At 72.1% G+C, this 102,824-nt stretch carries 100 protein-coding genes and 3 tRNA genes (1 of these 103 only partly in view); 40 read left to right on the forward strand and 63 right to left on the reverse strand.

Annotation, left to right across the window (positions count from 1 at the left end; genetic code table 11):
- Positions 1-230, forward strand: partial view of a diacylglycerol kinase family protein gene (locus D9V37_RS18145; protein WP_232524996.1) — the 3' end only. 1,354 nt of this gene lie to the left of the window's left edge; only the last 230 of its 1,584 coding nucleotides appear in the window; the start codon falls outside the window, past its left edge; its stop codon occupies positions 228-230.
- Between the two features lie 16 nt (positions 231-246).
- Here the strand turns inward: D9V37_RS18145 and D9V37_RS18150 are convergent, their stop codons facing one another.
- Positions 247-957 carry an MgtC/SapB family protein gene (locus tag D9V37_RS18150; protein ID WP_121807526.1) on the reverse strand — a complete coding sequence of 237 codons (711 nt, stop codon included), beginning with the start codon at positions 955-957 and terminating at the stop codon, positions 247-249.
- A gap of 24 nt (positions 958-981) precedes the next feature.
- Here D9V37_RS18150 and D9V37_RS18155 point away from each other — a divergent pair, with 24 nt between their 5' ends.
- On the forward strand, positions 982-2,028 hold the full coding sequence (locus D9V37_RS18155; RefSeq protein ID WP_121807527.1) for a C45 family autoproteolytic acyltransferase/hydolase: 1,047 nt from the start codon (positions 982-984) through the stop codon (positions 2,026-2,028).
- Here the strand turns inward: D9V37_RS18155 and D9V37_RS18160 are convergent.
- Complete coding sequence (locus D9V37_RS18160; protein WP_121807528.1) at positions 2,013-2,420, reverse strand: DUF4446 family protein; 408 nt, start codon at positions 2,418-2,420, stop codon at positions 2,013-2,015. The genes D9V37_RS18155 and D9V37_RS18160 overlap by 16 nt on opposite strands.
- A 34-nt stretch (positions 2,421-2,454) precedes the next feature.
- On the opposite strand from D9V37_RS18160, the gene D9V37_RS18165 reads away from it, so the two are divergent.
- From D9V37_RS18165 to D9V37_RS18185, 5 genes are read left to right on the forward strand one after another with little or no spacing between them, the layout of a single operon-like run.
- Positions 2,455-3,285 carry a prephenate dehydratase gene (locus D9V37_RS18165; protein ID WP_121807529.1) on the forward strand — a complete coding sequence of 277 codons (831 nt, stop codon included), beginning with the start codon at positions 2,455-2,457 and terminating at the stop codon, positions 3,283-3,285.
- On the forward strand, positions 3,282-3,950 hold the full coding sequence (larB, locus tag D9V37_RS18170) for a nickel pincer cofactor biosynthesis protein LarB (RefSeq protein WP_121807530.1): 669 nt from the start codon (positions 3,282-3,284) through the stop codon (positions 3,948-3,950). The genes D9V37_RS18165 and larB overlap by 4 nt, the downstream gene beginning before the upstream one ends.
- A complete protein-coding gene (gene larC / locus D9V37_RS18175; protein ID WP_232524997.1) occupies positions 3,947-5,074 on the forward strand; it encodes a nickel pincer cofactor biosynthesis protein LarC in 1,128 nt (375 codons plus the stop codon). The genes larB and larC overlap by 4 nt, the downstream gene beginning before the upstream one ends.
- 9 nt (positions 5,075-5,083) lie before the next feature.
- Complete coding sequence (locus D9V37_RS18180; RefSeq protein ID WP_121807531.1) at positions 5,084-5,695, forward strand: TMEM165/GDT1 family protein; 612 nt, start codon at positions 5,084-5,086, stop codon at positions 5,693-5,695.
- 10 nt (positions 5,696-5,705) lie between these two features.
- Positions 5,706-6,917 (forward strand): arginine deiminase, encoded by a 1,212-nt coding sequence (locus D9V37_RS18185; protein ID WP_121807532.1) that lies wholly within the window; start codon positions 5,706-5,708, stop codon positions 6,915-6,917.
- Between the two features lie 223 nt (positions 6,918-7,140).
- On the opposite strand, the gene D9V37_RS18190 is transcribed toward D9V37_RS18185, so the two are convergent.
- Both D9V37_RS18190 and D9V37_RS18195 read right to left on the reverse strand, forming a co-directional pair.
- On the reverse strand, positions 7,141-7,545 hold the full coding sequence (locus D9V37_RS18190; protein WP_158604518.1) for an ATP-binding protein: 405 nt from the start codon (positions 7,543-7,545) through the stop codon (positions 7,141-7,143).
- A gap of 57 nt (positions 7,546-7,602) precedes the next feature.
- Positions 7,603-8,346, reverse strand: coding sequence for a glycerophosphodiester phosphodiesterase (locus D9V37_RS18195; RefSeq protein ID WP_198412638.1), 744 nt, complete (start codon positions 8,344-8,346; stop codon positions 7,603-7,605).
- A 15-nt stretch (positions 8,347-8,361) separates the two neighbouring features.
- On the opposite strand from D9V37_RS18195, the gene D9V37_RS18200 reads away from it, so the two are divergent.
- Entirely contained in the window at positions 8,362-9,210 is an 849-nt protein-coding gene (locus D9V37_RS18200; RefSeq protein ID WP_121807535.1) for an oxidoreductase, read from the forward strand.
- Here the strand turns inward: D9V37_RS18200 and D9V37_RS18205 are convergent, their stop codons facing one another.
- Entirely contained in the window at positions 9,211-10,497 is a 1,287-nt protein-coding gene (locus D9V37_RS18205; RefSeq protein WP_121807913.1) for an esterase-like activity of phytase family protein, read from the reverse strand.
- 69 nt (positions 10,498-10,566) lie between these two features.
- On the opposite strand from D9V37_RS18205, the gene D9V37_RS18210 reads away from it, so the two are divergent.
- Positions 10,567-11,109, forward strand: a complete 543-nt coding sequence (locus D9V37_RS18210; protein WP_121807536.1) for a DinB family protein — start codon at positions 10,567-10,569, stop codon at positions 11,107-11,109.
- 74 nt (positions 11,110-11,183) lie between these two features.
- On the opposite strand, the gene D9V37_RS18215 is transcribed toward D9V37_RS18210, so the two are convergent.
- Both D9V37_RS18215 and D9V37_RS18220 read right to left on the reverse strand, forming a co-directional pair.
- Positions 11,184-12,377, reverse strand: coding sequence for an ATP-binding protein (locus tag D9V37_RS18215; RefSeq protein ID WP_121807537.1), 1,194 nt, complete (start codon positions 12,375-12,377; stop codon positions 11,184-11,186).
- 43 nt (positions 12,378-12,420) lie between these two features.
- Positions 12,421-13,797 carry an MFS transporter gene (locus tag D9V37_RS18220; protein ID WP_198412639.1) on the reverse strand — a complete coding sequence of 459 codons (1,377 nt, stop codon included), beginning with the start codon at positions 13,795-13,797 and terminating at the stop codon, positions 12,421-12,423.
- A gap of 61 nt (positions 13,798-13,858) precedes the next feature.
- Here D9V37_RS18220 and D9V37_RS18225 point away from each other — a divergent pair, with 61 nt between their 5' ends.
- Positions 13,859-15,721, forward strand: coding sequence for a M3 family metallopeptidase (locus D9V37_RS18225; RefSeq protein ID WP_232524998.1), 1,863 nt, complete (start codon positions 13,859-13,861; stop codon positions 15,719-15,721).
- Between the two features lie 3 nt (positions 15,722-15,724).
- On the opposite strand, the gene D9V37_RS18230 is transcribed toward D9V37_RS18225, so the two are convergent.
- Positions 15,725-16,276: a hypothetical protein gene (locus tag D9V37_RS18230; protein ID WP_121807539.1), complete on the reverse strand. Its 552-nt coding sequence runs from the start codon at positions 16,274-16,276 to the stop codon at positions 15,725-15,727.
- A gap of 151 nt (positions 16,277-16,427) precedes the next feature.
- Complete coding sequence (locus tag D9V37_RS18235; RefSeq protein ID WP_121807540.1) at positions 16,428-16,871, reverse strand: hypothetical protein; 444 nt, start codon at positions 16,869-16,871, stop codon at positions 16,428-16,430.
- 29 nt (positions 16,872-16,900) lie between these two features.
- Between D9V37_RS18235 and D9V37_RS18240 the strand changes: the two genes are divergently transcribed.
- Entirely contained in the window at positions 16,901-17,767 is an 867-nt protein-coding gene (locus tag D9V37_RS18240) for an Fpg/Nei family DNA glycosylase (protein ID WP_121807541.1), read from the forward strand.
- 83 nt (positions 17,768-17,850) lie between these two features.
- Here the strand turns inward: D9V37_RS18240 and D9V37_RS18245 are convergent, their stop codons facing one another.
- Positions 17,851-18,603, reverse strand: coding sequence for a DUF3626 domain-containing protein (locus tag D9V37_RS18245; protein WP_121807542.1), 753 nt, complete (start codon positions 18,601-18,603; stop codon positions 17,851-17,853).
- 27 nt (positions 18,604-18,630) lie between these two features.
- Between D9V37_RS18245 and D9V37_RS18250 the strand changes: the two genes are divergently transcribed.
- Positions 18,631-18,966, forward strand: a complete 336-nt coding sequence (locus D9V37_RS18250; protein ID WP_121807543.1) for a rhodanese-like domain-containing protein — start codon at positions 18,631-18,633, stop codon at positions 18,964-18,966.
- On the opposite strand, the gene aat is transcribed toward D9V37_RS18250, so the two are convergent.
- Positions 18,932-19,603 carry a leucyl/phenylalanyl-tRNA--protein transferase gene (gene aat / locus D9V37_RS18255; RefSeq protein WP_232524999.1) on the reverse strand — a complete coding sequence of 224 codons (672 nt, stop codon included), beginning with the start codon at positions 19,601-19,603 and terminating at the stop codon, positions 18,932-18,934. The genes D9V37_RS18250 and aat overlap by 35 nt on opposite strands.
- A 19-nt stretch (positions 19,604-19,622) precedes the next feature.
- On the opposite strand from aat, the gene D9V37_RS18260 reads away from it, so the two are divergent.
- A complete protein-coding gene (locus D9V37_RS18260; RefSeq protein ID WP_121807545.1) occupies positions 19,623-20,315 on the forward strand; it encodes an EcsC family protein in 693 nt (230 codons plus the stop codon).
- A gap of 123 nt (positions 20,316-20,438) precedes the next feature.
- Here D9V37_RS18260 and D9V37_RS18265 read toward each other — a convergent pair whose 3' ends face one another.
- From D9V37_RS18265 to D9V37_RS18290, 6 genes are read right to left on the reverse strand one after another with little or no spacing between them, the layout of a single operon-like run.
- Positions 20,439-21,626 (reverse strand): hypothetical protein, encoded by a 1,188-nt coding sequence (locus tag D9V37_RS18265; RefSeq protein ID WP_121807546.1) that lies wholly within the window; start codon positions 21,624-21,626, stop codon positions 20,439-20,441.
- Positions 21,611-22,270, reverse strand: coding sequence for a hypothetical protein (locus tag D9V37_RS18270; protein ID WP_121807547.1), 660 nt, complete (start codon positions 22,268-22,270; stop codon positions 21,611-21,613). Before D9V37_RS18270 ends, D9V37_RS18265 begins: the two co-directional genes overlap by 16 nt.
- Positions 22,267-23,352 carry a hypothetical protein gene (locus tag D9V37_RS18275; protein ID WP_121807548.1) on the reverse strand — a complete coding sequence of 362 codons (1,086 nt, stop codon included), beginning with the start codon at positions 23,350-23,352 and terminating at the stop codon, positions 22,267-22,269. The genes D9V37_RS18270 and D9V37_RS18275 overlap by 4 nt, the downstream gene beginning before the upstream one ends.
- A 9-nt stretch (positions 23,353-23,361) precedes the next feature.
- On the reverse strand, positions 23,362-24,285 hold the full coding sequence (locus D9V37_RS18280; RefSeq protein ID WP_121807549.1) for a hydroxymethylglutaryl-CoA lyase: 924 nt from the start codon (positions 24,283-24,285) through the stop codon (positions 23,362-23,364).
- Positions 24,278-26,104: an acetyl/propionyl/methylcrotonyl-CoA carboxylase subunit alpha gene (locus D9V37_RS18285; RefSeq protein WP_121807550.1), complete on the reverse strand. Its 1,827-nt coding sequence runs from the start codon at positions 26,102-26,104 to the stop codon at positions 24,278-24,280. Before D9V37_RS18285 ends, D9V37_RS18280 begins: the two co-directional genes overlap by 8 nt.
- Before the next feature lie 2 nt (positions 26,105-26,106).
- On the reverse strand, positions 26,107-27,654 hold the full coding sequence (locus D9V37_RS18290) for a carboxyl transferase domain-containing protein (RefSeq protein WP_121807915.1): 1,548 nt from the start codon (positions 27,652-27,654) through the stop codon (positions 26,107-26,109).
- Positions 27,655-27,744: 90 nt separating this feature from the next.
- Between D9V37_RS18290 and D9V37_RS18295 the strand changes: the two genes are divergently transcribed.
- Positions 27,745-28,284 (forward strand): SACE_7040 family transcriptional regulator, encoded by a 540-nt coding sequence (locus D9V37_RS18295; protein ID WP_121807551.1) that lies wholly within the window; start codon positions 27,745-27,747, stop codon positions 28,282-28,284.
- Between the two features lie 22 nt (positions 28,285-28,306).
- On the opposite strand, the gene D9V37_RS18300 is transcribed toward D9V37_RS18295, so the two are convergent.
- The 3 genes from D9V37_RS18300 to D9V37_RS18310 are packed head-to-tail and all read right to left on the reverse strand — an operon-like array spanning position 28,307 to position 32,865.
- Entirely contained in the window at positions 28,307-29,593 is a 1,287-nt protein-coding gene (locus tag D9V37_RS18300) for an MFS transporter (RefSeq protein ID WP_232525000.1), read from the reverse strand.
- Between the two features lie 10 nt (positions 29,594-29,603).
- Positions 29,604-30,209 carry an SWIM zinc finger family protein gene (locus D9V37_RS18305; protein WP_147455998.1) on the reverse strand — a complete coding sequence of 202 codons (606 nt, stop codon included), beginning with the start codon at positions 30,207-30,209 and terminating at the stop codon, positions 29,604-29,606.
- Positions 30,202-32,865, reverse strand: a complete 2,664-nt coding sequence (locus tag D9V37_RS18310) for a DEAD/DEAH box helicase (protein WP_198412640.1) — start codon at positions 32,863-32,865, stop codon at positions 30,202-30,204. The genes D9V37_RS18305 and D9V37_RS18310 overlap by 8 nt, the downstream gene beginning before the upstream one ends.
- Before the next feature lie 350 nt (positions 32,866-33,215).
- On the opposite strand from D9V37_RS18310, the gene D9V37_RS18315 reads away from it, so the two are divergent.
- Positions 33,216-34,745, forward strand: coding sequence for a DHA2 family efflux MFS transporter permease subunit (locus D9V37_RS18315; protein ID WP_232525001.1), 1,530 nt, complete (start codon positions 33,216-33,218; stop codon positions 34,743-34,745).
- Here the strand turns inward: D9V37_RS18315 and D9V37_RS18320 are convergent.
- The 8 genes from D9V37_RS18320 to D9V37_RS18355 all read right to left on the reverse strand — a co-directional run bounded on the left by D9V37_RS18320 (position 34,717) and on the right by D9V37_RS18355 (position 44,897).
- Positions 34,717-35,658, reverse strand: coding sequence for a GGDEF domain-containing protein (locus tag D9V37_RS18320; RefSeq protein ID WP_121807553.1), 942 nt, complete (start codon positions 35,656-35,658; stop codon positions 34,717-34,719). The genes D9V37_RS18315 and D9V37_RS18320 overlap by 29 nt on opposite strands.
- 57 nt (positions 35,659-35,715) lie before the next feature.
- Entirely contained in the window at positions 35,716-37,668 is a 1,953-nt protein-coding gene (locus D9V37_RS18325) for a M13 family metallopeptidase (protein WP_121807554.1), read from the reverse strand.
- Positions 37,669-37,708: 40 nt separating this feature from the next.
- Positions 37,709-38,239, reverse strand: coding sequence for a hypothetical protein (locus D9V37_RS18330; RefSeq protein WP_121807555.1), 531 nt, complete (start codon positions 38,237-38,239; stop codon positions 37,709-37,711).
- An 18-nt stretch (positions 38,240-38,257) separates the two neighbouring features.
- A complete protein-coding gene (locus tag D9V37_RS18335; RefSeq protein WP_121807556.1) occupies positions 38,258-39,202 on the reverse strand; it encodes an NADPH:quinone oxidoreductase family protein in 945 nt (314 codons plus the stop codon).
- 22 nt (positions 39,203-39,224) lie between these two features.
- The gene (locus D9V37_RS18340; protein ID WP_121807557.1) at positions 39,225-40,415 is read right to left on the reverse strand and encodes a M15 family metallopeptidase; all 1,191 of its coding nucleotides are present in this window, start codon (positions 40,413-40,415) and stop codon (positions 39,225-39,227) included.
- 207 nt (positions 40,416-40,622) lie between these two features.
- Positions 40,623-41,183, reverse strand: coding sequence for a TetR/AcrR family transcriptional regulator (locus tag D9V37_RS18345; protein ID WP_232525002.1), 561 nt, complete (start codon positions 41,181-41,183; stop codon positions 40,623-40,625).
- A 128-nt stretch (positions 41,184-41,311) separates the two neighbouring features.
- A complete protein-coding gene (locus tag D9V37_RS18350) occupies positions 41,312-42,715 on the reverse strand; it encodes a fatty acid desaturase (RefSeq protein WP_121807559.1) in 1,404 nt (467 codons plus the stop codon).
- Positions 42,716-42,794: 79 nt separating this feature from the next.
- Positions 42,795-44,897 carry an ExeM/NucH family extracellular endonuclease gene (locus D9V37_RS18355; protein ID WP_121807560.1) on the reverse strand — a complete coding sequence of 701 codons (2,103 nt, stop codon included), beginning with the start codon at positions 44,895-44,897 and terminating at the stop codon, positions 42,795-42,797.
- Here D9V37_RS18355 and ppgK point away from each other — a divergent pair.
- Positions 44,851-45,603, forward strand: a complete 753-nt coding sequence (gene ppgK, locus D9V37_RS18360; RefSeq protein WP_121807561.1) for a polyphosphate--glucose phosphotransferase — start codon at positions 44,851-44,853, stop codon at positions 45,601-45,603. The genes D9V37_RS18355 and ppgK overlap by 47 nt on opposite strands.
- 245 nt (positions 45,604-45,848) lie before the next feature.
- Here the strand turns inward: ppgK and D9V37_RS18365 are convergent, their stop codons facing one another.
- The gene (locus tag D9V37_RS18365) at positions 45,849-47,402 is read right to left on the reverse strand and encodes an alkaline phosphatase D family protein (RefSeq protein WP_121807562.1); all 1,554 of its coding nucleotides are present in this window, start codon (positions 47,400-47,402) and stop codon (positions 45,849-45,851) included.
- A 158-nt stretch (positions 47,403-47,560) separates the two neighbouring features.
- Here D9V37_RS18365 and D9V37_RS18370 point away from each other — a divergent pair, with 158 nt between their 5' ends.
- Positions 47,561-49,099, forward strand: coding sequence for a SulP family inorganic anion transporter (locus tag D9V37_RS18370; protein ID WP_121807563.1), 1,539 nt, complete (start codon positions 47,561-47,563; stop codon positions 49,097-49,099).
- Here the strand turns inward: D9V37_RS18370 and D9V37_RS18375 are convergent.
- Together D9V37_RS18375 and D9V37_RS18380 are read right to left on the reverse strand one after the other, a co-directional pair.
- On the reverse strand, positions 49,068-49,973 hold the full coding sequence (locus D9V37_RS18375) for a hypothetical protein (RefSeq protein ID WP_121807564.1): 906 nt from the start codon (positions 49,971-49,973) through the stop codon (positions 49,068-49,070). The two genes, D9V37_RS18370 and D9V37_RS18375, sit on opposite strands and share 32 nt — an antisense overlap.
- A 94-nt stretch (positions 49,974-50,067) precedes the next feature.
- Complete coding sequence (locus D9V37_RS18380) at positions 50,068-50,574, reverse strand: general stress protein (protein WP_121807565.1); 507 nt, start codon at positions 50,572-50,574, stop codon at positions 50,068-50,070.
- Between the two features lie 34 nt (positions 50,575-50,608).
- On the opposite strand from D9V37_RS18380, the gene D9V37_RS18385 reads away from it, so the two are divergent.
- Both D9V37_RS18385 and D9V37_RS18390 read left to right on the forward strand, forming a co-directional pair.
- The gene (locus tag D9V37_RS18385) at positions 50,609-51,436 is read left to right on the forward strand and encodes a polysaccharide deacetylase family protein (protein WP_158604519.1); all 828 of its coding nucleotides are present in this window, start codon (positions 50,609-50,611) and stop codon (positions 51,434-51,436) included.
- Positions 51,433-52,119 (forward strand): mechanosensitive ion channel domain-containing protein, encoded by a 687-nt coding sequence (locus tag D9V37_RS18390; protein WP_198412642.1) that lies wholly within the window; start codon positions 51,433-51,435, stop codon positions 52,117-52,119. The genes D9V37_RS18385 and D9V37_RS18390 overlap by 4 nt, the downstream gene beginning before the upstream one ends.
- 46 nt (positions 52,120-52,165) lie before the next feature.
- On the opposite strand, the gene D9V37_RS18395 is transcribed toward D9V37_RS18390, so the two are convergent.
- Entirely contained in the window at positions 52,166-52,882 is a 717-nt protein-coding gene (locus tag D9V37_RS18395) for a lysophospholipid acyltransferase family protein (RefSeq protein ID WP_121807566.1), read from the reverse strand.
- Positions 52,883-52,986: 104 nt separating this feature from the next.
- Here D9V37_RS18395 and D9V37_RS18400 point away from each other — a divergent pair, with 104 nt between their 5' ends.
- The gene (locus D9V37_RS18400) at positions 52,987-53,967 is read left to right on the forward strand and encodes an NAD-dependent epimerase/dehydratase family protein (protein WP_121807567.1); all 981 of its coding nucleotides are present in this window, start codon (positions 52,987-52,989) and stop codon (positions 53,965-53,967) included.
- On the opposite strand, the gene D9V37_RS18405 is transcribed toward D9V37_RS18400, so the two are convergent.
- Genes D9V37_RS18405 through D9V37_RS18420 form a run of 4 tightly spaced genes read right to left on the reverse strand, consistent with a single transcriptional unit; the run spans position 53,927 to position 59,183 of the window.
- Positions 53,927-54,574, reverse strand: coding sequence for an isochorismatase family protein (locus tag D9V37_RS18405; protein ID WP_121807568.1), 648 nt, complete (start codon positions 54,572-54,574; stop codon positions 53,927-53,929). The genes D9V37_RS18400 and D9V37_RS18405 overlap by 41 nt on opposite strands.
- Positions 54,571-56,442, reverse strand: a complete 1,872-nt coding sequence (locus D9V37_RS18410) for a hydantoinase B/oxoprolinase family protein (RefSeq protein ID WP_121807569.1) — start codon at positions 56,440-56,442, stop codon at positions 54,571-54,573. The genes D9V37_RS18405 and D9V37_RS18410 overlap by 4 nt, the downstream gene beginning before the upstream one ends.
- Positions 56,443-56,445: 3 nt before the next feature.
- Positions 56,446-58,515, reverse strand: a complete 2,070-nt coding sequence (locus tag D9V37_RS18415) for a hydantoinase/oxoprolinase family protein (protein ID WP_121807570.1) — start codon at positions 58,513-58,515, stop codon at positions 56,446-56,448.
- Positions 58,512-59,183, reverse strand: a complete 672-nt coding sequence (locus D9V37_RS18420; RefSeq protein ID WP_121807571.1) for a GntR family transcriptional regulator — start codon at positions 59,181-59,183, stop codon at positions 58,512-58,514. Before D9V37_RS18420 ends, D9V37_RS18415 begins: the two co-directional genes overlap by 4 nt.
- Positions 59,184-59,308: 125 nt before the next feature.
- On the opposite strand from D9V37_RS18420, the gene D9V37_RS18425 reads away from it, so the two are divergent.
- Entirely contained in the window at positions 59,309-60,214 is a 906-nt protein-coding gene (locus tag D9V37_RS18425; protein ID WP_121807572.1) for an isocitrate lyase/PEP mutase family protein, read from the forward strand.
- Positions 60,215-60,276: 62 nt separating this feature from the next.
- On the opposite strand, the gene D9V37_RS18430 is transcribed toward D9V37_RS18425, so the two are convergent.
- Positions 60,277-60,363: transfer RNA gene (locus D9V37_RS18430), tRNA-Leu, on the reverse strand.
- A 181-nt stretch (positions 60,364-60,544) separates the two neighbouring features.
- Here D9V37_RS18430 and D9V37_RS18435 point away from each other — a divergent pair.
- From D9V37_RS18435 to pknB, 7 genes are read left to right on the forward strand one after another with little or no spacing between them, the layout of a single operon-like run.
- Entirely contained in the window at positions 60,545-61,264 is a 720-nt protein-coding gene (locus D9V37_RS18435) for an FhaA domain-containing protein (RefSeq protein WP_121807573.1), read from the forward strand.
- Entirely contained in the window at positions 61,257-61,736 is a 480-nt protein-coding gene (locus D9V37_RS18440) for an FHA domain-containing protein FhaB/FipA (protein ID WP_121807921.1), read from the forward strand. The genes D9V37_RS18435 and D9V37_RS18440 overlap by 8 nt, the downstream gene beginning before the upstream one ends.
- Positions 61,733-63,187 (forward strand): PP2C family protein-serine/threonine phosphatase, encoded by a 1,455-nt coding sequence (locus tag D9V37_RS18445; RefSeq protein ID WP_232525003.1) that lies wholly within the window; start codon positions 61,733-61,735, stop codon positions 63,185-63,187. Before D9V37_RS18440 ends, D9V37_RS18445 begins: the two co-directional genes overlap by 4 nt.
- A gap of 17 nt (positions 63,188-63,204) precedes the next feature.
- A complete protein-coding gene (locus D9V37_RS18450; protein ID WP_232525004.1) occupies positions 63,205-64,557 on the forward strand; it encodes an FtsW/RodA/SpoVE family cell cycle protein in 1,353 nt (450 codons plus the stop codon).
- A complete protein-coding gene (locus tag D9V37_RS18455; protein WP_121807575.1) occupies positions 64,554-66,038 on the forward strand; it encodes a peptidoglycan D,D-transpeptidase FtsI family protein in 1,485 nt (494 codons plus the stop codon). The genes D9V37_RS18450 and D9V37_RS18455 overlap by 4 nt, the downstream gene beginning before the upstream one ends.
- Positions 66,035-67,333 carry a protein kinase domain-containing protein gene (locus tag D9V37_RS18460; RefSeq protein WP_232525005.1) on the forward strand — a complete coding sequence of 433 codons (1,299 nt, stop codon included), beginning with the start codon at positions 66,035-66,037 and terminating at the stop codon, positions 67,331-67,333. Before D9V37_RS18455 ends, D9V37_RS18460 begins: the two co-directional genes overlap by 4 nt.
- Before the next feature lie 6 nt (positions 67,334-67,339).
- Positions 67,340-69,094: a Stk1 family PASTA domain-containing Ser/Thr kinase gene (gene pknB / locus D9V37_RS18465; protein WP_121807576.1), complete on the forward strand. Its 1,755-nt coding sequence runs from the start codon at positions 67,340-67,342 to the stop codon at positions 69,092-69,094.
- An 18-nt stretch (positions 69,095-69,112) separates the two neighbouring features.
- Here pknB and D9V37_RS18470 read toward each other — a convergent pair whose 3' ends face one another.
- Positions 69,113-69,871, reverse strand: a complete 759-nt coding sequence (locus tag D9V37_RS18470; protein WP_158604520.1) for a DUF881 domain-containing protein — start codon at positions 69,869-69,871, stop codon at positions 69,113-69,115.
- A 25-nt stretch (positions 69,872-69,896) separates the two neighbouring features.
- On the opposite strand from D9V37_RS18470, the gene D9V37_RS18475 reads away from it, so the two are divergent.
- Positions 69,897-70,373, forward strand: a complete 477-nt coding sequence (locus D9V37_RS18475) for a cell division protein CrgA (protein WP_121807578.1) — start codon at positions 69,897-69,899, stop codon at positions 70,371-70,373.
- A gap of 62 nt (positions 70,374-70,435) precedes the next feature.
- On the opposite strand, the gene D9V37_RS18480 is transcribed toward D9V37_RS18475, so the two are convergent.
- Positions 70,436-71,194, reverse strand: a complete 759-nt coding sequence (locus tag D9V37_RS18480) for a rhomboid family intramembrane serine protease (protein ID WP_121807579.1) — start codon at positions 71,192-71,194, stop codon at positions 70,436-70,438.
- A gap of 124 nt (positions 71,195-71,318) precedes the next feature.
- Positions 71,319-71,828, reverse strand: a complete 510-nt coding sequence (locus D9V37_RS18485) for a peptidylprolyl isomerase (protein ID WP_121807580.1) — start codon at positions 71,826-71,828, stop codon at positions 71,319-71,321.
- 86 nt (positions 71,829-71,914) lie between these two features.
- Between D9V37_RS18485 and D9V37_RS18490 the strand changes: the two genes are divergently transcribed.
- On the forward strand, positions 71,915-72,637 hold the full coding sequence (locus tag D9V37_RS18490; RefSeq protein WP_121807581.1) for a hypothetical protein: 723 nt from the start codon (positions 71,915-71,917) through the stop codon (positions 72,635-72,637).
- On the opposite strand, the gene D9V37_RS18495 is transcribed toward D9V37_RS18490, so the two are convergent.
- The 15 genes from D9V37_RS18495 to dnaA all read right to left on the reverse strand — a co-directional run bounded on the left by D9V37_RS18495 (position 72,609) and on the right by dnaA (position 87,116).
- Positions 72,609-73,013, reverse strand: a complete 405-nt coding sequence (locus tag D9V37_RS18495; protein ID WP_121807582.1) for a DUF3817 domain-containing protein — start codon at positions 73,011-73,013, stop codon at positions 72,609-72,611. The two genes, D9V37_RS18490 and D9V37_RS18495, sit on opposite strands and share 29 nt — an antisense overlap.
- A 77-nt stretch (positions 73,014-73,090) precedes the next feature.
- On the reverse strand, positions 73,091-73,909 hold the full coding sequence (locus tag D9V37_RS18500) for an endonuclease I family protein (RefSeq protein ID WP_121807583.1): 819 nt from the start codon (positions 73,907-73,909) through the stop codon (positions 73,091-73,093).
- A gap of 54 nt (positions 73,910-73,963) precedes the next feature.
- Positions 73,964-74,716 carry an SURF1 family protein gene (locus D9V37_RS18505; protein ID WP_121807584.1) on the reverse strand — a complete coding sequence of 251 codons (753 nt, stop codon included), beginning with the start codon at positions 74,714-74,716 and terminating at the stop codon, positions 73,964-73,966.
- A gap of 19 nt (positions 74,717-74,735) precedes the next feature.
- Positions 74,736-75,233, reverse strand: coding sequence for a thioesterase family protein (locus D9V37_RS18510; protein WP_121807585.1), 498 nt, complete (start codon positions 75,231-75,233; stop codon positions 74,736-74,738).
- Between the two features lie 88 nt (positions 75,234-75,321).
- Positions 75,322-75,394 (reverse strand) — tRNA-Ala (locus tag D9V37_RS18515).
- A gap of 12 nt (positions 75,395-75,406) precedes the next feature.
- Positions 75,407-75,532 carry a DLW-39 family protein gene (locus D9V37_RS20810; protein ID WP_232525006.1) on the reverse strand — a complete coding sequence of 42 codons (126 nt, stop codon included), beginning with the start codon at positions 75,530-75,532 and terminating at the stop codon, positions 75,407-75,409.
- 68 nt (positions 75,533-75,600) lie between these two features.
- Positions 75,601-75,677, reverse strand: a tRNA-Ile gene (locus D9V37_RS18520).
- 67 nt (positions 75,678-75,744) lie between these two features.
- A complete protein-coding gene (locus D9V37_RS18525) occupies positions 75,745-76,290 on the reverse strand; it encodes a DUF3566 domain-containing protein (RefSeq protein WP_121807586.1) in 546 nt (181 codons plus the stop codon).
- Positions 76,290-78,968, reverse strand: coding sequence for a DNA gyrase subunit A (gene gyrA / locus D9V37_RS18530; RefSeq protein WP_121807587.1), 2,679 nt, complete (start codon positions 78,966-78,968; stop codon positions 76,290-76,292). The genes D9V37_RS18525 and gyrA overlap by 1 nt, the downstream gene beginning before the upstream one ends.
- Before the next feature lie 70 nt (positions 78,969-79,038).
- The gene (gyrB, locus tag D9V37_RS18535; RefSeq protein WP_121807924.1) at positions 79,039-81,138 is read right to left on the reverse strand and encodes a DNA topoisomerase (ATP-hydrolyzing) subunit B; all 2,100 of its coding nucleotides are present in this window, start codon (positions 81,136-81,138) and stop codon (positions 79,039-79,041) included.
- A gap of 257 nt (positions 81,139-81,395) precedes the next feature.
- A complete protein-coding gene (locus D9V37_RS18540) occupies positions 81,396-81,947 on the reverse strand; it encodes a DUF721 domain-containing protein (RefSeq protein WP_121807588.1) in 552 nt (183 codons plus the stop codon).
- Positions 81,940-83,067 carry a DNA replication/repair protein RecF gene (recF, locus tag D9V37_RS18545; protein ID WP_121807589.1) on the reverse strand — a complete coding sequence of 376 codons (1,128 nt, stop codon included), beginning with the start codon at positions 83,065-83,067 and terminating at the stop codon, positions 81,940-81,942. The genes D9V37_RS18540 and recF overlap by 8 nt, the downstream gene beginning before the upstream one ends.
- A 3-nt stretch (positions 83,068-83,070) precedes the next feature.
- Positions 83,071-83,997, reverse strand: a complete 927-nt coding sequence (gene gnd / locus D9V37_RS18550; protein ID WP_121807590.1) for a phosphogluconate dehydrogenase (NAD(+)-dependent, decarboxylating) — start codon at positions 83,995-83,997, stop codon at positions 83,071-83,073.
- Between the two features lie 58 nt (positions 83,998-84,055).
- Positions 84,056-85,237, reverse strand: a complete 1,182-nt coding sequence (gene dnaN / locus D9V37_RS18555) for a DNA polymerase III subunit beta (RefSeq protein WP_121807591.1) — start codon at positions 85,235-85,237, stop codon at positions 84,056-84,058.
- 367 nt (positions 85,238-85,604) lie between these two features.
- Positions 85,605-87,116, reverse strand: coding sequence for a chromosomal replication initiator protein DnaA (gene dnaA / locus D9V37_RS18560; protein ID WP_121807925.1), 1,512 nt, complete (start codon positions 87,114-87,116; stop codon positions 85,605-85,607).
- 488 nt (positions 87,117-87,604) lie between these two features.
- Here dnaA and rpmH point away from each other — a divergent pair, with 488 nt between their 5' ends.
- The 8 genes from rpmH to D9V37_RS18600 all read left to right on the forward strand — a co-directional run bounded on the left by rpmH (position 87,605) and on the right by D9V37_RS18600 (position 92,723).
- Positions 87,605-87,742, forward strand: coding sequence for a 50S ribosomal protein L34 (rpmH, locus tag D9V37_RS18565; RefSeq protein ID WP_121807592.1), 138 nt, complete (start codon positions 87,605-87,607; stop codon positions 87,740-87,742).
- Positions 87,743-87,772: 30 nt separating this feature from the next.
- Positions 87,773-88,135: a ribonuclease P protein component gene (gene rnpA, locus D9V37_RS18570; protein ID WP_121807593.1), complete on the forward strand. Its 363-nt coding sequence runs from the start codon at positions 87,773-87,775 to the stop codon at positions 88,133-88,135.
- Positions 88,132-88,380, forward strand: a complete 249-nt coding sequence (gene yidD / locus D9V37_RS18575; protein WP_121807594.1) for a membrane protein insertion efficiency factor YidD — start codon at positions 88,132-88,134, stop codon at positions 88,378-88,380. The genes rnpA and yidD overlap by 4 nt, the downstream gene beginning before the upstream one ends.
- Positions 88,381-89,400 (forward strand): membrane protein insertase YidC, encoded by a 1,020-nt coding sequence (gene yidC, locus D9V37_RS18580; RefSeq protein ID WP_121807595.1) that lies wholly within the window; start codon positions 88,381-88,383, stop codon positions 89,398-89,400. It abuts the gene before it with no gap.
- Positions 89,397-89,981, forward strand: coding sequence for a Jag family protein (locus tag D9V37_RS18585; protein ID WP_121807596.1), 585 nt, complete (start codon positions 89,397-89,399; stop codon positions 89,979-89,981). The genes yidC and D9V37_RS18585 overlap by 4 nt, the downstream gene beginning before the upstream one ends.
- 10 nt (positions 89,982-89,991) lie before the next feature.
- A complete protein-coding gene (rsmG, locus tag D9V37_RS18590) occupies positions 89,992-90,660 on the forward strand; it encodes a 16S rRNA (guanine(527)-N(7))-methyltransferase RsmG (protein WP_121807597.1) in 669 nt (222 codons plus the stop codon).
- A gap of 81 nt (positions 90,661-90,741) precedes the next feature.
- Entirely contained in the window at positions 90,742-91,779 is a 1,038-nt protein-coding gene (locus D9V37_RS18595; RefSeq protein ID WP_232525007.1) for a ParA family protein, read from the forward strand.
- Positions 91,779-92,723 (forward strand): ParB/RepB/Spo0J family partition protein, encoded by a 945-nt coding sequence (locus D9V37_RS18600; protein ID WP_121807599.1) that lies wholly within the window; start codon positions 91,779-91,781, stop codon positions 92,721-92,723. The genes D9V37_RS18595 and D9V37_RS18600 overlap by 1 nt, the downstream gene beginning before the upstream one ends.
- Positions 92,724-92,786: 63 nt before the next feature.
- Here D9V37_RS18600 and D9V37_RS18605 read toward each other — a convergent pair whose 3' ends face one another.
- On the reverse strand, positions 92,787-93,548 hold the full coding sequence (locus tag D9V37_RS18605; protein WP_121807600.1) for a lysophospholipid acyltransferase family protein: 762 nt from the start codon (positions 93,546-93,548) through the stop codon (positions 92,787-92,789).
- Between the two features lie 57 nt (positions 93,549-93,605).
- Here D9V37_RS18605 and D9V37_RS18610 point away from each other — a divergent pair, with 57 nt between their 5' ends.
- Entirely contained in the window at positions 93,606-94,820 is a 1,215-nt protein-coding gene (locus D9V37_RS18610) for a pyridoxal phosphate-dependent aminotransferase (protein WP_121807601.1), read from the forward strand.
- A gap of 129 nt (positions 94,821-94,949) precedes the next feature.
- Positions 94,950-95,600 (forward strand): GNAT family N-acetyltransferase, encoded by a 651-nt coding sequence (locus tag D9V37_RS18615; RefSeq protein WP_121807602.1) that lies wholly within the window; start codon positions 94,950-94,952, stop codon positions 95,598-95,600.
- Here D9V37_RS18615 and D9V37_RS18620 read toward each other — a convergent pair.
- The 7 genes from D9V37_RS18620 to murJ all read right to left on the reverse strand — a co-directional run.
- A complete protein-coding gene (locus tag D9V37_RS18620) occupies positions 95,569-96,726 on the reverse strand; it encodes an N-acetylmuramoyl-L-alanine amidase (RefSeq protein ID WP_232525008.1) in 1,158 nt (385 codons plus the stop codon). The two genes, D9V37_RS18615 and D9V37_RS18620, sit on opposite strands and share 32 nt — an antisense overlap.
- Before the next feature lie 126 nt (positions 96,727-96,852).
- Complete coding sequence (gene trxA, locus D9V37_RS18625) at positions 96,853-97,179, reverse strand: thioredoxin (RefSeq protein WP_121807604.1); 327 nt, start codon at positions 97,177-97,179, stop codon at positions 96,853-96,855.
- 71 nt (positions 97,180-97,250) lie between these two features.
- The gene (gene trxB, locus D9V37_RS18630) at positions 97,251-98,249 is read right to left on the reverse strand and encodes a thioredoxin-disulfide reductase (RefSeq protein WP_121807605.1); all 999 of its coding nucleotides are present in this window, start codon (positions 98,247-98,249) and stop codon (positions 97,251-97,253) included.
- A 69-nt stretch (positions 98,250-98,318) separates the two neighbouring features.
- The gene (locus D9V37_RS18635) at positions 98,319-99,008 is read right to left on the reverse strand and encodes a hypothetical protein (protein ID WP_121807606.1); all 690 of its coding nucleotides are present in this window, start codon (positions 99,006-99,008) and stop codon (positions 98,319-98,321) included.
- Complete coding sequence (gene sigM, locus D9V37_RS18640) at positions 99,005-99,640, reverse strand: RNA polymerase sigma factor SigM (RefSeq protein ID WP_198412644.1); 636 nt, start codon at positions 99,638-99,640, stop codon at positions 99,005-99,007. The genes D9V37_RS18635 and sigM overlap by 4 nt, the downstream gene beginning before the upstream one ends.
- On the reverse strand, positions 99,637-101,685 hold the full coding sequence (locus tag D9V37_RS18645) for a protein kinase family protein (RefSeq protein WP_121807607.1): 2,049 nt from the start codon (positions 101,683-101,685) through the stop codon (positions 99,637-99,639). The genes sigM and D9V37_RS18645 overlap by 4 nt, the downstream gene beginning before the upstream one ends.
- 42 nt (positions 101,686-101,727) lie before the next feature.
- Positions 101,728-102,824 (reverse strand): murein biosynthesis integral membrane protein MurJ (gene murJ / locus D9V37_RS18650; RefSeq protein ID WP_332835766.1); only part of this gene is annotated, 1,097 nt, incomplete at its 5' end.

Consider the following 102,824-nt stretch of genomic DNA (forward strand, 5'->3'; position numbering starts at 1 on the left):
TCGTGCTGCTCTACCCGCGGCGCTTCCTCTCCTGGCTGCCGCTGGCCGTGCGTGTGCTCAGCCGCAACCGCCGCACCGACGAGCTGGTCACGCGGATGCGCGGCAAGGAGGTCGTCGTGCGCGCCGCGGGAGAACAGCCCCGCCAGCTCGACGGCGACCTGGTCGCCCCCGGCAAGGAGCTGCGCTGCCGCTGCGTCCACGGGCGGCTGCTGGTCCGGGTGCCTCGCTGAGCGATACGTCTCGGCGCTACTCGGACTCCTCGTCGACGACCTCGACCCCGGTGACGCCGTCGACCGCCCCCAGCGTCGAGACGGCGCCGGAGAGGTCGCGACCGGTCAGCGTGAGCATCACGCCGACCGTGTCGGCACCGCCGAGGGTCGGGGGCTCGGAGGCCAGGGCGGTCAGCGTCCAGCCCCGGTGGCTGCACTCGGCCAGCAGCCGGCGCAGCACTCCGCGGGAGTCCTGATAGGTCACGTGCAGGTGCAGCGAGCGGCGCAGCCGGCCGGGCAGCCGTGCCACCAGCGGCCCGAAGACCAGCACGATCACGAAGTGCAGGACGGTGACCACCACTGCCAGCAGCACCAGTCCGGCGCCGGCGGCCATGCCGATCGCCGCGACCTCCCACACCGCGGCCGCGGTCGTGAGCCCGCGCACGGCGCCCTGGCGGGTGATGATCAGCCCGGCGCCCAGGAAGCCGACGCCGGAGACGATCTGGGCGGCGACGCGGCTGGGGTCGAGCACGACGTGGTCGGACAAGACGTCGCCGAAGCCGTACTTGCTGACCAGCAGGATCAGCGCCGACGACGTGCCGACGATCGTCTGGGTCCGCAGCCCGGCGCTCTTGCCGCGCACCTCGCGCTCGAGGCCCACCAGGGCCGAGAGGCCGAAGGCCACCACCAGCTCGACCGCCTGGATGACGCCCTGTCCGGGGCCGCTGAGCAGGTCGAGCAGGGACATCGCCGCGAGCCTACGCTCGGGGTCGTGGTCCGCTCCTTCGCCTCCTCGCCGCTGCCGGCGTACGAGCGCGGGGTGGAGCTGGGCCGTGCGCACGCGGCCGACGTGGCCCGGACGACGCGTCGCTACGCCGACCTCTTCGCCCGCCGCGGCGAGCCCGGGTTCGACGCGCACGCCTGGGCCGCGCGGTTCCGCGAGGTCGTCGGCGACACCGAGCCCGACGCGCTGGCCGAGATCCGCGGCATCGCCGCCGGTGCCGGGCTCGACGAGCTGGACGTGATGGCCGTCGACGCGCGCACCGAGATCCTGGCGAAGGCCGACCCGTACGGGCAGAGGGAGTGCTCGGCCGTGCTCGTCGCGCCGCCCGAGGGTCCGGCGTTCGGCGTGCAGACCTGGGACTGGTACGCGGAGATGGCCGACGGCTGGTTCCGCTGGCGCATCCCCCGCCCCGACGGCTCATGGATCGAGACGGTCACCGAGTACGGGCTGCTCGGCAAGATCGGCGTCAGCAGCCGAGGCGTCGGGGTGCTGCTGACGATCCTGCACCACGAGGCCGACGCCGGCGACGACGTCGGCTACCCGGTGCACCTGCTGGCGCGGCGGATCCTCGAGCGCTGCGCCTCGGCGGACGAGGCGGTCGAGCTGTGCTGCTCGACGCCGGTGGCGGCGTCGACCTCGCTGACCGTGATGGACCCTGCCGGGGGCGCGACGGTGGAGCTGTTCCCCGGCGGACCCGGGGTGCTGCGGCCCAGCGAGGGACTGCTGGTGCGCACCAACCACTTCGTGACGACGGCCGGCGCACCGGGTTGCCTGGTGGGCGAGGACTACCCGACCACCTTCATCCGCCGCGACCACCTCGACACCACCCTGCGCGCCCGCCCACCCCGCGCGCCGGCGGACGTCGTGAGCGCCATGACCCACCACCACCCCGACGGCGGGGTCTGCCGGCACGGGAGCGAGGCCGGGGAGACCGCCACGCTGGCCACCGTCAGCATCACCACCGAGCCGCCCGGGCTCGACGTGCTCGCCGGCGGGCCGTGCCAGGGCGTCGTGCAGACCTACCCCCGCGCGTGACCGACCGCCGCCTCCTCCTCGGGAGACAGCTGCAGCTCGCTGCGCCACTCGGTGACCGGCTTGGCGTACGAGCGGGTGTCCTGCCGGCCGTGGATGGAGGTCAGCACCATGCCGCTGCCGCGGTCGTCGAGGAGGGCCACGGACCAGGAGAGGTGCCCGCCCATGTCGTCGAAGGCGTCGTAGCGGACGACGGCGAGGTGGCGCAGCGCGGTCTCGAGATCCAGGCGCAGGCCGGCCACCTCGCTGCGCAGCCCCGGCACGTCGTCGGGGACGTCGGCCAGGTCGTGGTCGGAGCGTCGCAGCCGGCGGAACCTCGGCACGCTGGTGACCAGGACCAGGCCGAGCGCGACCAGGGCGACCAGCAGGGCAAGCACGCTCAGAACCACAGCCACCGCGTCACCCTAGGAGGCATGGGACGATAAATCGGTGAGGATCGCCTACCAGGGTGAGCCGGGAGCCAACTCCCACATCGTCGCCCGCGAGCACTACCCCGACGCCGAAGCCGTGCCCTGCGCGTCGTTCGAGGACGTGTTCGCCGTGGTGGAGGCCGGGGACGCCGACCTGGCGCTGATCCCCATCGACAACTCCATCGCCGGGCGCGTGGCCGACATCCACCACTTCCTGCCCACCTCGACGCTGCACATCGTCGCCGAGCACTTCCTGCGCATCCGGTTCCACCTGCTGGGGGCACCCGGCGCCACGCTGGACACGATCCGCACCGTCCACAGCCACGTCCACGCGCTGGGACAGTGCCGCAAGGTGATCCGCGAGCTCGGCCTCGCGCCGGTCATCGCCGGCGACACGGCCGGCGCGGCACGCGAGGTCGCCGAGGCCGGCGACCCCACCCAGGCCGCGATCTCCCCGCCCCTGGCCGCCGACGTCTACGGCCTGAACGTGCTGCGTCGCGACGTGGAGGACGAGGATCACAACACCACCCGCTTCGTGGTGCTCTCCCGCGACTTCGAGCAGGCGCCGGCCGGCCGCGGACCCGTGGTGACGACCTTCGTCTTCAACGTCCGCAACCTGCCCGCCGCGCTCTACAAGGCGCTGGGCGGCTTCGCCACCAACGGCGTCAACATGACCAAGCTGGAGAGCTACATGGTGGGCGGGGAGTTCATCGCCACGCAGTTCCTGGCCGAGGTCGACGGTCATCCCGACGACCCCGGGCTCAAGCGCGCGCTGGAGGAGCTGGCGTTCTTCACCACCGAGGTGAAGATGCTGGGCGTCTATCCCGCGGATCCCTTCCGCACGGCATGACCGAGCACCTCGACGACTTCGCCCGCGTCGACCTCGACCGCGAGCGCCGCACCGGCGACCCCGAGGTCGTCTACGGCGCCGGGAAGACCCCTGCACAGGTCGTGGCCATCCTGCGCGCGCTGCACGAGCGGCACCCCGACCGCGCGGTGCTCGCCACCCGGCTCGGCGAGGACGCCCGACAGGCCGTCGCCGAGCAGCTGCCCGAGGCCGACCTCGACCCGGTGGCGCGCACGGCCGTGCTCGGGCCGCTGCCCGAGCCGAGCGGCAGTGTGCTGGTCGTCGGCGCCGGCACCTCCGATGCCCCGGTGGTGCGCGAGGCGCTGGTGACCGCGCGCGTCCACGGCGCCCGGGCCGGCACCGTGCTCGACGTCGGGGTCGCCGGCCTGCACCGGCTGCTCGCGGTGCGCGAGGAGCTCGACGCCGCGGACTGCCTGGTGGTGGTGGCCGGCATGGAGGGGGCGCTGCCCAGCGTGGTGGCGGGGCTGGTCGGTGTCCCGCTGGTCGCGGTGCCGACGTCGGTGGGCTACGGCGCGAGCTTCGAGGGGCTGGCCGCGCTGCTGGCGATGCTGAACTCCTGCGCCCCCGGCGTCGTGGTGGTGAACATCGACAACGGCTACGGCGCGGCGGTGCACGCCGCCCGGGTCGCTCGAGCGGCTCACCGGTGATCGGCTGGGTCGACGCCTCGATGGGCGCCAGCGGCGACATGCTGCTGGGCGCGCTGGTGGGCGCCGGGGTGCCGCTCCCCGTGCTGCAGGACGCCGTCGACGCCGTCGCCGCCGAGCCGATCACGCTGCGTGAGGAGCGCGTCACTCGCCGCGGGCTCGCCGCCACGCGGGTGCACGTCGACGTCGGCGACTCGACGACTCGGCGCACCTGGCGCGAGATCCGGGAGCTCCCGCTGGGCCGGCGGGCCTTCGCGACTTTCGAGCGGCTGGCCGAGGCCGAGGCCGCCGTGCACGCCACGACGCCCGAGGAGGTCCACTTCCACGAGGTCGGGGCGCTCGACGCGATCGCCGACGTGGTCGGCGTGTGCGCGGGCCTGGACCACCTCGGGCTCGAGGCGCTGGTCTGCTCGACCGTCTCCGTCGGGGGCGGCTTCGTCGACGCCGCCCACGGCCGGTTGCCTGTGCCCGCCCCCGCGGTGGTGGAGCTGCTGCGGGGCGTCCCGACCTCCGGCGGCCCGCTCGAGCTGGAGCTGTGCACGCCCACCGGGGCGGCGCTGCTGAGCGCCAACGTCACCGGCTGGGGCGCCCAGCCGCCGCTGGAGGTCCGGGCCGTCGGCACCGGGGCGGGCGGCCGCGATCCCGAGAGCCACGCCAACGTCCTGCGGCTGCTGGTGGGCGAGCAGAGCGGCGCGGTGCTGCTGGAGACCAACGTCGACGACCTCGACCCGCGGGTGTGGCCGGCGGCCATCGAGGCCCTGCTGGCGGCCGGTGCCAGCGACGCGTGGCTGACCCCGATCGTGATGAAGAAGGGCCGGCCGGCCCACACGCTCAGCGTGCTGGTCGCCCCCGGCCGCGCGGAGGCGGTGCGCCGGGTCGTCTTCGAGCAGACCACGAGCATCGGGCTGCGCGAGAGCACCGTCGCCAAGCACGCGCTGCAGCGGCAGATGGTGGCGGTCGAGGTCGACGGCCGGTCGATCGCGGTCAAGGTCGCCCGCGACCCGGCCGGCGTGCTCAACGTGCAGCCCGAGTACGAGGACGTCGCCGCGGCTGCCCGCGCCCTCGGCCGGCCGGTCAAGGACGTCTTGCAGGAGGCGACGGCGCGGGCCCGCACCCTGGCTCTCTAGGCTCTGCGCGTGGACCTCGCTGTCATCGGGATCAGCTTCGCCGCCATCTTCCTGGTCGAGCTGCCCGACAAGACGTTCGTGGCCGCGCTGGTGCTCTCGACGCGCTACCGGGGGCTGATGGTCTGGATCGGCGTCGGCCTCGCCTTCTTGGTGCAGACCATCTTGGCGGTGACGGTGGGGCGCGTGGTGGTGCGGTTCCTGCCCGAGCAGGTCGTCGAGGCAGTGGCGCTGCTGATCTTCCTGGCCGGCGCGGTGCTGCTCTTTCGAGCCGCCCCCGGCGCCGACGAGGCCGAGCAGGAGGCCGAGCGGGAGTACGAGGCGCGCGGCGACGAGGCCAAGCGCGGCCTGGCCGCCATCGGCGCCTCGTTCCTGGTGCTCTTCGCCGCCGAGTGGGGCGACCTCTCCCAGCTGCTGACCATCAGCCTGGTCGGCCGCTACGGCCACACGCTGTCGGTGTTCGTCGGGGCCTGGGGCGCGCTGCTGGTCGTCTCGGGGCTCGCCGTGCTGGTGGGCCGGTTCCTGCTGCGCCACGTGCGCCTGTCGGTGGTGCACTACATCGGGGCCGCGGTCTGCCTGGTGCTCGCGGTCATCACCGGCTACGAGCTGGCGACGTCCCTCTAGAGTCCCGTCCATGACTCTGGACGCCGGGTTGGGAGCCACCAGCGAGGTCGGCCGGCTGCGGACGGTGATGCTGCACCGTCCGGGCCCCGAGCTCACGCGGCTGACACCGCGCAACAACGACACCCTGCTCTTCGACGGCATCCCGTGGGTGGGACGCGCGCAGGAGGAGCACGACGGCTTCGCCCAGGCCCTGCGCGAGCGCGACGTGGAGGTGCTCTACCTGACCGATCTGCTGGTCGAGACGCTCGCCGACGACGAGGCGAGGGCCACGGCCATCGAGGCCACGGTGACCTCGGGCACCACCTCGCTGCGCCTCGGCGACAGCCTGCGGGACTACTTCCGCCGGGCGCTGAGCGACCTGGACCCCCAGGGCCTGATGGTCGCGCTGACGGCGGGTGTGCGCAACGACGAGGTACGGGCCAGCTCGCTGGTGACCTCGCTGCTGGGCCACGACGAGTTCCTCATCGACCCGCTGCCCAACCTGCTGTTCACCCGCGACTCCTCGGTCTGGGTCGGCGATCACGTCGCCATCACCTCGCTGAAGATGCCCGCCCGGGTCCGGGAGTCGCAGCTCACCGAGCTGATCTACAGCCGCCATCCCCGCTTCGCGGGCACCCCCCGCATCCACGGCTACACCTACGAGCACGTCGAGGGCGGCGACGTGCTGCTGCTGGCCCCGGGCGTCATCGCGGTCGGCGTCGGCGAGCGCACCACGCCGGCGGGCGTCGAGCGGCTGGCCCGGCGGGTCTTCGCCGACGGCCTGGCCCACACCGTGCTCGCCGTGCCGATCGCCCAGGAGCGGGCCACGATGCACCTGGACACCGTCGCCACGATGGTCGACGTCGACAAGATCGTGATGTACCCCAACGTCGCCCACACCCTCACCGCGTATGCCGTCACCGCGGGCGACGGGGAGCATCTCGACGTCGCCTCGGCCGAGCCGTTCTTGGAGGCGGCGGCCAAGGCGATGGGCATCGACCGGCTGCACCAGATCGACACCGGCCTCGATCCGGTGACCGCCGAGCGCGAGCAGTGGGACGACGGGAACAACACCTTGGCCATCGCCCCGCGGGTCGCGGTGGCCTACGAACGCAACGTCGAGACCAACGCCCGGCTGGAGGCGGCGGGCATCGAGGTGGTCGCCATCGCCGGCTCCGAGCTGGGCTCGGGTCGCGGCGGACCACGCTGCATGTCGTGCCCGGTGTCGCGAGAGCCCTTGTAGCCAGAGGAATTGAAGGGCCCGACCGCTGTTGACGGGGGATGCAACAACGGCCGGGCGGCTACAAACTAAGCGGTGGGGGGTCGCCTGACAAGGCGGACACGCGCGTACCGAAACAGGTCTGGACCTTTGCCGGGCAGCGACGGCACGACGCTGGCCGTACCGGCTCCGGGCGGGCGCTCGGCAGCGGCGCGAGGGCGCTCGAGCCGGGGCCCGCGGACCGAACTCAGCCGCGCGAGCTGAACAGGGCGTGCACGGTCGAGCGCGACTGGGAGGTCTCCAGCCACCACCGGTCGGTGAGGGTCTCGACGATCGACAGTCCGCGGCCGGTCGTCTCGTCCACGTCGACCTCGAGAGCGCCGGGCACGGTCGGCGCGCCGCCGTCGGTCACGGCGATGTCCAGGCCGACGTCGTCGGTGTTCCAGGCCACCAGGACGGTGCCGTCGTCGAGTGGTCGGGCATGCCGGACGGCGTTGCCGACCAGCTCGGAGAGCACCAGTCGCGAGTCCTCGACGAGGTCATCGGACGCCTGTAGCCCGGTCAGCCACTCCTGCAACCGCGACCGGGCTATCGCGGCACTGCTGGGAGTGAAGGGGAGGCTCAGGGCGACGGGCGCGGGCGCTGTCACCACGATGCAAAGTCCTTTCGGGGTCCCCCGGTGATGCTTCGGATACGACAGATATGCCCGCTAACCCCGATCCAAAACGTCGCGCGATCGCTCGCGTCGTGTGAGGTGGGTCAACACGGTGGCCGGCCGGTCGGTGATGAGCGCCTCGACCCCGAGATCCAGGCAGCGGTCGACCTCGTCGGGGGTGTTGACCGTCCAGCAGTGCACCCGCGACACCTCGGCGATGCGCCGCATCGCCTTCGGGTGGTCGCGCAGTGCCTGCACGTCGGGCCCGGCGATCCAGTCCACCGAGGCGACCGCCCGGCTGCGCAGCCACTCGCCGGGGGACTCGAAGAGCAGCACGACGTCGAGGTCGGGCGCCATCCGCTCGATCCGCTTCAGCGCCAGCCAGGAGAAGCTCATGACGCGCACCGGGGAGTCCGGACCGAGCCAGTCGAACTGGTCGAGGAGCTCGACCAGGCGCTTCTCGACCAGCCCGGCGTAGCGGGTGGGGTGCTTGGTCTCGATGGCCAGCTCCACCCGCTGCGGCAGCTCGGCCACCGTCTCCAGCAGCCGCCGCAGCGTCAGCATGGTGACGTCGAGGTCCGCGAGGGCGGCGAGCTCGGAGGTCGAGACCAGGTGCCGGCTGCGGGCCGTGCGTCGCAGGTCGCGGTCGTGCACGCACACCAGGTGACCGTCGGCGGTGAGCCGTACGTCGCACTCCAGCGCCTCCGCCCCCTGGTCGAGCGCGGCCAGATACGAGGTCAGCGTGTGCTCGCCGCCGCCGTCCACGAGACCGCGGTGAGCCACGACCTGGGGTCGCATGTGGACCATGGTGGCATGACCACACCCCCAGGAATGGTGATCATCACCGGAGCGAACTCGGGTCTGGGCCTGGAGACGGCCCGGGCGCTCGCCGCCGAGGGCGCCCACGTCGTCCTCGCCGTCCGAGACACCGAGCGCGGCGTGGCCGCGGCGGCGGGCATCGCGGGTCGTACCGAGGTGCGCGAGCTCGACCTCGCCGACCTGTCCTCGGTGCGCTCCTTCGCCGCGGGCATCGACACCGACGTAGGCGTCCTGGTCAACAACGCCGGGATCATGATGGTGCCCCAGGGTCGCACCGCCGACGGTTTCGAGCGGCACATCGGCACCAACCACCTCGGGCACTTCGCGCTGACGAACCTGCTGCTCCCCCAGATCACCGGGCGCGTCGTCACGGTCTCCTCCGGGCTGCACAACGGGCCGCAGGTGGACCTCGACGACCTGGACCTCGACGGCTCCTACCGGCCCACCCGGGCCTACCAGCAGTCCAAGCTGGCCAACCTGCTCTTCACCGCGGAGCTCCAACGACGGCTGATCGAGGCCGGCTCACCGGTGCTGGCCACCGCTGCACACCCCGGGTACTCGGCCACCAACCTGCAGGCCCACCACGCCAACCCGCTGGCCCGGCTGGGCATGCGCATCGGCAACGTGCTGGTCGCCACCAGTGCCGCGCAGGGAGCCCGGCCCACCGTCTACGCCGCCACCCAGGACGTCGCGCCGGGTGAGTACGTCGGGCCGACCGGGCTGGGCGGGATGCGCGGCGCGCCGGGCCCGGTGGGTCGCAGCCGGCAGGCCCAGGACGCCGAGGTGGGCCGCCGGCTGTGGGAGCTCTCCGAGCAGCGCACCGGGATCAGGTTCCCCTGGTGATCAGCGCCGCCCGGGCCAGCCGGCCGGCAGGTCGATCTGCAGCAGCTCGCCGTCGTCCTGCTGGCCGTTCGGGAGGATCTTCGCCTGCAGCGTGAACGGCGCGGTCGTCTCGTTGACGCCGCTGATGCCGAAGTCGCTGTCGTTGCTGATGACCAGCCGGCGACCGTGGTCCACCACGGCCACGCCCTCGATCTTGTCGTGGCCGAAGAAGTCGCCGGTCGGGTCGATGCGGGTCACCAGGCCCGCGACGTCGAGGTAGAGCGAGGAGCTCACCGGGGTGATGCCGGCGGCGCGCAGGTTGCTGATGGTGGTGGCGGTGTCGTTCTTCCCGGCGATCACCTCGACCTGCTTCCCGGTGACGTCGGTGGCGCCGCGCAGGTCGATCGCGAACAGCTTCTTGTTCGCGCCGGGCTCGAAGTCGCCGTCGCGCTCGTCGACCAGGAACCGGTGGTCGTCCAGGGCGCTGATCTCCGAGACCCCGGTGTCGGCGCCGTCGGTGTTGTGCAGCACGTAGACGTACTGGTGGGTGGCCCGCGAGCGCAGATCGACGGTGACGATGCGCACGGCGGAGAGGTTCTTCGACTTCGGGCCGCCGGGCGCGTTGAGCCCGGCCTGCATGATGCCGACCAGCGTGCGGCCGTCGGGGGTGACGCTCAGCCCCTCCATGCCCTTGTTGGGCTCGCGCCAGGCCAGCTCGGCCGGCAGGCCCTGGCCGGGGCTGAGCCGCTCGATGGCGCGGCCGCGACGGTCGAAGTGCGTGATGAACGGCCCGTACTCGTCGGAGACCCAGAAGGTGCCGTCGCGCATCACCACGAGGCCCTCGGGGTCGTAGCCGTTCTCGCTGGCCGGCAGCACGTTGCCCTGCAGGTCGGTGATGGTCTCGTTGGTGGAGTTGTCGGGGTTGACCTGGCCGTTGTAGGGCGTGCCGTCCTTCGCGGCGAGGCCGATGCGGCGCACCAGCACCGCCTTGCCGTGGGCGAGCACGAACTCCCCGATGGCGGGCTGGAAGTCGGGCAGCGGCTCGATCTTGGTGCCGTCCGGGCCGTCGACGTTGGGCCCGCGGTCGGTGAGGCCGTAGAAGACGTGGTCGCTCCACGGCGAGACCACGAACGAGGAGCCGTAGGCCTCGCCGGTGATCTTGACCCCGGCGACGGTGGCCAGCGGCGCGACGTGCGGGGTGTAGACGTGCACCCGGGGCTCGCGCGGATGGTCGTGGGCGACGGCCGGAGCGGCGGTCGCGGCGGTGAGCACGCAGGCGGACAGGCCGAGCAGGACGCGAGAGGGCATGGCGCGAACCTGTCGCAGCCCGGTGACGAGCACGGTGACAAGCACGTGGCCGTCGGGTGAACTGGTGAGGTGAGCTTCGTCGCCGAGGACCTCCGCCACTACCTGCAGCAGTCCCGCGACGCGGTCGTCGGCTCCCTCTCGGACCTCTCGGAGTACGACGTCCGTCGCCCCGTGGTGGCCACGGGCACCAACCTGCTCGGACTGGTCAAGCACCTGATCGGCATCGAGGCCGGCTACCTCGGCGCGTGCGTCGGGCGGCCGGCACCGTTCGCGCTGCCCTGGTACGACGACGGCTCGGTCTGGAACGGCGCCGACATGTGGGCGCTGCCCACCGAGGACCGGGCCTACCTGCTCGGCCTCTACCGGCAGGCCTGGACCCACAGCGACGAGTCGCTGGCCGCGCTGCCGCTGGACGCCCCGGCCACCGTCGCGTGGTGGCGCGAGGGTGAGCGGTCGACCACCTTCGGGCACCTCGTGGTGCGGGTCGTGGCCGAGACCGCCCAGCACGCCGGGCACTGCGACATCCTGCGCGAGACGGTGCGGCCCCCCGCGGGGCACGAGGACTTCCGGTCGCGGGTGCTCGCCGCGGCGGCGGAGGTCTGCGGGTCGTAGCCTCCTCGGCGGCTGCGGCTGTGCGACCAGGCCCGGTCCACCACACCGTCCACCTCGAGTCAGTTCCTCGACGGCTACCGCTGGCCCCGCAGGAACTTCCCGAAGTGGGGCACCGTGAAGGCCACGGTGCCCCGTTCCCCGGAGAAGATCAGTCCCTTCTTGACCAGCCCGTCGCGAGCCGGCGAGAGCGACTGGGGCTTGCGGTCCAGGTGGGCGGCGACGTCGGCGGTCCTCACGGCGAGGTCGTCGGTGGCGTGGCCGAGGTCGGCCATCGCGCTCATGTAGTCGCGCTCGGCCGGGGTGGCCCGGTCGAAGCGTGCACCGAAGAAGCCCACGGCCAGCTCCGACTCCGCCTCGGGCGCCGCGCCGCGCACGTCGTCGGCGGTGATCGGCGAGCCGGCGGCGACGTCCCAGGTGACCTTGCCGTAGGCCTGCACGAAGTAGGGGTAGCCGTCGGTGAGCCGGTAGAGCTCGTCGAGGGCGTCGGGCTCGTAGCCCACGTCCTCGGTGCCGGCGGGAACCGTCCAGGCCCGGTCGGCCATCTCGCGCGGCAGCCGGTCCACCGAGACGTAGCGGAAGAGCCGCTCGGCGTAGGACTTCGAGGCCGACAGCGCCACCGGCAGGTGCGGCAGCCCGGCCCCGACCACCAGCAGCGGTGCCGCCTGCTGGCTGATCTCGTGGCACGCCCCGCACAGCGCGGCGAGCTCGTCGGGCACCACGTCTTGCATCTCGTCGACGAACAGCGCGACGCCCACACCCAGGTCGCCGGCCAGCGAGCCGACGTCGGTGAACAGCTCGACCAGGTCCAGCTCGAGGTCGCCGGAGTCGGCGCGGCCCTTCGCGGCGGTGACGTCGATCGGCGGCTGCCAGCGACGCGCGCCCTTGCGATCGACCAGCTCCGTACGGAGGGCGAAGGCCTTGAGCACCCCGGCCACCTGGTCGACGCGCTCGGGGTCGCGGTGACGGTGCGCCACCTCGCGGACGGCGGCGTGCACGGCCTGCGCGAGCGGCAGCCGCAAGGACTGCTCGGGCCGGGCCTCGACCTTGCCGGTCCCCCACGCCCGGCGCACGGCCTCGCTGCGCAGCGCGTTGAGCAGCACCGTCTTGCCCACCCCGCGCAGTCCGGAGAGCACCATGCTGCGGTCGGGGCGGCCGGCGGCCACCCGCTCGAGCGTGACGCCGAACTGCGTGAGCTCGCGGTCGCGGCCAGCCAGCTCGGGTGGCCGCTGCCCGGCGCCGGGGGCGTACGGGTTCCGGATCGGGTCCACGCTCGCACGATATCGAGGCGTCTAGCGTGAGCCCTAGATTTGGCTAGCGTGTCCTAGCCGCAACTCGGCGGGTGGCGAGGACAGTCAGCGCGGCGAGGCCGGCCGAGAAGCCGATGGCGCCCAGGAAGGAACCGAGCTCGGCGCCGCCACGCAGCGCGGTGAACACGATCCCAGCCACCGCCACCGAGATCGCGCTGCCCACGGCGTCGGCGATCGTCATCGCCGAGCTGTTCGAGCCCTGCTCGCCGTCGGCCGAGGCGGCCAGCACGAACGAGCTCGCCCGCGAGGTCACGAGGCCCATGCCGGCACCGGTCGAGATCCAGGCGAGCGCGACGAGGAAAGCCGGGAGCTGCAGCGCCACCACGATGAACGCGACGCCGACACCGGCCAGCAGCAGCCCCGCACCGATCCGCATGGCGCGGACGTCCGGCAACCGCTCCCCCAGCCGGCCCTGCACCTGCGACGAGCCGGCCCAGCCGAAGGCCCCGAGAGTCAGCGTCATCCCCGAGAGCCAGGGCGCGACCCCGTAGTGCGCCTGCAGCAGGTAGGGCAGGTAGACGTCGGCGGCGGCGAAGGCGGCCATCGCGACCCCGCGCATGGCGACGACGGCGGGTAGGCCGGTGGCGAGCCGCAGGGTGCCGACGGGTAGCAGCGGCCGGTCCGCCAGCAGCACCAGGGCGAGCGCCAGCACCGACCCGACCAGCAGCAGCGGTCCGGACCGGTCGTGGCCCACCAGGTCGAGAGCGGCCACCCCGGTCGCCACGAGCACCGCCAGCGCCACCCGGCGGCCTGTGCCGGGCCGCAGCGGCGCCTGCTCCTGCGGCGTGGCCTGCAGCGACGGCGCCACGAAGCCGACCGCGGCGAGCGCGAGCATGACCACGCCGAGGAAGACCCAGTGCCAGCTCCAGACCTGCGCCACCGCGCCCGCGATCGACGGGCCGATCATCGACGGCACGACCCAGGCGGCGGCGAAGGCGCCGAAGATCATGGGGTGGTCGACCGGGGCGTACACGCGGGCGACCAGCACGTAGAGGCTGACGATCAGCCCGCCGGCGCCCGGGCCCTGCAGCCCCCTCCCGGCCACGAACACGCTCATCTCGCCAGCCAGCCCCGAGACCAACAGGCCCAGCACGAACAGCGCCACGGCGGTGAGCAGTGGCCGCGAGGGGCCTCGCCGGTCGGCCCAGGCGCCCGCGACCACCATGCCGACGATGCTGGCCGCCAACGTCGCGGAGAACGCGACCGCGTACAGCGCGCGGCCGTCGAGATCGGCGGTGACCGAGGGCATCACCGTCGTGACGGCCAGCTCCTCGAAGGCCGACAAGAACACCAGCGCGACCATCCCGATGGTCGCCCAGCGGTAGGCCGGGGCGAACAGCGAGGTGTGGGCCTGCGCGGGGCTGGCGTGCGTCGTGGTCACCTCGCCACGCTAGGAGTTCAAGCGTGCTTGAGCTCAAGGGCTCATCGGTAGGTTGGTCGCCGTGACCGACTGGCTCGAGGAACGTGGCACGGAGCGGCTCAAGGCCGCCGGCGACCTGGTGGCGGCGCTGCGCGACGCCCCACTGGGCGACCCCACTGCGCTCGAGCTGTGGAACGACGTCTCGCTGGCGCTGGCCGACGCCTCCTCGGTGGCTTCGCTGCTCGCCGCCGTCCATCCCGACCCCGACGTCGTCGCCCGCGCCGAGCGGATCGAGATCGAGACCAGTGGCTTCGCCACCGACCTGCACCTGGACCGCGAGGTCTTCGACCGACTCTCTGCGCTGGACCCCGACGCCCTCGACGACGGCGGCCGGCGCGTGCTGACCGACGCCCTGCGCACCTTCCGCCGATCGGGCGTGGACCGCGACGAGGAGACCCGCGAGCAGGTCCGCGAGCTCGACCAGCAGCTCACCGAGCTGGGCCAGCGGTTCTCGCGCGTCATCCGCGAGGGGCGCCGCACCACCCGCGTGACCGCCGAGGCCCTGGCCGGGCTGCCCGCGGACTTCGTCGAGGCCCACCCCGCCGACGCCGACGGCTACGTCGAGATCAGCACCGACTACCCCGACACGCACCCCTTCCTCGCCTACGCCCACGACCGGGACGCCCGGCTGGCGGTCGCGCGCACCTTCTACGACCTCGGCCACCCCGACAACGACGAGGTGCTCCGTGAGCTGCTCGATCTGCGCCACCGCCGCGCGCGGCTGCTCGACTACGAGGACTGGCCCAGCTTCGACGCCGAGGTCAAGATGATCGGCTCCGGCCCGGCGATCGCCGAGTTCGTCGATCGGATCAGCGACGCCGCCGCCGATGCCGGCCGGCGCGACCTCGGGGTCCTGCTCGAGCGGGCCGCGCAGGACGGCGTCGAGGAGATCGACCTGGCCTCCTCCCGCTACTACCTCGAGGCCGTCAAGCGCGAGCACCACGGCGTCGACGCCCAGCAGGTGCGCCGCTACTTCGCCTTCGACCGGGTCCACGACGGCCTGCTCGCGGTCACCGCTCGCCTCTTCGGGGTCACCTACGAGCGCGTCGAGGCACCGGTGTGGCACGAGGACGTGACCTCCTTCGACGTGCTGCTCGACGGTGAGCCGCTGGGCCGCATCCACCTCGACCTGCACCCGCGGGCGAGCAAGTACAACCACGCCGCCCAGTTCACCCTGGTGCCGGGCGTGCGCGGTCGTCAGCTCCCCGAGGGCGTGCTGGTGTGCAACTTCCCGCGCGGGCTCATGGAGCACCGCGACGTCGTCACGCTCTTCCACGAGTTCGGCCACCTGATGCACCACACCCTGGCCGGGCGGCAGGACTGGGTGCGCTTCTCGGGGGTGAGCACCGAGTGGGACTTCGTCGAGGCCCCCTCGCAGATGCTCGAGGAGTGGGCCTGGGACGCCGACGTGCTGCGCACCTTCGCCACTGACGCCGAGGGTGAGCCGATCCCGGCCGACCTGGTGGCGCGCATGCGGGAGGCGGAGGAGTTCGGCAAGGCCTTCCTGGTGCGCACGCAGATGTTCTACGCAGCGCTCTCCTACTACTTCCACCTCGAGCGCCCGGCCGACCTCGCCGCACGGATGCTGGAGCTCTACGACGCCTACAGCCTGGTGCGGCCGCTGCCCGACACCCACTTCTACGCCGGGTTCGGGCACCTGGAGGGCTACAGCTCGGGCTACTACACCTACATGTGGAGCCTGGTCATCGCCAAGGACCTGTTCAGTGCCTTCGACCCCGCCGCCCTGTTCGCCCCGGAGGTCGCCACCCGCTACCGCGACGCTGTGCTCGCCCCCGGCGGCTCGGCCGATGCCGCCGACCTGGTCGCGGACTTCCTCGGCCGGCCCTACGACACCCGAGCCTTCGAGGCCTGGCTCGGTCGCTAGCGCTCAGTCACCAGGGCGGGGCCGGGGGCGAAGTGGTCCCACAGCGCCGCCGCGAAACGGCTCACGCAGGCGGCGACGTCGTCGAGCCGGGGCTGCAGATCCAGGCCCGGTGCGACTCGCGCGGCGGCCGCGGACAGGTCGTGCTCGACAGCGGCAGGGGCCACCCGCCGCGATGCGGAGGTCGAGGTAGACCCGGTCAGTGGCCGGCACCTGCTCCACGTCGAGGTGCCGCTGCGCGCTGCGGCGCAACCGGCTGCGGCTCTCCACCCACGAGAACCGGTGGGAGAACGCCCAGAGGATCCGCGCCGCACGGCTGACGTCGAGACCCGCGCGCCCGGCGTCGGTCAGCACCTCCGCGACGAACAGCTCGACCGACTCCAGGCACACGACGTAGCGATCCTCGCCCCGGCGCTGCTCGACCACCTTCGCGACGGATGGCTCGAGCAGCTCGGCCGACCGACGGACGTGGAGACCCGCCGCTTGGTCGCCGGACTCGGCGACCTGCGCGGTCAGCGACGGGGCCGGGACCTTCGTGAGGGTGCGGTAGGTGCCCATCCCGCCCGGCACCCGGTCGGCGCTCGGCGGGTCGGGTTCCGCTTCACCCCGGGAAGCGGCACACCGGCACGCCAGAGCTCCTCCGCGGTGAAGGCGTCGAGGTCGATCCGGGTCGTCCTGGCCCGCTCGAGCACCTCTGCCGGTGTCTCGCTCATGCGTGAGGTCGCGACACCCGGGACCACGTGAGCACCGCCAGCCCCAGTGCGGCACCGACCACGATCTCCTGCGGCATCCGGCGCGAGTCCTCGGTCTGGATCACCGAGTGGAACTCGTCCCAGGCCGCCGGGAACGGCGAGAAGCCGAAGAAGACCGTGCTCGGCTTGTCCAGATCGGGCATCGCGCCGCCCACCATCCCGGCCAGCACCCGCCAGCGCTTGCGACGCGGCGCCGAGCGCCAGACCCACGCCATCGCCGCGAGACCGGTCAGACCGTCGGCCACCGCGATGTGCATGACCGTCTCGATCGGCCGGTCGCCCCAGTGCGGCACGACGTCCATGCCGAAGTGCGAGGCCACCCCGCCGACGAAGGCGCTGACGGGACCGGGAGCGGCGTAGCCGACGAGGGCCCCGGCGAGGACGTGGTTGGTCACCAGCACGGGCCCAGTCTGCCGGGTACCGTGGCAGAGTGCCCGAGCTGCCGGAGGTGGAGGCGCTGGCGCACGACCTGGGGCGCCGGCTCGACGGGCGCGCCATCGTGCGCGTCGACATCGCGGCGTTCAGCGCGCTGAAGACCTTCGACCCGCCGCTGACGGCGCTGGCCGGCGGCCTGGTCGACGGCGTCGGCCGGCACGGCAAGTTCCTCGACATCGAGGTGGCGGGTCTGCACCTGGTGCTGCACCTCGCACGCGCCGGCTGGGTCCGCTGGCGCGACGAGGTGCCCGCGCTGCCGCCGAAGCCGAGCAACAAGTCGCCCATGGCGGCCCGCGTCGTGCTCGACAACGGTGCCGGGCTCGACGTCACCGAGGCCGGCACCAAGAAGAGCCTCGCGCTCTACGTGGTGCGCGACCCGATGGACGTTCCGGGCATCGCCTCGCTGGGCCCCGACCCGCTGGAGGACTCCTTCACCCTCGACGTGCTGCGCGGCATCCTCACCGACGCCGGCCGCGCCCAGATCAAGGGCGTGATCCGCCACCAGGGCACCATCGCCGGCATCGGCAACGCCTACTCCGACGAGATCCTCCACGCCGCGAAGATGTCGCCGTTCAAGCCTTCCTCGTCGCTGTCCGAGGAGGAGCTGCAGACGCTCTACGTCGCGGTCCGCACCGTCCTCGGCGACGCCGTCAAACGCTCCGAGGGCCTGGCCGCCAGCGAGCTCAAGGGCGAGAAGAAGACCCACATGGCCGTCCACGGCCGCAAGGGCGAGGTCTGCCCGGTGTGCGGCGACGTCGTCCGCGAGGTCTCCTTCTCCGACACCTTCCTCAACTACTGCGCCACCTGCCAGACCGGCGGGAAGCCACTTGCGGACCGGCGGACGTCGAAGTTCCTCAAGTAGCGGGGGCCGCCGGGTGCTCGTTCACCATGCCACCATGGTGAACGGCCACTCCCCACGACGTAGGACCCGTGGGAAGCGGCAGCTCATCGTGGGAGGTCGGCCCGTCCGAACCTCGCCAGGTAGTGCCAGACCTGCTTGACCCGTTGCGGTTCGTGACGCCCGGAGCGGGCGGCGGCGCCGACGACGTCCGGGGTGAGCTCGCGCCCGAGGCGTTGCGCGAGGGCGACGACCTCGGCGCCTCGGTAGGCCGGGTCGAGGTCGGCCGTGGCGACGCGGAACCCGGGGTGCCATTCCACCTCGCACCCGAGGCGGCGGGCCGCGGCCTCGACCGGTGTGCCCGCGAAGCACGGGTCGAGCACCACCGCCTCGACGTCGTCGGCGAAGCCGACCGGGCCGTGCACCTGGGCCTCGACGCACTCGTCGAGGTCGTCGAGGCCGGACGCGTCGGCCAGCGTGCACAGGTACGCCAGCGCCTCGGGGCCACCGGTGTCCTCGGGCTCGAGCACCGAGTCGGGGAAGCAGAACGTGGTACGGTCGAGCAGCTCCGGCCGCAGCCGTGCGTACGCCGAACCGAACCGGACCGCGCCGCCGTAGGGGTCCTCGCGGCGGTTCCAGGCGCCGTAGACCGGGCGGTCCTCGGGCGGCGCGTCGTCGTAGCGACCGTCGAAGAGCCGGCTCTCCCAGCGCCACCGATCACCGCCCGGGTACGCCGTCAGCCCGCCGTTGGAGATGCCGGTGACGAACTGCGAGCGGTAGCGGCCCTCGCGCGCCATCGACTCCACGACCATCGCACCACCGTGCGGCCAGTCGGGGTGGAACTGGAGCGTCACGGCCACGCCAGGATCCTCTCGTACGGTGGGGCCATGCAGATCCCCACTGTCGCCATCACCGGCGTGCCCGACCCGCTGCCGGAGGGGCTGGTCGTGCTCGACGTGCGCGAGCCCGTCGAGTGGCAGGCCGGCCACATCGAGGGAGCGATGCACATCCCGCTGGCCGAGGTCGCCGAGCGGTCGGCGGAGGTGCCGACCGACACCCAGGTGCTCGTGGTGTGCAAGATCGGTGGGCGCTCGGCGCGCGCCACCGCCTTCTTGGCCCAGAGCGGCGTGGACGTGGTGAACCTCGACGGCGGGATGCTGGAGTGGGAGGCCGCCGGGCGGCCGATGGTCAGCGAGACGGGGGCCAGTCCGCAGGTGGTGTGAAGCGCGGCGCCGGCAGGCCCAGCGCGGCGTCGAGTCGGCGCAGGTAGTCCGCGCGCGGGATGCTCACCACGCCCAGCGAGGCCAGGTGCGGGGTCTCCCACTGCACGTCGAGCAGGCGGCCGGGCATCCCGTCGTCGAGCAGGTCGACCAGCGCCACCAGTGCCACCTTCGAGGCGTCGCGCCGCCGGTGGAACATCGACTCCCCCGCGAACAGCCCGTCGACGCTGACGCCGTAGAGCCCGCCGACCAGCTCGCCGTCGGACCACGCCTCCACCGAGTGGGCGAAGCCGAGCCGGTGCAGCTCGGTGTAGGCGGCGGTGATCGAGTCGTCGATCCAGCCGCCCGAGCGGTCCGGGGAGGCGCAGCCGGCCATGACGGCCTCGAACGCCGAGTCGACGCGGATCTCGACGTGAGCGCACGCCTGCCTCAGCGATCGAGACATCCGCAGCCCGTCGAGCGGCAGGACGCCCCGCTCGACCGGGCACCACCAGCCCAGGCGACGGCCCTCGGGCATGGGGAACAACCCCAACCGGTACGCGGCGACGAGGGTCTCCGGCGCCAGGTCGGCACCGAGGGCCACCAGGTCGTCGAGCTCGGCGTCGAGTGCCGGGTCGCGCGGATCGGGGAAGTTCCACACCACACGTAGGCTTCCAGACATGGGACTGAGTAGTCGCGTCGGCAAGGCCATCGCCCCCCACGCGGGCGCCCTGGCGCCCGGCGCCACCTCGGCCTTCATCCATGACGTGCTCGACCGCGCCGTCAACGGCGTCGGCCCTCTGCCCGGTGCGGCCCGCGCCGCCGACAAGCTGCTGGTCGAGCACCACGGCGACGTCGACGCGGCGGTCTCGGCGATCGTCGAGCGGCACGTGCGCTACGCCGGAGCGCAGGGGTTCTTGACCAACCTCGGCGGTCTGGTCACCCTCGCCGCCACCATTCCCGCGAACATCGCCGGGCTGGCGATCCTGCAGTGCCGGATGGTCGCCGCCGTGCTCCATCTGCGCGGCTACGACCTGCACGACCCGCGGGTGCACAACGCCATCTTGGCCACCGTGCTCGGCGAGGAGGCGGTGCTGAAGCTGATCAAGAAGCGCGAGCTGCCCGGCACCCCGATGGCGCTGGCCACCGCCCCGGCCCACGACCCCGACCTCGACAAGGTGGTCGCGGCGCAGGTCACCGCCGCCCTGGTGACCCGTGTGGCCGGCAAGAAGGTGGTCACCACCGTGGGCAAGCGGGTGCCGATCATGGGCGGCGTCATCGGCGCCGGCACCGACGCCTGGGCCACCTACCAGGTGGGACGCTACGTCCGGCGCGAGTTCTTGGTGCGGCCGAAGCGGCAAGCGTCGACCTGACAGGTGACACGCCCACAGCCGTCGCGGCGGTGACGGTTCCCCACGGTACCCAGATGAACCGGCACTCCCCCACCGGGGCTCCTGTGGGTCAGTGACGGTTCGCCACGGCACCGTGGGGAACCGTCACCGGCCCCGGACCGCCCGGAAAGCCCCCAACCCGGCCCGGGCGAGGGGGTTCTCGTCGGCGAGCCGGACCAGCCGCTCCTTGGCCCGGTAGGTCCGCGTGCCGCGGAAGCGCTGCAGGGCGGCGTCGAGGTCGTCGATGATGGCGTGCAGCTCGATCTCGACGTCGCGCAGCCGGGCGGCCTCGCGGGTCATCGCCGCGAGGCCGCGGACGCCGGCGTCGGCCACCTCCGCCTCGTCCGGCTCGTCGGGGTCGACCCACGGCAGCGGATCGCGGGGCACGAGGTCGGCCACGTCGCCGACGACGTCGTAGCCGCCCTCGGCGATGCCGGCGGCCCAGTCGCGGGAGAGGTCGGAAGCCCAGGCGTGCACCTGCGGTGACACGCCGAGCCGGGCGGAGGTCTGCTGCTTCGAGAGCGTCTGGTGCACGAGGTACTCGCGCACGAACTGCCGGTAGCGCTCGTTGGGCACGACGTCGTTGAGCTGCTCGTTGAGCCGGCGCAGCAGCGCCGTCTCGGGCACGCCGAGCGAGGTGTTCTCGCGGTCGGTGCCCTCCGGCAGGGAGTCGGGGTCGAGACCGAAGACGCTGGCGAAGCGGTGCCACAACAGGTCGCGGGCCGCCCCCGGCTGCGGCACGGTCACGACGTGCGTCCGCGCGGGCGGCGCGGCCGCGGACCACCGGTGGAGGATCTGCGGCACCTCCTGCACCCCCCAGAACCACGAGCTGATCAGCGTCTCGCGGGCCGGGTCGCGGATCTGCTCGAGGAACTCCTCGAAGCCGAGCACGCGCCGGTGCTTGACGTTCTCCTGCCACTCGGCCGGGATCTGGCGCACCAGGTCGCGCACGGAGACCACGACGTCGACCTCGGCATCGCCGAAGGAGGCCACCGCTCGCTCCACGTGGGCCGGCGAGGCGAACCCGAGGATCTCGTGGCTGATGATCGCGGTGCCCTCGGCCTCGCGGACCTGCGCCGCCAGCGCGTCCCAGGCGCCGACGGCCTGTCGCTCGAGACCGCCCCAGGTCAGCTGCATCAGGTCGAGCGCGGCCAGGAAGTGGGCGTCGTGCCGCTCCCCGGGGTAGACGACGCCCTGCGCGGCCAGCGAGGCGGGGTTGTTGAAGAGCCGGTCCTGCACGTACGACGTGCCCGTCTTGGGCACGCCCACGTGCACGATCACCCGGCGCGCCATGACAGCTCCTCGATCGCACGGTCCAACGTCGCTGCTACCGGCACGCCGCGCGGGCGGCCGGGATCGGTCGAGGGTACGCCGAGGCCCCGCTGCTCGGCCGCGGCGACCGCCCAGGCCAGGTACGGCTGCGGCACACCGAGCGGCTCGCCCGGCCGGTGCCGCACCACCCCGCCCGCTCGTGCGCGGACCGCGTCGGGTGCGGTGCCGAGCGCCTGGTTCACCCGCCGCAGCAGGTCGGTGCCCACCGGGTCGAGCCGCAAGGGGCCGACGACGTCGAGAGGCGGCAGCGAGCCGTGGGCGTGCATGGCCTCCCACACCCGGCGCCAGCGCACGCCCGCCCCGGCGCGGACCCGGCGCTCCCACACCGCGCCGACCAGCTCGTCGAGCGGTGCCCGCACGGCAGCCGGGGGTGGCTCGCGCCGCCACCGGCGTCGATGCCGGCGCGGTGGCTGCTCGGCGGGCAGCTGGCGCGCCAGGTAGGCCAGGGCCGAGACGCACGCGCGGAGCATCTCGCGGTCGTCGACCCGCTCGGGGTCGAGGCTGCCCCGACCGGCCAGCGGCAGCGAGCCGACCAGCTCGACGACGCCCAGCCCGGCGCCCGCGTGCTGCAGCCGGCGGGCGGCCTCCAGCTGCGCCTGCGTCATCTGTTGAGCCGACGCCACAGCCCGGCGTTGGCCTGCTCGCGGTACCGCGCCGCCTCGAGCTCGACGAGCGCGGCGAGTCCGTCGACGCCGGCGTCGATGATCCGCGCGGGGCGCGGGCGGTCTGGGTCGACCCAGGGCTCGCCGCCCTCCTCGGGCGTCGGTGGCCACCGCGTGGCCAGCTCCCCGAGGTCGCCGACGACGTCGATGCCCGAGCCCTCCACCCACTCGACCCACTCACCGGTGACCTGCTCGACGAAGTCGCGGCTCTCGGGCGGCAGGGTGGCGCGCAGCTGCTCGTCGCGGTGGCCCAGCGTGTCGCGGGCGAGCAGGTCGCGCACGATCTCGGCGTACACCGGCTGCGGGATGGCCCGGCCCCGCAGCGCGACGTTGAGCCGGCGCAGCAGCGAGACCTCGGCGATGCCCAGCGAGGGGTTGTCGTGGTCGCCGGGCTCCAACGCCAGCGACGGGTCGAGGCCCATCACCGAGAGGAAGCGGCGCAGCAGCAGCTCGGGGTCGTCTCGCGTGGGCGGCACGGTCACCAGGTGCACCTGCGAGGGCGTGAGGCCCGCGGACCACCGGCCCAGCACGTCGGGCACGCTCTGCACCCGCCAGAACCACTGCGTCGCGGCGCTGCGCGGCCCCTGGACCACCGAGTGCAGGAACTTCTTGAACCCCATCCGGCCCCGGTGCTTGACCTTCTCCTGCCACTCCGCGGGGATCTGCCGGCCCAGGTCGCGAGCGGTCAGCACGACGTGCAGCTCGGCGCCGGCCAGCGACTCCTGGGCCCGCCGGACGTTCTCCGCGGTGGCCGCGGCCAGCACCTCGTGGCTGATCAGCGCATCGCCGGGGGCGCGCACCGCGGCGGCCGCCAGCTTCTGCCACTCCCCGCGCGCGTGCCGCAGCCGGCCGCCCCACGGGTGGTCGATGAGGTCGATCGCCGCCTCGAAGTGGGTTCCGGCGGCGGTGTCGGGGTAGGTCAGCCCGTGGTCGGCCAGCAGCGTGCGGTTGCGCGCGAAGGTGCTCTGCAGATAGGTCGTGCCCGTCTTGGGCGCGCCGACGTGGAGGAAGACGCGGCGGGCCATTCCAGGAGCCTAGCCAGCCAGCGCCTGCACGACGCGGCTGGGACTGGGCCGGCCGAGCACGTCGGCCATCCAGACGCTGGTCTCCACCAGGGCGGCCAGATCGACCCCGGTGCGGATGCCGAGCCCGTGCAGGAACCACACCAGGTCCTCGGTGGCGAGGTTGCCGGTGGCGGACTCGGCGTAGGGGCAGCCGCCCAGGCCGCCCGCGCTGGCGTCGAAGGTGCGCACGCCGTGCCGCAGCGCGGCCTCGGCGTTGGCCAGCGCCTGGCCGTAGGTGTCGTGGAAGTGCACGGCGAGCAGGTCGTCGGGCACGCCGGCGCCGTTGAACGCCTCCAGCAGCGCCCGCACGTGACCGGCGGTGCCGACGCCGATCGTGTCGCCCAGGCTGAGCTGGCTCGCCCCCAGGTCGAGGAGCCGCCGACCGACCGCGACGACCTGCTCGATGGCGACGTCGCCCTCCCACGGGTCGCCGAAGCACATGCTGACGTACGCGCGGACGTCGAGACCCCCGGCGCGTGCCCGCTCCACGGTGGGCCCGAACATCGCGAACTGGTCCTCGAGCGTGCTGTTGAGGTTGCGCTGGGCGAAGGTCTCGGTGGCGCTGCCGAAGATGGCGATGTGCTCACGATCCAGGTCCAGCGCCCGTTGCAGGCCGCGTTCGTTGGGCACCAGTACCGGGTGGCGACGACCGTCCGGCCCGAGCCGCTCGAGCAGCTCGGCGGCGTCGGCCAGCTGCGGCACCCAGCGCGGGTGCACGAAGCTGGTGGCCTCGACGACCGGCAGCCCCGCCGCCACCAGCCGCTCCACGAACTCGGCCTTCACCGCCACCGGCACGATCGCCTTCTCGTTCTGCAGGCCGTCGCGCGGCCCGACCTCGTAGATCGTCACCGACTCCGGCAGCCCGGGCTCCGTGACGACGCTGGGGCTACGCATCGGGCTCGACCTCGAACAGCGTCGCGCCCAGCGCCACCTGCTGCCCCTGTTGCGCGCCGACGTCGGCGACGGTCCCGTCGAACGGCGCCTTGAGCGCCAGCTCCATCTTCATCGCCTCCAGCACCCCCAGCGTCTGACCCTCGACGACCCGGTCGCCGGCGGCCACCGACACCGAGAGCACCGTGCCGGGCATGGCGGCGGTGATGGTGCCGTCACCGGCGGCCGCGGCGGCGTCGCCGAACGCGTCCGGCGCCTCGAACCGGTGCCACTGCCCGTGCACCACGACGTCGGCCCGCGTGCCCTGCACGTTCAGCAGTCCCCAGACCCGCTCGTCGTCGACCTCCAGCCGCACCACGTGGTCGGCCGCCGACAGGGTGGTGACGCTGCACTCCCCGGCACGGCCGCGCTCCCGGTCGACCAGCAGCGTCTCGTCGAGCTCCACTCTCACCGAGGCCGGCGGCCCGCCGAGCCGGAAGCCGTCGCCGGGCGTCAGCAGCGCCGACGTCCAGGCCGCCACGGTGCGGGCGAGCGCCGGGTCGGGCGGGGCGAGCTCGTGCCGGTCGAGCCAGGCGGTGTCGATGCTCGCCTCGCGGAACTCCTCGCCGGCCACCAGCGCGCGCAGGAAGCCGACGTTCGTGGTGAAGCCGATGACGCCGGTCTCGTCCAGCGCCGCCACCAGCGCTCGCCGGGCCGCCTCGCGGTCGGGTCCGTGGGCGGTGATCTTGCCCAGCATCGGGTCGTAGGCGGTCGAGACGACCTGGCCCTGCTCCAGCGCGGCGTCCACCCGGGCGTTGGTCGGCCAGCGCACCAGCTCGGCCGTGCCCGCTTGCGGCAGGAAGCCGCCGTAGGCGTCCTCGGCGTACACCCGCGCCTCGATGGCGTGGCCCTCGCAGCGGACGTCGTCCTGCGTCAGGCCGAGCGGCTCGCCATCGGCCACGTGGAGCTGCAGCTCCACGAGGTCCAGACCCGTCACCATCTCGGTGACCGGGTGCTCCACCTGCAGGCGGGTGTTCATCTCCAGGAAGTACGCCTCGTCGGTGTCGGTGTCCAGCAGGAACTCCACGGTGCCGGCGTTCACGTAGCCGACCTCGCGCGCCAGCGCCACCGCGCTGCCGAGCACCAGCTCGCGCACCGCCGCGCTGATGGTCGGCGCCGGCGCCTCCTCCAGCACCTTCTGGTGGCGACGCTGCGTGGAGCAGTCGCGCTCGAACAGGTGCAGCACCGTGCCGTGGGCGTCGGCCATCACCTGCACCTCGATGTGCCGACCGCGCTCGACGAACTTCTCCAGGAGCAGGGTGTCGTCGCCGAAGGCCGCGGCAGCCTCGCGTCGCGCGGCGGCCATCGCCTCCTCGAGGTCCACGGGGTCCTCGACCACCCGCATCCCCTTGCCGCCACCCCCGGCCGCGGCCTTGACCAGCACCGGGTAGGCGGCGTCCTCGCCGCGCGGCACGACGGGCACCCCGGCCCGCTCGGCGATCTCGCGAGCGGCGTCCTTGCGACCCATCGCGTCCATCACCTCGGCGCTCGGGCCGACGAAGACGAGTCCGGCCTCGGTGACCGCGCGGGCGAACGCGGCCCGCTCGGAGAGGAACCCGTAGCCCGGGTGCACGGCGTCGGCGCCGGTCCGTCGCGCGGCGTCGACCACGGCGTCGATGTCGAGGTAGCTCGGCACGCGCGCGGAGCCGTCGGCGGCGAGCACGTGCGGCGCGGTGGCGTCGAGGTCGGTGTGGATCGCGACCGTGCGGATGCCGAGTCGTCGCGCGGTGCGCATCACCCGCAGCGCGATCTCGCCGCGGTTGGCGATCAGGAGGGTCTTCATCGCTACATCCGGAAGATGCCGTAGGAGGGTGCGGGCACCGGCGCGTTCGCGGTCACGGCCAGTGCCATGCCGACCACGCGCCGGGTCTCGAGCGGGTCGATGACGCCGTCGTCCCACAGCCGCGCGGTGGAGTAGTAGGGCGAGCCCTGCGTCTCGTACTGCTCGCGGATGGGGGCCTTGAACGCCTCGTCGTCCTCACGTCCGGCCACCGTGGCCAGCACCGAGGCCGCCTGCTCCCCGCCCATCACCGAGATCCGGGCGTTGGGCCACATCCACAGGAAGCGTGGCGAGTACGCACGCCCGCACATGCCGTAGTTGCCGGCGCCGTAGGAGCCGCCGATGACGACGGTCAGCTTCGGCACCACCGAGCACGCCACCGCCGTCACCAGCTTGGCGCCGTCCTTCGCGATGCCGCCGTTCTCGTACTCGCGGCCGACCATGAACCCGGAGATGTTCTGCAAGAACAGCAGCGGCACCTTGCGCTGGTTGCACAGCTCGATGAAGTGCGCGCCCTTGAGCGCCGACTCGCTGAACAGGATGCCGTTGTTGGCCACGATGCCGACGTCGTGGCCCATCACCTTCGCGAAGCCGGTCACCAGCGTCTCGCCGTAGAGCTTCTTGAACTCGTGGAAGGCGCTGTCGTCGACGATCCGGGCGATCACCTCGCGCACGTCGTACGGCGTGCGGGGGTCGGTGGGCACGACGTCGTACAGCCCGGCCGGATCCGCTCTCGGTGGTTGAGGAGGTGGTGGTTGAGCAGCCCGCGAGGGACGAGCGGGCGCGTCGAAACCACCCGACAGTCCGCCCGACGGCGGCAGCGTCGCCACGATCGACCGCACGATCCGCAGCGCGTGCGCGTCGTCGTCGGCCAGGTGGTCGACGACACCCGACCTGCGCGCGTGCACGTCGCCGCCGCCGAGCTCCTCGGCGGTGACGACCTCGCCGGTCGCGGCCTTCACCAGCGGCGGGCCGCCGAGGAAGATCGTGCCCTCGTCCTTGACGATCACCGTCTCGTCCGACATCGCCGGCACGTAGGCGCCGCCCGCGGTGCACGAGCCCATCACGGCCGCGATCTGCGGGATACCGAGCCCGGACATGGTGGCCTGGTTGTAGAAGATGCGGCCGAAGTGCTCGCGATCGGGGAACACCTCGTCCTGCATCGGCAGGAACGCACCCCCGGAGTCCACCAGGTACACGCAGGGCAGCCGGTTGTCCTGGGCCACCTCCTGCGCGCGGAGGTGCTTCTTCACCGTCATCGGGTAGTAGGTGCCGCCCTTGACGGTGGCGTCGTTGGCGACCACCACGCAAGCCCGGCCGTGGATCTCGCCGATCCCGGTGACGATGCCGGCGCTGGGCACGGCGTCGTCGTACAGGCCGCTCGCCGCGAGCGCGTTGAGCTCCAGGAACGGGCTGCCCGGGTCCAGCAGGGCATCGACCCGGTCGCGGGCCAGCATCTTCCCGCGACCCTCGTGCTTGGCCCGGGCCGACTCCGAGCCGCCGCGCCGGACCCCCTCGAGCCGGTTGCGCAGGTCGTCCACCAGCTCCTGCATCGTCGCCACGAAGCCAGGTTAACGATCGTTAACCTTCTGCGCCAGAAACGTGATGCCCAGGCTGAAGTTAGCGTTCGCTAACCTTGGGTGGTGAGCGAGCGGCGCGACCAGATCCTCGCCACGGCGGCCGGGCTGTTCGCGCAGCGCGGCTTCCACGGCGTCTCCATCGCCGACCTGGGCGCCGCGTGTGGCATCTCAGGGCCGGCGCTCTACAAGCACTTCCCCGGCAAGGAGCAGATCCTGGCCGAGATGCTGGTCGGCATCAGCGAGGAGCTGCTCACCGAGGGCCGGCGCCGCGTGGCCGGCGCCGAGCGTCCGCTCGACGCCCTGGTCGCCTGGCACGTCTCCTTCGCCCTGGAACACCCCGAGCTCATCGTCGTCCAGGACCGCGACTGGTCGTCGCTGCCCGACGAGGCCCGCGAGCAGGTGCGCCGGCTGCAGCGCGCGTACGTCGAGGTGTGGGCCACCGAGCTCCGCGCGGTGCGGCCGCAGCTCGACGCCCGCGAGGCCAAGGCCGTCGTGCACGCCACCTTCGGCCTGCTCAACTCCACCCCCCACAGCGCGCTGGTCGGCCGCGACCGGATGCACGACGTGCTCTGGCGGATGGGGCGGGCCGCCCTCCTGGCCTGAAGGTCCCCGCACGAGCGGGGCATCATGAGGATGTGGCGGCGGGCTCGGTGGCCCGCTTCCCGAACTCCACCCCCTTGGCCTCCTGCCCGACCAGCACCAGCACGGCCACCACGATCAGCACCGGGATGATGGTGACCGTCAGCGCGAACGGATAGCCGTGCGAGGCGGCCAGGTGCTCCTGGATCGGCAGGTTGAGCGCGGCCAGCAGGTTGCCCAGCTGGTAGGTGACCCCGGGGTAGAAGCCACGGATCGAGTCCGGCGACATCTCGGTCAGGTGCGCCGGGATGACGCCCCAGGCGCCCTGCACCACGAGCTGCATCAAGAACGAGCCCAGGCAGAGCATCGCGGCGGCCGTGGAGTAGGCGAACAGGGGAACGATGGGCAGTCCCAGCAGGGCGCAGAAGGCGATCGTGTAGCGCCGGCCGAACCGCTCGGAGAGCGTGCCGAAGGTGAGCCCGCCGACGATGGCGCCGACGTTGTAGATGATCGCGATGATCAGGGCGGTGTGCTCGGCCAGCCCGGCGCCTCCCTGGTCGGTGGCCTTGAGGAAGGTCGGGTAGACGTCCTGGGTGCCGTGGCTCATCCAGTTGAAGGCGGTCATCAAGACGATCAGGTAGCCGAACCGGCGCAGCACCTTGGGCTGGAGCAGCACGTCGCGTACCGACGTCTGGGTCACCTTCATCTCGTCCTTGCTGGCCTGCCAGACCTCCGACTCGCCCACCCGGGTGCGGATCAGCAGGCTGATCAGCGCGGGCACGATCGACAGCGCGAACAGCCAGCGCCAGGAGAGGTCGAAGACCTCGGTCAGCACCAGATAGGCGACGGCGGCCAGCAGGTAGCCGAAGGCGTACCCCTCCTGCAGCAGGCCGGAGAAGAAGCCGCGCCGATGCGTCGGGATCTTCTCCATCGCCAGCGCGGCGCCGAGCCCCCACTCACCGCCCATGCCGATGCCGTAGATGAGCCGCAGCACGATGAGCACCGTCAGGTTGGGTGCGAACGCGCACAGGAACCCGACGGTGGAGTAGAGCAGCACGTCGACGATGAGCGGGATGCGTCGACCGACCTTGTCGGCCCACAGCCCGAACAGCAGCGCGCCGACCGGTCTCATCAGCAGCGTCACCGTGGTCAAGAACGCGACAGACTCCTTGGAATCGCCGAAGTCCTTGGCGATGTCGGCGTAGACCAGCACCACGATGAAGTAGTCGAAGGCATCCATCGTCCAGCCCAGGAGGGCGGCGGTGAAGGCGTTGCGCTGGTCGGAGGTGAGCGGGGCGCGACCGGTTCCGGTCCCCGAGACAGGTGTGGACACCCGTCCTGTCCTACTCCTCGCGGTGGGCCAGGTCCAGCAACCGCCGGGCGTACGCCGCCGCGCGGGTGACCGCGTCGACCTCCGCCACCAGCCACTCGCGGGTGCGGCCGCGCAGCAGGAGGAGCACGTAGGGGTCGGTGTCGAGGTGCCAGCCGAGCTGGGTCAGCAGCGCCAGTGCGTGGCGGCACGGCTGCACCCAGGCCTGGCAGGTGCAGCCGGTCTCGAGCCCGCCGGCGTCGGGCACCAGGTCGACGCCGGCCTCGGCGGCGTTCTCGACCAGCTCGTCGGGCAGGCTGCCCGCCTCCAGGGCGGCGAGGAACCCCGCGCGCCGCGCCACCTCCGCCACCAGCGCGCCCCAGTCGGCGAGCGGCTCGACCTTGACCTGGGCCAGGGTGCGCTCCCCCGCGGTGGCCGGACCCGCGACCGAGGCCATGCCCGCGATCACCATGACCGACCCCAGCCGGCCTGAGCGCGCCAGCGCCCTGCCCTCGCGCAGGTCGGCCTCGTCGTAGGCGCTCTCCTCGACGCTGCGCAGGAAGGCCCGCGCCGCCCAGGAGGTGGGCGCGGGCACGGCACGGGCGACTGGTAGCCGCGGCAGGACCAGCGGGTCAGGCATCGCCGGGGCTGTCGGAGGTGCCGGGACCGCCGGAGGTCAGCGTCACCAGGTCGCGCAGCTCGGCGTCGGAGAGCTCGGTCAGGGCGGGCTCCGCGCCGCGGCCCAGGACGGCCTCGGCCAGCTCGCGCTTGCGGACGAGCAGCTGCCCGACCCGCTGCTCGATGGTGCCCTCGGTGACCAGCCGGTGCACCTGCACGGGCCGGGTCTGGCCGATGCGGTGGGCACGGTCGGTGGCCTGGTCCTCCACCGCCGGGTTCCACCAGCGGTCGACGTGGATCACGTGGTCGGCGCGGGTGAGGTTGAGCCCGGTGCCGCCGGCCTTCAGCGAGAGCAGGAACACCGGCGCGAGCCCCGCCTGGAACGCGTCGACCATCCGCTCGCGCTCCCCGGCGGCCAGGCCGCCGTGGAGCAGCAGGGTTCCGACGCCGAGCTCGGCGAGCCGCCGCTCGAGCAGCCGCGCCATGGCGACGTACTGGGTGAAGACCAGCACCGAGCCGCCCTCGGCCAGGATCGTGGCCACCAGCTCCTCGAGCAGCTCGAGCTTCGCCGAGCGTCCCGGGAGGCGCCCGGCGGCCTGGTGCAGGTAGTGCGCCGGGTGGTTGCAGATCTGCTTGAGCCCGGTGAGCATCGCCAGCACCAGCCCGCGCCGGGTCTCGGGGTCGGCCCGCTCGATCTGCTCCATCGAGTCGCGCACCAGCGTCTGGTAGAGCACCACCTGCTCGCGGGTCATGCCCACGATGTCGTCGGTCTCGGTCTTCGCCGGCAGCTCCGGCGCGATGCCGGGGTCGCTCTTACGTCGCCGCAGCAGGAACGGCTCGACCAGCGCCGCGAACCGACGCGTCACCTCGGGGTCGACGCCGGCCTCGATGGGCGCCGCCCACACCTTGCGGAACGCCGCTCGCGACCCGAGCAGCCCGGGCACCACCCAGTCGAGGATGGCCCACAGCTCGGAGAGGTCGTTCTCCACCGGGGTCCCGGTCAGCGCGACGCGGCACGAGGAGCCGATGGTGCGCAGCTGCTTGGCGACCGAGGCCTTCGCGTTCTTCACGTGCTGGGCCTCGTCGGCCACCACCAGGTCCCAGGGGTGGGCGGCGAGCGTGGCGGCGTCGCGGCGCATCGTGCCGTAGGTGGTGAGCACGAAGCCGTCGCTGCCGGACAGCTCGCGCCGACTGCCGTGGAAGCGGCGCACCTCCTCACCGGGCGCGAACCGGCGCACCTCGGCCTCCCAGTTGCCCAGCAGCGAGGTCGGGCAGACCACCAGGGTGGGGCCGGCGGCCAGCCCCCGCTCGCGCCGGTGCAGGTGCAGCGCGATGAGCGTGAGGGTCTTGCCCAGCCCCATGTCGTCGGCCAGGCAGCCGCCCAGACCCATCCCGGTGAGCTCGGCCAGCCAGGTGAAGCCGCGACGCTGGTAGTCGCGCAGGGTGCCGGCCAGCCCCGCGGGCTGCGGCAGCGGGGACGTGGAGGTCACCCCGGCCACCCGCTCCTGCAGCCGCAGCAGACTGGCGCCCGGATGCACCTCGACCTCCTCGCCGTCGACCTCGACGACACCGGTCAGGGCCGCGCGCACCGCCGCCGCGGGGGTGACGTCGGTGCTGGGGGCCGAGGTGATGCGCCGGCGCGCCTGGCGGGCCAGCGCCGGGTCGACCACGACCCAGCTGTCGCGCAGCCGCACGATCGGCGTGGCCGAGGCGACCAGCGCAGCCATCTCCTCATCGGTCAGGTCGACGGCCGACGCGTCCTGGTCCGGCCCGCGCACCGCGAGGCGCCAGTCGAAGGCGAACAGCGCGTCGGGACCGAACAGCCCGGTCTGCAGCGGCGCCTCCTGCCGGCTCACCACCCGCGCCCGCGGCGTGATCTCGGCGCGCAGCGCCTTGGGCCAGAAGACGTCGACGCCCACCGACCGCAACGCGGGCACGCCGTGCTCGAGCAACGACGCCACCTGATCGGCCTCGAGCTCGAGCCGATCGGGCACGCGCTCGGCCAGGAGCGGCTCGAGCATCGGCCAGGCCGCGGCCGCCTCCCGCAGCCCGGCGAGCAGCGACACCCGGCCCGCGCCGCCGAGATCCGCGGCGTCGACCACGTGGCTGGGGTCCTCGACGTCGTGGGCCTGCACCACCAGGCTCAGCGAGCCGACCTCCAGCTGCTCCTCGGGGGCCTCCACCCGCAGGCTCACCGTGACCTGGTCGGGCCCGGCGGGGTCATCGTCCTCGGGCTCGCGCCAGCCGGCCCCGACAGGACGGCTGGTCACCGCGTCGGCGACCGCGTCGAGCACCGAGCGGACCAGGGTCTCGACCGCTGCGGGGTCCGATCCTGCGCCGCCCCGGGCCAGCGCCAGCCGGCGGACCGACTCCTCCTCGCCGGGTGAGAGCCCACCGATGCGCCAGGCCTCGCCGGTCTCCGCCCGGCGGACCCGCCCCTCGGCCACCAGGCGCAACGCCAGGAGCGTGGCGCCCGCGAGCAGGCCGACGCTGCGGTGGACCTCCTCGCGGCGCAGGGCGCGGGTGAGCACCGGGATCGCCCCGCGCATCGGCATCCGGACGAGCCGCGGCGCGGTGTCCTCGTCGTGGTCGCCGCCGCCGGTGAACTCCACCTCGCTCGCGCCCGGCGGGTCGGCGAGCAGCAGCCGCGCCGGGCCGTGGACGGGGACGAAGGACACGTCGGGGAACCTAGCGCGGCCCGGCGACAATCACGGTGGGTCGGCGCGGGCGGCTCGGCGTAGTCCGTTCGAGTCACGGTGCACAGCCGTACCGCCAGACCTTGCGGCCGGCCCTGGTGTGGCGTCACGACGCCCCCTAGCCTTGGTGCTACCGCACTCCCCTTGTGCGGGATATATCCCCTCTGGAGATCGGAACCGGACGGTGCCTTGCGGACGCCGTCGCTGTGGGCCGAGCCAGAAAGCCGCCCCGTCGGCCGGACCCCCGGCCGGCGGGGCGGAACTCATTTCAAGACGTTGCCGTGCTCAAAATCCGATGACGGCTGTCGGTGGGCTTCCCTAGGCTTGCGACCGTGACCTTGGAGCCCCCGCCCCTGGCCCCCTCCGCCCCTGGCCCGGGCGAGGACAAGCTCGACCGCGGCGTGCTCGTCGTGGCCGGAGTGGTCGTCCTGGGCGCGATCATGTCCATCCTCGACATCACCGTCGTCTCGGTCGCGCTGAAGACGTTCCAGACCGTCTTCGACGCGACCCCGGCCCAGGTCGCCTGGACCATGACCGGCTACACCCTCGCCCTGGCCTCGGTGATCCCGCTGACGGGCTGGGCGGCCGACCGGTTCGGCACCAAACGGCTCTACCTGAGCGCCGTCGTCCTCTTCGCCGCCGGCTCGGCGCTGTGCGCCACCGCGCCGAACCTGGAGCTGCTGGTCGCCTTCCGCGTGCTGCAGGGCCTGGGCGGCGGCATGCTGATGCCGCTGGGCATGACCATCTTGACCCGGGCGGCCGGGCCCGAGCGCGTCGGCCGGGTGATGGCCGTGCTCGGCATCCCGATGCTGCTCGGCCCGATCTTCGGGCCCATCCTCGGCGGCTGGCTGATCGACGCCGCCAGCTGGCACTGGATCTTCTTGATCAACGTCCCCATCGGCGTGCTGGCCTTCGCCTACGCCGCCCTCGTGCTCCCGAAGGACCAGGTCGAGCCGTCGGAGACGTTCGACTGGCTCGGCATGTTCCTGCTCTCACCGGGCCTGGCGCTGTTCCTGTTCGGCGTCTCCTCGATCCCCGAGGAGGGCACCGTGTGGTCCACCCGGGTCCTCAGCACCGGCATCCTCGGCCTGCTGCTCATCGTCGCCTTCGTGCCGTGGGCGCTCAGCGGACGTACCCGGCACCCGCTCATCGACCTCCACCTGTTCGGCAACCGCAACATGTCGGTGGCGGTGGTGGCGATGTCGCTGTTCGCCATGGCCTTCTTCGGCGCCAGCCTGCTCTTCCCGCTCTACTTCCAGCAGGTGCGCGGGGAGGACGCGCTGAAGGCCGGCGTGCTGCTGGCCCCGCAGGGCTTCGGCGCGATGATCACCATGCCCATCGCCGGGGTGCTCTCGGACAAGATCGGGCCGGGCAAGATCGTGATGACCGGCATCGTCGTCATCACCGTCGGCATGGCGATGTTCACCCAGGTCGGCGTGAGCACCGGCTACCCGTTCCTGCTCGCCGCCCTCTTCGTCATGGGGTTGGGCATGGGCGCCACGATGATGCCGATCATGAGCGCGGCGCTGGCCACCTTGAACCACGAGAGCACGGCCCGGGGCTCCACCTTGCTCAACATCACCCAGCAGGTCGCGGCCTCGATCGGCACCGCCCTGTTCTCGGTGCTGCTGACCAACGGCCTCAAGGACGTCGACCTGCGCGGACCGGCGGGCGACGTGCTCTCCGGCATGGCCGGCGCGTTCGGCACCGTGTTCATCGTCGCCACGGTGCTGGTGGCCTGCTGCCTCGTCCCGGCGTTCCTGCTGCCGCGGCGTCGGCCCGAGCAGGCCACGCCTGACGAGGCCGGGTCCGAGCGGGCCGTCTCCGAGCAGGCTAGGCCGGAGCTCGACGCGACCGTTTGACGTCGTACATCGCGGCGTCGGCCTCGGTGAAGGCGGCCTGCACCGTCGAGCCCGGCAGAGCCGGAGCGCACCCCATCGAGGCGGCGACGCCAGCCGCGGCGAGGGCCTCGGCGAACCGCGCGAAGTAGTCCGCCACGTCGTCGACGGCGACGTTGTGGGCCATCACCGCGAACTCGTCGCCGCCGTAGCGGGCGATGCGGTCGCCGAGCCGGTCCTGGTCCCCGAGCGTCTCGGCGGCCAGGCGGAGCAGCTCGTCCCCGGCCTGGTGTCCGAGCTCGTCGTTGACCTGCTTGAGGCCGTCGAGGTCGATCACGGCGACGCTGACCAGGTCGCCGAAGGCGTCGATGCGCTGCTGGGCGTCGACGACCAGCATGTCCCAGCCCTTGCGGTTGAGCAGCCCGGTGAGGGCGTCGCGCTGGCTCAGCGCCTCGGTGATCTCCAGCTGCCGGCGGCCGCGGTCGAGCAACCGGGAGAGCCGCAGCTGGTCCGAGAGCAGGTCGGAGAGGACGGAGACCAGCTCGTGGTCGACCGTCTCGTCAGGCTCCAACGGGGTGCCCCGCACGCCGCAGAGCACCCCGAAGAGCTCGCCGTTGTCGTCGGAGATCGGGGCGCCGGTGTAGGCGCGCAGCTCCTCGGCGAGGGCCAGGTCCGCGTACTGCGGGTGCCGGGTGGTGTCCGCGACGACCGGGTCGGCGCCCGCCACCATCCGCGAGCACAACGTCGTCGGCCACTCCAGCCGGGTGCCGACGTCGACGATGTCCTCACGGTGCACGTGCAGCTGGACGTGCTCACCGCCGGCGACGCGGGCCACCGCCCAGTCCGAGAGCGGCGTGTGGGCGTTGAGGTAGTCCACGACGCGCTGTGCCGCCGCCGCGAAGTGGTCGGACCCTCGGCCCGATTCCGAGATGCTCACGGCTCACATGATGTCCGATTTATCCCCGGTCTGTACATCTTTGCCGCAGATGACCGATCACCAGATCCTCACCCGCTGCTCGGGGTCCAGCCACAGACCGTCCTCGGGCGCGGTCTCGAACGCCCGGTGGAACTCGTCGAGGTTGCGCACGATGTTGGCCCGGAACTCCGGCGGGCTGTGCGGGTCGACCGTGAGGTACTGCAGCTCCTGCTCCTTGCGCCGCTTGGTGCGCCAGCAGTAGGCCCAGTTGAGGAACAGCGCCTGCGCCTCGGCCGGCTCGCCGGTGGTCTCCAGGGCGATCGAGTAGGCCAGGTGGGCGATGGTCAGGCCGCCCAGGTCGCCGATGTTCTCCCCGACGGTGAGGGCTCCGTTGACGTGCTCGCCGGGCAGGCTGCGGGGCTCGAAAGCGTCGTACTGGGTGATCAGCGCCTTGGTCTTGACCTCGAAGGCGGCCTTGTCGTCCGGGGTCCACCAGTCGTGCAGGTTGCCCCGGCCGTCGTACTGCGCGCCCTGGTCGTCGAAGCCGTGACCCATCTCGTGGCCGATCACGGCGCCGATGCCGCCGTAGTTCTCCGCCGTCGCCGCGTCGGGAGAGAAGAACGGCTTCTGCAAGATGCCCGCGGGGAAGCAGATCTCGTTGGTGCCGGGGTTGTAGTAGGCGTTGACGGTCTGCGGCAGCATGAACCACTCGTCGCGGTCGACCGGGGCACCGATCTTGGCCAGCTCGCGGTCGGTCTCGTAGGCGGCGGAGGCCAAGACGTTGCCGAGCAGGTCGCCGGGGTCGATCTGCAACGGGGAGTAGTCGCGCCACTTCACCGGGTAGCCGATCTTGGGCGTGAAGAGGTCGAGCTTCTCGAAGGCGCGCTGCTTGGTCTCCTGGGTCATCCAGTCCAGCTCGGAGATGCTGCGGCGGTAGGCCTCGAGCAGGTTCGCGACGAGGGAGTCCATCAGCTCCTTGGAGCGCGGCGGGAAGTGCCGCGCGACGTACTCGCGACCCACCGCCTCGCCCAGCGCGCCCTCGACCAGCGAGACGCCGCGCTTCCAGCGGGCGCGCATCTCGGGGGTGCCGTTGAGAGTGCGGCCGTAGAAGTCGAAGTTGATCTCGACGAAGTCGTCGGTGAGGTACGCCGCGTTGCTGCGCAGCGCCTTGACCACCAGGTAGTCGCGCCAGGTGGCGATGTCGGTCTCGCCGAGCACGGTCTCGAGGTGGGTGAGATAGGAGGGCTGACGCACGACCGTCTCGGCCAGCGCCAGCCGGCCGCGCTCCTCATCGCCCCCAGCCAGAGCGCTGGCCCAGGCGACCCAGTCGAAGGAGGGCACCTGCTCGCGCAGCTCCTCGAGGTCCACCAGGTTGTAGGTCTTGATGACGTCGCGGGTCTCGCTGCGCTCCCAGTGACCCTCGGCCAGACGCGTCTCGAGCGCCAGCACCCGGGCGGCGACGTCGGCGGCGTCCGCCCGTCCGGCCAGCTCGAGGAGGCGCGCCACGTAGCCGACGTACTTCTCCCGGATCTCGGCGAACTTCTCCTCGCGGTAGTAGGACTCGTCCGGCAGCCCCAACCCACCTTGGGTGAGGTGGAGCAGGTAGCGATCGGAGTTCCGGTCGTCGGTGTTGACGTAGGAGCCGAACAGTCCGCCGGAGCCACGGCGCTCGAAGCCGCCGAGGAACGCGGCGAGCTGGTCGACGCCGGTGAGGGCGTCGATGCTGGCCAGCAGCTCCTGGATCGGCTCGGCGCCGAGCCGCTCGATGCGCTCGGTGTCCATGAAGCTGGCGTAGAGGTCGCCGACCTTCTGTCCGTCGCTGCCCTCGAGCTCGCCGGCGGCGGCGGCCTCGATGATGGCCCGGACGTGCTGCTCGGCCTCGTCGGCGAGGCTGACGAACGGCCCCCACGACGAGCGGTCGCTGGGGATCTCCGTCTCGGCCAGCCACCGGCCGTTGACGTGACCGAAGAGGTCGTCTTGGGGGCGGACGTCGAGGTCCATGCCGGGCTTGGCGTCGTCGAGTGTCGTCACGCGGCGAATCTATCCAGGTCGCGGTCGGCGCTGCGAGGCACTAGCTGTTCTGTGCCTGGGCCGCGGGCCCGCGGCGACGGACCTCCTGCACCGACTCCATCGCGGTCCGCAGCTCGGCCAGCCAGTCGTCCTCGTGCTGGCCGACCAGCCGCACGCACCAGGCGAGCGCATCCGAGCGCGACCGGGCGACGCCGGCGTCGACGAGGGTGTCGAGCACCCGACGCTGCGGCTGTCGCAACCGGGTCATGACCGGCGCCGCGACGTGGGTCCACAGCTCCTCGTGATCGCCCACGCGCAGGCCCCAGCTGACCGTCCGCTCGAAGCGGTGCTCGGCCTCGCGCGCGATGGCCATCCGGTCCTCGCGCGTGCTCTCCCGAAACGCCCTCGCCCGCCCGGCCCGGGCCTCGGCCCGGGCGACCTCGGAGGCGTCGGCACCCAGGTCGACGTCGGCGATGCCGAGCACCACCACGATCTCTTCGCGGTCAACGCCCACGCGGGGCGCCTCCGCGGTCCATTCCTGCGGCAGCCGGCCGGCGAGCCAGCCGCTGATCCGATCTTCGGTGTCCGTCATGCTTACATGATTACACCATTACATAGTCAGGACCGTCTTCCCGAGCGTGCGGCGCTCGTCCATGTCGCGCAGCGCGGCGCCGAACGCCTCGATCGGGCGGACGTCGTCGACCGGCGGGTCGACCACGCCGGACTCGAGCATCGGCAGCAGCTCGGCCCACTGCTGCTGCATGAAGCCGGGCCGCGCCATCGCGTAGGCGCCCCAGCCGACGCCGCGGACGTCGATGTTGTTCAGCAGCAGCCGGTTCACCTTGACCTCGGGGATCGAGCGGCCGGTGAAGCCGACGACCATCAACCGCCCCTGCGCGCCGAGCACGCGCAGGTAGTCGGTGAAGTGCTCGCCGCCGACGACGTCGACCAGCACGTCGACGCCCTGCCCGCCGGTCAGCCGCTTCACGTCCTCGCGGAAGTCCTCGCCCATCACCAGGGCCTCGTCGGCGCCGACGCGGCGGGCGAGGTCGGCCTTCGGCTGAGTCGAGGTCAGCGCGATGACGCGGGCGCCGTAGCCCTTGGCCACCTGGATGGTGGCGGTGCCGACGCCGCCCGCGGCGCCGTTGACCAGCACGGTCTCGCCGGGCTGGAGCCCCGCTCGCTCGGCCAGCGTGAACTGAGCGGTCAGGTAGTTCATCGGCAGCGCGGCCGCCGCCTCGAAGGAGACCTGGTCGGGCAGCGCGAAGACGCTGTCGGGATCGGCGGCCACCACCTCGGCGGCGCCCCCGAACGGCAGCACGCAGGCGACGCGCTCGCCGGTGTCGCGGCGGGTGCCGGCGAAGTCGACGCCGAGCGCGAACGGCGGCTCGGGCCGCACCTGGTACTCCCCCTTGCTCAGCAGCAGGTCGGGGAAGGAGATGCCGACGGCGCGGACGTCTACCAGCACCTGCCCGTCGGTGGCCTCGGGCTCGGGGACGTCGCGGATCTCGACCGCGTCGGGACCGGCAGGACTGCTCACGATGGCTGCACGCACGGGGCGAACCTACCGAGCCGGGCTACTTGACCTTCACGATCGTGTCGAGCTGGAAGTGCATCGGGTCGGTGTAGTGCCAGGTGCCGCCCCAGGTGAAGCCCCACTTCTTGAAGATGGCGACGACGGTGCGGTCCATCTGACCGACGGTGCCGCGCTCGTTGCCGGGCACGTTGAGGTCGATGGCCATCCCGTAGGCGTGGTAGGAGAGCTGGTTGGTCCCGGCGATGAAGCGCGCGTTGAAGCAGCCGCCGTACTGGCTGGGGTTGATCTTGCCCGCCAGCCCGCGCTGTACGACCTCGGTCAGCGCCGCCCGCAGCTGCGGCAGCATGATCTTGTTGCAGGTGACCGAGCCGATGATGGGCACCTGCTCGGTGCGGATGTACTCCTTGACCCACGCGGGGTCGTCGGTGACGGTGCCGTCGGCGTGCGGCACGTAGCGCAGCGTGCCGAGCAGCGACGACACCGAGCCGCCGGTCAGCACCGCGGTCTGGTAGCCCGAGACCGGCAGGTTGACGGCCAGGATCCGCACGCTGTCGGCGCCGATGACCGGCTTCAGCTTCTTCAGCACCGCCTGCGGCGAGGCCGAGCCGGTGGAGATGAGCATCGCGTTGTGGGCGGGAACGCCCAGCTTCGACACCCACTTCTCGTTGACGACGGCGTCGACCACGCTCGCGCCGGTGTAGTCCTGCACCAGGGGCGCGTAGGCGCCCACGTGGACCTTGAGCGCGCCGCGGTCGTTGCCCATCCGTACGTAGTCGTGGGCGTCCTCGATCTGCTCGCCGATGCTCCGGGTCACCGCCATCTCGCCGCCCGCGACGCGGTCCCAGACGCTCTGGGTCTGCGCCGAGTCCTGCGGGGTGAAGCGGCGGAACGTCGCGGGGTCGACCGCGGCGTAGGTGATCTGCTGCTCCTCGTGGAAGAACTGGCCGAGCGCGAACTGCTCGACGTCGACCACACCCGGCAGCGCGCGGACCGCCTTCACCGTCGCCGCTGACTGGGAGTGGGCGCCGTAGACCAAGATGTCGGGCGAGAGGGTCGGCTTCGTCAGCGCGGCGGGCCGGGCCATCGCGACGTCACTGGGCGTCGCGCTGCCCGAGCTCGCCGACGATGCGGTGCCCGTGCGCTGCGCACGCGCCGATGGGTGCGTAGCCCCGCAGGCCGTGACCGGCACGGCAGCCAGCAGCAGCGCGGCTGTCGCCGCGGTTCGTCGCATCGCGATCCCTCCCCCGGACGATGGTAGATGTCCTCGCGAACCGCGGGTTAGGTTCGACCGGTGAGCACCACAGGCGACATCCCCGACGAAGAGCTCCCCGACGACGTGCGCCCCGACGAGGAGGAGAACCCGCTGGCTCTCGGGCCGCAGGACGACGACGAGGAGATCCTCGAGGACTGAGCGCTCGCCGCACCCGCGATAGGCGGCTTACGTCGGCCGCAGCACCGCTCCCGCCACCCAGGCGATGTCGTCGGCGGTCCGCTCCGGGCTCTGGCGCGGCTGCATGACGTGGCTGAGCACCAGCCGCACCACCATGTCCAGCCCTACCTCGAGGCGTTCGGCGGGCAGCGCGAGGTCGTACGGCTCGAGGTGGCCACGGATCACCGCCGCGGCGGTATCCAGCAGCGCCGCGGAGTGGGTCGTCAGCAGCGGCAGCAGGTCGGTGCCCGCGCCGTGGGTCGAGGAGAGCACCGCGCGCAGCAGCGGGTCGTCGGCGGCCATGGTGAGCACCGCATTGGCGGCGCGGCGCACCGCCTCGACGACGTCGTCCTGACCGCTCATCTCCGCATCGACCGCGGCCAGGAACCGGTCGAGCTCGTGCAGCACCATGGCCTCGGCCAGCGCCTCCTTGCCGCCGACCTCGTTGTAGACCGTCTGCCGGCTCACCCCCACCTCGGCCGCCAGCCGGCCCATCGTCACCGCCCCCCAGCCCTCGGCGCCGGTGAGCGCGCCCGCGGCCTCGACGATGCGGGTGCGCAGGACGGTCACCCGGGCCACGCTACGGGGCGGGCGCGGCCCCCCGGACCGGTAGTCCGTGACGAACCGACCCTCATCGGGCCAGATTCACGGTCCGATCGTCACGGACTACCCCACCCGTCGGCGCGACGGACCCGTTGTCACGCCGCCTCGGTGAGCGTCACGAAGTCCGGCTTCTCCCGGACGCCGCAGTCGGGGCAGCACCAGGACTCGGGGATGTCGGCCCAGGAGGTGCCGGCCGCGAAGCCCTCGCGCTCCTCGCCCGCGACCACGTCGTAGGTGTAGCCGCAGCCGGGGCAGCGGGCGGCCATGACGTCGTCGCCGGCGCGGGCGGCCACGACGTCGACCAAGGCGTCGGCACGGCGCAGCCGCGGGGGCGGGTAGGCAGCGAGGATGCGTTCGCGCTTGCGCGGGGAGAGGTTCGCCCGGCTCAGGTCACCGCCGAAGTGGGCCAGCACCCGCGGGTCCATCACCCGGCGCCACACGAACGGCACCAGCGCCAGCACGATCATCCCGGCGTAGCCCGTGGGCAGCACCGGCGACTCCTCGTAGTCGCGCAGCGTCTGGTAGCGCCGCGTCGGGTTCGCGTGATGGTCGCTGTGTCGCTGGAGGTGGTAGAGCAGCACGTTCGTGGCGATGTTGTTGGAGTTCCAGCTGTGGCTGGGGTCCACGCGCTCGTAGCGGCCGGTGCGGTCGGCCCCCGTGCGCTGGCGCAGCATCCCGTAGTGCTCCATGTAGTTGACCACCTCGAGCAGCGAGAAGCCCACGACCGCCTGCACCAGCAGGTACGGCAGGATCGCCACGCCCAGCCACACCAGCAGCACCCCCCACAGCGCGGCCGACATGAGCCACGCGTTGAGCACGTCGTTGGAGAGGCGGAACGGGTGCTGCTTGCGCCGGGCGATCCGCTTGGCCTCCAGTCGCCAGGCGCTGCGCAGCGAGCCCAGCACCGTGCGCGGCCAGAACTGGTAGAAGTTCTCCCCCACCCGGCTGCTGGCCGGGTCCTCCGGCGTCGCGACGCGCACGTGGTGGCCACGGTTGTGCTCGATGTAGAAGTGGCCGTAGAAGCTCTGCGCCAGCGCGATCTTCGACAGCCAGCGCTCGTTGGCCTCCCGCTTGTGTCCGAGCTCGTGGGCGGTGTTGATGCCGATGCCGCCGATGCAGCCGATCGAGGTCGCGATGCCGATCTTGTCCACCACGCTCAGGTCGCCGTGGGCGATCAGCCACATCGCGCCCACGAAGCCGACGTACTGGATGGGCAGGAAGGCGTAGGTGACCCAGCGGTAGTAGCGGTCGCGCTCCAACGCCTCGATGACGTCGTCGGGCGGGTTGCTGCGGTCCAGGCCGGCCACCAGGTCGATGGCCGGGACGATCACCAAGATCACCACCGGCCCGATCCAGAACCACGCCCCCCAGCCGGTCAGGGCCCACATGCCGATGGCGATGAACGCCAGTGACGGCACCACCAGGCCGATCAACCACAGGTAGCGCTTCGGGTCGCGCCAGATCTCGGTGGAGCCTGCCGGAACGGTCGCACTCGTCATCGAGGGCCTCCTCCTCGTCGCTTGACAAGACCGTAAGGAATGTCAAGCAGTTTGACAAGAGGCCACTCGATGTAAAGCGCTACCGCGGCGTGAAGCCCACCAGCGTCGGGTCGTGGTCGCTGCTGCGGAACGGCGACGGCGTGTAGAAGTTGGTCGCGTTGGCGTTGTAGCGGCTGTACTCGTAGGCCACCGACTCCACCGAGTTGATGTTCCACACGTGCGCGCCCTTGACCCACTCCAACGCCGCGTCGTTGGCGAAGACGTGGTCGAGCGAGCCGACCAGGCCGTCGAAGACGTACGTCGACTCACTCGGCGCGAGCTTGGTTCCGAGGTCGGTGTAGCCGGCGTTGGCCAGCACCCGCAGCGGGTCCTCCTCGGTGTAGGAGTTGAAGTCGCCGGTGAGGAACACCTTGCGCACGTCCGCGGTGTCCTCCTGCTGGCGCACGAACCGCACCAGGGCGCGCGCCTGCAGCACGCGCGAGTGGTTCGAGGCGCCCTGCCCGTCGCCCTGGTCGGCGTCCTCGCCGGTGCCGGAGCCCTTGGACTTGAAGTGGTTCACCACGGCCAGGAACCGAACGTCGCGACCACCGCCGCGCGGCACGAAGACCTGGGCCAGCGGCTGGCGGGCGTTGTCGAAGGCGGCCGAGCCCACGAGCACGTGCGAGACGCCGACGGGCTTGACGTCGACACGGTGGTAGATGAAGGCGGTCCGGATGACGTCCTGGTCGGCCAGCGGCGGCAGGTCGGCGGCCTCGGGCGAACGCACGTAGTCCCACACCCGCGAGCCGGCGTCGGCGTTGAGCGCGTCGACGAGGTGGGCCAGGGCCTGGTCGCGGTCCTTGCCGAACTTGGCGGAGTTCTCGATCTCCTCCAGCGAGAGGACGTCGGCCCCCAGGGCGTTGATGGCGTGGACGATCTTGTCCTGCTGGCGTTGCAGGTTCGCCTCGTCCCAGGCGCCGCGCGGCCCGTCGGCGCCGCAGTCGTCGACGGTGATCGGGTTGCCGGCGCGGTCGCTGTAGCTGGAGCAGGTGTGCCCGGCGGCCACGTAGTCCTCACCGGTCTCGGTGAAGTAGTTGAGCACGTTGAAGCTGGCGATCTTCAGCGCACCCTTCACCTTCGCGGGATGGTCGGTGCGGGTGTTCGGGAAGGTTGCCGGAGCGACCGAGGCCGCGTTGTCGGCGGTGAGCTGGGAGGTGGGCTGGAACTTCCACTCGTCGTTGCGGTAGTCGAGCACCACCGGCTTCGTGAACTGCGCCGGCGCACCCACCCGCACCGGGCGCTCCTGGGTGATCCAGGGCAGCGGGGTGTTCTTGCCCGAGCCGAGGAAGCTGACCGACGAGCCGTCGTCGAGGGTGACCGAGCGGGCTGCGTTGCTGGCGATCACCGACTGCTGCTTCGCAGATCCGGGCCGGGCGACGTCGGTGGGCTGGCGCAGCGTCGTCGTGCCGCGGGCCAGCGCGATCTCGCCGTAGCTGTTGAGGGTGTAGACGTCGGTGACGGTGAATCGTCCCGGCTCCACGAGCATCCCCTCCTCGGCCTCGCGGCCGGCGTCGGTGCTCGGGTAGGCGTTGGTGACCGGCTTGACCGCCTCGGCCGGCGTGGTCAGCACGCTGGTGCCGTCGGTGGCCGGGGAGATCTCGGTGAGCCCCTGGTACTCACTGACCGGCCCGGTGACCTCGACGTGGTCACCGATCCGCGGCGCGGTGGCCGCGCCCTTCGAGCCGAGGTAGACGAACACGGCGTCGGAGGCCGCGTGGTCGCGACTCAGGTGCCCGCCCGTGCCGGCGGTCTGCAGGTAGAAGCCGTTGAACCCGCCGGTCGGGTAGGAGGCGGTGACGACGCCGTCGGTGACCACCGTCTGCCCGGCGTACGGGCTGGCGGCACCGGTGCCCTGGATCTGGGCGATGGTGAGCCGAGGCGGCGGGTCGGCGGCGGCGGCCACGCCGAGCGGGGTGAGCGCCAGGGCGGCAGCGGTGATGCTGACGGCGCCGGCGGTGAACAGGGGCAGGGCACGGCTGGGCATACGACTCTCCTCGAGAACGGGTCGGTACTGCGTACCCAACCTCACGTGAACCGTTGAGCGGAAGGGGAACGTTCGGTGACGCCTCCGCAGCCGACGGACTACGTTTCTAGGTATGAGCGACGCGCACCCCATCGGCATCGACTTCGGCGGGACCGGCATCAAGGCCGCTCCGGTCGACCTGACGACCGGTGAGTTCGTCGGTGAGCGCGAGCGGATCGACACCCCGAAGCCGGCCACCCCCGACGCGGTCGGCGACGTGATGGCGCAGCTGTGCGACCGGTTCCCCGACTCGACCGGCCCGGTCGGCGTCACCGTGCCCGGCGTCGTGCGCCGCGGTGTCGTGCACTCGGCGGCCAACATCGACAAGTCCTGGATCGGCACCGACGCCGACAAGGTGCTGACCGAGCGGCTGGGCCGCCCGGTGCACGTCCTCAACGACGCTGACGCCGCGGGCTACGCCGAGCTGCGCTACGGCGCGGCGAAGGACCGCGACGGCCTGGTCATCCTCACCACGCTGGGCACCGGCATCGGCTCGGCCCTGCTGTGGGACGGCGTGCTGGTGCCCAACACCGAGCTCGGCCACATCGAGCTCGACGGCCACGACGCCGAGTCGCGGGCCTCCGCCTCGGCCCGCGAGCGCGAGGACCTGTCGTGGTCGGACTGGGCCAAGCGGCTCACCGCCTACTACCAGGCCCTGGAGAAGCTCTTCTCCCCCGACCTGTTCGTGGTCGGCGGCGGCGTCAGCAAGAAGCCGGAGAAGTTCCTGCCGATGATCGAGATCGACACCGAGATCGTCGTCGCCAAGCTCGCCAACAACGGCGGGATCGTCGGGGCAGCGGCGCTGAGCCACCTCAAGGACGACTGAGCTCGGCTTCGGCGATCGTCGGGGGCTCCCCGGTTTCACCGGCCGGCGGGTGAAACCGGGGGACGAAGCGGGGTGAACCCACCGCGCGACGACCGGGTTCGCGCGCCCGCGGTCGGCTTCGTCCGGGTTGCCGTGGGGGGACGGTTTCCCCGCTTAGGCGGGGAAACCGTCCCGCGAGCCCGGGCGAACCACGACACCGCAGGGCGGTTTCCTCCACCCGCGTGATCGATTCGCCCGACTCGTGCTCACCGAGCGGCGGGCAGCTCCTTGCTCCACAGCACCGTGCCGGCGTGGTCGCGCAGGTTGACCGTCATCGCTCGCGAACCGCCGTCGATGCGCACCTCGCCGAAGAAGGCGAACTCGGTGGCCGGGGAGGAGTTGGGCGTGGTCGGCGCCTTCACGAACACCTGCTGGGCGCCGAACGTGGTGTCGGTGGCGTCGGCCGGGAAGGAGCCTGCGTTGAGGGGGCCGGAGGTGAACTGCCAGAAGGGGTCGAAGTCGGTGTAGGCGGCCTTGCTCGGGTCGAAGTAGTGCGCGGCCGTGTAGTGGACGTCAGTGGTCAGCCAGACCGTGTTGCGGATGCCCTGGCGCTTGATGAACGAGAGCAGGTCGGCGATCTGGATCTCCCGGCCCCGCGGGGCGCCGTTGTCGCCTTGGGCGACGGCCTCGAAGTTGGGCTTGCCCTGGGTGGAGTCGGTGACCACCTCGGTCAGCGGCATGTCGTTGGAGATGACCTTCCAGGTCGCCCGCGATCGCTTGAGCTCGCGCTTGAGCCACGCCGCCTGCTCGAAGCCCAGGATGCCGCCGTCGTTTGCGGTCTGGCGGTTCGGGGAGTTCGCGTCGCGGTACCAGCGCATGTCCAGCACGAAGACGTCCAGCAGCGGGCCGTGGTGCACCACGCGGTAGATCCGGCCCTCTCGGTCGAACCGCGGCGCGATCGGGGTGTACTCGTGCCAGGCCTGGTTGGCGCGCTGCTTCAGCACGTCGACCCGGCGCTCGGTGTAGAGCGGGTCGTCGAGGATCTCGCCGGGGTACCAGTTGTTGTGGGTCTCGTGGTCGTCCCACTGCTGGATCTGCGGCGTACGGGCGTAGAAGCGGCGCAGCTCGTGGTCCATCAGGTTGTAGCGGTACTGGCCGCGGTACTCATCCAGCGTCTCGGCCACCTTGTCCTTCGCCGGGCTGGTCAGGCTGCGCCAGGTGGTGCCGTCGGGCGCGGGCTGCGTGGCCGGGATCGGGTCGTCGGCGTAGACGTTGTCGCCGTTGCACAGGTAGAAGTCCGGGTCCAGGCGTCCCATGGCGCCGAAGATCCGGTAGCCGCCGATGTCGGGGTTGATGCCGTAGCCCTGACCGCCCAGGTCGCCGGACCACACGAAACGGACGTCGCTGCGCGTCGCGGGCGCCGTACGCAGCCGGCCGACCAGACCCCGCGAGGTCGCGCCGTGACGGTGCTCCTCCTCCGCGATGACCCGGTAGTGGTAGTCGCGACCCGGTCGCAGGCCGTGCAGCACCGTCTTGCCGGTGAAGTCGGAGTCGGCGGTCAGCAGCGGGCCCCGGACCAGGCGGGCGTGGCGGAAGTCGGGGCGCTCGCTGACCTCGACCAGCATCCGCGAGCGCCGGTCGGCGCGCGTCCAGACGGTGCCCTGGTGGGCGGTCACGTCACCGGACTGAACGCCGTCGCCCAGCTGCGGACGTCCGCCGCGCAGCAGCGGGGTGGCGTTCGCCGACCAGGGTGTCGCGGCGGCGGCGGGCACCGCGAGTCCAGAGGCGAGCAGGGCGGTACGACGGGTGAGGTCGGGCATGCGGATCTCCTCGAGCGATCGGCGCGGGCGGAGCCGGTGAAGCCCGTCCGGTGTGCCCGTCCGGTTCTTCCAGGGCCGAACGAACAGCCGATGACAACGAGATGGACGGATTCCGGACGTCAACATGAAGACCTCTTCACATCATGTAGTCTTCATTCGTGCTCGGTGTTCGACGGCCCCCCGCCTCGTTCCTCCCACACCGGGCCGACTGGGCCGGCGCCCTCGTCGGGCGTGACCTCGGCGCCGGCGTGGTCGTCGGCCTGGTGGCGCTGCCGCTCGCGCTCGGGTTCGGGATCAGCTCGGGCATGGGCGCCGGCGCGGGTCTGGTGACGGCCATCGTCGCCGGGGCCGTCGCCGCGGTGTTCGGCGGCAGCCGGGTGCAGGTCAGCGGGCCGACCGGGGCCATGGCCGTGGTGCTCGCGCCGATCCTGCTGGTCCACGGACCCCAGGGCGTGCTCGTCGTCGGCCTCATGGCCGGACTCATCCTCATCGGTCTCGGCTGGCTCGGCGCCGGCCGAACCATGCGCTACGTGCCACTGCCGGTCGTCGAGGGCTTCACGGTCGGCATCGCTGTGATCATCACGCTGCAGCAGGTGCCCGCCGCGCTCGGTGTCGACGTCGGTTCCGAGCACGTGCTGGGACTGCTGACGCGCGGGGTCCGGGCGTGGCTGCACGCTCCGGACCTCGTCGCGCCGGTGATGACGGCCGTGGTCGCGGCCGTCGTGCTCGTCGGATCGCGCACCGCTCCCCGGCTGCCGATCGCCCTGACCGCCGTCGCCGTCGCGACGCTCGCCAACCTCGCGCTCCACCTCGGCGCCCGCTCGATCGGTCACATCACGGGCTCGCTCCCGGCTCCGCACCTGCCCACGGTCTCGCTCGGCGCGCTGGACCAGCTCGTGCTCCCAGCGGTGGCCGTCGCTGCGCTGGCGGCCCTGGAGAGCCTGCTCTCGGCCACCGTCGCCGACGCCATGAGCGGCGGACCGGCTCACGACCCCGACCGCGAGCTCGTCGGACAGGGGCTGGCCAACCTCGTGACGCCGCTGTTCGGCGGCATCCCCGCCACGGCCGCGATCGCGCGCACCGCGGTCAACGTCCGCTCCGGCGCCACCTCGCGGCTCGCGGCCCTGACCCATGCACTGGTGCTCCTGGCCGTCGTGCTGCTGGCCGCCCCGCTGGTCGGTCGCATCCCGTTGGCGGCGCTGGCCGGAGTGCTGATCGCCACCGCCGTGCAGATGGTGCGCGTCTCCAGCCTCGCCGCCCTCCTCAGCGCGACCCGCGGCGACGCCGTGGTGCTCGTGGTCACCGCCGTCGCCACCGTCACCTTCGACCTGGTGACGGCCGTGGTCGTGGGTCTGGTGCTCGCCGGCTTCTTCGGGCTGCGTCAGACCGCCCGCAGCGCCCGACTGGTGCCCGAGCACGTCAGCGACCAGCACCTGGCCTTCCACCTCGACGGTCCGCTGTTCTTCGCCGCGGCCCACGACGTCCTGCAGACGCTGGGCGAGGTCGGCGACGTTCGCGTGGTGGAGCTGCGGATGGCGCGGGTGAGCGCCGTCGACGCTACCGGCGCGCACGTGCTGGCCGGCGCCCGGCGCGAGCTGGAGCGACGCGGCGTGGAGGTCCGGCTGCACGACGTCAGCCCCGCGCACGAGCGGGTGCTGCGCCGGCTCAACGTGCTGGACGACCCCGGCGGCGACTGACCAGCACGGCGAGCCCGACCGCCACGACGTCCTCGATCGCGGCCGCCTGCCAGTCCGACATCCGGTCCGCGGCGGCCTCGCGCCAGGCGAGCCCCGCGGTCGTGCCGACCCAGGCGCCGACGGCCGCGGCCGCGACGGGCAGATCCACGGTCACCTCGTCGGCGGCCGCCATGGCACCGGCGCCGATGGCCGCGGCGCCGAAGCGCGAGACGAGGCCCGGCGGCTCGGTACGGGCCGGTGCGACGGGCAGCTTGTCGGCCACCAGCTCGCCGACCAGGGCGGCGCCGGCACCCGCACGGGCGAGCCGGCCGCCCGACGACAGCGCGGCACCGACCAGGCCCAAGGAGCTGCGGCAGCCCGTGGCGGCACCGAGCAGGAACGAGCGCACGACCAGGCCGGCCGAGGGACGACCGGCCGGAGTCTCCTCGGCCCGCTTCTCCCACGAGCGCAGCGTGAGGTGGGTCGCGGTGCCGTAGGCCAGGTGCGGCAGGGCGTCGCTGGCCCAGTCGCTGCTCGACCACTCGCGCGGGTCGCTCACCCCCAGCAGTGCGACCGGCAGGTCGGAGGCCGCCATCGCCAAAGCTCCGGTGACCACCGGCCCGGTGAGTCCCGAGAGCCGCACGCCGTGCCGGCGCGCCACCGAGACCACGACACCGACGCCGACGCCGGTGGCGATGCCCGCCAGCGCCCCGAGCGCCTCGTGGCGCTCCTCGCCGTGCACCTGCGTGCCCAGCGACGCCGCGACGGCGTCGACCAGCTGCGCCGGCACCTCACTGGCCGGGCGACCCCGCAGCGCCATGTCGGCGTAGGTGACGAGGTCGAGGACGACGGTGCCGACGGCACCCGCGATCAGGCCGCGGCGGACGGAGGTCATGGGAAAGTCCTACCCGCCGCGGGGGCCACAACCGACCCAACAGGCTCAGGAGTCGAAAAGAATTCCCCGCACCTGCGGCGAATTGCGGGCACGCTCAGGCGAACGGGTTGGGCAGCGCGCCGGGCAGGTTGGCCAGCAGCTCGCGGGCCTGCGCGGCGGACTTGTGCTCGACCAGCACCTCGTAGCGGGTGGCGACGACGCTGGTCACCGAGGAGAAGTCGCGCTGGCCACGGGTCGCGGCGTAGCCGAGCACCGCCCAGACGATGCCGAACAGCAGGCCCAGGATCGCCGTCGAGAGGATCTGCACCAGGCCGTTGCCGGAGGTGAAGAAGGAGAAGAGCAGGCCGACGAAGACACCGAGCCACAGTCCCGAGAGGGCACCGCCGAGGGCGACCTTGTTGTAGGTGAGTCGTCCGGTGATCCGCTCGACCCGCTTGAGGTCGGTGCCGACGATCATGCACTGCTCCACCGGGAACTTGTTGTCGGAGAGGAAGTCGACGGTCTTCTGCGCCGCGGCGTAGTCGTCGTAGACCGCCAGCGACTGGGGGAACTCCAGCTGCAACGGGTTCAGGCTCGGCGGAACGCGCCCGGGGATGCTCATGGCTCCAGTGTGCCAGCCACCTACGCTGGCCCCCGTGCGGTCGCCCGTGATGCTCCTCGCCACCGGGCTGCTCACCGCTAGCGTGCTCTGCGTGCCGACCGCCAGCAGCGCCGTCCCGGCAGGGTGCCCGACGCCGAAGCCGGGCTACGTCCACCGGGCGCCGCGAGCGCTGGGTCCGACGGGGGCGCCGACTCCTGAGAAGACCGTGGCGCTCACCTTCGACGACGGTCCCTCCCGGTTCACGCCCCGCATCCTGGCCGTGCTGCGCCGCTTCGGGGTGCGCGCGACCTTCTTCGAGACCGGCCTGCACGTCTCCGAGCACCCCGGACTGACCAGGCGGGTGGTGGCCGAGGGTCATCTGCTGGGCAACCACACCTGGCACCACGAGTACCCCGAGAACGTGAAGGGCGGCTGGAGCGCCGCCTACCTCGAGCACGAGCTGCGCAGCACCGGACGGCTGCAGCGCCGGCTCGCGGGCCGGGCCACCTGCTTCATGCGTCCGCCCGGCGGCAACAAGTCCCCGGCGCTGCTGCCGACCGCGCACGCGCTGGGGATGTCGGTGGTGATGTGGAGCGTCGGCACCGACGACTGGGACGGTCCGCCGCAGCACTCGCGGTCGTGGGTGCACACGATCGTGCGCAACGCCGCCGTCGGTCTCCAGCAGCGCCATCCGATCGTGCTGCTGCACGACGGCAAGGCCAGCCACGAACCGGGTTCGGTGGTCTCCTCCTACCGCGGCAACACCGTCGCCGCGCTCCCCCGCATCATCGAGATGTACCAGCGGGCCGGCTACACCTTCGTCGGTCTCGACGGGCTGAGCGGCCTCCCGGAGCCGGCCCCCTCGGGGGTGGCGACGCCGTGAGGCGGACGCTGCGCCGGCTCGAGGGCCGCATCGAGCTGGACCTGCGCCGCGCCGTCGCCTGCTCGGTGGTGGCGCTGGTGGCGCTCGCAGTCGGTCACGAGCTCGACCGCGACCACCCCACGCTGGACCGGCTGCGCGTGGTCTCCTTCGGCTGCGCCCTGGTGGTGCTGGTCTTCGGCGTCGCGGCCACCCGCTCGGCCTCCAACGAGGTCTCGGCCAAGGTCACCGCGCGGGCCGGCTCGGCGGCCGCGGCGCCGCTGCGCGTCATGCTGCAGGTCGTCGGCTACCTGCTGGTGGTCGTGGCGGTCCTCGACGTCGTCGGCGTCGACCTGAGCCAGTTCCTGGTCGGCGGCGCCGTGACCGGCGTCGTCATCGGCATCGCCGCCCAGCAGACGCTGGGCAACTTCTTCGCCGGCATCGTCCTCCTGCTCGCCCGCCCCTACGCCGCCGGCGACTCGATCACGGTCTACTCCGGTGCCATCAACGGCCCCCACACCGGCACCGTCACCGACGTCGGGCTCCTCTACACCAGCCTGCGCGTCCCGGTGCTCGACGCGGCGCCCGAGATCATGCGCATCCCCAACAGCCAGCTGCTCGCCGCCGGCATCGGCCCCGGCCGCGACGACCTGGTGCGGCGTCCGGCCGACGAGGGCGAGCCGCCCGTGGACGGCGGCGGGGACTAGGCCGCGGTCATTCCCCGCACGTGCGGGGAATGGTCGAGAGCTTCCGCTACCCGAACACCCCGCGCTTGTGGGTGCTCCGCGGCGCGTACTCGTCGGCGTACTCCTGGCCCCCGAGCCGCTGCAGCTCCTTCATCACCTGGTCGGTGAAGGCACGCAGCTCCTCGCGGGCGGGTTCCTTGCCGGTGTCGGCGAACTGCATCGGTTCACCGAAGCGCATGCCCACCTTGTGGAACCGCACGAATCGGTGGCCGGGCGGGTGAGCCTCGCGGGTGCCGATCATCGCGACGGGCACCACCGGGGCGCCGGTCAGCGCCGCCACGCGCGCGACGCCGGTGCGGCCCTTGTAGAGCCGGCCGTCCGGGGAGCGGGTGCCCTCGGGATAGACGCCCCAGACCCGGCCCTCCTCGACCACGCGCGCGGCCGCCTTCAGCGAGGCGTCGGCCTGCTCGCCGTCGGCGCGGTCGACGGGGATCTGGTTGAGGTTGGTGAACGCCCAGCGCACGACCGCGCCGCGGGTGCCCTTGCCCTCGAAGTACTCCTGCTTGGCCAGGTAGCAGATCGGCCGCTTGGTCATCAGGCCCAGGTAGAAGGAGTCGACGACGGCGAGGTGGTTGCTGGCCAAGATGACGCCGCCGGTCTCGGGGATGTTGTCGACGCCCTCGGCGAACGGACGACCCAGCACGCGTAGCGCCGGACCCATGGCGACGTGCTTGAGGAACTGCCACAGGAGGGGGTTCTCCTCCGGCCGCTCCGGCTCGCCCATGCTGCTCCTCGTCGTCGGCGTGATCGGCGTTACGCAGGGGTAGCAAATCACAGCGGTGCCCGCGCCGAGCGGGGTTGGCGAGCCTGGTGCCATGCTCTGAGGTCGTGGAACGTGTGGTGGTGACGGGCGGGACCGGTTTCGTGGGCGCCCATGTGGCGGCAAGGCTGATGCGCGACGACGAGCACGAGGTGCTGGTCACCGTGCGCACGCCCGAGCAGGAGCAGGTCGCGATCGCGCTGGCCAAGCGCGGTGGCGTCAATCCCGACATCGTCGACGAGCTCGAGGTGGAGGTGGCCGACCTCGGCTCCGAGGAGGGCTGGGCCGACGCCTTCGAGGACGCCGACTACGTCGTCCACGCCGCGAGCCCGTCGGTCGACGGCGTCCGGCGGGTGCTGGCCGCGGCCCGCGAGGCCGGTGTGCGCCGGGTGGTGCTGGTCTCCTGCTTCGGTGCCGTGGCCTACGGCCAGCCCGAGCGGTCCGCGCCCTTCACCGAGGCCGACTGGACCGACGTCGACGGGGCCGGCGTCACCGAGTCCCAGCGGACCTCGACGCTCGCCGAGCGGGCCGCCTGGGACGCCGTCGGGGCCGAAGGTCTCGAGCTGGTCGTCCTCGCTCCGGTGACGCTGTGGGGGCCGGTGCTCAGCAAGGAGCCGCCGCTGACCGGTCGGATCGCGCTGACCATGCTCAAGGGCGGGCTGCCCTTCGTGGGTCCGGTGCGCAGCAACCTGCTCGACGTCCGTGACCTCGCCGACCTCGCGCTGCGGGCGATGACGCACCCCGACGCCGCCGGCCGCCGCTTCGTGGCGACCTCCGGTGAGCCCGTCGCGCTCAGCGCGGTGGCCAAGCAGATGGGCGTGCGCTCGGTGAAGGTGCCGCGCTGGGCCTCGCGCAAGGATGCCCCCGAGCTGGTCGAGCTGGCCGAGACGATGGGCGACCCGCGACCGGCCGACGCCTCGGTGGCCCAGCGGCTGCTCGGGTGGCAACCCCGGCCCGTGGAGAAGACGGTGCGCGACACCGCCTCCAGCCTGCGCGACCTGGGTCTGCTCAGCCCCAGCTTCGAGGAGAGCCTGCGCGAGTTCCGCTGATCAGCTCGGCCTCGGCTTCAGCGAGGTCTACGACGTCGGCGTACTTGGCGTCGAGGTCACGCAGGTTGTCCTGGTGCAGCCGCGGCGAGCGGTCGCCGCAGGCGTCGGCGACGACCACCGGCCTAAAGCCGGCGGCGATCGCGTCGGTGGCGCTCGCCCTGACGCAGCCCGAGGTGGACACGCCGCTGACGACGACGGTGTCGACCGCCAGCTCGTGCAGCCGGTCGGCCAGGTCGGTGCCCGCGAACCCGGAGGCGTGCTGCTTGACCACCACCGGCTCCCCCGGCTCGGGCGGCAGCGTCAGCTCGCCCCACCCGCCCGGCTCGCCGTCGGCGAAGGCGCGCAGCGCGGGGACCTTCACGCCGAACCAGCCGGCGTCGTGGAGGTCGGCTGCGTAGCGCACCGCGGTCCACAGCACGGGGACGCCCGCACGGCGGGCGGCACCGACCAGGCGTCGGTTCGCCGCCACCACCTCCTCGGCGCCGGGGAGCGCGAAGGGACCGTCGGCCTCGGTGTAGGCCCGGCATAGGTCGATGACCAGCAGCGCCGGGCTGGTGCCCCACCCGATCCGGCCCGAGAACGCGTCCCCGTGCGCTCCGGCGCTCACGTCCAGACCGGACGCTTCGGGGCCGGCAGGCCCGTCTCCTCCTCGCACCGGGCCAGCAGCTCGTCGATGGAGGGGCCCATGTCGAACACGGGGAGCTCCTCGGGCCGCTCGGATCGCATCTGCTCGCGCAGCTGCTCGGTGCCGCTCGCGTCGAGCACGCCCTCCTCGTCGACGACGACGCCGTAGCGCCGGGCCCCGGGCGCGGTGACCAGCCCGCGCCGCACCTCCAGCGCGACGAGGTCGGGGTCGCGCTCGAGCGGGTCGCCCCAGCCCCCACCGCCCCAGGTGACGAAGTGCAGCACCTCGCCGGCTGCCACCGGCACGTCGTGGCACTTGGAGGGCAGCACCTGCCGGGTGCCGTCCAGCCGCTCGATCCACTTGGTGCCGCGTGCGCCCGGGTGCCCGCCGTTCACGCCCCAGGGGTAGGTCAGCCACCGGTCGTCGTGGATCGCGATGGCGCCGGCCTCCTCGAAGACGTAGGCCACGTCGACGCCGTTGCCGCCGCGGTGCAGCCCGGCGCCGCCGGTGTCGGCCACCGTCTCCCACCGCTCGATGCGCAACGGGTAGTAGGACTCCAGGTACTCGCACGGGATGTTGACGAAGCTCGGCCACAGCGAGTGGCCGTCCGGGCCGTCGCCGAGCGGGCGACCCGGGATGCCACCGAAGCCGATGGAGTACAGCTGGAACCACTCGCCAGCGCGCTCGCCCTCGGAGTACCGGCCGCTGAACATGAAGTGCGGGCTGGAGGAGAACCCCGCCGCGTTGAGCAGCGCCGGGTTGGTCTGGCCCAGCAGCCCGCCGAAGAGGTCGAAGACGCGGCCGATGCCGTGGTTGCGGCCGGACAGGGCGGCGGGGTGCTTGGGCTTCCAGTAGGAGCCGTCGGGGATGGTGACGTCGACCAGCGGGTAGAAGCCGTCGTTCCACAGGATCTGCGGGTCGGCCACGGTGATCATGTAGATCCCGAAGAACATCCGGGTGAGGTTCTCGTTGATGTAGTAGTTGATCGGCCCCACCGCCTGCGGGCTGGAGCCGGTGAAGTCGATGTGCACCTTGTCGCCGGTGCGGGTCAGTGAGATGACCAGCTCGTAGGGCCCGTTGCCCACGCCGTCGTCGCAGATGTAGTCGGTGAAGCTGAGCGTGCGTCCCTCCTCGAAGACGGCCGCGAGCAGGATCTTCATCGCGTCGTGGTTGCGCTGCAGCAGTGCCTCGAGCGCGGAGAGGTAGGTGGCGGTGCCGAACCGCTCGCACATCTCGACCACCCGGCGGCTCGCGGTGCGGCAGGCGGCGACCAGCCCGTTGAGGTCGGCGCGGTTCCAGTCCGGCACACGGACCTGGTTGAGCACCACCCGCAGCGCGTCCTCGTTCAGCACGCCCTTCGCGTAGAGCTTGAAGGGCGGGATGACCACGCCCTCCTCGTAGATGGTGGTGGCGTCGGTGGGCATCGACGACGGCGTCTTGCCGCCGACGTCGGACATGTGGCCGAACATCGAGGCCCAGCCGACGACACGGCCCTCGTGGAAGATCGGCACCACCACCAGCCAGTCGTTGGCGTGGCTGATGGCCGCGCCGCAGGCGTACGGGTCGGAGGTGAGCAGCACGTCGCCCTCCTCGATCGTGCCGTCGAAGCCGTCGAGGAAGTCCGGGATGGAGAGCCCGAACTGGCCGACGACCATCTTCCCCGCGGGGTCGGCGATGAGCGGGAACTCGTCGTGCTGCTCGCGGATGCCCGGCGACAGGGCGGTGCGGAAGAGCACCTCGTCCATCTCGTAGCGCGCGTTGCGCAGCGCGTTCTCTATCAGGTCCAGCGTGACCGGGTCGACGTCGGTGCTCTCGACGCTCCCGGTGGCGGTCTCGACGATCGTTGCCATGGCTCAGGCCTCCGTGCTGGACGAGGTGCTGGTGGTGGGTGTGATGAGTAGGCTCCCGGACGGGTGGACCTCCGCCTGGTGCCCGGGCAGCACGACGGTGGTGGAGTCCATCTCGGTGATGACCGCCGGGCCCGGCACGAGGTCGCCGGCCCGCAGCGAGTCGCGCTCGTAGGTCAGCGCACTCACCCGCTGGCCCGCGACGTACATCTCGTGCGGGCGGCCCGGCGGCAGCCCGTCGGTGGGCTCCAGCTTCACCGCCGCGACCTCGGGACGAGGGCCGGTGACGGTGGCGCGGGCGTTGACCAGCTCGTGGTCGACCGAGAGGAGGAAGGAGAACAGTCGCTCGTGCTCGGCGTCGAAGGCGCCGCCCAGCCGCTCGAGCGCCGTCGTGGCGTCCTCGAGCCAGGCCGCGTCGATCGTGATCGGGATCTCGAAACCCTGCCCGTGGTAGCGCACGTCGACCTGGTAGCCGACGTTCTGCTCCTCCGCCGATACGCCCTGCTCGCCCAGCCGGGCGCCCGCGTCGCCGGCCAGCTCGCGCAGCAGGTCGACGAGCTCGTCGCCGCTGAGGTCGCCGAACGGGCGCAGCACGGTCCGGGCCGCCTCGTCGCGCAGGCTCGTGGTGGCGTCGCCCAACGCGCACAGCACGCCGGGCGAGGGCGGGATGATGACCGGCCAGGCCCCGGTGAGCACGCCGAGGGCGTTGGCGTGCAGCGGTCCGGCGCCGCCGAAGGCCACCAGCGCGAAGTCGCGCGGGTCGAAGCCCTGCTGCACCGAGACCAGCCGCAGCCCGCCGAGCATGTTCTCGTTGACGATGTCGACGATGCCGGCAGCGGCCGCCTCCACGGACCCCAGGCCCATCGACTCGGCCACCGAGCCCACCGCGCTGCGGGCCGCCTCGACGTCGAGGGTGATCTCGCCGCCGGCCAGGTCGGCCGGCAGGTAGCCGAGCACCACGTTGGCGTCGGTGACGGTCGGCTCCGTGCCGCCCTTGCCGTACGCCGCGGGGCCGGGGTCGGCACCCGAGGACTGGGGTCCCACCCGCAGCGCCTTGGTCAGCTCGGGCACGTGGGCGATCGAGCCGCCGCCCGCGCCGACGGTGCGGACGTCGACCGAGGAGGCCCGCACGGTCAGGTCGCCGACGTTGGTCTCGCGGCCGATGCGGGGCGAGAGGCCCTGCACCAGGGCGACGTCGGTGGAGGTGCCGCCCATGTCGAAGGTGATGAGGTCGGAGTAGCCGCACTGCTCGGCGGTCCACACCGCGCCGGTCACCCCGCCGGCCGGGCCGGAGAGCAGCATGGTGACGGGGGCCTGGCTGGCCAGCGCGGCGGCCGAGAGCCCGCCGTCGCTGCGCAGGATGGAGAGCTCGCCGCTCACCCCTCCCTCGCGCAGCTGCTCGCCGAGGTTCGAGACGTAGCGGCGCACCTGGGGCTGCACGTAGCCGTTGGCAACCGTGGTGACCGAGCGCTCGTACTCGCGCATCTCCGGCAGCACGTCGGAGGACACCGAGACGACGACGCCGGGCAGCACCTCCGCGGCGATCGCGGCGACCCGCTTCTCGTGGTCGGGGTTGGCGAAGGAGTTGATGAGCGAGACGGCCAGGGCCTCGACGCCCTCGAGCCGGGCCAGCTGGGTGCGGACGTCGTCCTCGTCGAGCTCGCGGATCACCGTCCCGTCGCTGCCCAGCCGGCCGCGCACCTCGACGGTGTCCTCGAGCGCGGCCAGCGGCTCGGGCTTGGGCCAGATGATCCAACCGGCCAGCCCGCCCGGCACGTAGGACCGGGCGATCTGCAGCACCTGTCGGAAGCCCTCGGTGGTGACCAGCCCGACCCGGGCCCCCTTGCCCTCCAAGATGGCGTTGGTGGCCACGGTGGTCCCGTGCAGGACCTGCGCCACCTCAGCCAGCGAGATGCCGGCCGCCTCGCAGACCTGGTGGATGCCGTTGAGCACCCCGACCGACTGGTCCGCGGGGGTGGAGGCGGTCTTGGCCCGCCAGGTCGCGCCGCTGCCCTCCTCCACCAGCAGCACGTCGGTGAACGTGCCGCCGACGTCGACGCCGAGTCGATAGCTCATCGGGACTCCTCCTGCTGATCGGTGGCGGCGCGGACCATGACGGACCGCGCGTTGTGGATGTGAGAAGTCATGACCGCCCGGGCCCAGGTGCTGTCGCGGGCCCGCAGCGCGTCGACGATCTCGACGTGGTGGGCCAGGCTGCGCCGCAGCGTCGGCTCGTCGTAGGTGGAGAAGTTGCGACGCTGCAGCGGTGTGCGCAGCGCCGTGGCGAGGGCGGCGGCCAGGGCGGGCTGGTCGGCGATGCGCACCAGGTGGTCGTGGAAAGCGCGGTTGAGCGGCACCAGCGCGTCCAGGTCCTGGTCGGGGCCGGGCAGTCCCACCGCCAGCATCTGCTCGGCCAGCTCGCTCAGCACGAGGATGTCCTCCTCCTGGGCCGCCAGCGCCGCAGCCCCGGTCAGCCGGGGCTCCAACGCGGAGCGCAGCTCGAACACCGACTCGATCTCGGCTACCGACCAGCTGGCCACCCGCGCCCCGCGGTTGGGCACCTGCTCGACCAGGCCCTCGGCGTCCAGGCGTCCCAGCGCCTCACGCACCGGCGTCCGGCTGACGCCCAGCGAGCGGGCCAGCTCGGTCTCCGCCAGCCGCGAGCCCGAGGTCAGCCGGCCGTCGAGGATCATGTCGCGCACCAGTGCGGCTACTCGCTCCGCGGATGTCGCGCTGGTCGTCACTGGTCCTCCCGGGCCTAGGATTGTGTGCAATCTAGGGGCGGCGACCCCGTGGGACAAGGGTCACGCGGCGATGCTGCTCGATGTTGCATGCACGACACCTGCGCGACATACGGAAGGAGCCCCTCATGGGCGACCTCTTGACCGGTCCGGCCAGCCCACGCCGACAGCTGCGCCAGCTGCTGGCCGCTCCCGGACCCACCATCGCTCCGGGCGCCTACGACGCCTTGTCGGCCCGCCTGGTGGAGCAGGCCGGCTTCGAGGTGGTCTACATGACCGGCTTCGGGACGACGGCCTCGCTGCTGGGCCGGCCCGACGTGGGCCTCCTGGGCGGTGCCGAGATGGCCGACCACGCCCGGCGCCTCGTCGACGCCGTCGAGCGGCCGGTGATCGCCGACGCCGACACCGGTTACGGCAACGCGATCAACGTCGTCCGCACGGTGCGCTCCTACGAACAGGCCGGTGTCGCCGGGCTGCACCTGGAGGACCAGGTGATGCCCAAGAAGTGCGGGCACATGAGCGGCAAGGCCGTCATCGAGACGGCCGAGATGGTCGGCAAGATCCGCGCGGCCGCCGACGCCCGGCGCGACGAGGACCTGGTGCTCATCGCTCGCACCGACGCGGCGGCCGTCCACGGCCTCGAGGCGGCCATCGAGCGGGCCCACGCCTACGCGGCCGCCGGCGCCGACGTGCTGTTCGTGGAGGCGCCCACCAGTGCCGAGGACATCGCCACCGTGGCCCGCGAGCTCGCCGGCGTCGCGCCGCTGGTGTTCAACTGGGCCGAGGGCGGGCGCACCCCGCCCCTCTCCCTGGAGGAGATCGCCGAGCTGGGCTTCGCGCTCGTGCTCTACCCGATCGCCACCCTGCTCGCGGCGACCACCGCGGTCCAAGACGTCCTGGCCACCATCGCGCGCGACGGCGGCCCGCAGGCGGCCATGGACCGGCTGCCCACCTTCGACGGCTTCACCGACCTGATCGGGTTGCCGGAGGTGCAGCAGCTGGAGCAGCGCTACGCACCCCGGACGGACGCCTGAACCGGCGCCTGACGCGACGAGGGCCCCTGCCCCGGATCATCCGGGAGCAGGGGCCTCGATCGTGGTGCGCGAGGGGGGAGTTGAACCCCCACGCCCTTTCGGGCACACGGACCTGAACCGTGCGCGTCTGCCTATTCCGCCACTCGCGCCAGAAGCGACCGACAGGCTAACAGTCGCCGTGTCGACGCCCCAAACCAGCATCCCCGGCACGACCGGGGCAGTTGGCTACGATCATCACTGCCGTGGCAAGGTCGGGGGTTCTGGTCCAGCCGCGACCTGGGCCCAGGCCCCGAGTCCACCACCCCCGAGACGCACCGCGAGGAGGTTCCGATGGGCGGGCTGCGTCGCTTTGAGGACCGCCTCGAGCAGCTCATCTCCGGAGTCTTCGCCAGGACCTTCCGCAGCGCCGTGCAGCCGGTCGAGATCTCCTCCGCGCTCGCGCGCGAGGTCGACAACTCCGCCCAGATCCTCAGCCGCGACCGACGGCTGGTGCCCAACACCTTCCACGTCGAGCTCGCCCGCACCGACCTGGACCGCCTCGAGCAGCTGGGTCCGGCGCTGACCAGCGAGCTCACCGGGCTGCTGCGCGACCACGCCGCCAACCAGTCCTACGTCTTCACCGGCCCGGTGCAGGTGCAGCTGGAGGCGGCCGAGGACCTCACCACCGGCCGGTTCCGGGTCCGCAGCCAGGCGCTGAGCCAGGTCAGCTCGCCCGCCGGCGACCCGACGGCCACGCAGGTCAACCGGGCCGCGGCGACGCTGGAGGTCAACGGGCGTCGCCACCCGCTGCTGCCGCCGGGCATCGTCATCGGCCGCGGCAACGACGCCGACCTGCGCATCACCGACCCCGGTGTCTCGCGCCGCCACGCCGAGCTGCGGGTGGAGGACGATGCCGACGGGGTGCGGATCAGCGTGCACGACCTCGGGTCGACCAACGGCATCTCGGTCAACGGCAAGAAGACCGAGTCGGCGCGACTGGCCGACGGCGCCCAGCTGCGCATCGGCAACACGACCATGACCCTGCATCTGGTGGGTGGCGCCGGTGTCTGAGCTGACTCTGCTGCTGATCCGCTTCGCCTACCTGGCGGTGCTGTGGATCTTCGTGCTATCGGCGGTCTCGGTGATCCGCTCGGACATCTTCGGCGCCCGCGCCGCCCGCCAGGAGGCCGAGCGCGGCACCGCGCGCCGCCCGCGCGGGCGGGCCGCGAAGAAGGCCAAGCCCCGACGCGGCGACCCCACCAACGTCACCATCGTCGAGGGTGGCCAGAGCGGCGAGGTGGTCTCGCTGGCCCAGGCGCCGCTGCTCATCGGGCGCGGCAGCGACGCCGCCATCCGGCTCGAGGACGACTACGTCTCGACCCGGCACGCCCGCATCGCCAGCAACGACGACCAGTGGTACGTCGAGGACCTCGGCTCCACCAACGGCACCTACGTCGGCAGCACCCGGATCACCCAGCCCACCACGCTCACGCTCGGCAGCCAGGTCCGCATCGGCAAGACCGTGCTGGAGCTGCGCAAGTGACCTCCGATCACCCCTCGCAGACCCCGCCCGACGCCCCGCAGGCGCCCGCCACGGTGCTGAGGCTGCGCTACACCGCCGTCTCCGACGTCGGTCGCGTGCGCAAGGACAACCAGGACTCCGGCTACGCCGGGCCGCACCTGCTCGCGGTGGCCGACGGCGTGGGCGGCTCGGCGCGCGGCGACGTCGCCAGCTCGGCCGCGATCGCCGAGCTCAAGGCACTCGACGTCGAGCCCCCACAGGGGCCCGACGACGCCGACCTCACCCGGACCGTCGCCGCCACCATCGACGCCGCCCACCGCCGCATCGGTGACCTCACCGAGCAGTACCCCGAGCTCGAGACCACGAGCACCACGGTCACCCTCGCGGTCTTCGACGGTGCCCGGCTGGCGATCGGCCACGTCGGCGACTCCCGCGGCTACCTGCTGCGCGACGGAGAGATCACCCGGCTGACCACCGACCACACCTTCGTCCAGAGCCTCATCGACGAGGGCCGCATCACCGAGGAGGAGTCGCGCGTGCACCCGCACCGCAACCTCATCCTGCGCGCGGTCGACGGGGTGCACGAGAGCGAGCCCGACCTGTTCTTCGTCGACGTCCGCGCCGGCGACCGGATCATGCTGTGCAGCGACGGCGCCAGCGGCGCCCTCGACGACGCCGCGCTGGCCCTCGTGCTGGGGCAGGGCACGGTGGAGAAGGCGGCACAGGACCTGGTCCGCGAGTCGCTGGAGGCCGGCAGCACCGACAACGTCACCGTCGTGGCCGCCGACGTCATCGACACCGCCGCGGAGGACCCCGACGAGACCCAGGCCATCGCGGTCGGCCCGGTCGTCGTCGGCGCCGCCGCCGAGCGCCGCAAGGGCCTCTCGCGCCGGCGCCCGCGCAAGGCCGACACCGGCGAGCTGGAGGCCGTGCCCGCCGCCGCGGACGGCGGCCCGGCCCCGCACGGCATCGTCACCGATCCCGAGACCATCCGCTACGCGCCCCGGGCGCCGCACCGGTTCGCCTGGCTGGGCCGGCTCGTGGTGATCCTGATCGTCGTCGCGGTGCTCTACGTGGCCGCAACGGCGGCGTACCGGTGGAGCCAGAAGCAGTACTTCATCAAGCCGGCCGCGGGCTACGTCGCCATCTACCAGGGCGTGCCCGCCGACCTGCCGGTCGTCTCGCTGCACCACGTCCTCCAGCGCAGCGACACCCTCGTCGCCGACCTGCCCTCCTACTACCGGGGCCAGGTGCGCAACGGGATGAGCGCCGACAGCCTGGCCGACGCCCGCGCCCTGCTGCGCCGGCTGGAGGGACAGGCCGACTGCTCCAGCGCCGCCACGACGACGCCCAGCGCCACGCCCACCCCCACGGCCACGCCGACCCCCGGTGCCGCGACCGGCCCGAGCACCAGCCCGGCCACCAGCCCGAGCGTCAGCCCCACCACCAGCCCGACGACCCCCGCCTGCTGATGTCGGAATCAGCCTTCATGGGGTTCGTCCACCGCCGCCGGCGGGGGGCGGAGCTGTTCCTGCTCGTGCTCTCGCTGGTGGTCGGCGTGGGCGCGTACGCCTGCGTGGGCATCGGCACCGAGGGGAAGGTGCCCACCGACATCATCCGCTACGGCGGCTGGCTGACCCTGCTGATCGTCGCCTGCCACGTGACCATCCGCCTCACCGCGCCGTACGCCGACCCGGTGCTGCTGCCGGTGGTCTCCGCCCTCAACGGGCTCGGCCTGGCGATGATCCACCGCATCGACCACGCCCGGAACACCGACTACGCCAGCTCCCAGCTGCTGTGGATGACGCTGGGGGTGGTGCTGTTCATCGGCGTGCTCTGGCTGTTGCGCGACCACCGGCGGCTGCAGGCCTACACCTACACCAGCGGCCTGGCCGCGATCGTGCTGCTGCTGCTGCCGCTGGTGCCCGGCGTGGGCCGCGAGGTGCTCGGCGCGCGGATCTGGATCCAGGTCGGGGGCCTGAGCTTCCAGCCCGGCGAAGTGGCCAAGCTGCTGCTCGTGGTCGCCTTCGCGGGCTACCTCGTGGTGCACCGTGACGCGCTCGCCCTGGCCGGGCGCCACGTGCTGTTCGTGGACCTCCCCCGCGGCCGCGACCTCGGCCCGATCCTGGTGATGTGGCTGATCAGCCTCGGCGTCTTGGTGTTCCAGAACGACCTGGGCTCCTCACTGCTGTTCTTCGGCCTCTTCCTGGTGATGCTCTACGTCGCCACCGAGCGGCCCGGGTGGTTGGTGGTCGGCACGGCCATGTTCATCGGCGGCGCCTACGCCGGCTACCTCGCCGTCGCCCACGTCCGGGTGCGCGTGGAGGGCTGGCTCGACCCGTTCGGCCACGCCTCGGCGGCCTTCCAGCTCATCCAGGGCATGTACGGCATGGCCTGGGGCGGCCTCGTCGGGCGCGGGCTCGGTGAGGGCAGCCCCTACCTGACCCCGTTGTCGTGGTCGGACTTCATCCTGCCCTCGTTCGGCGAGGAGCTCGGGCTGACCGGCGTGATGGCGATCATCTTGCTCTACGCCCTCATCGTGGAGCGGGCGCTGCGCACCGCCCTGGTCTGCCGCGACGCCTTCGGCAAGCTGCTCGCCGTCGGGCTCGGCGTGGTGTTCGCGCTGCAGGTCTTCGTCGTCATCGGCGGCGTCACCCGGCTCATCCCGCTGACCGGCCTGACCACGCCGTTCCTCTCGGCCGGCGGCTCCTCGCTGGTGGCCAACTGGGCGATCATCGCGCTGCTCCTGCGCGTCTCCGACCACGCCCGCCGGCCACCACCGGAGATGCTCGCCGCCGAGAGTGACGACGCCGACGCGACCCAAGTGGTGAGCCTGCGATGAACAAGCCGATCCGCAACCTCTCGGTCTTCTGCATGGTGCTGTTCCTCCTGCTGCTGGCCAACGCCACCTTCCTGCAGTACTGGCAGGCCGACACGCTCTCCTCGCTCTCGGCCCACCCCGACAACCGACGGATCCGCGACCTGCAGTTCTCCCGCGAGCGCGGCGCGATCCTGGTCGACGGCAAGGCCATCGCGCAGAGCGTGAAGTCCAAGGACCGCTACGACTACCAGCGCGAGTACCCGCAGGGTCGCGAGTACGCCCAGATCACCGGCTACTTCTCCCGCGACTACGGCGAGGGCGGCATCGAGGCCACGCAGGACGCCATCCTCTCCGGCAGCGACTCGCGGCTGTTCGTGCGCCGCGTCATCGACCTGGTCGGCAACGCCGAGACCCGCGGGGGCAACGTCAGCCTGACCATCAACGCCAAGGCCCAGGACGCCGCCTACAACGGGCTGCGCAAGCTCGGCAACAACGTGCAGGGCGCGGTGGTGGCCATCGAGCCGTCCACCGGGAAGATCCTGGCGATGGTCTCCAACCCCGGCTACGACCCCAACGTCTTGGCCTCCCACGACTTCGCCGCCGCCGGGAAGGCCAAGGAGAAGCTGCAGCAGGCCAAGCTCCAGCCGATGCTCAACCGGGCCATCGGGCTGCGGCTGCCGCCGGGGTCGACGTTCAAGGTCGTCACCACCTCCGCTGCCCTGAAGGCCGGGCGGACGCCGAGCTCGAAGGTGCCGGGCGGACGGAGCCTGGACCTGCCGCTGACCACCAAGAACCTGCAGAACGAGAACGGTGAGTCCTGCGGCGGCGACAAGATCACCCTCACCCGGGCGCTCGAGGTCTCCTGCAACGTCGCCTACGGCTGGCTGGGCCTGAAGCTGGGCCAGGACAAGCTGCGCGACGAGGCCGAGGACTACGGTTTCAACAAGCGCTGGTTCACCGACCTCGACGACGACACCAACCGCCAGGCCACCAGCGTCTTCCCCAGCGACCTGGACAAGCCGCAGACCGCGCTCTCGGCGATCGGCCAGTTCGACGTCGCCGCCACACCGCTGCAGATGGCCACGGTCGTGGCCGGGGTCGCTAACCACGGCACCGTGATGAAGCCCTACCTCGTCGACGAGGTGCAGTCCCCCGACCTCGAGCCGCTGGACAAGACCGAGCCGCAGACGCTGACGAAGGACGCGATCAGCCCGGCCGACGCTGCCGAGCTCACCGACATGATGGTCGACGTCGTCGACAAGGGCACCGGCACCACCGCCCAGATCCCCGGGATGAAGGTGGCCGGCAAGACCGGCACCGCGCAGAGTGCACCGAACCGGCCGCCCTACGCCTGGTTCGTCTCCTTCGCCCCGGCCGACGACCCGAAGGTCGCCGTCGCCGTGCTCGTGCAAGACGCCGGCGTCGACCGCGACGAGATCTCCGGCAGCGGCCTGGCCGCGCCGATCGCGAAGGCGGTCATGGAGGCGGTGGCGGGTCAGTGACGACGAGTGGGAGCCAGGAGGCGGGCCGATACGTCCGCCAGGAGCGCATCGCCGTCGGCGGCATGGGCGAGGTCTGGCGTGCCCGCGACACCGTGCTGGGGCGCGAGGTGGCGGTCAAGCTGCTCAAGCCCGAGCTCGCGCAGGACCCGACCTTCCGCGAGCGCTTCGCCGCCGAGGCCCGCAACGCCGCCTCGCTGCACCACCCGACCATCGCCTCGGTCTTCGACTTCGGCGAGGAGCAGACCGCCGAGGGACCACGGCCGTTCCTGGTGATGGAGCTGGTCCGGGGCCGCCCGCTCTCCGACCTCCTGCAGGCCGGCCGCGCGATGCCCCCCGACCGGGCGCGCGAGCTGGTGGCGCAGGTGGCCGACGCGCTGGCCCAGGCGCACGCGATCGGCATGGTGCACCGCGACGTGAAGCCGGCCAACGTCCTGGTGCTGCCCGACGGCCGGGTCAAGGTGACCGACTTCGGCATCGCCCGCGCCGCCGACGCCGTGGGGCTGACCGGCACCGGAGAGATGATCGGCACCCCGCACTACATCTCGCCCGAGCAGGCCCGCGGCGAGAGCGCCACCCCGGCCAGCGACGTCTACTCCCTCGGCGTGGTGCTCTACGAGCTGCTCTCGGGGCGGCGTCCGTTCGTGGCCGATACCCCGGTCGCCACGGCGCTCGCCCACATCCGCACGGCCGTGCCCGAGCTGCCGGCCGGCGTGCCCGCCGACCTCCGCGAGATCGTCCGCCGCTCGCTGGCCAAGGAGCCCGCCCAGCGCTACCGCGACGCCGCGGTGCTCGGGCAGGCGCTGCAGGGCAACACGGTCCCGCCTCCCCCTGCCGACGCCCCCACCCAGGCCGCCGTACCGGTGGCCGCCCCGGCGGTCGACGACGGCCACACCCGGGTGCTCCCCGCCGTGCCGCCGGCCGAGCCGGTGCGCCCGGTCGCCGCCGATGCGGAGCCGGACCGAGGTTCGCGAGCTGCGGGGGCGAGCATGTGGTGGATCCTGGCGGCGGTGGCGGTGATCGCCGTCGTGGTCGTGGTGGTCCTCCTTCTCAACCGCAGCGGCGGCACCGACGACGACCAGCCCGCCACGCCCACCGACTCCACCAGCACCTCCCCCTCGACGACGCCGTCGAGGTCACCGAGCCGCACCCCCAGCCGGACGCCGTCGCGGACACCGAGCCAGCGCCCGACCCGCACTCCGAGCAGCACCCCCACCCCGAGCCAGACCTCGAGCCCGACGCCCACCCCGACGCCCACCGCCTCCGCCACGGCGTCACCGACCAGCGGGAGCAGTTGACCAGCCGTGAGCAGCAACGGACACCAAGTCGGCGGACGCTACGAGCTCGGCGAGATGCTGGGCCGGGGCGGCATGGCCGAGGTGCGCAGGGGCCGCGACGTGCGCCTGGGCCGCACCGTCGCGGTGAAGCGGCTGCGGACCGACCTCGCCAGCGACCCGACCTTCCAGGCGCGGTTTCGCCGAGAGGCGCAGTCGGCGGCCTCGCTCAACCATCCCGCGATCGTCTCGGTCTACGACACCGGCGAGGAGATGTCGGGCGACGGCACCGACGTCGCGCAGCCCTACATCGTCATGGAGTACGTCGCCGGCCGCACGCTGCGCGACATCCTGCGCGAGGGTCGCAAGATCCTGCCCGAGCGGGCCATGGAGATCACCTCCGGCGTGCTGGGTGCGCTCGACTACAGCCACCGCGCCGGCATCATCCACCGCGACATCAAGCCCGGCAACGTCATGCTCACCCCCACCGGCGACGTCAAGGTGATGGACTTCGGCATCGCCCGGGCGATGGCCGACGCGCACAACACGATGACCCAGACCGCGGCCGTCGTCGGCACCGCGCAGTACCTCTCCCCCGAGCAGGCGCGCGGCGAGGCGGTCGACTCCCGCAGCGACGTCTACTCCACCGGCTGCCTGCTCTACGAGCTGCTGACCGGCCGGCCGCCTTTCGTCGGCGAGAGCCCGGTCGCGGTGGCCTACCAGCACGTCCGCGAAGACGCCGCCCCGCCGTCGATGCACGACGTCGAGCTCGACCCGCAGATCGACGCCATCGTGATGAAGGCGCTGGCCAAGCCGCTGGCCCAGCGCTACCAGAGCGCGGCGGCGATGAAGGCCGACATCGACCGCTACCTGGCCGGCCAGCCGGTCGAGGCCCCGGCACCGGCGGTGCCCGTCGAGGCCCCGACGACGGTGACCTCGACCGGCTCGGTGCCGATCACCCCGACGGCCGCCGAGGAGTCACCGGCACGCAAGCGGTGGCCCATGGTGCTGCTCGGACTGCTGCTACTGGCGATCCTCGTCGCCGCCGCTATCTTCGGCCCGCGCCTGCTCAAGCAGGACGACGGTCCGGCGCAGACGGCGGTGCCCTCGCTGGTCGGCCTGACGCAGGCGCAGGCCGAGCTGGCCCTGAAGCAGAACGACCTGAAGCTGGGCGAGGTCACCCAGGCGGCCAGCAAGACCGTGCCCAAGGGATCGGTCATCTCCTCCGATCCCGTTGCCGGCAAGAGTCTGGACGAGGGCTCGACGGTGGCGTTAGTCGTCTCCACCGGCAAGCCGGCCGTCCAGCTGCCCGACGTGGTGGGCCAGAATAAGGACGACGCCCAGAGCCAGCTGCAGCAGCTGGGCCTGGAGGTGACGCTGAAGAACGTCGAGTCCGACGAGCCCGAGGGTCAGGTCACCGCGATGGACCCCGGCGCCGGGACGTCGGTGGCCGACGGCACCAACGTCACGCTGTCGGTCTCCGAAGGCCCCCAGCAGGTGCCCGACGTGGTGGGCAAGACCCAGGCGCAGGCCGAGCGGCTGATCAAGGCGGCGGGCTTCGAGCCCAGCGTCATCGAGAACGCCACCACCGAGGCGACGGCCGGCACCGTCATCCAGCAGAGCCCCAAGGGCGGCACCACGGAGAACCAGGGCTCGACCATCACGATCGTGGTCTCCACCTACCAGCCGCCGAGCACCCCGACGGCCACCCCGACCCCCACCGACACCCCGACCGAGACCCCCACCACCCCGGGCTCGACGCCGACCACTCCGCCGACGCCCTAGCCCACCGACGTCTCGGCCTCAGGCAGCCGGCTTCGCGTAGCGCAGCTCCAAGGTCCCGGTGTAGCCCTTGAGCGCCACCCGGGTGGTCTCGACGTCGTAGCCCAGGCCGTAGGCGTCGGCCACGGTGCGGTAGGAGTCGATGTAGTCGGAGTCGTCGAGGGCGGACAGCAGCGCCGTGGGGTCGCCGACCGCCTTGATGACGTAGGGCGGTGAGTACGGCACGCCGTGGAGGATGACGGTCGGTCCGGCGCACTTGATGCCGGTGGTGGAGATGATCCGCTGGTCCATGATCGAGATGCCGCGAGCCCCGCCCAGCCACAGCGCGTTGACGACGGCCTGCAGGTCCTGTTGGTGCACCACCAAGGTGTCCAGGGCGGGGTGGCCCTTGGCGATGGCCTTGTCGGTCACGTCCTCCGGAGCGTCGGTGAGCGTCACCTCGACGCCGGCGCCGGACATCGGATCGAGTCCGGCGGGTGCCTGCAGCGCCTCGGCCTTGGCCTGGAGCGCCTGGACCTGCTTGCCGGTGACCGCCCGGGAGAGGCTGTCGACCTCGCGGTTCAGCTGGGCGACGCGCTGCTGCGCGGCGTCGGTGTCGCGCCGCTGGCCGAGCACGAGCGTGCCCAGATCGGTGACGCTGTTGGAGCGGAGGTCGCCGCCCTTGGAGTCGATGGAGCTGGTCACGAACAGCGCTCCGGCCGCCACGAACGCCACCACGGCGAGCAGTCGCCACGACGTCAGCGCACGCCGGGCGTGGCGTCGCAGATGGCGGGTCGTCACGGGCGGAACGGTACGCTGCTGTGCCATGTCGAAGGTCAAGGCCAGGCAGCCGCAGTTGCGCGGGATCAGTGGGTATGAGACCTCGCTGGTCCGCTGCGCGATCGTGATCGTGCTGGTCGTGGTGGGGATCGCCTGGATCTTCACCTACACCAAGTTCGGCTACGACCACGCCCATTGGACCAAGTCCTCGGGGCTGAAGGAGCCGAAGAACCCGATCCCGTGGATGTCGGACCTCAAGGACTGGAACTACCTGATCGGCTTCGGGCTGTTCTTCCTCGGACTCATCGTCGCCGCCCACAAGTCGACGCCGTTGGGCCGCGGCCGCGGTGTCGTGGTCGGCATGCTCGGCTGCTTCCTCATCGGGCTGGCCTGGGTCGTCTTCTTCTACTTCGTGGGCGCGGACACGCAGATCCCGCTCTTCGCCGAGCTCGGCCAGAAGAACCTGTTCGTCGGCGTGGCCTTCATGGCCGTGGGCTTCTCCTACGCCACCAAGTGGGAGTAGTTACACCCCTGTAGTTACCCACAGGGTTTTCCACGGATGTGGAGAACTTCCGGTGGCCTGACTCAGAGCTGGCTGGCGCGCAGGACGCTGGCCAGGAGGGCGGCGACCACCACGACGCCGATCGCCGTCCACTGCCACGACTCACGGTTCTTGCGGGGCGCGTAGACCACCGCCGCGGTGAGCACGATGCCGCCCACCAGGCCGCCCAGGTGGCCCTGCCAGGAGATGTTGAGCCCGGCGAAGAAGGTGATGAACAGGTTCAGGCCCAGCCAGAACAGGATCTGCCGCAGGTCGAGGTGCTGCTTGAGCGCGACTACGAGCAGCGCGCCGAGGAGGCCGAAGATCGCCCCGGAGGCGCCGAGCGTCTGGGCGTTGGGGGCGCTGAACCACATCACCGCCGCGCTGCCCACCAGCCCCGAGCCGAGGTAGACGGCTAGGAACCGTGCCCTTCCCAGCACCTGCTCGAGGATCGGTCCCAGGAAGTACAGCGAGAACATGTTGGCGCCCAGGTGCCAGACGGCCTGCTGGGTGAACAGCGAGGTGAACAGCTGCCAGTACGCCCCGTCGGCGACACCGCGGATCAGGTGCCCGTTGCCGAAGGCCGACGCAGGCAGCAGCGCGAGGGCGTCCACCACCCGCCCCGTGCTGGCCGTGGCCACGATGGCCACGAAGACCACCACGTTGATGCCGATCAGCGTCATCGTGGTCTGACCGACCGCCAGCGCCCGGGCCCCGCCGTAGGTGCCCTTGCCCTGCCGGGTCTGCTTGGCGCCCTGCTTGACGCACTCGGGGCACTGGAAGCCCACCGCGGCGTCGTGCATGCAGTCCGGGCAGATCGGCCGGTCGCAACGCTGACACCGGATCCAGGTCTCCCGGTCCGGGTGGCGGTAGCAGACCGGCGGGGCGGCGGGCCCCGCGGTCGGGTCGGGCTGGCTCAGCTGCGGTTCACCCCTCGCGGTCGATCTCGACGGTCTCGATGACCACCGGGTCGGCCGGGACGTCGCGCGCGCCGGTCGGCGTCGAGGCGATGGCGTCGACGACCTGCTGACTGGCGGGGTCGGTGACCTCGCCGAAGATGGTGTGGCGCCGGTTCAGGTGCGGCGTCGGGGCGACGGTGATGAAGAACTGCGAGCCGTTGGTGCCCGGGCCCGCGTTGGCCATCGCCAGCAGGTAGGGGCGGTCGAACTGCAGCTCGGGGTGGAACTCGTCGGCGAACTGGTAGCCCGGACCGCCGGTACCGGTGCCCAGCGGGCAGCCGCCCTGGATCATGAAGCCCTCGATGACCCGGTGGAAGCCCAGGCCGTCGTAGAAGCGCTCACCGCTGCGTCCGGCGTCGTCGTGGTAGTCCTTGGTGCCCTCGGCCAGCCCCACGAAATTGTCCACCGTCTTCGGGGCGTGGTTCTCGAACAGGTCCACGACCACGTCGCCGCGGTTGGTCTTCAGCGTCGCCTTCATGCCTCGATCCTCCCATGAACCCCAAGACGGGCCGCTTCGCCCACCCGGGGGTTTCGCGGGCTGTGGGGTGGGGGCAGGATGGGGACATGTTCCGGAAGAAGAGCCGATTCGACCAGGTCCGCGACACCGTGCAGGACCGAGCCTCCGACCTGATCGACCAGGCCTCCGACGCCTGGAGCGACCACGTGGCCCCCGCGCTCGAGGACGCCCGCAAGCAGGCGGGTCCCGTCATCGCCGACGCGCGCAAGAAGGCCCAGCAGACCGCGGGCCCGGTGCTCGAGGACGCCCAGAAGCGCTTCAAGGACGACGTCGTGCCCGCCGTGACCTCGGCCGTGGCCGACGCGCGCGACAAGGCCCAGGAGAAGGTCGGGCCGTACCTCGACGACGCCCGCGCCGAGGCCGCCCGCCGCGGCGCCGCCACGGCCGCCGCCGTCCGCGGTGAGATCGACCCGCCGAAGAAGAAGCACCGGCTGCGCACCGTCCTGCTCGCCGGCGGCCTGCTCGGGCTGGGCGCGTTCGTGTTCAGCAAGCTGCGCACCAACGACGGTGCCGACCCGTGGCAGTCCTCCTACACCCCGCCGGCACCGCCCTCGCCGCGCCCTGCGCCGAGCGCCGCCGCGGGCGAGAGCACCAACAAGCCCCCGGCCCCCGCGCGGAAGAAGGCGGCGTCGGCCGACGACGCCGCCGGCGCCACCCCGGGCGAGGCGGCCAGCGACGACGCCGCCGAGTCGGGCCCGCACGCGGTCACCACGCCGGACGAGCCGGCCACCGAGACCGACGTCAGCGAGAAGCCGGACCCGAAGCCGTAACGGCCGGCTCGGCCACCTCGGGGTGCGTCGCCTTGACGCGGCGCACCGCCCGTAGCTCCGCCCAGAACGACACGATCGGGATCGTGCCGCACAGCAGCGTCACCACGGTGAACAGCAGCGGCCACTTCGCGCGCAGCGCCAGTGCGAAGGCGATCAGCAGGAACACCATGTAGATGAAGCCGTGGGCGGTGCCGAGGTAGAGGTCGATGTGGTAGCCGACCCGCTGCAGCGGTGAGCCCACCTCGAGCTGGGAGGGCCACAGGTCGGGGAACACGTTGTGCAGGTGCTCCAGGGGCACCCCCACCAGCAGCAGGGTGACGATCGAGATCCCGACGACGGTGGCCAGCACCTGGTAGGCGCGCAGCAGCGGCTTCACGGCCTCGAAGGTAGCCGGGACGGCACAACGTCATACGAGGTGGTCGCCGAAGCGACCACCTCGTATGACGTCACGGGTCATCCCCAGATGACGTCGGCCCACTCCGGGTGGTCGATGAACGGGTTCCGGTTGTGCTGCCAGGTGTCGTAGATCTTCTCGTTGCGCGAGATCTCCAGCGCGCTGGGCGGATCCTCGTCGTTCCACGCCAGCAGCGTGGAGAGCTTGCCGATGTGCGGCGCCGAGCCGTTGCCGGTGAGCTGGTTCACCTCGAGGTCGGGGAACCCGTCGCCGCCGTCCCAGCGCACCGACATGTACAGGATCATCCGGGCCACGTCGCCCTTGTCGGCGTCACGCGGCTCGAACGAGTCGGAGTCGGCGTAGTTGCCGGGGGCATCGGAGATCGCGGAACCGCCCTCGTCGAAGTCGAGGTTCCCGCGCTCGTCGTTGACGTGGACGTCGGCGGCGCGCAGGTGGCCGATGTCGGTGCCGGGACCCGAGGCGGTGCCGAAGTCGCCGTGGCTCTTGGCCCACACGTGCTCGCGGTTCCACTGGCCGAGGCTGCCGCCGTGATCGGACTTCGCGATGCTCGTGCCGGTGTAGAGCTCGATGACGTCGTCGGGGTTGTTCGGGTCCTCGTCGGTGTCCTGGATCGCGTCCCAGACCTCGTCGTAGGTCAGCGTGGTGACGCCGGTGGAGATGATCGTGTGGAGCTTCTTCTCCAGAGCCGAGCCGTTCAGGCCGTCGGTACCGGCGTAGTAGTCGGCCTCGGAGACGGCGACGAAGTGCGGGGCAGCGGGCTCCTGCTGTGCGTTCGTCGGGCTACCGGCCGCGGCCGGTAGCCCGACGACGGCAGTGGTGAGGACGGCGACGACCACACGTGGCACCCGAGATCTCATGGCCGTCAATCTGGTGCAGCCCGAAGGTCGGTGACTAGCTCAGGTTCGTGCAGTTCATCGCTCGGCAACCGCCTCCTCGCGGAGCTCCTCGGGCACCGGCGGGTTGAGCTCGTCGCGCAGCCACCGCACCCAGACGGCCACCGCGAAGCCGCCGAAGACCCACCACTCCACGGCGTAGAACAGGTTGCGCAGACCGGTGCTCCAGCTCACGCCGGGAGTCGACTGCGGTCCCACGGCGGCCAGCGTGGTCCGGGCGGCGGCCGGTTCGTCGCGGGCGATGACATAGCCGCTGTAGAGATCGGTGTCGACCCGGTTGACCAGATCGGGGATCGCCAGCTCGGGCACCACGTCGTCGTGGCGGTCCTCGTCGACCAGACCGTCGCCGTCGCCCGGCTGCAGCCAGCCGGTGACAGCGGCCGCACCCGAGACGCTCGGCGCCTGCGGTCGCGTCGACCAGCCGCGCACCACCGGCATCGCCGAGCGGGTGCCGTCGACCAGGAGGGGAGAGACCACCCAGTAGCCGCTGCGGCCGCCGTGCTCGCGGCCCTTGACGTAGACCGTGCCGCTGCTCAGCCACGACCCCGAGAGACGCACCGGCTGGCCGATGCTCTTGCCCGGGAACGCGCTGTCGCCGCCCATGACGCTGGCCAGCGCCACGGGCCGCGCGTCGGTGAGGTCGCGCGCGGCCTCCGCACGGTGCTCGCGCCAGGCGTGCAGCTGCCACAGCCCCAGCCCGCCGGCGGCGATCACCGCCAGCACCACGGCCACGTGCCCGCCCCAGAACCGCCAGGCGAGCAGCTTGATCACGCCTCCAGGGTAGGCGGGCCTACCGCAGCGCCATCGAGCCGGACAGGTCGGCCGGCCACGGCAGGTCGACGTCGCCCGCCACCTGCTCGTCGAGCGCGGCCGCGACGTCGTCGGGCCACGGTGCGGTGCGCCGGCTCTCCATGTCGACGTGGAGGAAGACCTCCTCCATCACGTAGCTGAGCTGCTGGTGGGTGTCGTCGAGCAGGTACACCAGCGCATGGGCCGCCCGCTCGGAGCGACCGATGAGCCGCACCCGGACCGAGATGTGGTCCCCGGTGCGCAGCTCGGCCAGGTAGGTCATGTGGTGCTCGGCGGAGAACACCGCCTGCCCGGCGGTGGTCGGCCAGTTCTGCGGGATGCCGAGCTTGGCCAACGCCTCGTCGAGGCCCTCGCTGGCGATGCCGACGTAGTGGCGGATGTTGAGGTGGCCGTTGATGTCCTCGAACGGCGCCGGCACCACCTGCGGCAGCAACGGCGGCAGGGCGACCAGGTCGTCGTAGGTGGGGTGGGCGGTCATGGGGCCATCGTCCCATCCCCCTCCCAGCACCCGAACGAGCAGGTCTCCGGTCGAGCCGGAGGGATGGGACGGCAGTCGAACGAGCGGGTGGAGCCAAGGGGACTCGAACCCCTAACCCCCTGCTTGCAAAGCAGGTGCGCTACCAATTGCGCCATGGCCCCCGGTGGGCGGTCTCAGGCCTTGTGGACCGGGTCGGTGGCCTCGTGCCACAACGTCTGGTCGGCCTTGTTCTCGTCCAGCTTCTTCTTGACGACCAGTCCCGCACCGATCGCGGCGGCCAGGAGGAGCAACTTCTTCATGGCCCCAACGTACTGGACAGCCCGTGTGCTGGGGCGGTCGCTCCAGCGACCGCTGCAGCACACGAGAGTGGTGGGCCTAAGAGGACTTGAACCTCTGACCTCTTCCTTATCAGGGAAGCGCTCTAACCGTCTGAGCTATAGGCCCGGGTGGGTCGCCGAGGCAACCGCCGCAGATTACCGCAGCGGGTCGACGCCGACCAAAACGCCTCGGGCTAGTTGTCCTCGGTCAACGTGACCTCGATGCCGCCCAGCAGCGTGGCCGAGAGGTTGTAGAGGAACGCCCCGAGGGTGGCGATGGCGGTGATGAGGACGACGTCGACGACCGCGACCAGCATGGTGAAGCCCAGAACGCGACCGGTGCCCACGTAGTCCTGGATGCGGAAGTCGTTGCCCATCACCGTCTGGATGGTGTTGTTCAGGCTGTCCCACACGCCGGCGGCGCCGAGCACCGTCCACACGATGGCCACCGCGACGACGGTGACGATGCCCATCGCGATGGAGAGCAGGAACGACGTCTTCATCACCGACCAGGCGTCGACCTGGGTCAGCCGCAACCGGGCCCGGCGCGGGCGCCGGACCGTCTTGGCCGCCGGCGCCTGGCCCGACGTCGCGGCCGGACGCTCGGTGCGGGCGCCGTTGCGCGTGGTCCCGGACGGCGAAGCGGCCGCTGGAGCCGGTGACGCGGCGCGCGAGGAGCGGGCCGAGGAGCGCTCGGCCACCCGGCTCAGCCGGGTCGTGCTCTGCTCACGCTCGCTCATCAGGACTCCTCAGGTGCCCCGTCGGAGTCGGGGCTGTCGGGTGCAACAGGTGCATCGGGTTCGATTGTTGCATCCGTCGCCCCATCGGACACATCAGCCGACCCGGTACCAGCAGCCATCTCCTCCGCGGCCTCCTCGGCGTCGCGCTCGACGCTGCGCGCCACGACCGCCACCGAGTCGCCCTTCTTCGGGGTCACGAACTTCACGCCCATGGTGGAGCGGCCGGTGGGCCGGAACGACTCGTCGATGGGGGAGCGGACCACCTGGCCGCCGCTGGTGACGCTGAGGATCTCGTCGCCGTCGACCACGATGAACGCCCCTACCAGCACTCCGCGGGCCTCGTTGGCCAGTGTCATCGCCTTGACACCCTTGGTGCCGCGGTTGGTCAGCCGGTACTCGTTGGTGCGGGTGCGCTTGGCGAAGCCGCCGTCGGTCATCGTGAAGACGTACTGCACGATCGCTGCGACCTCCTCGTCGGCGTCCTCCGCGGCCACGACGTCGGCTCGGATCACCGACATCGACAGCACCGAGTCGCCGTCCTCGCACTTCATGCCGGTGACACCGGAGGTGGCGCGACCCATCGGCCGCAGCTGGGCGTCGTCGGCCTTGAACCGCACCGCCTGGCCCTGGCGGGAGACCAGCAGGATCTCATCGTCCGGGTTGACCAGCTCGGCGCCGATCAGCTCGTCGTCCTCCTCGCGGAAGTTGATGGCGATGACGCCGGCCTGCCGCGGGGAGTTGTAGTCGGCGAGCTTGGTCTTCTTCACCAGGCCCGCCCGCGTGGCCAGCACCAGGTAGGGCGCCTGGTCGTAGTCGCGGATCGCCAGCACCTGCGCGATCTCCTCGTCGGGCTGGAACGACAGCAGGCCGGCCACGTGGCCGCCCTTGGCGTCGCGCGCCGCCTCGGGGAGGTTGTAGGCCTTGGTGCGGTAGACCCGACCGGCGGTGGTGAAGAACAGCAGCCAGTGGTGGTTGGAGGTGGCCATGAAGTGCTCGACGACGTCGTCGCCGCGCAGCGTCGCGCCGCGTACGCCCTTCCCGCCGCGCCGCTGGGTGCGGTAGGCGTCGGCACGGGTGCGCTTGGCGTAGCCACCGCGGGTGATGGTGACGACCAGGTCCTCATCGGGGATCAGGTCCTCCATCGACAGGTCGCCGTCGGCCGCGATGATCTGCGTGCGCCGGTCGTCGCCGTACTTCTCGACGATCTCGCTGAGCTCGTCGGAGACGATCTGCCGCTGCCGCGACTCGTTGGCCAAGATGTCACGCAGGTCGGCGATGATCCGCTCGAGCTCGGCCAGCCGGTCGATGATCTTCTGCCGCTCCAGGGCCGCCAGCCGCCGCAGCTGCATGTCGAGGATGGCGTTGGCCTGCAGCTCGTCGATGTCGAGCAGCTCCATCAGGCCGGTACGCGCGTCGTTGACCTCGGGCGAGCGGCGGATCAGCGCGATGACCTCGTCGAGGGCGTCGAGCGCCTTGACCAGGCCGCGCTGGATGTGGGCGTCCTCCTCGGCCTCGCGCAGCAGGAACTCGGTGCGCCGGCGGATGACCTCGATCTGGTGGGTGACCCAGTTGGAGATGAACTGGTCGATGGTCAGCGTGCGGGGCACGCCGTCGACCAAGGCCAGCATGTTGGCCGAGAAGTTGGTCTGCAGCTCGGTGTGCTTGAGCAGGTTGTTGAGCACCACCCGCGCCACGGCGTCGCGCTTGAGCACGACGACCAGCCGCTGGCCGGTACGCGAGGAGGTGTCGTCGCGCACGTCGGCGATGCCCTGCACCCGGCCGGTGTCGGCGAGCTCGGCGATCTTCAGCGCCAGGTTGTCGGGGTTGACCATGTAGGGCAGCTCGGTGATGACCAGTGTGGTGCGGCCCTTGCTGTCCTCGTCGACCTCGATGACCGCGCGCTGGGTGATCGAGCCGCGGCCGGTGCGGTAGGTCTGCTCGATACCCTGCCGACCGACGATGAGTGCGGCGTTGGGGAAGTCGGGACCCTTGATCCGCTCGATGAGGGCGTCCTGCAGCTCCTCGCGCTCGGCGTCGGGGTGCTCGAGCGCCCAGATCGCGCCGGAGGCGACCTCGCGCAGGTTGTGCGGCGGGATGTTGGTGGCCATGCCGACCGCGATGCCGGCCGAGCCGTTGACCAGCAGGTTCGGGAACCGCGCGGGCAAGATGGCGGGTTCTTGGGAGCGGCCGTCGTAGTTGGGCCCGAAGTCGACGGTGTCCTTCTCGATGTCGCGGACCATCTCCATGGCCAGCGGCGCCATCCGGCACTCGGTGTACCGCATGGCGGCGGCCGGGTCGTTGCCCGGCGAGCCGAAGTTGCCCTGCCCGTGGATGAGGGGGTAGCGCATCACCCACGGCTGCGCGAGCCGGACCAGGGTGTCGTAGATCGCGGAGTCGCCGTGGGGGTGGTACTGACCCATGACGTCGCCGACGACGCGGCTGCACTTGGAGTGGCCGCGGTCGGGCCGGTAGCCGCCGTCGTACATGGCGTAGAGCACGCGCCGGTGCACCGGCTTGAGGCCGTCGCGGACGTCGGGCAGCGCGCGGCCGACGATGACCGCCATCGCGTAGTCGATGTAGCTGCGCTGCATCGAGGTCTGCAGCTCGATCGGCTCGATCCGGCCACCGCCGCCACCGTCGCCGCCGTCGCCGCCGAGGTTGCTGGTCATCTCCGTCATGGATGTATCTCCTTGCCCGCTCGGTTTCGAGACGGTCGCTGCGCGACCTCCTCAACCGGCGTGGGCGGGGTCAGATGTCGAGGAAGCGGACGTCTTTTGCGTTGCGCTGGATGAAGCTGCGGCGCTGCTCGACGTCTTCGCCCATGAGGATGGAGAAGATCTCGTCGGCCTGGGCGGCGTCGTCGAGGGTGACCTGCAGCATCAGCCGCTGGTCGGGATCCATCGTGGTCTCCCACAGCTCGTCGGCGTTCATCTCGCCGAGACCCTTGTAGCGCTGCACCGGGTTGTCCTTCGGCAGCTTCTTGCCCGCGGCCAGGCCGTCGGCCATCAGCGCGTCGCGCTCGGCGTCGGAGTAGACGAACTCGTGCTCGGCCGGCTTGTTCCAGCGCAACCGGTACAGCGGCGGCTGGGCCATGTAGACGTAGCCGTGCTCGATGAGCGGCTTCATGAACCGGAACAGCAGCGTGAGCAGCAAGGTGTTGATGTGGTGGCCGTCGACGTCGGCGTCGGCCATCAGCACCACCTTGTGATAGCGCAGCTTGTCGAGGTCGAACTCCTCGTGGATGCCGGTGCCGAGCGCCGAGATGATCGACTGCACCTCGGTATTGGCCAGCACCTTGTCGATGCGGGCCTTCTCGACGTTGAGGATCTTGCCGCGGATGGGCAGGATCGCCTGGATCCGCGGGTCGCGACCCGACTTGGCCGAGCCGCCGGCCGAGTCGCCCTCGACGATGAAGACCTCACACTCCTCGGGGTTGGTCGACTGGCAGTCCGACAGCTTGCCGGGCAGCCCCGCGCGACCGAGCAGACCGGCGCGACCGCGAGCCAGCTCGCGGGCCTTGCGCGCCGCGATCCGGGCCGAGGCCGCGGCCTGGGAGCGGCGCACGATGTCCTTGCCCTCGGCGGGGTTCTGCTCCAGCCAGGCGCCGAGCTGGTCGTTGACGATGCGCTGCACGAAGCCCTTGGCCTCGGTGTTGCCCAGCTTGGTCTTGGTCTGGCCCTCGAACTGCGGCTCACCGAGCTTGATGGAGATGATCGCGGTGAGGCCCTCGCGGATGTCGTCGCCGGAGACCCGGTCCTCGCGCTTCTTGATCAGCCCCCACTCCTCGCCCCAGCCGTTGACCAGCGAGGTCAGGGCCGCGCGGAAGCCCTCCTCGTGCGTGCCGCCTTCGTGGGTGTTGATGGCGTTGGCGAAGGTGTGGACCGACTCGGCGTAGGTGGTGTTCCACTGCATCGCCAGCTCGAGGCTCATCGGGTTGTCGCTGTCCTCGAGGGCCGCCTCGAAGCTGATGATCGAGGGGTTGGCCGCCTGCTTGGACTTGTTGAGGTGCTCGACGTAGTCGACCAGGCCGCGCTCGTACTTGAACCGGCGCTCCCGGGTGCCCTGCGCACCGACGGTCTGCTCGCCGACGGTCTGCTCGCCGACGGCCGGCTCGGCGACGGCCGGCTGACCGTCGGTCTGCAGCGGGTCGCCCTCGACGTCGTCGACCCGGGCCGGGCGCTCGTCGCGGACCACGATCTCGAGGCCCTTGTTGAGGAAGGCCATCTCACGAAATCGGGTGGTCAGCGTCTCGAAGGAGTACTCGGTGGTCTCGAAGATGTCGGGGCTGGCCCAGAACCGCGTGGTGGTGCCGGTGCGGTCGGTGGCCTCGCCCTTCTCCAACGGGCCCTCGGGCACGCCGAGGTTGAAGGCCTGGCGCCACACGAATCCCTCGCGGTGCACCTCGACCTCGAGCCGGCTCGAGAGCGCGTTGACGACCGAGACGCCGACGCCGTGCAGGCCGCCGGAGACCTTGTAGCCGCCGCCGCCGAACTTGCCGCCGGCGTGCAGCACCGTGAGCACGACGGTGACGGCGGGCAGGTCCTGCCCGGGCGGGATGTCGACCGGGATGCCGCGACCGTTGTCGCGCACCTCGACCGCCCCGTCGGCGCGCATGACCACGTCGACGCGGTCGCAGTAGCCGGCCAGTGCCTCGTCGACGGAGTTGTCGACGACCTCGTAGACCAGGTGGTGCAGCCCCCGCTCACCGGTGGAGCCGATGTACATGCCGGGGCGCTTGCGCACCGCCTCCAGCCCCTCGAGCACCTGGATGGCCGAGGCGTCGTACTTGCCCTCCTCGACCGCGGAGCTGCTGGGCTCACCGGGGGCCTGCCGGGCGCTTTGCTCCAAGGTCTGGGCCAGCGACTCGACCAGTTCCTCCGGGGGCTGCTGCGAGGGCTCGTCCTTGTCCTGCGTCACCGTCTCAGTTTACCTGTGAGGGGGCCCATTTCACGTATCTGCCCGCGTCGGTCGGCCACCACGACCTCAGAACGTGTCCTCAGAGCCCCGCAACCGCGGATCAGAGCACCTCGCGGCCGCTCGATGGACTCCCCATCGAGCGGTGCGCCGCTGAGAACCCCTGCCACGCCCGTCTCAGGTGCCGTCCCTCAGCCGTAGGTGTCGCGCGGTCCGCGGCCCTTGACCCGCAGCCGCCCCTTGCGCCAGCTCGGGCCGTGCGGGCCGCGGACCTCGACCACGGTGACGGTGCCCTCGCCGAGCTCCTCGTTGAGCCGTCCGACGAGATTCGCCACCAGCAGCTGCAGCTGGGTGGCCCAGGCGGTGGAGTCGCAGCACACCACCAGCCGGCCGTCCTCGAAGGAGTCGGGGCGGCAGTGCTCGGCCACCTCGTGCCCGACGATCCCGGCCCAGCGGGCGAACACGCCGTGCACCCGGAGGTCGGTGTCCCACCCGGCCGAGGCGACCAGCCGCTCGATGCTGGTGTCCAGCGACTGCGGGTCGCGCTCGTCGGGATGGGCGCCGCTGTAGCCCGAGGAGCCACTGCGCCCGCGCGGGGCCGAGGGCGGCGGCTCGCCCCGGCCCGCCCGCCTGGCTCGGCGGGGTCCGGTGCGCCCGGCCAGGCCGCGGGCGATGATCCGGGCCAGCTCGAGCCCGTCCTCCTCGTGCGCGTCGTCTCCGGCGGGGGAGCCGTCCTCAGGCACGGGTCACCTCGCCCTCGGCCACGGTGAAGCGCGTGCCCTGCAGGGCGACCGGTACGTCGTCGGGCACCGCCGCGGTGACCAGCACCTGCTCGGCGTCGGCGACGAGCGAGGCGAGCTGGTCGCGACGGCCGGCGTCGAGCTCGGCGAAGACGTCGTCGAGCACCAGGATCGGGTCGTCGCCCTCGGCGCGCAGCAGGTCGAAGCAGGCCAGCCGCAGGGCCAGCGCGAACGACCAGGACTCGCCGTGGCTGGCGTAGCCCTTCACCGGCAGGTCGCCCAGGGTGAGCACGAGGTCGTCGCGGTGCGGGCCGACCAGGCTGATGCCGCGGTCCAGCTCGTCGGAGCGCCGCTCGGCGACGGCAGCGAGCAGCGCCTCGGTGAGCGCGTGCTGGTCGGTGGCGGGGGTCTCGACGAACGAGCATCGGTACACCGCGACGGCGTCGTCGCGAGTGGCGCCACGGGCGACCGCCTCGTAGGCCTTGCCGAGCAGCGGTTCGAGGTCCTCGACCAGCCGGACCCGCGCGGCGACGATCTCGCCTCCGAGGCGCGCGAGGTGGGCGTCCCACACGCCGAGGGTGTCCAACGCGCCCGAGGAGCCGCCGCGGCGAGTGGCGCCGGCGGTCTTGAGCAGCGAGTTGCGCTGCTTGAGCACGCGCTCGTAGTCCGACCGGACGCCGGCGAAGCGCGGGGTACGCAGCACCAGCAGGTCGTCGAGGAAGGCCCGGCGCACCGACGGGTCGCCCTTGACCAGGGCGAGGTCGTCCGGCGAGAAGACCACCGTGCGCACCAGCCCGACCAGCTCGCGCGCCTTGGGTAGCGGGGAGCGGTTGACCCGGGCCCGGTTCGAGCGTCCCGGGTTGATCTCGACCTCGAGCACCGCCCGCCGGTCCTCGCGCATCACCGCCGCGCGGATGACGGCCTGCTCGGCGCCCCGGCGCACCAGGGGAGCGTCGCCCGCCACCCGGTGCGAGGAGAGCCGGGAGAGGTAGTCGATCGCCTCGACCAGGTTGGTCTTGCCCTGCCCGTTGCGGCCCACGAACGCCGTCGGCCCGGCCGACAGCTCGACCTCGAGGTCCGCCCAGGACCGGAAGTCGTGCAGCAGCAGCTGGGCGACGTGCAAGCGCTACGCCGGAGCGTCGTCGGTGTGGCCCGGGTGGGCGGTGGGGGAGTCTTCGGGGTGCACGGCGTGCCCGCCGAACTGGTTGCGCATGGCGGCCACGGCCTTCATCGCCGGGGAGTCGTCCTGGCGCGAGGAGAACCGGGCGAACAGCGAGGCCGCGATGGCCGGCAGCGGGACGGCGTTGTCGATGGCGGCCTCGACGGTCCAGCGGCCCTCGCCGGAGTCGTCGGCGTAGCCGCGGATCTTCTCCAGGTCGTCGTCCTCGTCCAGCGCGTTGACCAGGAGGTCCAGCAGCCAGGAGCGGATGACGGTGCCCTCGCGCCAGGATCGGAAGACCTCGGTGACGTTCTCGACCTCGTCGACCGCCTGCAGCAGCTCCCAGCCCTCGGCGTAGGACTGCATGATGGCGTACTCGATGCCGTTGTGGACCATCTTGGCGAAGTGGCCGGCGCCGACCTTGCGGCCCGCGTGCACCCAGCCGAACTCGCCCTCGGGCTTGAGCGCGTCGAACGCAGGCTGGGCCTTGGCGACGTCCTCGTCGCTGCCACCGGTCATGAGCGCGTAGCCGTTCTTCAGGCCCCACACGCCACCGGAGACGCCGCAGTCGACGAACCCGATGCCCTTCTTGGCGAGCATGTCGGCGTGCAGCTGGTCGTCGGTCCAGCGCGAGTTGCCGCCGTCGACGATCAGGTCGCCCTCGCCGAGCAGGTCGCTGAGCTCCTCGACGGTGGCCTGGGTGGGCTCACCGGCGGGGACCATCACCCACACCACCTTGGGCGAGTCCGGCAGGGCCCCGACCAGCTCCTCGAGGCTGCCGACGTCGCTGACGTCGGGGTTGCGGTCGTAGCCGACCACGGTCAGTCCGGCGTTGCGCATGCGCTCGCGCATGTTGCCGCCCATCTTGCCCAGGCCGATCAGTCCGATGTGCATGAGCAACTCCTACACCTAGAGGGGAGACGGCGCGTGTCCTGGGGCCGAGCAGCCGGGGTCAGGACAGCAGCCGGCGGGGCATGAGCAGGTACCGGAAGTCCGCGTCGGCCTCACCGTCGAGGGCGTCGAGACCGGAGATCACGACGGGCTTGGCTGCGGTGGTGAAGGCCAGCTCGACGAAGGGAGCCTCGATGGCGGTGAGCCCGTCGAGGAGGAACGCGGGGTTGAAGCCGGTGGTGATCTCCTCACCGGAGACCTCCGCCTCGATCGACTCCGAGGCCATCGCCTCGTCACCGCTGCCGGCGTCGAGGGTGAGCACGTTGTCGGCGAAGTGCAGCTGGACCGCGGTGTTGCGCTCGGCGACGAGCGAGACGCGCTTGACGGCGTCGACCAGGACGGCGCGGTCCACCCGCGCGGTGGTGAGGTGCTCGGTGGGGAAGAGGGCGCGGACCTTGGGGAAGTCGCCGTCCAGCAGCCGGGTGGTGGTGCGCCGCACGCCGCCGTCGGACTGCCCCTCGAAGCCGATGAGACCCTCGCCGGCGCCGGATGCGGCCAGCGCGATGCGCACCTCGGTGCCGCCGGTCAGCGACTTGGCGGTGTCGGCGAGCACCTTGGCCGGGACCAGGGCCGCGGCCGAGGTGTCCGGGGCGCCGGGCGACCAGGTCAGGTCGCGGCTGGAGAGCCGGAACCGGTCGGTGGCCAGCAGCGCGATGTGCTCGCCCTCCATCTCGACCCGGACACCGGTCAGGACGGGCAGCATGTCGTCGCGGCCGGCGGCCGTGACGGCCTGGTTCACCGCGTGGGCGAACAGCCCGCTGGGCACGGTGCCGCGCGACTCGGGCATGGCCGGCAGCGTGGGGTAGTCCTCGACCGGCAGCGTCGGGAGGCTGAAGCGCGCCGAACCGCAGGTGACCGTGGCCTTGGCGCCGTCGACGCTGAACTCCACGGTGCGGCTGGGCAGCGCGCGGCAGATGTCGGCCAGCAGCCGGCCGGAGACCAGCGCACGGCCCTCGTCGACGACGTCGGCGGCCAGCGTCGCGCGGGCCGAGGTCTCGTAGTCGAAGGTCGAGAGCTGCAGACCGTCGCCACTGCCGTCGCCCGTGTCGGCGCCGTCGGCGTCGAGCGGGCCCGCCTGGATCATCAGCCCGGCGAGCACCGGGGCGCTGGGACGGATCGGCAGGGCCCGGGCGGTCCAGGCGACGGCGTCGGCGAGGACGTCACGTTCGACGCGGAACTTCACGTGTGGTTCTCCTGCTCACGACTCGTACGGGAGCCCGATCCTGCCACGTGCCGTTGTCCCCAGGTACGGGCGTGGGTGAAGTTGGGTCGCGAAGTTGAAATTACGGAATTCATCGTCGTCATCGGTGGTGTGGACGCTGTGGACAAGGGCCGTTCGGGCAGGTCGTGACGCGTGTCCGTCTGCACAGCCGGTGTGGGGGAGTCGGTGGAGAAGTCGCCGTGGGTGTGGGCGGCGCGAGCGGCTGTGGTCGGCGTCGTCGGCTCGTCCACAGCCGGGCCACACCACGCGGGCCGGCGTGCACATCGGCGTCCATATCTTGCAGGCGTGTGATTCGCCCGCCCGCCGACCGGGTGCTGGCAGCGACGGGTCACGCCTGCTTGGCCTGCTGCTTGATGCGGGTGGTGAGCTCGGTGACCTGGTGGAAGACGTTGCGACGCTCGGCGAGGTCCTTGCGGATGCGACGGTCGGCGTTCATCACGGTGGTGTGGTCGCGACCGCCGAACTGCTGGCCGATCTTGGGCAGGGAGAGGTCGGTGAGCTCGCGGCACAGGTACATGGCGATCTGGCGGGCGGTCACCAGGGCCCGGGTGCGGCTGGGGCCGCACAGCTCGTCGATGGAGAAGGAGAAGTAGGAGGCGGTCTGGGCGATGATCAGCCCGGCCGTGACCTCCGGGTCGCCGCCTTCGGGGATGAGGTCCTTCAACACGATCTCGGCCAGCGTGAGGTCGACGTCTTGGCGGTTGATGCTGGCGAAGGCGGTCACCCGGATCAGCGCACCCTCGAGCTCGCGGATGTTGGTCTGGATCCGCGAGGCGATGAACTCCAGCACCTCGGGAGGAGCCACCAGGCGGTCGGCGGCCGCCTTCTTGCGCAAGATCGCGATGCGCGTCTCCAGGTCGGGCGGCTGGACGTCGGTCAGCAGGCCCCACTCGAAGCGGTTGCGGAGTCGGTCCTCGAGCTGCTCGAGCCGCTTGGGCGGCCGGTCGGAGCTGATGACGATCTGCTTGTTGGCGTTGTGCAGCGCGTTGAAGGTGTGGAAGAACTCCTCCTGCGTCTGGATCTTGCCCTCGAGGAACTGGATGTCGTCGATCAGCAGCACGTCGATGTCGCGGTACTTCTTCTGGAACGCCGCCGCCTTGTCGTCGCGGATGGCGTTGATGAACTCGTTGGTGAACTCCTCCGAGGACACGTAGCGCACTGCGGCACCGGAGTAGAGGTTGCGCACGTAGTGGCCGATGGCGTGCAGCAGGTGGGTCTTGCCCAGCCCGGAGTCGCCGTAGACCAGCAGCGGGTTGTAGGCCTTGCCCGGCGCCTCGGCCGCGGCGACGGTGGCCGCGTGGGCGAACCGGTTGCTGGCCCCGATGACGAAGGTCTCGAAGACGTACTTGGGGTTGAGCGGGCTCTGCGGCGCCTCGTGTCGCGCGCCCGCGGCGCGCTGGGACTGACCGGGCAGGTAGCCCCGGCCCGGCTGGATCGACTCATCGATGTGTGGCTTTGTCGACATGTCGACGTCACGAGGACCAAGCTGGCTGGGCACCTCCGCAACCGGGTTCGACGCCGCGGTGTGCGGTGCCGCCTGGTGCGGGACCACCTGCTCGGACTCCGCTTGCTCGAGCCCCGCTTGCTCGTGCCCCGTGGGCTCGGCGGGGGTGAGGGTGTCGTCGATGGTCACCACCAGCCGGGTGGCGTGACCGAGCTGCTCGCCGAGCGCGTCCTCGACGCGGGTGCGCAGCTTCGAGGCGAACTGGTTCTGGGTGAACTCGTTGGGCACGGCGAGCACGAAGGTGTGCTCGGCGTGCATCACCGGCCGGCTGCTGGAGAGCCACACGCGGTGAGCCGGGGCGGTGTCCTCGACGATCCGCGACCAGACCTGGTCCAGGTCCGCTGCCTGGTGGCCGGTCGGCTGATGACCGCCGGCCTCGCCGCCGGTTCCGCTCGCGCTGCTCGACTCCACCCGAGACGCCCCTTCTCCTCGATCCACACGTTTGTCCACAGGTTGTGCACCGGGTCTCGCGCGTCGCTCTCCGCGAAACGATCCAAGGGCTCGGTGGCGAGGAACCTAACAACGCGGCGGGCGTCCGATCAACCAGTTCTCCACAGGGTCCACACGTCATCGGCGTGTCGTTGTCGAAGGTTGTGCTCGGCGTGCGATCCTGCTCCGTTCTGCGCTCGACCGGATGGCCCCCGGGCACGCTCCCCGACGTCGGTTTGACCCTGGTTCGCAGCCCCGCGTACCGTTGTGCGGTCCCGGTCGTGGCGTAGCCGATCACGCCGGGGACAACGTGTCCGGACCGCCGTGAGCACCCCGGCGACAGGCACCCGTAGACCTGGCAGCACCCCCGAGCAGAACGTGAGCGGAGAACAGCCGTGAGCAAGCGCACCTACCAGCCCAACAACCGTCGTCGTCACAAGACGCACGGCTTCCGCCTGCGGATGCGGACCCGCGCCGGGCGCGCGATCATGTCCGCGCGGCGCCGCAAGGGCCGCAAGGACCTGGCGGTCTGAGCCGCACCGGCCGCCCCCGGTCCGGCTGATGTGCTCACCCGCTCCCTCCGACTTCTCGACGGCGCCGGCTTCGACGCCGCGGTCCGCGGCGGCCGTCGGGCCGGCTCGCGCCTCCTGGTCGTCCACCACGCGCCGGCCGCTCCTGGCTCCGAGGCGCGACGGCAGATCGGCTTCGTGGTCTCTCGCGCCGTCGGCGGCGCCGTCGTGCGCAACCGCGTGAAGCGACGGCTGCGGCACCTGATGGCCGAGCGCACCGAGACGCTGCCCGCGGGCACCTACGTCGTCCGGGCCCAGCCGGCCGCGGCCGCCGCGAACTGGGGAGAACTCGGCGAGGCGCTCGATCGTTGTGTCGAGAGGGTCCTCACACAGTCCTCGGGTCGGGAGCGGTCGTGAAGCACGTGCTCATCGCGTTGCTGCGGGCGTATCGGTTCGCGATCTCCCCGCTCTACGGCCAGGTCTGCCGCTACCACCCCACGTGCTCGGCGTACGCGCTCGGCGCGGTCACCGAGCACGGCGCGGTGCGGGGCTCGTGGCTGGCGGTACGACGCGTGCTGCGCTGTCACCCGTGGGCCGCCGGCGGCTACGACCCGGTCCCACCCGCCCTTCCCCTATCTGCGCCGCCTAGGCGAGGAGCCTGAATGTCCTTCTTCTCCGACATCGGCCACTTCATCATGACGCCGCTGTACTACCTGGTCTCCGGCGTGCTGGTCGGGTGGCACTCGGTCTGGGGCGCGGTCTTCGGCGCCGACTCGGCCGCGGCGTGGGCGCTCTCGGTGGTAGGCCTCACCGTGGTCATCCGGGCTGCCCTGATCCCGCTGTTCGTCAAGCAGATCAAGTCCAGCCGCAACATGCAGCTGATCCAGCCCAAGGTGAAGGAGCTGCAGAAGAAGTACGGCCACGACCGCGAGAAGCTCGCGGCCGAGACGATGGCGCTCTACAAGGAGACCGGGACCAACCCGTTCGCCTCGTGCCTGCCGCTGATCATCCAGATGCCGATCTTCTTCGCGCTGTTCCGGCTCGTCGACCACGCGGCGAAGCAGAACCAGGGGCACGGCTTCCTCACCGACAAGCTCGCCCTGAGCTTCGCGAACGCCCCGTTCTTCGGTGGCGCGCTGAAGAACAGCTTCACCAGCGACGGCGGCAGCATCAGCGTCAAGATCATCGCCGCGGTGCTGGTCGTGGTCATGACGGCGACGACCTTCCTCACCCAGCGCCAGCTGATGAGCAAGAACATGCCGGCCGACGCGATGACCGGCCAGTACGCCCAGCAGCAGAAGATGCTGCTCTACGTGCTGCCGCTGGTGTTCGCGGTGGGCGGCATCGCGTTCCCGATCGGCGTCATCTTGTACTGGACCACCTCCAACATCTGGACGATGGGCCAGCAGTTCTGGGTGATCCGCAACAACCCGGCGCCCAACACCGAGGCGTTCCGCGCGAAGGAGAGGCGCGACGCCGAGAAGGCGGCACGGCACGGCACTCCCGAGATCGCGGCCGCCGCCGAGACCGGGGGCGGCGCCGCGACCGCCGTCGAGGAGCCGCCCAAGCCGGCGCCTCGCCAACAGCCGAAGAAACAGTCCCGCAGCCAGCGCAAGTCCGGCCCGAAGGCCGGACCGCCTGCCGGCGGGCAGAAACCGAAGCCGAAGGAAGACCCCGCATGAGCGAGCAGATCGACGACGTCACCGAGCAGCCGGCTACTCCCGAGGCGGACGCCGCCGCAGCCGATCCCGCGTCGGGTGGCCAGGACGGCGGCGGCGGGGGAGCGGAGCCGACGGTGCAGTCGGCCCTCGAGCACGAGGGCGACATCGCGGCCGACTACCTCGAGGAGCTGCTGGAGATCACCGATCTCGACGGCGACATCGACATGGACGTCGAGGGCGACCGCGCCACCGTCTCGATCGTCGGCGCGGACCTGCCGCAGCTGGTGGGTCGCGACGGCGAGGTGCTGGAGGCGCTGCAGGAGCTGACCCGGCTCGCGGTCTACCGCGAGACCGGCGTGCGGTCGCGGCTGATGCTCGACGTGAGCGGCCACCGGGCCGAGCTGCGCACCGCCTTGGAGGAGCAGGCGGCCGACGTCGTCGCCCGGGTGCGCGAGTCCGGGGAGTCGGAGTCGCTGCAGCCGATGTCGCCCTTCGAGCGCAAGGTGGTGCACGACGCCGTGGCGGCGGCCGGGCTGTCCTCGGAGTCCGAGGGTGCCGAGCCGCGTCGTTTCGTCGTCGTGCTGCCGCCGGCAGCGGAGTAGTCACCTCCCGATGGCGTCGGTTCCACGTGAAACCGACACCGCGCTCGGCCCCACCCCCGAGGCGGCGACGTCGTTGTTCGGCGAGCGGCTGGGCCTGGCGGAGCGCTACGTGGCGTCGCTGGCCGATGCCGGGGTCGTCCGTGGCCTGATCGGACCGCGTGAGGTGCCCCGGTTGTGGGAGCGCCACGTGCTCAACTGCGCGTTGCTGGCCGACCCGGTCCCGCAGCACGCCGAGGTCGCCGACATCGGATCGGGGGCGGGTCTGCCCGGTGTCGTCCTGGCCCTGCGGCGTCCCGATCTGACGCTGACCCTGGTCGAGCCGCTGCTGCGTCGGTGCGAGTACCTGGCCGAGGTGGTCGAGGAGCTGGGGCTGGGCAACGTCGAGGTGCTGCGATCTCGCGCCGAGGACCTGCACGGCCGCCGGAGCTTCGGCGTGGTGACGGCCCGAGCAGTGGCCCCGTTGGAGCGGCTGGTGCGGTGGACGCTGCCGCTGGTGGCGCCCGGCGGTGAGCTCCTGGCGATGAAGGGCCGCTCGGCCGAGCAGGAGGTGCAGGCCGCGTCGGCCCGACTGCGAGGCACGACTGTCGCCGTGGAGCAGTACGGGGCAGGATGGGTCCCCGAGCCGACCACCGTCGTTCGGGTGCGGGTCCGTGACCGGCAGGGACGGGGGAATCGGTGAGCACGAATCTGGACACGAGGGTGACGGGCGATGGGCATGGCTGACGACGCGGCGGATGTTTCACGGGAAACACGCTCACCGTTGGCGGGCTTCTCCGTCCGCACCGCCGCCGACGTCGACGAGAGCTCGCCGCAGACCGGCCTGGCCGACGACAACACCCCGCTGGCCCGGGCTGTCGCCCACGAGCTGCTGGTCCGCGAGGGACGTTCCTACGGCGACCCGATGGAGCGGCCTTCGCGTACCCGGGTGCTGGTCGTGGCGAACCAGAAGGGCGGGGTCGGCAAGACCACCACCACGGTCAACATCGCCGCGGGGCTGGCGCAGCTCGGGCAGCGGGTCCTGGTCATCGACCTCGACCCGCAGGGCAACGCCTCCACCGCGCTGTCGGTCGACCACCACCGAGGCACGCCGTCGACCTACGACGTCCTGGTCGACGGTGTCCCGCTGGAGGAGGTCATCGCCCCGGCCGGCAGCGTGCCCGGTCTCTTCGTCGTCCCGGCCACCATCGACCTGGCCGGCGCCGAGATCGAGCTGGTCAGCGTCGTGGCCCGGGAGAGCCGGCTGCGCAAGGCGCTCGCCGCGCACCCGGGGATCGACACCGGCCTGGAGGTCGGCCACCGGGTCAGTGAGGACCGCTTCGACTTCGTCATCATCGACTGCCCGCCCTCGCTGGGTCTGCTCACCTTGAACGCACTCGTGGCGGGAGCCGAGATGCTGATCCCGATCCAGGCGGAGTACTACGCCCTGGAGGGTCTGGGGCAGCTGCTGGAGACCGTGGACATGGTCAAGGCCCACCTCAACCAGGCCCTGGTCGTCAGCACCATCTTGATCACCATGTACGACGGGCGCACCAAGCTGGCCGCCGGTGTCGCCGACGAGGTGCGCGGCCACTTCGGCTCCAAGGTGCTGCGCACGAACATCCCGCGCTCGGTCCGGGTGTCCGAGGCGCCCAGCTACGGCCAGAGCGTGATGACCTACGACCCCGGATCCTCCGGCGCCCTGAGCTACCTCGAAGCGGCCCGCGAGCTCGCCCTGCAGGGCAAGCGACCTCGTCCGCCGCGTCCGCCCGGCCCGCGCCAGATGCCGCCCGGCCCGGCCATGCGGACCGGGGAGGCCTGATGGCCAGCCCAGCCCGGCAGGCTCCGCGACGCGGCCTCGGCCGGGGACTCGGTGCCCTGATCCCCACCCAGTCCGAGGTCGAGGACGTCACCGCGCCGGCACCGACGCCCGACGAGGCGCCGCCGGTGGCCGCGGTCGCGGGTGCCCACTTCGCCGAGCTGCCGGTCTCGACGATCACGCCGAACCAGCGTCAGCCGCGCCAGGTCTTCGAGGAGGAGGCGATGGCCGAGCTGGTGCACTCCGTGCGCGAGATCGGCCTGCTGCAGCCGGTCGTGGTCCGCCAGTCAGCGCCGGGTCGCTACGAGCTGATCATGGGCGAGCGCCGGTGGCGGGCCGTGCAGGAGGCCGGCCTGGAGACCATCCCGGCCATCGTCCGCGACACCGACGACGACGCGATGCTGCGCGACGCGCTGCTGGAGAACCTGCACCGCTCCCAGCTCAACCCGCTGGAGGAGGCGGCCGCCTACCGCCAGCTCCTCGACGACTTCGACTGCACCCACGACGAGCTCGCCCAGCGCATCGGTCGCAGCCGGCCCCAGATCTCCAACACGCTGCGGCTGCTCAAGCTCTCACCCGCCGTCCAACGCCGCGTCGGTGCCGGGGTGCTCTCGGCCGGTCACGCCCGGGCCCTGCTCTCGGTCGAGGACCCCGAGCTCCAGGACCGGTTGGCCGCCCGCGTGACCGCGGAGGGGATCTCCGTGCGCGGCCTGGAGGAGATCGTCGCCGTCGGCGAGGGCGAGGGCACCCGGACCGAACGGGCCCGCCGCGCCCGCCCCACCGCCCCGGGGCTGGCCGAGATCGCCGACCGGCTCAGCGACCGTCTGGAGACCCGGGTGCGCGTCCAGCTGGGGAAGAGCCGCGGCAAGGTCACGGTCGACTTCGCCAGCCTGGCCGACCTGCAGCGGATCCTCGCCATCATCGACCCGGCCCCCCGTCAGGACTGACGTCGCGCCTCAGCGCAGCCCGTTGACCAGCGGATTCCTGTCTTTGTCGACAAAGCGACAAGTTTACTTGTTACCTTGTCGCTTCTTGCGCAACCGGGCCCGTAGCTCCTCGCTGTCGAGCTGCTTGGCCTCCTGCGGCGTCGGCGCCGTGCCGCCGAGGCGGGCCGGGAGCCACCAGGATCCGGGCGGCTGCTCGGCGTCGGGATAGTCCGCGATCGCGGCGTCGACCAGGGCCTGCATGCGGGCGTGGAGCTCGGTGGTCTCGGCGGCGGCGTCGGCCAGGGTGGGGTGCATCGGCTCACCGACCCGGATGGAGATGGTCTTGCGGCCCTGCAGGTCGCGCGGGTGGTCCTTGGTCATCAGCCGCTGCGTGCCCCACAGCGCGACCGGCAGCAGCGGCACGCCGGCCTCCGCGGCGATGCGCACGGCACCGGTCTTGATGTCCTTGACTTCGAACGAGCGGGAGATGGTGGCCTCGGGGAAGATCCCGACGATCTCGCCGTCGCGCAGGTAGCGCACCGCCTCGTGGAAGGAGCCGATCCCATCGGCCCGGTCGACCGGGATGTGGTGCAGCGAGCGCATCACCGGCCCGGCCACCGCATGGTCGAAGACCTCCTTCTTGGCCATGAACCGCACCAGCCGCCCGGCGGGCTGCGCGGCGTACCCGGCGAGGACGAAGTCGACGTAGCCGATGTGGTTGATGGCCAGCAGGGCACCGCCGCTGCGCGGCACGTGCTCGGTGCCGCTCATCTGGAACCGCAGGCCCAGGGCCCGGAACAAGACCTTGGCGGTGACGATGATCGGCGGGTAGGTGATGTCACGCACGAGGCCACCTTCTCAGAGCCCGGTGGGGCCCGGAGCGGCGAAGTGCGAGAATGGAACATGCGCCCGATCGTGCAGAGTCGCAAGCTGCAGCACGTCCGCTACGACGTCCGCGGTCCGATCCTCACCGAGGCCCAGCGGCTCGAGGCCGAGGGCCACAAGATCCTCAAGCTCAACATCGGCAACCCGGCCCCGTTCGGGTTCGAGGCCCCCGAGGCGATCGTCGCCGACATGGTGCACAACCTGCCCGACGCCCAGGGCTACTCCGACTCGCGCGGCATCTACTCCGCGCGCACCGCCGTGGCGCAGTACTACCAGGCGCGCGGGCTCACCCAGACCGGCGTCGACGACGTCTACATCGGCAACGGCGTCTCCGAGCTCATCACGATGGTGCTCCAGGCGTTCCTCGACGACGGCAACGAGATCCTCGTGCCGGCCCCGGACTACCCGCTGTGGACCGGGGCGATCTCGCTCTCGGGCGGCACCCCGGTGCACTACCGCTGCGACGAGGCCGACGGGTGGAACCCCGACCTGTCCGACATCGAGGCCCGGATCACCCCGCAGACCCAGGGTCTGGTGATCATCAACCCCAACAACCCCACCGGGGCCGTGTACAGCGAGCAGACGGTGCGAGGCCTGGTCGACATCGCCCGGCGGCACGACCTGGTCGTCTTCAGCGACGAGATCTACGAGAAGATCCTCTTCGACGACGCCCGCCACCACCACACCGCGGCCTACGCCGGCGACGACGTGCTCTGCTTGACCTTCAGCGGGCTCTCCAAGGCCTACCGGGTGTGCGGGTATCGCGCCGGGTGGGTGATGGTCTCGGGCCCGCAGCACCTGGCCACCGACTTCCTCGAGGGCCTCACGCTGCTGGCCAACATGCGGATGTGTCCCAACGTGCCGGCCCAGCACGCCATCCAGACCGCGCTCGGCGGCTACCAGTCGATCAACGAGTACATCGTGCCGGGCGGGCGGTTCTACGAGCAGAGCAAGACCGCCTGGCGACTGCTCAACGAGATCCCCGGGGTCAGCTGCACCGAGCCTCACGGCGCGCTCTACTGCTTCCCGCGGCTGGACCCGGAGGTCTACCACGTCAAGGACGACGAGGCCTTCGTGCTCGACCTGCTGCGCGCGAAGAAGATCCTGGTCACCCACGGGACGGGCTTCAACCACATGGACACCGACCACTTCCGGCTGGTGACCCTGCCCGATCTGGAGACCCTCACCGACGCCATCGGGCGGATCGCGGACCACCTCGCGACGCTGCGGTAGGCGCCGCGATGCGGGCGGGGGTTTTGCCGGGCACCCGGCAAAACCCCCCCGAAAGCGCTCCAGAAACGGTAGCGATCACGAGTTTTGCCGGGCACCCGGCAAAACCCTGAGCGGCGTACGCTGCCGACCATGGCCCGTCGCGTCGCCCGGCTGACGCTCGACACCCTGCCCCACCTGGTGGGGGAGTGCTCCTCGTGCCTGTTCTGGCAGCTCGACCCCGTGGAGCGGGGCCGGGCGTGCGGGCACGAGAGCGACGAACTGTCGGCCTGGGTCTCCCAGGTGCTGCGCGAATGGGGGTCGTGCGGGCGCATCGTCTACGTCGACGACGTCGCGGCCGGCCACGTCGTCTACGCCCCGGCCGCCCACGTGCCGGGCGCCGCGCAGCTGGCCACGGCCCCGGTCTCCGGGGACGCCGTGCTGCTGGCCCAGGTCCGCGTGTCGCCGGCCTACGCGGGGCAGGGGTTGGGCCGGGTGCTGGTGCAGGCGATGGCCAAGGACCTGATCAAGCGCGGCGGCATCCGCGCCGTCGAAGCGTTCGGCGCCACCGAGGTCGGGCACCCCTGCGTCGTGCCCGCTGACTTCCTGCTCGGCGTGGGGTTCCGCACCCAGCGCTCGCACCCGCGGACGCCACGGATGCGGATGGAGCTGCGCTCGCTGCTGAGCTGGCGCTCGGATCTCGAGGGCGCGCTCGACCGGCTGCTGGCGCCGGTGCGTCACCAGGTCCCGGTGCAGCAGCCGCGCCAACCGATCACGCGCGAGGCTGACGGACCGCTTCCCTGAGCTCGGCGAACTGCAGCACGCCGGTGTTCGGGTCGACCTCGGGCGCCAGGTAGAAGCGCTGGATGGCCACGACGATCGCCTCGGCCAGGGTGTCGCGGAAGGCGGGTCGTGAGAGCCGGGTGGCGTCGGCCAGGTTGGTCAGGTAGCCCAGGTCCAGCCGCACCGCTGGCATCCGCGTCAGCCGCAGGAAGTCCCAGGTCTTGGCGTGCGTGCGCAGGTCGGCTGAGTCCGTTCGGGCGACGATCTCGCGCTGCACCAGCCCGGCGAACCGCTCGCCCACCGACGAGCGGGTGCCGTGGGTGTCGGAGCCGAAGAAGTAGGAGGCGACGCCGGCCGCGTCGGGGTTGGTCGAGGCGTCCAGGGTCAGCGAGAGGGTGAGGTCGGCATCGGCCCGGTTGGCGAACGCCGCGCGACTCGCGTCGTCGTAGGCCTCGCCGGGGCGCCCGGCCAGGTAGGCCTGCACACCGATGGCCACCAGGCGCCCCTCGACGCGCCGCGCGACGTCGCCGACGATGGCGTCGGCGCGGGCTCGCGCCTCGTGCTCGGGCGGCACGGCCAGCAGCGGCATCGGGTCGACCACGACGATCTTGCCGGCCAGCCGGGGGCCGGCGGTGCGGATCCGCTCCTCGGCGCGCAGCGTGTTGGGGGCACCGCCGCTAACCCGCGGCTGCAGCCGGTTGAGCGCCTTCAGCGTCGCCGGGCCGCAGGTGCCGTCGACGGGGAGGCCGAGGTTGCGCTGCAGCTCGCGCAGCCCGGCCTCGGTCTCGGCGCCGAAGTAGCCGTCCACCCGGCCCACCTTGAAGCCGAGGTCCAGCAGCCGCTGCTGGAGGGCGAAGACGTCGTCGCCGGCCAGGAGGGCGCCGGGGCGGTGGTTCAGCACGCGGTCGCCCAACTGCCAGCGGGCCTCGTCGAGGCGGCGGTAGGTCGAGGGGCCCACGATGCCGTCGACGGTCAGCCCGCGCTGCTGCTGGAACGCGCGGACGGCCAGCTCGAGGGAGGCGTCGAAGGAGTCCTGCCGCGGTGCGGAGCCGTTGAGCAGACCCAGCCGGTCCAGCAGCGAGCGGATCTCGGCGACGGCTGGACCGATGTCACCACGGCGGAAGGCCGTGCCATCGATAGCAGGCACCATCGCGGGATCGGCCTCCTCTTCTCGACGGCGTGGGCGGACCCCCTACCGAATCACAGACGAACGCCGGGGTGCCACTGGACCCATCTCTGGGGGGCACCCCGGCGCGTGTCGGGTGGAGCAGGCTCAGCCGATGAAGTCGGAGAGCTCCTTGACGATGGCGGACTTGGGCCGCGAGCCGACGATCTGCTTGACGACCTCTCCGTTGTGGAAGAGCGCCATGTTCGGGATGCCGGTGACGCGGTACGAGGCCGGGGTTACCGGGTTCTCGTCGACGTTCATCTTCACGAACGCGACCTTGTCGCCGTGCTCGATGTTGAGCTCGTCGAGGATCGGGGCGATCTGGCGGCACGGGCCGCACCACTCGGCCCAGAAGTCCACGAGGACGGGCTTGTCGGACTTGAGGACGTCAGTCTCGAAGCTGGCGTCGGTAACGGCGGGAAGGTCTGCCATGTGAGTCTCCTAGATGAGTGAACCGAAGGTCTGGTGCAGTGAACCGCCGGCTACCGACGGTTGTTCCCGCCTTACGCGACGCCCACGCCCGAGGAGACCTCAGCCTGCGTCAGCGCCGGCGATCCGGCGCTGGAGGCGGCGAAGTCGCGGGCGGCCAGCCAGCGCTCGGCGTCGAGGGCCGAGGCGCAGCCGCTGCCGGCGGCGGTGATGGCCTGCCGGTAGTGGTGGTCGACCAGGTCGCCGCAGGCGAACACGCCGTCGAGGTTCGTGGCGGTGGAGGGGTGCTCCACGAGCACGTAGCCCTCGTCGTCGAGGTCGACCTGGCCGCGCACCAGTTCCGAGCGCGGGTCGTGACCGATGGCGATGAACAGCCCGGTGGCGTCCATCGTGCGCAGCTCGCCGGTGGTGGTGTCGCGCAGGACGACGCCGCTGAGCGCGCCGTCGCCCTCGAGCGAGGCGACCTCTGAGTTCCAGGCGAACTCGATCTTCGGGTCGGCGAACGCGCGCTCCTGCATGATCGCCGAGGCCCGCAGCTCGTCGCGTCGGTGCACCAGGGTCACCTTGGACCCGAAGCGCGAGAGGAAGGTGGCCTCCTCCAACGCGCTGTCACCACCGCCGACGACGGCGATGTGCTGCTCGCGGAAGAAGAAGCCGTCGCAGGTGGCGCACCAGCTCACGCCGTGGCCGGAGAGCTCGTCCTCGCGCGCGACGCCGAGCTTGCGGTAGCCCGAGCCCATGGCCAGGATCACCGCGCGGGCGCTGAAGGTGCCGTCCTCGGTGCGGACCGTCTTGATCTCGCCGCTCAGGTCGACCTCGATGACGTCGTCGGCCACCAGCTCGGCACCGAAGCGCTCGGCCTGGGCGCGCATCTCGTCCATCAGCGCCGGGCCCTGGATGCCCTCGCGGAAGCCGGGGAAGTTCTCCACCTCGGTGGTGTTCATCAAGGCCCCACCCGCGGTCACCGAGCCCTCGAAGACCAGCGGGGCCAGGTTGGCGCGCGCGGCGTAGACCGCGGCGGTGTACCCGGCGGGTCCCGAGCCGATGATGATGACGTTGCGGACGTCGGTCATGGTGCTCCCAGCAGACGGCGGACGATGCGTTGTTCGCAACCGATCCTAGGCGCGGGTTGTTCCGTGCGGTCAGGACGCGGGGACCGTGGCGCTCGCCACCACCGAGCCGTCGGCGCACGAGAGCGCCCGCACGCTGCGCTCGCCGCCGCTGACGGCGCCGAGCTCGACCAGGACGGGCTTGCCGTCGACCAGGGCCAGGGCGCCGGTGGCGCCGGCCGCGGGCCGCGCCGAGCAGCTCGACGAGGTCTCCGTGCCGCCCAGCGCGTAGGCCGCCGCGGCCTGCCGCAGCTGCGGCAGCGACTGCTCGACGCCGGCGCCGAACCGGCCGGAGGTCAGCTGCGGGACGTGGGTGAGTCCCACCCGGGCGCTCGGCGCGAGGCCCTGCGGGCTCGCGCTGCCGGACGCGCTACTCCCACCCGCGTCGCTCTCCGGGTCCGTTCCCGCCTGCTTCGAGGCGCTGGAGGCCGAGCCCCTCGACGTGGTCTGGAGGCCATCGCCCATGCCGCGCACGACGGGGACCGCGACCGCGACCACCGCAGCGACGGCGGCGGCGGCGAGCACGACCGGTCCGACCCGCAGCCTGCGCGCCGACGAGCGGGGGGCCGGTGGCCGAGCAGACGCGCGCTCGGCCACCAGGCCGGCGAGCCGGTCGTCCAGCCGGGCGGCAACCTCGGGCGGGACGGGGGTGTCCAGACGTGCCTCGGCGAGAGCGCGCCGCGCCCACTCCTCGGCCTCGTCGGGGCCCTGGTCCTGGCTCATCTCACCTCTCCTCGCTCTGGGTGGGACGCAGCGGTCGGATCGGCGGTTCCCGGCCGGTGGTGGGCCAGCAGCTCGGCCAGCCGGGCCCGGCCCCGCGAGCAGCGCGACTTCACCGTCCCCGGGGGGCATTGGAGCACCTGCGCCGCCTCCGCGACCGAGCAGCCCTCGACGTCGACCAGCACCAGGGCGGCGCGCTGGTCCGGCGGCAAGGTGGCCAGGGCCGCCAGCAGCTCGCGGCGCAGGTCGCTCTGCTCGGCGTGGTCCTGCGGGCTGTCGCCGGTGGCGGCGACGTCGTACTCCTCGAGGTCGTCGGGCAGCGGCCGCACGGCGCGCACCCCGGAGCGACGCATGCGGTCCAGGCAGGCGTTGACGACGACCCGGTGCAGCCAGGTGGTGACGCGGGCGTCGCCGCGGTAGGACTCCGCGCGCCGAAAGGCCGAGACCATCGCGTCCTGGAGGGCGTCGGCGGCCTCCTCGGGGTCACCGGTGGTGCGCAGCGCCACCGCCCACAGCCGGTCGCGGTGGCGGGCGAAGAGCCGGCCGAACGCGTCGAGGTCGCCGGCCACGTGGGCCCGCAGCAGCGCGCGGTCGTCCTCGTCGGCGTCGAGACCACCGGCGTCATCACTGCTCACGATCGGATCACCACCCCCGAGATGCCGCCACGGTAGCCGCCGTCGGCCGGTGGCAGCGAGGTCAGCCAGACCACGACGTACCGGGTGCGCACCGGCCGGTTCGGCACCAGTCGCAGCCGGGTGCCGGCATCGGCCCTGGTGGCGATCTTGGCCAGCCCCTCGATGCCGGTGGGGGTGCTCCTCGCCGCGGTCGGGGCGGCGTAGAGATCCAGGGAGGTGGGGGAGCCGACCAGGGCGAGGCTCACCGAGCCGATCGGCTGGATCGACCCCAGATCGAGCACCACGCCGACTCCGGGCTTCAGCCCGCCCAGATCGGCCCGGCCGCGGTAGGTAGAGGTGGTCCAGGCGGTCCGCGGGTTGCCGTCGATGACGAAGCGGGTCTGGTCGGGGTTCTCCTCCGGCGGCACGCCGTAGGGGTCGAGGTCGTCGACCGCGCGCACCTTGAGCTGCTGCCCGGCCGTCGGCGAGGCGCTGGCCGTCGGGGTGCTCGCGGTGCCCCCTGGCAGCGCCTTGCGGACCTTGCCGCCGAACCCGATCAGCGAGGCCACGACCACCAGCACGACGACCACGATCAGCACCGCCACCGGCAGGCGCAGCCAGGGTCGCCGGGTGCGCTCCTCCCAGTCGTCGCGCGGCGTCTCGGGATCCTCGTCGTCGAACGGCCAGGCGCTCTCGGCGCCGGTCACGACGCCGATGCCGCTCCCGGTGCCGTTGGTGCTGGTCGCGGCGTGGTCGGTCTGGCCCCAGCTGGTGGTGGCCGAGGTGGGCAGCTCGACCCGCGGGCGGCGGCGGGTGCCTTCGGGGGCGAACAGCGGCCGCTCGCGCTGCGGCTCGAGGTCGGCCGCCGGCGGGGCCTCCTGCTCGCTGGGAAGGTGCCAGTCCGGGTCGGCCTCCGCGTCGGCGAGCACGTCGCGCGGCACGAGCTGGGTGGGCTCGCCCTCGTCGTCCGCTTCGTAGGCGTCGGTCTCGGTGTCGGCGTCGGTGGGCCGGTCGTCGGGTGCGGTGACGTCCTCCTCCCACGGCTGGTCGTCGGCGTCGAGGTGGTCGGTCTCCTCCACCGGGATCGGAAAGGGGGTCGCCGCGGTGACGGTGTCGTCGGGCTCGGCCGCGACGGTCTCCTGCCGGCCGGTCTCCTGCCGGCCGGTCTCCTCGGGATCGGCCTCGACGGGGCCGGTCTCCTCGGGGCCGGTTCCCTCGGGCAGCGGCTGCGGCGCGGTACCGGCCGCCGCCTCGAGCGCCACCGGCGTCGGCGGTACGACGGCGGGATCGGGCGAGCCCGGCTCGCCGAGGTACTCGGTGAGCACCGCGGCCAGCTGGTAGGCGCTGCGTGCCGGGGCACCGCGAGCGAGCACGCGCTCGCAGACCAGATCCAGTGGCCGGGGGACGCCGGCGCGGACCTGGCGGGGACGCAGCGGGCCGGAGGCGTCGCGCGGTGCGGCGGTGACCGAGGAGCCGGAGGCGCCGGGCCACTTGCCGACCAGACCGGTGTAGAGCAGCCCGGCGAGGTCGACGACGTCGGCCTCCTGCGCCCCGATGCGCGGGTAGTGGCCGCTGCGCAGCAGCCGGCGCTGCAGGCAGGCGTCGGTACCGAAGCCGATGATCCGCACCGCCCCGGACTCGATGAGCATGACGTTCTCGGGCGCGAGCCGGCCGTGCGCCAGCCCGGCGGCGTGGGCCACGGCGATGGTGAGCGCGACCTCGCGGGTCAGCCAGGCGGCGCGGTCGGGCGGCAGCGGTCGCTGGGAGACCATGATGTCCAGCGACTGGCCCTGGCCCCACTCGTTGATGACCCAGGCCAGCCCGTCGCGGACGTCGGCGTCGAGCACTCTGAGCAGTCGTGCGTCGGTGACGGCGGCGGAGCGGCGGGCGGCCTCGAGCAGGGGGTCCGTGCGCTCGTCGTCCTCGGGCAGCACGTGGACCGCGACGCTGCGGGCGAGGACCTCGTCGGTGGCCCGCCAGAACCGGGCGCCCTCGACGTCGTCGAGGAGGTCCTCCAGCCGGTACCGGCCGCCCAGGAGGGTGCCCGGGGTCAGCGCGACGGTCACGGCACCTCTCCTCCGGGCTCGAGCGGGGGGCGTGCGGCGAGTCTAGGTTCTCGTGCGACCCCGGCGCGGGAGGCGGCCGGTCACCAGGCCGACGACCTCGCCGATCTCGGCGATGCGCAGCGCGCGCCCGATGACGGCGACGCCGGCCACCTCGAGCAGGCCGGCGACGGCCAGGGCCACCAGCGCGGCGAGCTTGGTCTGGCCCAGCACGGCGTGCACGGCCTCGCGGCCGGCCCAGGCCAGCAGCGTCGCCAGGCCCGCGGCGACGAGCAGCCGCACGGCGTAGCGCAGCAGCCGGCTCTCCTCCAGCCCCCCGACCAGCCGGGAGAGCACGACGAAGGAGACCGCCGCCCCCACCGCGTAGGCGCAGGCGTAGGCGATGACCAGGCGCGGCGCGGTCTGGCCGGGGTCGATGCCGCGGGTCAGCGCCACCGCGAGCACGATGTTGACCACCGCGACCACGCACTGGATGCCGAACACCAGCCGGGTGCGCTCGAGGGCGTAGAAGCCGCGCAGCACCAGGTAGTGGCTGGTGAAGAAGAACAGGCCCACGGCGAAGAGCGCCAGGGTGGGGGCGAAGAGGGCGAAGGAGCGCTGGGCGGCGCCGTAGCCGTAGACGACGTCGGACACGTCGAGCGCGACGACGGGCAGCAGCACCACCACCGGCACGACGAGGGCGTAGGTGGTGCGCATCGTGGCCGCGACGCCCGCGCCCACCCCGCGCAGGTCGCCGTCGGCGGCCGCGGCGGACAGCCGGGGCAGCATCGCGGTGGCCAAAGAGACGGTGGCGATGGAGTGCGGCACCATCACGACCAGGAACGCGTTGGCGTAGATGGTGTAGCCCGTGGCGCCGCCCCCGCCCGCGGCGCAGCCCTGCACCACCGACTGGGCGGTGCCGTCGGAGGCGATCCGGACCACGATCGTGTAGGCGATCTGGTTGACCACGACGAACAGCACCGTCCAAACGCCGAGGCGCAGCGTGTGACCCAGGCCGGTGCCGCGGAAGTCGAACCGCGGCCGGAACGTGACGCCCGCGCGCCGCAGGTAGGGCAGCAGGACCAGCAGCTGGATGGCGATGCCCAGCGTCGAGCCCAGGCCCAGCAGCAGCTCCTGGTGGGCGCTGAACGGGCCGAGTACCG

It is taken from the genome of Nocardioides mangrovicus (genome assembly GCF_003674065.1).
Classification (GTDB): Bacteria; Actinomycetota; Actinomycetes; order Propionibacteriales; family Nocardioidaceae; genus Marmoricola; species Marmoricola mangrovicus.

Bases quoted from the DNA above. Each gene is read 5' to 3' on its own strand.
- D9V37_RS18150 (WP_121807526.1), bottom strand. From the start codon at position 957: ATGTCCCTGCTCGACCTGCTCAGCGGCCCCGGACAGGGCGTCATCCAG.
- larB (WP_121807530.1), top strand. From the start codon at position 3,282: ATGACCGAGCACCTCGACGACTTCGCCCGCGTCGACCTCGACCGCGAG.
- D9V37_RS18185 (WP_121807532.1), top strand. From the start codon at position 5,706: ATGACTCTGGACGCCGGGTTGGGAGCCACCAGCGAGGTCGGCCGGCTG.
- D9V37_RS18195 (WP_198412638.1), bottom strand. From the start codon at position 8,346: ATGCGACCCCAGGTCGTGGCTCACCGCGGTCTCGTGGACGGCGGCGGC.
- D9V37_RS18200 (WP_121807535.1), top strand. From the start codon at position 8,362: ATGACCACACCCCCAGGAATGGTGATCATCACCGGAGCGAACTCGGGT.
- D9V37_RS18205 (WP_121807913.1), bottom strand. From the start codon at position 10,497: ATGCCCTCTCGCGTCCTGCTCGGCCTGTCCGCCTGCGTGCTCACCGCC.
- D9V37_RS18230 (WP_121807539.1), bottom strand. From the start codon at position 16,276: ATGGGCACCTACCGCACCCTCACGAAGGTCCCGGCCCCGTCGCTGACC.
- D9V37_RS18250 (WP_121807543.1), top strand. From the start codon at position 18,631: ATGCAGATCCCCACTGTCGCCATCACCGGCGTGCCCGACCCGCTGCCG.
- D9V37_RS18260 (WP_121807545.1), top strand. From the start codon at position 19,623: ATGGGACTGAGTAGTCGCGTCGGCAAGGCCATCGCCCCCCACGCGGGC.
- D9V37_RS18265 (WP_121807546.1), bottom strand. From the start codon at position 21,626: ATGGCGCGCCGGGTGATCGTGCACGTGGGCGTGCCCAAGACGGGCACG.
- D9V37_RS18270 (WP_121807547.1), bottom strand. From the start codon at position 22,270: ATGACGCAGGCGCAGCTGGAGGCCGCCCGCCGGCTGCAGCACGCGGGC.
- D9V37_RS18275 (WP_121807548.1), bottom strand. From the start codon at position 23,352: ATGGCCCGCCGCGTCTTCCTCCACGTCGGCGCGCCCAAGACGGGCACG.
- D9V37_RS18280 (WP_121807549.1), bottom strand. From the start codon at position 24,285: ATGCGTAGCCCCAGCGTCGTCACGGAGCCCGGGCTGCCGGAGTCGGTG.
- D9V37_RS18285 (WP_121807550.1), bottom strand. From the start codon at position 26,104: ATGAAGACCCTCCTGATCGCCAACCGCGGCGAGATCGCGCTGCGGGTG.
- D9V37_RS18290 (WP_121807915.1), bottom strand. From the start codon at position 27,654: ATGCAGGAGCTGGTGGACGACCTGCGCAACCGGCTCGAGGGGGTCCGG.
- D9V37_RS18305 (WP_147455998.1), bottom strand. From the start codon at position 30,209: ATGCCTGACCCGCTGGTCCTGCCGCGGCTACCAGTCGCCCGTGCCGTG.
- D9V37_RS18330 (WP_121807555.1), bottom strand. From the start codon at position 38,239: ATGACGGACACCGAAGATCGGATCAGCGGCTGGCTCGCCGGCCGGCTG.
- D9V37_RS18340 (WP_121807557.1), bottom strand. From the start codon at position 40,415: ATGCGACGAACCGCGGCGACAGCCGCGCTGCTGCTGGCTGCCGTGCCG.
- D9V37_RS18350 (WP_121807559.1), bottom strand. From the start codon at position 42,715: ATGACGAGTGCGACCGTTCCGGCAGGCTCCACCGAGATCTGGCGCGAC.
- ppgK (WP_121807561.1), top strand. From the start codon at position 44,851: ATGAGCGACGCGCACCCCATCGGCATCGACTTCGGCGGGACCGGCATC.
- D9V37_RS18355 (WP_121807560.1), bottom strand. From the start codon at position 44,897: ATGCCGGTCCCGCCGAAGTCGATGCCGATGGGGTGCGCGTCGCTCATA.
- D9V37_RS18365 (WP_121807562.1), bottom strand. From the start codon at position 47,402: ATGCCCGACCTCACCCGTCGTACCGCCCTGCTCGCCTCTGGACTCGCG.
- D9V37_RS18375 (WP_121807564.1), bottom strand. From the start codon at position 49,973: ATGACCTCCGTCCGCCGCGGCCTGATCGCGGGTGCCGTCGGCACCGTC.
- D9V37_RS18380 (WP_121807565.1), bottom strand. From the start codon at position 50,574: ATGAGCATCCCCGGGCGCGTTCCGCCGAGCCTGAACCCGTTGCAGCTG.
- D9V37_RS18395 (WP_121807566.1), bottom strand. From the start codon at position 52,882: ATGGGCGAGCCGGAGCGGCCGGAGGAGAACCCCCTCCTGTGGCAGTTC.
- D9V37_RS18410 (WP_121807569.1), bottom strand. From the start codon at position 56,442: ATGGCAACGATCGTCGAGACCGCCACCGGGAGCGTCGAGAGCACCGAC.
- D9V37_RS18415 (WP_121807570.1), bottom strand. From the start codon at position 58,515: ATGAGCTATCGACTCGGCGTCGACGTCGGCGGCACGTTCACCGACGTG.
- D9V37_RS18425 (WP_121807572.1), top strand. From the start codon at position 59,309: ATGGGCGACCTCTTGACCGGTCCGGCCAGCCCACGCCGACAGCTGCGC.
- D9V37_RS18435 (WP_121807573.1), top strand. From the start codon at position 60,545: ATGGGCGGGCTGCGTCGCTTTGAGGACCGCCTCGAGCAGCTCATCTCC.
- D9V37_RS18450 (WP_232525004.1), top strand. From the start codon at position 63,205: ATGGGGTTCGTCCACCGCCGCCGGCGGGGGGCGGAGCTGTTCCTGCTC.
- D9V37_RS18455 (WP_121807575.1), top strand. From the start codon at position 64,554: ATGAACAAGCCGATCCGCAACCTCTCGGTCTTCTGCATGGTGCTGTTC.
- D9V37_RS18475 (WP_121807578.1), top strand. From the start codon at position 69,897: ATGTCGAAGGTCAAGGCCAGGCAGCCGCAGTTGCGCGGGATCAGTGGG.
- D9V37_RS18480 (WP_121807579.1), bottom strand. From the start codon at position 71,194: ATGCACGACGCCGCGGTGGGCTTCCAGTGCCCCGAGTGCGTCAAGCAG.
- D9V37_RS18485 (WP_121807580.1), bottom strand. From the start codon at position 71,828: ATGAAGGCGACGCTGAAGACCAACCGCGGCGACGTGGTCGTGGACCTG.
- D9V37_RS18490 (WP_121807581.1), top strand. From the start codon at position 71,915: ATGTTCCGGAAGAAGAGCCGATTCGACCAGGTCCGCGACACCGTGCAG.
- D9V37_RS18500 (WP_121807583.1), bottom strand. From the start codon at position 73,909: ATGAGATCTCGGGTGCCACGTGTGGTCGTCGCCGTCCTCACCACTGCC.
- D9V37_RS18510 (WP_121807585.1), bottom strand. From the start codon at position 75,233: ATGACCGCCCACCCCACCTACGACGACCTGGTCGCCCTGCCGCCGTTG.
- D9V37_RS20810 (WP_232525006.1), bottom strand. From the start codon at position 75,532: ATGAAGAAGTTGCTCCTCCTGGCCGCCGCGATCGGTGCGGGACTGGTC.
- D9V37_RS18525 (WP_121807586.1), bottom strand. From the start codon at position 76,290: ATGAGCGAGCGTGAGCAGAGCACGACCCGGCTGAGCCGGGTGGCCGAG.
- gyrA (WP_121807587.1), bottom strand. From the start codon at position 78,968: ATGACGGAGATGACCAGCAACCTCGGCGGCGACGGCGGCGACGGTGGC.
- gnd (WP_121807590.1), bottom strand. From the start codon at position 83,997: ATGCACATCGGACTGATCGGCCTGGGCAAGATGGGCGGCAACATGCGC.
- yidC (WP_121807595.1), top strand. From the start codon at position 88,381: ATGTCCTTCTTCTCCGACATCGGCCACTTCATCATGACGCCGCTGTAC.
- D9V37_RS18585 (WP_121807596.1), top strand. From the start codon at position 89,397: ATGAGCGAGCAGATCGACGACGTCACCGAGCAGCCGGCTACTCCCGAG.
- rsmG (WP_121807597.1), top strand. From the start codon at position 89,992: ATGGCGTCGGTTCCACGTGAAACCGACACCGCGCTCGGCCCCACCCCC.
- D9V37_RS18600 (WP_121807599.1), top strand. From the start codon at position 91,779: ATGGCCAGCCCAGCCCGGCAGGCTCCGCGACGCGGCCTCGGCCGGGGA.
- D9V37_RS18610 (WP_121807601.1), top strand. From the start codon at position 93,606: ATGCGCCCGATCGTGCAGAGTCGCAAGCTGCAGCACGTCCGCTACGAC.
- D9V37_RS18615 (WP_121807602.1), top strand. From the start codon at position 94,950: ATGGCCCGTCGCGTCGCCCGGCTGACGCTCGACACCCTGCCCCACCTG.
- trxA (WP_121807604.1), bottom strand. From the start codon at position 97,179: ATGGCAGACCTTCCCGCCGTTACCGACGCCAGCTTCGAGACTGACGTC.
- trxB (WP_121807605.1), bottom strand. From the start codon at position 98,249: ATGACCGACGTCCGCAACGTCATCATCATCGGCTCGGGACCCGCCGGG.
- D9V37_RS18635 (WP_121807606.1), bottom strand. From the start codon at position 99,008: ATGAGCCAGGACCAGGGCCCCGACGAGGCCGAGGAGTGGGCGCGGCGC.